The following is a 112,285-nucleotide window of genomic DNA, read 5'->3' as shown; positions in this document are numbered from 1 at the left end:
TGGCCGAGGCCTGGCGCCGTCGCCGGTCAAGCTGGAGGCGATCGCACGCGGCATCCCGGTGTTCCAGCCGGACAGCCTGAAGACCCCCGAAGCCCAGCAGCAGCTGCGCGATCTGGCACCGGACCTGATGGTGGTGGTGGCCTATGGCCTGATCCTGCCCAAGGCCGTACTGACCATCCCGACCCACGGCTGCTGGAACGTACATGCCTCGTTGCTGCCGCGCTGGCGCGGTGCCGCGCCGATCCAGCGGGCGATCCAGGCCGGCGACGCCGAGACCGGCGTGTGCCTGATGCAGATGGAAGCGGGGCTGGATACCGGCCCGGTACTGCTGAAGCAGCACATCGCGATCGGTCCCAACGATACCGGCGGCCAGCTGCACGACCGCCTGGCCGCGCTGGGCGAGCAGGTGTTGTCCGATGGCCTGGGCCTTCTGCGTGCCGGCATCAAGCCGATCGCGCAGCCGCAGCCCGAGGCCGGCGTCACCTATGCACACAAGCTGGACAAGGCCGAAGCCCGCCTGGACTGGGCGCAGGACGCCCACGCGCTGGCGCGGACCGTGCGTGCCTTCAATCCCTGGCCGATCGCCGAGGCGATGCTGGCCGGCGAACGCGTGCGCATCCACGGCGCGATCGCGCTGGATGACAACCAGGGCAAGGCCCCGGGCACGCTGCTGGGCGCGTCGCGCGACGGCATCGACATCGCCTGCGGCCAGGGCGCGCTGCGCCTGCGCGTGCTGCAGCGCGAGGGCGGCAAGGCGATCACCGCCGCCGACTACCTCAATGCCCGTCGCGACCTCGGCGTGGGTGCCTGAGATGACCAACGTGCGCTCCGGCAGGCCTGCAGGCCCCTACACCGCCCATACCGCCCCCGGCGTGCCCACCCGCGTGCTGGCTGCGCGCGTGCTGGCCCAGGTGATCGGCCGCGGCCGTTCGCTCAAGGCCGAACTGGCCACCGCCCTGCCGACCCTGGACGACAGCCGCGACCGCGCGCTGCTCGAGGCGCTGTGCTTTGCGGTACTGCGTCGTCGCGCCGCCTATGACGCCGCGCTGGCGCAGTGGATGCCGCGGCCGCTGGGCGTGCGTGAGGACGAACTGCGCGCGCTGCTGCTGGTCGGCTTCGCGCAGCTGGATGCGCTGGAGCTGCCGGCGCACGCCGCGCTTTCGGCCACGGTCGACGCCGCGCGTGCGATGGGCCGTGATCGCCAGGCCGGCATGGTTAATGCCCTGCTGCGCCGCGCCCAGCGCGAAGGCATTCCGCCGCTGCCCGCGCGCGATGCGTTCCCGCTGTGGATGGCCGAGAAGATCGAACAGGATTGGCCGGAGGAGGCCGAGGCGGTGTTCAGCGCCAGCCTGCAGGCCGCGCCGCTGTGGCTGCGGGTCAACCGCCAGCACAGCAGCCGTGAGGCGATGCTGCAGCAGCTGGAGGCGGCAGGTATCGCGGCCGAGCCCTCGAGCGTGGGAGCCGACGCGATCCGTCTGCCGGTGCCCGTCGCCGTGTCCGCGCTGCCCGGCTTCGCCGATGGCGCGCTGTCGGTGCAGGATCTGTCCGCCCAGCAGGTCGCCGATGCGCTGGCGCCGCGCCCGGGCTCGCGGGTGCTGGATGCCTGCGCCGCACCGGGCGGCAAGGCCGCGCATCTGCTGGAGCGCGATCCAACCCTGCAGCTGCTGGCGTTGGACATCGATGCGCGCCGGCTCAAGCGCATCAGCGAAACGTTCGTGCGTACCGGCGTCGGCCAGAACGTGAAGGTGCTCGCGGGCGACGCGACCGATCCGGCCAGCTGGTGGGACGGGCAGTTGTTCGACACCATCCTGCTCGATGCGCCCTGTTCGGCCACCGGCATCATCCGCCGGCAGCCGGATGTGCTAGCGCATCGCCGTGCGACCGACATCGAGGCGCTGATGGCCTTGCAGGCCCGCCTGCTGGATGCCTGCTGGACGATGCTTACCCCGGGCGGAACCCTGCTGTATGCGACATGCTCGATCCTGCGCGATGAAAACCAGTTCCAGGTCGAAGCCTTCCTGCAGCGCACCCGGGACGCGGGCTTCCTGCCGCTGGGAGAGGCGTATGGCCACGATTCGTGGGCCGGGCGCCAGCGCCTGCCCGGTGAGGACGGTGCTGACGGCTTCTTCTATGCGCGTCTGCTAAAGAAGGGTTGAACCGAACCCGGCTAGAATCCCGCCCCATGCTTAAAACCCGCGCATCCCGAGAGTTCTGGCTGCTTGCCCTGATGGCCCTGCTCGTTCTGGGGGCCGGCCTGGGCATGCGTGACCCGTGGCCGTCCGACGAGCCCCGCTTCGCGCTGGTCGCCAAGCAGATGGTGGAGAGCGGCGACTGGCTGTTCCCGCATCGCGGTACCGAGCTGTACTCGGACAAGCCGCCGATGCTGATGTGGTCGCAGGCCGCGCTGTATTCGCTGATCGGCGACTGGCGCGTGGCCTTCCTGCTGCCTTCGCTGCTCGCCGCGCTGGGCACGCTGGCCTGCGTCCATGACCTGGGCCGGCGCCTGTGGACGCGGCGGGTCGGGCTGTATGCCGCCTGGGCGCTGCTGTTCGCGCTGCACTTTACGTTCCAGTCCAAGAAAGCGCAGATCGATCCACTGGTGGTGTTCTTCATCACCCTGGCCAACTACGGGCTGCTGCGTCACCTGCTGCTTGGGCCGGCCTGGCGCTGGTGGTGGCTGGGCTGGTTCGCCGCCGGGCTGGGCGTGATCACCAAGGGCGTCGGCGTGATCGCGCTGCTGATGATCCTGCCCGCGGCGGTGGCCTCCGTACTGGGCTGGCCGCGGGTGAAACTGCATATCCGCGACTGGCGCTTCTGGGTCGGGCCGCTGGCCTTCGTGCTGGCGATCGCGCTGTGGCTGGTGCCGATGGTAGTGACCGCGCTGGGCAGCGGTTCGGCCGAGTACCGCGCCTATCTGGACGACATCCTGTTCCGGCAGACCGCCAAGCGCTACGCGCAGTCCTGGGATCACCACCAGCCGTGGTGGTATTTCCTGGGCACGATGCCGTCGATGTGGATCCCGGCCTTCCTGGCGATTCCCTGGGCCATCCCCGCCTGGCGCCGACGCCTGCAGCGCCGCGATGCGCGCTACCTGCTGCCGCTGGTGTGGTGGCTGCTGATCGTGCTGTTCTTCTCGATCCCCAACGGCAAGCGCGACGTCTACATCCTGCCGGCGCTGCCCATGTTCTGCCTGGCGCTGGCACCGCTGCTGCCCGGGCTGCTGCGCAAGCGCGCCTTCCAGTGGTTGCTCGGCGGCTTCGTGGCCCTGCTGGCCGCGGGCCTGCTCGGCATCGGCATCTCGATGCTGCTCGGTCAGCCGGGCTTCGAGCGCAAGCTGATCCTCGACCGCGGCATCGACACCGCGGTGACCTCCGGCCTGGGCTGGGTGGCGGTGGCGCTGGGCTGCTGGGCCGTGCTCACCCTGTGCATCGCCGGCGTCCGCCGCTTCCATCTGGCGGTGGTGGCGACCCTCACCATGGCCTGGGTGGCATTCGGCCTGATCGGCTATCCGCTGTTCAACGACTCCAGCTCGGCACGTGGCCTGATGCAGCAGGTCGGCCAGCGCATCGGCCCGGAGGCGGAACTGGGCCTGGTCGCGTGGAAGGAGCAGAACCTGCTGATGGCCGACCGCGATGCCGCGACCTTCGGGTTCAATCGGCGCTGGGACCGGCAGCTGGTCGATGGTGTCGCCTGGCAGGCGGCCCAGCCGCAGCAGCGCTGGCTGCTGGTGCAGGAAGACGCGCTGCTGGCCTGCGTGGACCGCACCAGTGCCGAACTGGCCGGGGTCGCCAACCGTCGCCGTTGGTGGTTGGTGAGGCCGGGCGACATCCATGGGCCCTGCGTGGCCAGCGCCGAAGAGCAGGCACGCGAACGCGCACTGCACCGGATCGACGGCGATGAATGAATTCTGCAATGCTGGCCGCCTCCCCGGGCACCTGCCGCAGGTCCGTGGGCGCCGGTCGCGTCCAATGCAATCACGGGCGTGCGTGCCTGGGTGTGGCAATCGAGGTTGGCAATGACGTTCTCCCCTGCATCCGAGCCGGCCACGCCTGTCTCCCTGCCGCCGCTGCAGGGGCGCGCCGGCGTGGCCCATTGGATCGCCACCGTGGGCCTGTTCTGCATGCCCGCCCTGGCGCTGACCCTGCCGCAGAACCTGCTGCCCTACGGCATCCTGTTGCTGCTGAGCACGCTGCTGGCGCCGGACTATCTGTGGCGCGCGCGTGGCCTGGCCGGGCGGCCGGTGAAGGTGCTGGCCTGGCTGGTGGTGGCCGCGATCGCCTTCGCGCTGCTCTCGATCTATCTGTTCGAGCAGGGGCTGCGCGATATCGACAACCGTTCGCGGTTCGTGGTGATTCCGTGGATCGCGCTGTGGGTCTGCGCGCTGCGGCCGGACATCCGCTGGTTGTGGGCGGGCGCCCTGGCCGGCTTGCTTGGCACGATGGTGCTGTCGATCCTGCAGGTGGCCGGCGGCGCCCCGCGTGCCGACCTGAGCACCAATGCCATCGTGTTGGCCGACATCGTGCTGGTGCTGATGGTGCTGCTGGTGTTCTGCCGGCCGCACCAGCGCTGGACCTGGGTGATCGTGGGCATGGTCGCCGGCTGTGTGACCATCGTGCTCAGCGGCAGCCGCGGGGTCTGGCTGGCGCTGCTGGCGCTGCTGGTGGTGATGGCGATGAGCCTGCGCTGGCGCACCGGTCGTGCGCGGCTGGGCGTACTGCTGGCGCTGGTGGCGATCGCGGGCACCCTGACCCTGACCATTCCAAGCCTGCGCGAACAGGTCCGGCTGACCGAGCTCAAGCACGACGTGGTGCGGATGGAGCGCGGTGACAGCGATTCCTCCGCGGGCGCGCGGGTGGAACGCCTGCAGGTGGCCTATGAAACCTTCCTCGACCATCCGCTGACCGGGGTGGGCATCGGCCATTTCGACAGCGCCATGCAGCGCCTGCCGGTGTGCCGGGACGACCCGGGCGAGCAGCGCTGCCACCTGGGCCACGCGCACAACGATCTGGCCGAGTGGGCCGCGACCCAGGGCGCCCCCGGCCTGCTGCTGCTGCTGGCCATCTATGGCGTGCCGCTGTGGGTGTTCACCGGCCTGCACCGGCGCAGCGGCGAGCAGACCTTCCGTGGTCCGGCCGCGGCCGGGATCATGGTGGTGGTGACCTACGTGCTGTGCGGGATCACCCAGTCGATGTTCGCGCACCAGATCACGGCCAGCTTCTACGTCACCATCGTCGGCCTGCTGGCCGGTCTGTCGATCGTCCAGGGCCACACGCGCCGCCTGGCGCTGGCCCGGGCTCAGGCCCCGGGCTGATCCCGCGGCGGGTCGATGACCGGTTGCCCGTTCTGCAGCATCCACAGCATGATGGTCTTCTGGCGTACGTAGTTGGCGCGCACGTAGGCGTAGACCAGTCCGTGCCAGCCATCGCGGAAGCCGCCACGCAGCAGCAGCCCGCGCCAGAACCGCCACGCCGGGGCCAGGATCAGCTTGGGCAGGGTGGCGCGCTTGCCGCGCGCGAACTCGTGCTCGGCCATCATCCGCGCATAGCGCTGGGTCTTGAGCAGCTGCTGCTCCAGCGAGCGGTAGGGGAAGTGGATCAGGTCGCCGCGCAGGGTGCCCACCGCGCCATCGACACTGGCCGCCTCATGGATCTCACGCTTGCCACGCCAGCCGCCGTGGCGGCGGTCGAACAGGCGCAGGACCCGGTCCGGGTAGGCATTGCCATGCTTCAGGAATTTGCCGAAGTACTCGGAAAGCCGTGCGAACCGGTAGCCGTGGTGGCCGGCGAACCCGCTTGCCTGGGCGGCCAGGATCGCCTCGCGCAGGGCGTCGCTGATGCGCTCGTCGGCGTCCAGGCACAGCACCCAGTCATGCGAGGCCTGCTCGACGCAGAACGCCTTCTGGCTGCGGAAGCCATCGAACGGCCGCTGCAGCACCCGCGCCCCGGCGGCCGTCGCGATGGAGACCGTAGCATCGGTGGACTGCGAGTCCACGACGACGATCTCGTCGCAGAAGGCCAGCGAGGCCAGGCAGTCGCCGATGCGGTCGGCTTCATTGAACGCGATAATGCAGGCTGAAATGCGAGGCCGTTCAGTGGGAGCGGTCGAGGAGGACATGATGGCCGAGTACCTGCTGTTTGCGACGGAGCGTTATGCGCTGCCCATTCTCGCCCCTCTGGCGCAGGCGTTGCACGCATCCGGTCAATCGGTGTCGGCCTGGTTCGCCGATGGCGCCGCCGGCGCGTCGCTGCCCGGCGTGCCCAATGTCGGGCTGAAAGAGGCCCTGGCCCTGCGCCCGCGCGCGGTGTTCAGCGCGGCCAACTGGGTGCCGCCGTTCATCGCCGGGGCCAAGGTGCAGGTGTTCCATGGCTTCAACGTGCAGAAGCGCGACAGCGCCCGTGGGCACTTCCGGGTGCGCGGCCTGTTCGATCTGTACTGCACCCAGGGCCCGGCCACGACCACCCCGTTCCGCGAGCTGGCCGCGCGCGAGGGTCACTTCGCCGTGGCCGAAACCGGCTGGCCCAAGCTGGATCCGCTGTTCCGCGACGACGGCGGCCTGAGCGCAGGAATGCGCGTGCCCGCACAGGGCCGCCCGGTGATCCTGTTCGGCTCGACCTTCACAGAGCGACTGAGCGCGGCGCCGCATCTGTATGACGCGATCGCCGCCGACATCGCCCGCGGCGACCACTACTGGCTGCTGACCCTGCACCCCAAGTGCGCCCCCGAGCTGTTCGAGCGCTACCGCGCGCTGGCCGGCGCGCATGCGCGCTTCATCGAGCCGGAGCAGGTGATGGCCGCGCAGCGTGCGGCCGATGTGCTGGTCTCGGACACCTCCTCGATCGTGTCCGAGTTCATCGTGCAGCACAAACCGGTGGTGACCTTCCGCAACCGGGTTCCGCAGCCGCACATGCTCGATTTCGACGATGCCACGCAGCTGCCGGTGATGCTGGCCCAGGCGTTGAATCCCGCCCCGGCATTGATGGCCGAGATCCGTCGCTATGCCGACACCATCCATCCGTTCCGCGATGGGTATTCCTCCGAGCGGGTGATCGCGGCGACCGAGGATTTCCTGTCCGGCGAACTCGGCACGCTCAAGCGCAAGCCCTTCGGCGCGTGGACGCGCGGCCTGCAGATCCGCAGGGATCTCGGCTATTGGGGACCGGCAAGGCGGTAAGGCAGCGGTTGCGATGCCTGTCGGGATGGCGAGGAGCCGGCCAGCGGCCGGCACTACCGGGCAGATCGACGTGGATGCACGTCACCCGGTAGATCCACGCCATGCGTGGATGCTCTCCTACCAGCGCAGGCGGCGCCTGGCCAACGCGCGGCCCAACTGCTCATACACCGCACGCGCCTCCGCTTCCGGCAGGTACTGCAGCACCAGCGGCGTGCCCAGCCCCGCGCCGGCGGTATCCAGCCACACGCTGGCGGTGCCCAGCCGGCGGTCCAGGGGCGAGCGGGTCAATCGCAGCGCCTGCAGCTTGTCCAGCTCGGCAAAACGCCACCAGCGCTGCCACCAGCCGCCACGGATGGCCACATAGCGCTCATCCAGGTAATAGCCGATACGCGCCATCTGCCGGTGCGCGCGGAACGCCGACCACGGCAGCCACGCGAGCACGACAGCGCCCCACGGGCCGAGTTCCCCTACCGCAGCGGCGGCCAGCAGCGGCACGATCAGCAGCGCCGGCAGGCACAGCCGCCACCACTGGCGCTGCTGCACCGGCTGCCACTGTGTGGGCGGCCAGGCCAGGGCGGGCAGCAGATGCTGGATCAGCGCGTCGCAGGCGGGCACGGTGGCCAGCGGCGCCAGTTCGCGCAGGTCGCGGCGTTCGTTCTCGCCGGGGTTGCCGGCGGCGATGTCAATGCGCAGCTGGCGGCGGCCAACCCAGCGCTGCAATGTGCTTTCGCGCAGGGTCCAGGCCTGGATGCGACGCCGTGCCACGCTGGTACGCATGCGCGTGAGCAGGCCGGTGGCCACGGTCAGCCGGCGCTCGCGCTCGCTCAGGGTGAAGCCGTGGTAGCGCAGCAGCGCCAGCACCACCGACAACACCCGCAGCAGCAGCCAGAACACCACCACCATCAGCAGCGCGGCCAGCGCCCAGCCCAGCGTGCTCACATGCAGGTCGCTGGCGTAGCCGAACAGCTGGCGGCCACCGGCTTCGATCGCGTCGGACATGCGTGCGCGCGGAAAGATCTGCAGCACCGCGCCGAGCGCGGCCAGCACCACCACCCAGCCGCGGTTGGAGAGCAGGCCGATGCGCACTACGTCGCCGGTACCCAGCGCCAGCAGCACGTCCTCGGCCGGTTCGGCCGGGACGGCGGTTTCCGCGCTGCCATCGGTGTCGGCGGCCTGCACGGTGCCGCGCTGGCGCACCAGCTGTTCCAATGCCAGGGCCTGCTCCAGCTTGAGCACGCGCATTTCGGCCTCGGGGCGGTGGCCGCCGGCCGATTCGAGCTTGAGCTCGGCCACGCCGAACAAACGGTGCAGCGGGTTCTGGTGGACCACCACGTTGTGGATGCGCGCGAACGGAATCTCGCGCCGATTGCGCGAGAGCACGCCACTGCGCACGGTGATCGCGGCCGTGCCGATCTGGTAGTGGTAGGTGAGGTACTGCAGGATCGACACCGCCACCAGCACCGCGATCACGATCACCGCGCCGACGTAGGACCACATCTCATCGCGGTCACCGCGCTGTCCGAACACCACCAGCGCGATCAGCGGCACCAGGAACTGGCGCAGCTGCATCAGCAGCACGAACAGCCATGACCAGGCATGCAGCCGCTGTTGCGGGGCATCGTCGGCCGGCGCCACGGTACTCACAGCGCGTCGTCGTCCTGGTCCAGCTGGTAGGCCAGGGTATCGCGCAGGCGCTCGGCGTCGTCGCTGTCCAGGCCGCCGATGGTCACCGCGCTGAAGCGGCTGCCGGCGGTATGCACCACCAGCGTGCTGAGCCGCGCGTTGCGCTCGATCGGGCCGCGGCGCAGGTCCAGGTGCTGCACACGCGAGAGCGGCACGCGCGTTTCGTGCTGCCACAGCAGGTCACGGCGCAGGCCCAGACCGTGCGCGTCCAGCCGCCAACGGGTGCGGCGCTGGCGGCGGAAGGCGATCATCGCGCCGGCCAGCGTGCCCACCACCACCAGCGCAGCCACGCTCCACCAGCGCGCCGGCAGCTCGAACAGCACCCACAGCGCGCCAGGCACGATGCCGAACAGCAGCGCACCGCTGATCGCACCGCTGACCGCAGCCAGCCAGGCCGAGCGCAGTGGCAATGGCTGCCAGTCCGGCACCGCGGGAGCAGCGGGCAGGGGTGGTGGCAGGGGCGTGTCGAGGAAATCGGACAAGGCAGGCGCTCGGCAGGGAAACAGGCCGGGCGCTTGCGTACAGGTGCAACCGCCCGTGGCGCAGACGGTAGCAGGTTGCCGTGGGCTATTGCGCGGCCTGGATCAGTGCGTCGACATCGAGCAGATGGCCGGCGCGTTCGGCCTTGGTGCGCAGGTACTGCTCGTTCTCGGCGGTGATGTCGCCGGTGACCGGCACGCAGTCCACCACGTCGATGCCGGCATTGCGCAGGCGCTGGGCCTTGGTCGGATTGTTGCTGAGCAGCTGCACGCGGGTCACGCCCAGGCCCTGCAGCATCGCCACGGCGCTGCCGTAGCGGCGCTCATCCGCACCGAAGCCGAGCTGGGCATCGGCGTCGATCGTGTCCAGGCCATCGTGCTGGTACCCGTAGGCGCGCATCTTCGCGGCGATGCCGGTGCCGCGGCCTTCCTGGTCCAGGTACAGCAGCACGCCGCCACCGAGCTCCTTGAGCTTGCGCAGGCCACGCCGCAACTGGTCGCCGCAGTCGCACTTGAGCGAACCGAACAGATCGCCGGTCAGGCAGGAGGAATGCACGCGTACCGGCACCACCGCGGACAGGTCCGGGCTGCCGACGATGATCGCCACCTGGTCGCGCTGGGCCACGCCGCCACGGAACACCGCGAATTCGGTCATGCCGACCTCGCGCAGCGGCACCGGCGAGCGGGCCACCAGCTCATAGGCGTGCGCGGCCTGTTCGGCGCCCTGGCTCAGGTCGCACAGCGAGACCTGCGCGCAGGCGTCGAAGCGGCGGTCATCGGAGTTCAACAGCACGCCGACCATCGCCGGCAGCAGCAGGCCGAGGCGGGCGATCTCCACCGCGCCATCGTCCAGCGCTTCACCGCCCGTCCAGCCCGGCGGCATCGCACCGGGATCGCGCAGGTAGCTGAGCGAGGGCAGGGCATCGAAGTCGATCCCGGCCAGCGGCACGCGGGCGCCACGGTCGGCGCTGACCCCGAGCACGCGGGCACGGATCGCGGTGAGGAACAGGTAATGGCGGTCTTCCGCGGCCGTGGCGAAGGCGGCGAAGCTGGTGCGGGTGCTGCTGTCCAGCGCGATGAAGGCCAGGCGCTGGCCGTGGCCATCGTCGATCACCACCGGGCGACCGGCACGCAGCTCGGCCACCGCGCGCTCGCAGCGGATCGCGGCCGGATCGCCGAACGGGGAAGAAACAGCAGAGGACATGGCAGGGGCCGTGGGGGACATCGTGGTTTCCACAGTGGGGACGGATCGCGCCGATTCAATCGCGGCAGGGGCGCGACGCTGCGTCGCAGTCAGTGCGGATGGTCCTCGGTGGCATAGGGATCGTCCTCGCCGCTCTCCGGTGGGCGCAGCGTATAGCGCTTGTAGGTCCACTGATACTGCGCCGGATCGCGCCGGGCGATGCGCTCGATCCCGGCATTGAGGGCGCTGGCGGCGGTGCGCGGGTCCGGATCGGCCACGGCAGGCAGGGTGGGCTCGATGTGCAGGGCGAACTCCATGCCCGGCCCGACCCGCTCGCACCAGCCGTACAGCACGGTCGCGCCGGTGCGCTCGGCCAGCCGGTTGACCAGGGTCATGGTCAGCGCCTCCACGCCGAAGAACGGCGCGAAGACCCCGTCGCCGGCCTTGGGCTGCTGGTCGGGCAGGATGCCGGTGGCGCCGCCGTCCTTGAGCACCTTGAACAACTGGCGCACCGCCGGGCCCTCGGCGCGCACCTGCTGCACGTTGTCGCCGCCGCGGACCAGCTGCAGGAAGGCATCGCCCACGGCCTCATCGGGGGCCTTGTAGACGATCGCGATCGGCCCGCGCGAGGCCAGCCACTGGTTGAGCAGCTCCCAGTTGCCGTAATGCGGGGCGGCCACGATCACGCCTTTGCCGGCGGCCAGGGCCGCGTCGTACAGCGCCTCGCCGTGGCGCTCGGTCAGCCGGGCGAGGTTGCGGTCGCGGGGCTGGGTCCACAGGCGCAGGGTCTCGATCGCCTGCAGCGCGGTCGAGCGCAGCACGTCGCGGTGCAGGACCGCGCGCTCGGCCTCGCCCATCCCGGGGTAGGCCAGCTCGAGGTTGCGGCGGGTGACGCGGCTCTCGCGGGCATTGAGACGGATCCACAGCCAGGCCAGCACGGAGGCGAAGGCACGCAGCCAGGACCAGGGCAGGCGGGTGAACAGGGCAGCGGCGCGGTAGGCCAGGCGGGCAGTGGTGTGCGGTTTCATCACCGCAAAGTCTAGCCGCTGGCGGCCAGCCTGTCGGCGCGCAGGGGCGTTAAGGTAGTCCGCCTTCAGTTGCGGAGCCCCGTCCATGCTTGTCCTGATCCAGCGCGTCAGCGAAGCCAGCGTCCGTGTCGAGGGGGCCGTCATCGGCCAGATCGGGCCCGGCCTGCTGGCCCTGGTCGGCATGGAGCCGGGCGATACCGAAGCCCAGATCGCCCGGATGGCCGATCGGCTGCTTGGTTATCGTGTCTTTGGCGATGAGACCGGAAAAATGAACCGGTCCCTGCGCGATACCGGCGGCGGACTGCTGCTGGTCAGCCAATTCACCTTGGCGGCCGATACATCCAGCGGGATGCGGCCGGGCTTCAGTACGGCCGCGCCGCCGGCGGAGGCTGAACGCGGATTCAACCGGCTGGTCGACATCTGCAGACAAAAACATGCCCCGGGGGTGGAAACCGGCCAGTTTGGTGCCCATATGGTTGTCAGCCTGGTCAACGATGGTCCCGTGACCTTCCTGCTCAGACCCTAGCCCCCGGGACCACCGCCCGGGAACGCGGGGCGCCGGGCTGGTATAATGCTAGGTTCTATTCCCTCTCCCAGCCGGTGGCGCGAGCACTACATGGCCAACGAACGTCCTGCCCAGCAAAACGACATCAAGCTTCTGATCAGCAAGGGCCTGGAACAGGGCTACCTGACCTACGCCGAAGTCAATGACCATCTGCCCGACGACATCGTCGACCCGGAGCAGATCGAAGATATCATCGGCATGATCAACGGCATGGGCATTGATGTCCATGAAGTTGCGCCCGATGCAGAAACCCTGTTGCTCAACGATGGCAACACCGGCAACCGCGAAGTCGATGACACCGCGGCCGAAGAAGCCGCCGCCGCGCTGAGCGCGCTCGACACCGAAGGTGGCCGCACCACCGACCCGGTGCGCATGTACATGCGCGAGATGGGTACGGTCGAGCTGCTGACCCGCGAAGGCGAAATCGCCATCGCCAAGCGCATCGAAGAAGGTCTGGGCCAGGTCCAGGCCGCACTCGGTACCTTCCCGGTATCGGTGGAATCGCTGCTGGCCGACTACGACGCGCACAAGGAAGGCAAGAAGCGCCTGGCCGAAGTGATCGTCGGCTTCAACGACCTGGTCGAAGAAGTGCCGGCCCCGGTCGTGGCTGAAGACACCAGCGACGATGCCGAGGACGACGCCGACGAGGAAGAAGACGGCGACGACGTCGAGGAAGAAGCCGGCCCGACCGGTCCGGATCCGGAAGAAGTCGCACGCCGCATGCAGGCTCTGAGCGACGCGTACACCGCGTTCAAGAAGGCCGCTGCCAAGGGCGACCGCAAGCCGCTGGCCAAGCTGCGCGACGACATGGCCGCCGTGTTCGTGACCCTGAAGCTGCCGTTGCCGCTGACCGATGTGCTGGTCAAGCAGCTGCGCGACGTCATGGCCTCGATCAAGTCCCACGAACGCCGCGTGCTGAACCTGGCGACCGTGACCGCGCGCATGCCGCGCAAGGACTTCATCCGCTCGTGGGAAGGCAACCAGACCAACCTGGAGTGGGTGGAAGACGCACTGAAGCGCAAGCAGAAGTGGTCCTCGGCCCTGCGTGACGTGAAGGACCAGATCATCTCCGAACAGCAGGCGACGATCGACATCGAGAAGACCACCTGGCTGGAACTGGACGAGCTGAAGGAAATCAGCCGCGCCATGGCCTACGGTGAAGCGCGTGCGCGCAAGGCCAAGAAGGAAATGGTCGAAGCCAACCTGCGCCTGGTCATCTCGATCGCGAAGAAGTACACCAACCGCGGCCTGCAGTTCCTCGACCTGATCCAGGAAGGCAACATCGGCCTGATGAAGGCCGTGGACAAGTTCGAATACCGCCGTGGTTACAAGTTCTCCACGTATGCGACCTGGTGGATCCGCCAGGCCATCACGCGTTCGATCGCCGATCAGGCGCGCACCATCCGTATCCCGGTGCACATGATCGAAACGATCAACAAGTTGAACCGCATTTCCCGCCAGATGCTCCAGCAGTACGGCCGCGAGGCTACGCCGGAGGAGCTGGCCAAGGAAATGGACATGCCGGAAGACAAGATCCGCAAGGTGATGAAGATCGCCAAGGAGCCGATCTCGATGGAAACCCCGATCGGCGACGACGAGGATTCCCATCTGGGCGACTTCATCGAGGACACCAATGTGGAGTCCCCGATCGAGAACACCACCAACATCAACTTGTCTGAAACCGTGCGTGACGTGCTGGCCGGCCTCACCCCGAGGGAAGCCAAGGTGCTGCGCATGCGCTTCGGCATCGACATGAACACCGACCACACCCTCGAGGAAGTCGGCAAGCAGTTCGATGTCACCCGCGAGCGCATCCGCCAGATCGAAGCGAAGGCGCTGCGCAAGCTGCGTCACCCGAGCCGGTCCGAGCAGCTGCGCAGCTTCCTGGATATCGATTGATCGATACCGGCGCATCGCATTGAAACCCGACAGACCCCGCGCAAGCGGGGTTTGTTTTTTTGGGGCGGCAGGTGCCCGCCGCGTGTGCAGCGGGCAGCAATGCGGATGCGGTAGGATGCGCGTCGCTTTACACCTGTGGATCGATGGAATGACGATGAAAAAAGGCTTGCTTGTCCTTGCCCTGTGCCCCTTCGCCGCGCTGGCCGCCGAGCCCCAGCAGCCTGCCTGCAACGCAGCTGATTTCTTCCAGACCCAGCCCGACCTCGCAATCGGCCGGGTCGTGGATGCCGGCAATGTGGCACTGGTGGGTGAGCGGCCCGGCTGCCTGGACAATCCGCAGGACAGCTGCCACAGCGGCGATGAGGTCGAACCGGGCAGCAGCCTGGTGATCGGCAGCCGCTGGAACGACTACTACTGCGTGCAGGTCCTGCCACCCGGCAAAGAGGTGGTGGGCTGGGCGCCGGAACAGCGCGTCATGAAGACCGGTCACATGGCCGACACCGACTTCAGCAGCTGGCTGGGGCAGTGGGACGGCAGTGCCGGGCGCGTGCTGGAAATCCAGGCCGAGGGCGACACGCTGCATCTGCGCATGCTGCCATCGGGTGGGAAAGGCGAGGGCACGCTGATCGGCAGCGCCGAGCCGGTGGGCGATGAGCTGTTCCTGGGCGAGGAGCCGTGCTCAGTGCGGGCCTCGCTGCAGGGGACGAAGCTGGTGCTCACCGACAACGGGGAGTGCGCGATCGGCGGCGCCAGCCCGGGTGGTGTGTATTCGAGCCGGGCGGCGGCGCAGCGGATGGAGCGGTTGTTCGAGGGGTTGGGGGAACGCTAGGCTAAGCGAGCAGTTTCGTTGCGCGTTTCGTAACTTAATTACTCGATCTTCCCACGCCGATGATTTTCAAGCTCGATATGAATCAACGCGTTATCGATGCTGGCCGACGTCGGGAGGCTTGAGGGTGCCGGATCGATTCGTCACTTAATTCGCCCCGAAAACGCTACCCGACGCAGCCTTTGGGTCGATTGCGACGCGCAAACTTCAGTGGTGCCTAGTGCACCCGCACTGGGCAGCGCCGCTGGCAGTGGACTACTGGCAGCGTATGGCGGGTTCGGCGCTGCTGCGCTCGGGCGTGCTGCGTGAGCTGGCTGCGGAGAATGCGCGTCGGGTGCAGGAGATGGGGCGGCGGTTCGGCTGATGTGAGGGTTGCAGTGGAAAGCGCCTGCGGGCCTCCACTACACTGTGCGGCCGCAAGGGCCTATAGCTCAACGGTTAGAGCAGAGGACTCATAATCCTTTGGTTCCAGGTTCGAATCCTGGTGGGCCCACCAACACAATCAAGTATTTACCTCGATTGTATTGGTGGTGATGCAGCAGCGGTCAGCACTTGGTGCCCGTTTGGTGGCCGCTCGAATCCCCTCCTGGATGAGAACGTCAACCTCATCGCTTACGGGACCCGCGAAACCCCCACAGTCGATTGCAGCCTCACAGAAGGGTGACCGACATGAAAAGCAGAGTGGCCGCATTGGCCCTTGCGTGCATTGCTGCACCGGTAGTTGCACAAACGGTCGTGCAGCAGCAGCCCGCTGAAGCGCTACAACGTGACTTGGCAGCTTGGACTCACTCACTGGCCGGACAGCAGGCTACCGAGAGCAGAACAGCCGCTGCCAATCGAGCACCAGCGGTGCAAGGTCAAGTAGAGATCATTTCGCTGGCTGAGTTGGACGCCCCGGCGTCCATCAAAGAAAATATGGTTGAAGGGATCAAGAAAAGAAGTCGTGGAACGTTGGATGTTGCGGCTGGCACGATCCCTTCAACGTCTGAGGTGATAGCAGGCCTGAGTCCTGTGCGAAGAAGCGATTCGGAGCTCAAGCGCCGCCTGTCCTATGCGCCCGCAGATATCTCGCGGACCCCCATTGGCGCGGCAGAGTTGCTCAGCACCGAGCCGAATGGAACCATGAGTGGTGATCGCTCCACGGGCGTGTCGCGTGTTTATCGGGTCCCCAACGTTGGCCTGGTCATCCTGTCCGAGGACGATTACCTGGCCTCAGGGACGAAGCACACCCTGATTCGGGAAACCCTGAATACCCAGGTCAACGGTGTCCCGGCCAGGTCTTACGCGGCCCGATCCAAGGACGGCAAAGGCAAGGCGGAGCTGCGCTGGATCACGTCGAATAGAGCTTATTTATTGACGTTGCTCAGTGACGATGGCGCACACATTGAGGAAGGCGAGCAGATGCTCATGCAGATCGCCAAGGGAATAGCGGGATAGTGTGAATCGCGTGGGTACCTCCCTCCCATGACTTCCGCCACTCCAGCCTGACTACAACTGTAGTTACGCTGTCTCCGTTTCCGGAGGAATGCCCATGCGCTTGAAATCGTGGTGGATGGCACTGAGCTGCCTGGTGTGCTGCAACGCGTTCGCTGCCAGCGGTGGGTTGGCGGATGCCCTGGCCAATCTGAAGGCCAACGCGGCGATGTCGCGCTCCGATGCGCTGCTGATACAGCGCGATGGAAAGACGCTGCTCGAGACCCGCAGCTCTGCTGCAGTGCAGCCGATCGAACTGATGTCGGCGACCAAGTCGGTCGTGGCACTGTCCATCGGGCTGTTGCTGCACAGCGGCGCGCTGGAATCGCTGGATCAGCCGGTGAGCGCGATCTATCCAGAGTGGGCACAGGGGCGCAAGCGCGACATCACGGTGCGGATGCTGCTCAATCACACCTCCGGCCTGCAGAATGTTCCCAACGCAGGCATCGAACTGGAAGGTGCACCGGATCTGGTCAAGCTTGCATTGGCGGCTGAACTCTCAACGGATCCCGGGTCGACGTTCTCCTACAACAACAAGGCGACCAACCTCCTCGCCGGGATCGTCGAGCGCGTCTCGGGGAAGACGATGGATCGCGTCGTCGAGAGTGGCCTGTTCCAGCCACTGGGCATCACGGACTACACGTGGCGCAAGGATGACGCAGGCACACCGATCGGCATGGCGGGGTTGGCACTCTCCGCCGCCGACCTGGCCAAGCTGGGCCGGTTGATCCTGGACAAGGGTGTCGCGCCGGACGGGCGGCGGCTGCTGGGAGAAGCGTTCGTCGCTGAACTCGTTGCCGAAAGCGCCCGCTCGAAGGAGGTGGGGCTGCTGTGGTGGAGAATTCCTGCCTGGGAGCGGTTTACGCTGAAGCCGGACGCGGCATCGGTTCTATCGCGCAATGGCGTCGATGCGGGCGTGGCGGCCGGGCTGTTGAAGGCGGGTACTCGCAGGTTTGCCAGCAAGGGCGAGCTGTTCGCGTTTTTCGGGGAAAGCCTCGGGCCCAAGTGGGCTGACGCGTACGGCCGCGAGATCACCAGCCGAGGCATCAAGCTCACGGACCTGTTCGATCAGGTGCGCGGGCCGGTCGCCGCTTACGCTGCGATGGGCTACATGGGCCAGTATCTGGTCGTGGTGCCAGAGACCTCCCTGGTCGGCGTCCGCCAGATCGCGCGCAAGGAGGGCCACGATTTCGCCGTGGACGACTACGCAACGTTTGCCGCCGACCTGCTGGCCTTGTCCAAGGCACTGTAAAACGTTTGAGCGCTTCTCCCTGCAGGCGCGGCGTGCGCTTACAGCAACAGCAGTGCAGCGATCAGGGCGGGCGGCATCACCAGGATGCCGAGGCGCAGGAAGCTCAGCGGACTGACGTGCTCGCCTTCGCGTCGAAGGGCGACCAGCCAGAGCATGGTCGCGAGCGACCCGGTCACCGACAGGTTCGGGCCCAGGTCGACACCAATCAACAGCGCGGCTCTGACCTGCGCCGGCACGTCCGCCATCTGGCCCACCGAGCCGGCCACCAGGCCGATCGGCAGGTTGTTGGCCAGGTTGCTCAGTACGGCCGCCGCGACGCCCGCCGCCCAGCCCGCCTCGGTGGGCGATTTTCGCGCCAGATCCTCGAGTGCCTGGGCGGCCATCTGGATCACGCCCGTCTGTGCCACGGCTTCCACCAGGACGAACAGTCCGGCGACCAGCGGCAGCACGCCCCAGGACACATGCCGCAGCATCGGCAGCGGGCTGCGGCGCTGACGCAGGCAGATGAGCGCCAGCGTGGCCGCGCCGGCGCAGAACGTGGTGAGCCCAAGCGGTCCCTTCATTGCCGAGGTGACCAGCAGGACGCTGCCGGTAACGCCGACCCCGATCGCGCACAGGCGTCCCCCCTCGGACAAGGTGGGCTGCTGCGCCAGTGCGACCAGCGGTCGGGCGATCTGGCGCCGATGGGCCAGGCGCAGCACCAGGTACGTCATGCCGATCGCGGCCAGCGAGGGCAGCGTGAACTGCCGCAGCCACTCTGGCAGGGAGGGCATGTGGCTGCCGAAGACGACCAGGTTGGCCGGATTGGAAATGGGCAGCACGAAGCTGGCGGCATTGGCGACGAACGCGCAGACGAACAGGTAGGGCAGCGGATCGGCGCGGGCCGCCTTGCAGGCGGCATACACCGCCGGCGTCAGCACGACCGCCGTGGCGTCATTGGAGAGGAAGATCGTCACCACCGTGCCGACCAGGAACACCAGGTCGAACAGGCGGCGCCCCGAGCCCTTGGCGTGACCCACCGCATACGCGGCCAGCCAGTCGAACAGTCCTTCCTGCCGCGCCAGTTCGGCCAGGACCATCATGCCGATCAGGAACAGGTAGACATCGGTTCCCTCCGCCACCGCGGCGATGGCGGTGCCGAACGGCACCAGGCCGGCGACCGTCAGCAGCGCGGCCGTGCCCAGTGCCCACGCATACTCCGGCACCCGCCAGGGGCGAAAGAGGATGCCGCAGGTGGCAACGGCGGTTGCCATCCAGATGATCATGGACGTGGTGGAAATCTGCATCGATTGCTCAGCGGGTGCTCAGGGGCCGGCGTCGGAGGGCATTGTGGTTGAACGAGCGGCCACGGCGCGAGGCGGACGGGGAAAGCCGCATCATAACCAGCGGACTGTGCATGAGGCGGCGGGCCCGCGGATTCAGGCGCGGCACGCGGCAAACAGGTCCAGATCACGCTGGTAGACCTGGCTGCGGATATCGAACAGCCCCAGCAGGGAGTGGTAAACGTTGTCGTGACTGTACGCCGTGCCCTCGGCACGGTTTCGCAGGCAGGCGAGGTTGAGGTTTGCATGGTGCGCAAACGCGGGCGAGAACCACATCAACATCGGGACGCGGGTCTGCTCCTGAGGCGCAATGAGGTACGGCGTGCCGTGCAGGTACATGCCGCGCTCGCCGAGCGACTCGCCATGATCGGAGACGTAGATCATGGCCACGTCCCACTGCTCGGCATAGCCCTGCAGCAGGTCAATGGTCCTGCCCAGCATGCGGTCGGTGTAGACCAGCGTGTTGTCGTACGTATTGGTCAGCGCCGCGTTGGTGCACTTCTGGATCTGGTTGCTGTCGCAGGTTGGCGTGAAAACGTTGCCGTCGGCAGGGTAACGCTCGAAGTAGGTTGGGCCGTGGCTGCCCAGCTGGTGGAGCACGATCAGGCCGTCCCCCTGCATGGCGTCGATGCGCGCGTCCAGCTGATGCAGCAGCACTTCGTCGTAGCAGGTGCCGTCCTTGTTGACACACTGCCCGGCCACCTTGAAGGCCGGCATGTCGTCGGTGGGCGCGCGCGCGCACACGCCTTTGCAGCCGCCATTGTTGTTGTTGCGCCAGAGGATGTTCACACCGGTGCGCCTCAGGATATCCAGGAGATTCTCTTCCGTCGCCGCACGTACGTCATCGTACTGGGTGCGTGTCATTCTGGAGAACATGCACGGCAGGGAGATGGCCGTGGCCGTGCCGCACGACGAGACGTTCTTGAAGGCGATGATGTCGCTGCGCTTTGACAGCACGGGATTGGTGGCGCGCGGGTAGCCGTTGAGCTGGAAGTTCTGCGCACGCGCGGTTTCGCCCACCACGGCAATCACCAGCCTGGGACGCCTGTCCGTGCTCGTCGGCGGACGGGTGGCGTCCTCGGCGACGGGCTGCAGCGGTCGTGATACTGCGATGTACTTCCGCTTGAGATAGCCGTTGGCATGGCGCACGAAGTTGACCGGCAGAACCTGGTCCCTGAGCTCGCGGTTGTTGCGCAGCAGGGAGGCATAGTCCTTGTAGAACAGCATGGAGATCACGGCCAGGATCGCCAGGGTCGCGAGCAGGTTGATCAGCATCCAGGAGGCGGTCTGCAGCACGCACCCGCTGCGGATGCGCAGCGACATCATCGCGGCGGCTGGCAGCACGCCCAGAAGCACGATGGTGAGCAGCAGGGGAACGGAGAAATAAGACCCGAGCTCGGCCTGGTTGGTCTCGAAGACGTTCTGCACCATGCTGCGGTCGATCAGGACGTTGTAGTGCAGCATGAAGTAGGTGCTTGCGGCGCTGATGATCACCAGCAGCGCCAGCAACGGCTTGCGCAGGTAGGGCAGCGCAAGCACCGGCATGAGCAGCAGGTTGAACAGGCAGAAGAAGAAGACCGGCAGGCTCAGGAAGAACAGCGCGCCGCGCACGCTGTCGAACTCGGTATGCCTCCACAGCGCCTGCCACAGGGCAACGTTGCCGACCGTGGTGAAGAACAGTGCGACTATCCATGTCAGCTGCACCGGGTTGAGTCGCACGAACATAAGACGCTGAAACACGCGCATTCTTCCAATGAATGAAAAGTGCGCGCAGTATCAGAATGTGTTTATCAGGAAGTTGTCAGGTGCACTGCCTGGTGCTTTTCCGCGCTCTATCTGAGCAGGATGACCGCCCATACGGCGCCCACCATCAACAGCGCCGTGGCTTGCGCGGTGCTGCCCATGTCCTTCGCATTCTTTGACAGGGGGTGAAGTTCAAGCGAGATGCGATCAACAACGGCTTCAATGGCGGAGTTGAGCAGTTCCACGATCAGGCTGATGAAGCTGACGGCCAACATCAGCGCCCGCTCCACCGGGCTGACGTCGAGCACAAACGTGCCTCCCATCAGAACGCCATGCAGAACCAGCAGCTGTCGAAAAGCGGCTTCGCCTCGCACGGTCGCGATGAAGCCGTCCCGCGAGTGGATCACGGTGTGGACAATCCGGTTGAATCCGGTCCTGCCGTGGCGATACTTGCCGGCTCCCTCCGGGTCTGACCAGTGCATCTGCATCTCCTGCGTGGATTGATGGGTGCACAGGATGGGAGGGGCGGCGTCAGGAAGCTGTCAGGAGCGGGCGCGAAGGCGCCTGGTTGCCGAAGCCGGGGCGCGCCTAGGGTTGCTGGTCATGCGTGCCGGACATGTCCAGCGTAAAGCTGCAACCGTTCTCCGAACTCTCCACGGCCATGCGCCAGCCCAGGTGGTCCACGATCCGTTGCACGATCGACAGGCCAAGCCCTTCCCCGCTCTGGCGCAGGCTGGGCGTGAAGCGCTGGAACTGCTGGGGATCCATGCTGGGTGGCAGGCCTGGACCGGTGTCGACGATGGACAGCGTGGCGTCCCGCACGGCGATGCGGATTTCGCCCTTGTCGGTGTATTGGCAGGCGTTGCGCAGCAGGTTCCAGAGCACGCTGCGCGCCAGCTCGGCGTTGGTGTGGATGCAGGGGTCCTGCGCTGCATCCAGCAGCAGGACGACCGGCTTGCCCGCCAGCCAGGGCTGGCAGCGCGACATGCATTCCTCGATCAACGGGCGCAGCGGGACGTCTTCCTTGGCAAGGCGCTGTGGGTCACGCGAGAGCAGTAACAGGCAGGACAGCTGGCGCTGCATTTCCTGCGTGGTCCGGACGATCCGCTCGCCGCTCGCTCGCAGGGGGCTGTCCTCGGGCAGCTGGTGAACGATGGTCTCGGCCGCGCCGGAAATGATGGCCAGGGGCGTGCGCAGTTCATGGCTCGCATCCCCCACGAAGCATCGTTCACGCTGCAGGTACTGCTCCGCCTCGTCGCTGTGCTGGGCGAAGGCGCGCGCCAGGACCCCGATCTCGTCGCGCGCCTCCTGGAAGGGAAACGGCGTCTGCCCGCGCTGCACCGCATCGGCCAGCCGGGTGATGGGGGCGATGACGCGCGCTGCCGTCAATCGCCCGATCCAGAACGCGCAGAAAATGCACAACAGCATGACCACGAGCGCATAGCCATCGATCACGTGCTCCAGATACTGGTACCGCTCGGCATCCTGGCGGAGGTAATAGCGTTGCCCGCCGAGGTCGAACACCAGCAGATGCCAGACGCCGGGCGGGTCGGCGCTGTAATAGCCCGGTGTATACGGGCGCAGGGCATCGGGCACGTTTCGCGCATCAAAAAGTTCACTGCCCGCAGACAGCGCCGGCGGCGTGCCATCGGCAAGGTCGGCCTGCAGGCGATCCATCTCGTCGTGCAGGCTTCTCGAAATGACGTAGGCCCTGAGCTCGTCATAATCCAACTGCTCGGCGGCGACCACGAAGCCCATGACGGCCACCATCAGCAGGACGAACGACACGGTGATACGTGTTCTGAGCGTCATCTGGCGGTAGATCGCGTTCATGACGGCAACTGCACTCCTCGGGTCGTCATTCCGGGACAGACGTCGTTGGCGCACTCAGGCGCCATCCGATGCCGTGCACCGTCTCGATGAGCGGATACGTGAAGCTCTTGTCCGCATGCTGCCGAAGCTCGTGGATATGCGTCCGCAACGCACCGCTTTCCGGTGGATGGTCGCCCCACAGCAGGTATTCCATTTCCTGCTTCCTGACCACGCCGGGCGCGGCCCGCATCAGGCACAGCAACAGCTTGTGGGTGCTGGGGGTCAGCGTAATGGTCTGGCCCTGCCGCCACGCCTGCGGTGCACGGGTGTCCACCCGCAGGTCCTGCCAGGTCAGCGTGCCTTGGACGCTGCGGCCCTGGGCACGGCGCACCAGCGCCTGGATGCGTGCATCGAGTTCTATCAATGAGAACGGTTTGACGAGGTAATCGTCCGCGCCCAGTGCAAAGCCCTGCACGCGGTCATCCACCGGATCGCGCGCGGTCAGCATGATCACCGGTACGGGATTCTGGAATTCCTGACGAAGTTTGTGGCAGAGCGTCATGCCGTCCAGCCGCGGCAGCATCAGATCCAGCAGGATCGCGTCGTAGTCATTCCCGGTCGCCAAGCGCAGGCCCGCAGCGCCATCGCGTGCATCGTCGAGCACATAGCCCAGCGGCTCCAGGAATGCGTACAGGTTGGCCACCAACTCGGGGTTGTCCTCGATGATGAGCAGGCGTGTCATGGTGCAGTCGGATCTGGGGGCATGGGGGAACTGTGCGGGATCGCCGTAGTGTTGCCAAGCACCCCGGTCAGGCAGGTGTGCCCGGACTACAACGGGCGCATGGCTTAGCTCAGCAGTGACGGCGCCTGGTCGATCCGCCACGCGCCATTCAACGCCAGCACCACCGCGAACTTCCCGCACAGCAGTACCTCGGCTTCATTGGTGTCGCGTATGTGGCGGTCAGCGCCCGGCAGCATCAGCACCTCCACCTCGCCGATGAAGTCGTGCCGCTCGTGATGCCGGGCGCGCACCATCACGCGATACGGTCCACGCACCGTGCGCACTACCGGGCGGGTGCCTGCGGCCTGTGCCGCCTTGACCAGATCAATCACGTTCCCGCGTGGCATGCGCCAGCTGATCCGCTCGGGTTGGCCGAACCACACCAGCGCCTTCACCTCGCGGGTGTGCAGGGCGCGCGTGGGGGGCGTGCGGCGCAATGCCCCCGCCGCCCTTTCGCTGCGCAGGGCGATCCACACCATGTTGCCCACCACGAACAGCAGGCCGGCCAGCAGGTACACGAATACCAACCCGAACCACGGTGAACTGTTGGGGATGCCAAACAGCATGGCGAAGAAGACGAGCAGCATCACCCACCTGATCCACTCGCTTTTGCTGCTTTCGTCCGACATGCCTGGCTTCCTTGAGGTATCCCCGCCGCACACACCGGGCGCGCAATTCTGCCACCGTCTGGACAGCATCGTGTGTCGCGATCAGTCCGATCGGCCCCCTGCCATCCGGCACGCGGCCGCTGATCCGCTGGCTGATAGAAAGGCGCCAACGGAATTCACAGGTGGTGATGCATGAAGCAGCTCCTGATGTCGACCAGCATGATGCTGATGGTGCCTATCTGCGCCCACGCGCAGACCGCGCTGGCGGATATGGACAAGGACATGGTCGGCCCTCGTACCGAAATTCTCGTGCTGGGCAGTGTGCACCTGGGCGAGTACAAGGATTTCGACCGCGCATCGCTCGACCCCGTATTGGACAGGCTGGCGGCATTCAAACCGGATTACATTACGATCGAGGCGCTCAGCGGAGAGCAGTGCGATCTGGCAGCGCGTCACCCGGCGGTGTACGGCGAGGATTTCTGCGCGAGCACGGACGCGGCGAAGATGGCCACCGGGCTCGATGTGCCTTCCGCAATCGTTGAGGTCAACAACCAATTGAAGGTCTGGCCAGCCACGCCCACGCCCGCGCACCGCCGCAGGTTGGCTGCCGTGTTCCTGGCCGCGGGTGAGCGGGCGTCGGCCTATGTGCAATGGTTGCAGTTGCCCCATGCCGAGCAGCACCCCGGTGACGGATTGGACGAGTCTCTGGTCGAGATGCTGCATCAGCTCGGCGCGCGCAACAACGAGGATTATCAGGTTGCCGCCCGCCTGGCGGCCCGACTCGGGCATCAGCGCGTGTATCCGGTCGATGACCACGCCGGCGGCACGCATCAGATTCCGGATCGCGCGGCCTTTGGAAAGGCGGTGCAGGATGCATGGAGCGCGGATCGATCGCGCCTGCAGCCGGTCATTGACGAGCAGAAGCGCCTCGTCACCGAAAAGGACATGCTATCGCTGTACCGCCTCACCAATGCGCCACGGACACAGGCGCTGATGGCCGAGTCCAACGTGCGTCCGGCGCTGGCCGCCGTGTCCGTGCAGCACTATCCGCAGATGTGGGTGCAAGGGTGGGAGATCCGAAATCTACGGATGGTCGCCAACGTGCTGGATGTGGTTCGCCTCCACCCGGGCTCCCGCGTCCTCTCCATTGTCGGCGCGTCGCACAAGCCCTGGCTCGATGGTTGGCTGGGGCAGGTCTCGGGCGTGGATATCGTGGATACGCAGGCGGTGCTCGGTGGGGAGAGGGCGCCGATGGCGGCACCCGACGCGCAGCGTCAGACCCGTTAGTCGGCGTCCGCGTGTGAGGCGGTCATTGCCTTCGCGAGTACCTCGAACACCCGCGCATCCTGCGCCTGCGCGGCGTTGAAGCGCAGGAAGCTTGCTGCGCGCAACGACGGGCTGAAGGCATTGCCGGGTGCCAGCATCACGCCGTCGGCAAGACAGCGGCGGGCGATGCTGGCGGCATCCATGCCGTCGGGCAGGTGGCACCACAGCAGCATGCCGGCCTGCGGTACCGTCCATGGCGTGATGCCCAGGGGCGCCAGCCGCGCCAGCGTGAGTTCACGTGCCGCGGTCAGCCGCACGCGCACGGTCTCCAGATGGCGCCGATAGCCGCTGTCGGTCAGTGCGGCGTGCAGGATGTCGGCGGCCAGGCGCCCGCCGCCGAAGCTGGTGGCGATCTTCAGGTCGGCCAGGCCTTCGATCCAGTCGCGGCGCGCGGCGATGTACCCGCAGCGCACCGACGCGGACAGCGTCTTGGAAAAGCTGCCCACCTGGATCACCCGCGACAGCCCATCGAACGCGGCCAGCCGCGGTGCGGGCGTGTGCTCGAAATCAGCGAACAGGTCGTCCTCGACGATGACCAGGTCGCTGCTGTCGGCCAGAGAGAGCAGCCGGTGTGCGGTGGCCGGCGAGAGCGTGGCGCCGGTCGGGTTGTGGATGCCGGAATTGGTGATGTACAGGCGGGGCGCATGCGCCTGCAGCGCCGCGGCAAAGGCGTCCACATCCGGGCCGTTCGGCGTGTACGGCACGCCGATCACCTGTACGCGGTGCGCCTTGAGCAGGGCCAGGAAATTGAAGTAGCACGGGTCGTCGATGAGCACGGTATCGCCGGGCTCGAGCAGGAAACGGCAGATCAGGTCAACCGCATGCGAGCCCGATTCGGTGAGCATGATCTGCTCGGGCGCCACCTCGACCGCGTGCCCGGCCAAGCGGCGGGACAGAAGTTGCCGCAGCGGCGGCAGGCCCAGTGGCGATGCGTAATCGGCCAGTGCGGTGCTGCTCGCGCGGGCGGCACTGCGCAGGCCACGGCGGATCCCCTCGACATACATCCAGTCGCTGGGCAGCCAGCCGCTGCCGGGCTTGAGCACGCCGGCCTCGTGATCCAGTGATTGCCGCGCCAGCCACAACGGGTCGACCTGGCGATCGCGTGGCGGTCCCATCTCGGCCAGTGCCAGTGGCGCGACCGGGCCGGCCGCATAGAAGCCGGAGCCGGGCCGCGCCTGGATCAGCCCTTCGGCCGCCAACCGCTCATAGGCTTCGACCACGGTGGACACAGACACCTGCAGTGTCTTGGCCTGTGCGCGCACCGAGGGCAGTCGCGCGCCGGGCAGCCAGCTGCGGTCGTTGAGGCGTGCACGCACGCTGGTCATGACCGCCTCGATGCGGGTGGTGGGGAGAGTCATCGGGGTATCCGTACGGGTCGTTCGGCCATAACAGTTACGGCAAAGTGTACTGGACTGTACATGGAGTGGCGGCCCGCCGCCGTGGTCCACTGGCCGCCCTTCAAGGATGTCGACATGGACAACGCAACCCGCGGCTGGATCAACGGTTTCATCGGTGTGGTGATCTTCGCCGGCTCGCTGCCGGCCACGCGGATCGCGGTACTGCAGCTGGACCCCCTCTTTCTGACCGCCGCCCGGGCGAGCATCGCGGCGTTGCTTGGCGGAATGGTGCTGCTCGCCCTGCGCCAGCCGCGGCCCACGCGCGCATCACTGGGGCCGTTGCTGATGGTCGCCCTCGGGGTGGTCGTGGGATTCCCCCTGCTCACCGCATTGGCCCTGCAGCACGTGTCTTCGGCCCACTCGATCGTGTTCCTCGGGCTGCTGCCGCTGAGCACCGCGCTGTTTGGTGTACTGCGCGGCGGTGAGCGGATGCGTCCGGCGTTCTGGTTGTTCTCGCTGCTCGGCAGTGCCGCGGTGGTGGGCTACGCGCTGTCGACCGGGCTCGCCGCCTCGCTGCAGGGCGACCTGTTGATGCTGGCGGCGGTGCTGGTCTGTGGGCTGGGCTATGCCGAAGGTGCGCGCCTGTCGCGCACGCTGGGAGGCTGGCAGGTGATCAGCTGGGCCTTGCTGCTGTCCTTGCCGCTGATGCTGCCGCTGCTGGCCTTGCGCTGGCCGCCTTCGCTGGCGGCGGTGGATGCGCCGGCGTGGTGTGCCCTGGCCTATGTGGCGGTCTTCAGCATGTTGATCGGCTTCATGTTCTGGTACCGCGGGCTCGCCCAGGGCGGTATCGCCGCGGTCGGCCAGCTGCAGCTGTTGCAGCCGCTCTTCGGCCTGGCGCTGGCGGCCGTGCTGCTGCATGAAACCGTGAGCTGGGCGATGCTGGTCGTCACGGTGTGCGCGGTGACCTGCGTGGCCGGCGCGCGGCACTTCGCGCGCTGACCCGAACCGCTGATGCCGCTGATCGTCGGGCGTTCGGTGATGATCATGGACCCGACGCGTTTGAGGGCATCGGGGGACTGCGCTATCCTGCGCGCCGCTTCCGCTGCCCCGGCAGGACCCTTGTGATGACGCCACCCTGATACCGCGTTGATGACGCGCCGGCCAGTGCGCTGGCTCAGGGAGTGCCTTGTCCTCATCACACAACGCGCCGTGCGCATCGCCGGTGCGTGGAGTCTGTCCATGTCTGTGTCCTATCCGCTGCGCCAGCAATGGCTTGGCAATATCCGCGGTGATCTGCTGTCCGGCGCCGTCGTGGCCCTCGCGCTGATTCCCGAGGCGATCGCCTTCTCCATCATCGCCGGGGTCGACCCCAAGGTCGGCCTGTACGCGTCGTTCTGCATCGCGGTGGTCACCGCCATCGCCGGTGGACGGCCGGGCATGATTTCCGCGGCCACCGGCGCGATGGCGCTGGTGATGGTCGACCTGGTCCGCGATCACGGCCTGCAGTACCTGCTGGCCGCCACGATCCTGGCCGGGCTGCTGCAGATCGTCGCGGGCGCGCTGAAACTCGGCGCCCTGATGCGCTTCGTCTCGCGCTCGGTGATCACCGGCTTCGTCAACGCGCTGGCGATCCTGATCTTCCTGGCGCAGCTGCCCGAACTGATCGGGATGCCCTGGACGGTGTATGCCGTGTGCGCGGCGGGCCTGGCGATCATCTACCTGCTGCCACTGGTGACCCGGGCGGTGCCCTCGCCGCTGGTGGCGATCGTGGTGCTCACCGCGCTGTCGATCTGGCTCGGGCTGGACATCCGCACCGTCGGCGACATGGGCGCGCTGCCCGACAGCCTGCCCACCTTCCTGCTGCCGGACGTGCCGCTCACCTGGGAGACCCTGCGCATCCTGCTGCCGGTCTCGGCCACGCTGGCGGTGGTGGGTCTGCTGGAGTCGATGATGACCGCGCAGATCGTGGAGGACATGACCGACACGCCCAGCCAGCGCAACCGTGAGTGCGCCGGGCAGGGCCTGGCCAACATCACCGCGGGGCTGTTCGGCGGCATGGGCGGCTGCGCGATGATCGGGCAGTCGGTGATCAACGTGTCCTCCGGCGGTCGCGGGCGGCTGTCGTGCCTGGTGGCCGGCGTGCTGTTGCTGCTGCTGGTGGTGTACGGCGCGGACTGGGTCCGGCAGATCCCGATGGCCGCGCTGGTCGCGGTGATGATCATGGTCAGCATCGGCACCTTCCACTGGCGCTCGTTCGCCGAGTTCCGGCTGCACCCGAAAAGCTCCTCGGTGGTGATGCTGGGTACGGTGATCGTCACCGTCGCCACGCATGACCTGGCCAAGGGCGTGCTCACCGGGGTGCTGCTGTCGGCCCTGTTCTTCGCCCGCAAGGTGGGCCGGATGCTGGACATCCAGGATGCCGTGACCGCCGACGGCACGCGTGTCTACACGGTGAGTGGCCAGGTGTTCTTCGCCTCGGCCGGGCAGTTCGCCGCGGCGTTCGATCTGCTGCACGTGCCCGAGCGCGTGGAGATCGATCTGACCCATGCGCACTTTTGGGATCTCAGTGCGGTCGGTGCGCTGGAGCGGTTGACCGGCAAGCTGCGCGCGCGCGGGGCCCACGTGGAGGTGATCGGACTCAATGCGGCCAGCCAGACGCTGGTGGAGCGGCTGGGGCGTGGCGAGCGCGGCGCGGGCGTTCACTGAACACGGTCAGGAAGCCGCGCTAAACATCGCGCCCATGACGCCGTTATCCAGCTGAGTCCCTTCTCTGGGCCGGCGCCGTCACGGTGCGGGCAGGCGGCATCTCCACAGGGCAGGGCGGTGGCACCGTGGCGTACGACGCGGTGACCCCCAGCACAGGACCAGCGCAGCCGGGAGTGGCGGCGGGCTGCCTGTGCCGATCCGACGTTGCATCGATTCCTGCTGGCCGCGCCGTGATGACACCGCGCGCGTGCCGGCCCGCAATGGACTGCGTGTTTCCGTGGCGGCGCGTGACTGCGTCCGCCGGTATGCCCTTTTTCCGGAACCGCCCCCATGCCCGTGTCCCGCCCCACCGCGTCCAAGCGCCCCGGCAGCATCGCCAACCGACTGATGCTGGGTACCGCGTTGATCGCCATGCTCTGCTTCGGTGTCACCGCCGCCATCAGCTACCGCGAAGCCAGTGCCTCGCTGGTCGACGCTTCACGCCACACCATGCAGAGCGAGGCCCAGGCCGAAGCGCTGCGGGTGAGCGGTGATCTGTCCAGCGCCTTCGCCACCAGCCAGGCGCTCGCGCAGAACCTGCTGGTCCAGCGCGCCGCGGGCACGCTCTCCCGGGCGACGGTGGCCGCGGTCATCCGCCAGCAGGTGCAGGTGCACCCGGAATGGGTGGGCTTCGGCACGTTGTGGGAGCCGGAGGCTTTCGATGGCAAGGATGCCGAGTTCGTCGGTGCCGAGGCGCACGACGACACCGGCCGGTTCATGAGCTACTGGGCCTGGCACGAGGGGGCCCCGATGCAGGATGCGCTCAAGGGGTACGACGTGCCCGGCGATGGCGACTGGTACCTCAAGCCGAAGGCGCTCAAGCGGCAGACGGTGGCCGAACCCTACACCTACGAGATCGCCGGGCAGAAGGTACTGATGACCACGCTGTCCACCCCGGTGGTCGACGATGGCACGTTCCTCGGCGTAGTGACGGTGGACTTTGCGCTGGCTGCCCTGCAGAAGCACCTGGCCGCATTGCGCCCGATGGGCGAAGGCCACGTTGAACTGATCTCGCCCGGCGGCATCGTGCTGGCCGCGAAGGATCCGAACGAGATCGGCAAGCGTCGCGAGGATGCGCTGACCACGCAGGTGCTGGCGGCAGTGAAGGCCGACAAGACCTTCGACGCCTTCGAACCGGATGCCGCGGGCGATGTGAAAACCTATGTGCCGCTGCGCATCGGCGGCAGCGAAGAGCACTTCGCACTCGGCGTGATCGTGCCGCATGCGCTGATCACCGAAAAGGCACGCGCGCTGCTGTGGATCATCCTCGCCGTGGGCCTGGGTGCGGCACTGGTGCTCAGTGGCAGCGTGTACGTGTTGCTGCGCCGGCAGGCGATCCGCCCGCTGGCCGACGCTGTCCGTCTCTCGGCCGACGTGGCCGAGGGCCGTCTGGATACGCCGCTGCCGCCGGCGCGCAACGATGAGGTGGGCCGCCTGCTGGAATCGATGCAGCGCATGCGCGGCCAGCTGCGCGCGGTGATGGCCGCACAGGGCGAGATGGCCCAGCGCCACGAGGCGGGCGAGCTGAGCTACCGCATGGACGCGCAGGCCTTCCCGGGCGAGTACGGCAAGATGGTGGAGGAGACCAACCAGCTGGTCGGGGCCAACATCGCGGTGACCCGCCGCCTGGTCGAGGTGATGCAGCGCTATGCGGTCGGTGACCTGAGCCCGGACATGGATCGCCTGCCCGGCGAACAGGCGGCCTTCACCGCCGCGATGGACACCACCAAGGCCAACCTGCGTGCGATCAACACCCAGATCGGGGAGTTGGCCGGTGCGGCGGCGGTGGGCGATTTCAGCCAGCGTGGCGACGTGGTGCGTTTCGACCACGACTTCCGTGCGATGGTCGAGAACCTCAACACGATGATGCAGGTCAGCGATGACAATCTGCAGCAGATCTCCGCGCTGCTGCGCGCGATCGCGGCGGGCGACCTCACCGCGCGCATGCAGGGCGATTTCCATGGCGTGTTCGCGCGGATGCGGGACGATGCCAATACCACCGTGGCCCAGCTGACCGACATCGTCGGCCGCATCCAGCAGGCGACCGGCAGCATCAATCTGGCCGCCGGCGAGATCGCCGCGGGCAACAGCGATCTGTCGCGCCGTACCGAACAGCAGGCGGCCAGCCTGGAAGAGACCGCGGCGTCGATGGAGGAGCTCACCTCCACCGTGCGCCAGAACGCGGACCATGCGGTGCAGGCGAACCAGCTCGCGGCCGGCGCGGCCGACGTGGCCTCGCAGGGCGGCGTGGTGGTCGGCCAGGTCGTGACCACGATGGCCGGCATCGAGGCCTCGTCCAAGCGCATCGCCGAGATCATCTCGGTGATCGACGGAATTGCGTTCCAGACCAACATCCTGGCTTTGAATGCCGCCGTCGAAGCGGCGCGCGCCGGCGAACAGGGCCGCGGCTTCGCGGTGGTGGCCACGGAAGTGCGCGCGCTGGCGCAGCGCTCGGCGGGAGCGGCCAAGGAGATCAAGACCCTGATCGACGACTCGGTCACCCAGGTCAGCGCGGGCTCGGCGCTGGTGCACACCGCCGGCCGCACCATGGAAGAGATCGTCACCGGCGTGCGCCGGGTCAACGACATCATGGCCGAGATCTCGGCGGCCTCGAAGGAACAGTCCGCCGGCATCGAGCAGGTCAACCAGACCATCACCCAGATGGACGAGACCACGCAGCAGAATGCGGCACTGGTCGAGGAAGCCACGGCTGCGGCGCGCGCGATGGAAGAGCAGGCGCAGCAGCTGGGTACTGCCGTGGCGATCTTCCGTCTGCAGTCCAGTGCGGGCACGACCAGTGCATCGGCACGCCGCGCCGCGCCGGCGCGCAACACAGCGCGGATGCCGGCAGCGGCCGTAGCCGGGGACGACTGGCAGACCTTCTGATCCATCCCGGCGTGCCGCATGCAGCGGCACGCCGGGACGCCTGGTTCACCGGATGCTCACCGCCTGCGTTGGTAATCGGCGCTATCCTGTCCGGGCATGGTGAGCACATGACCTCTCGTTCCGACCGGCTCGGCCTGACCGCGTTGACCGCGCTGGTGGTCGGCTCGATGATCGGGGCCGGCATCTTTTCGTTGCCGCAGAACATCGCGCGCAGTGCAGGGCCGGGCGTGGCGCTGATCGGCTGGACGATCAGCGGCCTGGGGATGCTGATGCTGGCGTTCGTGTTCCAGAACCTGGCCAACCGCAAGCCCGAGCTGGACACCGGCATCTATGCGTACGCACGTGCCGGGTTCGGGGACTACATCGGCTTCTCGGCTGCCTGGGGCTACTGGGTCTGTTCGCTGCTCGGCAATGTCAGCTACTTCGTGCTGATCTTCAGCGGACTGGGCTACTTCGTGCCGGCCTTCGGCGAAGGCAATACGTGGCAGGCGGTGGCGTGCGCGTCCGTGCTGCTGTGGGCGATGCACGCGATGATCCTGCGTGGCATCCGCCAGGCCGCGCTGGTCAATGCGGTCGTCACCGTCGCCAAGATCGTGCCGATCGTGGTGTTCCTGATCATCGCCGCGGTGGGCTTCAAGGCGGATATCTTCACCGCGCAGTTCTGGGGCACGGTGGAACTGGGCAGCGTCGGCGAGCAACTGCGCGGCATGATGCTGATCACGGTCTGGGTGTTCATCGGCATCGAGGGCGCCAGCATCTATTCGCGACGCGCGGCCAAGCGTTCGGATGTCGGGCGCGCGACCATCATCGGGTTCCTGTGCGTGCTTGCGCTGTTGATGCTGGTCAATCTGCTGTCGATGGGCGTGCTGCGCCAGGAAGCACTGGCACAGGCGCGCAACCCGTCCATGGCGTTCGTGCTGGAGGCCATTGTCGGCCCCTGGGGTGCCACGCTGATCATCATCGGCATGATCGTCTCGGTGCTGGGGGCCTTGCTGGCCTGGGTGCTGCTGTGCGCCGAAGTGCTGTACGCCGCGGCGGGGGATGGCACGATGCCGGCCTTCCTCGGGCACGAGAACGCGCGCCAGGTCCCGGCCAATGCGCTGTGGCTCACCAACGGGCTGATCCAGCTGTTCCTGGTCATTACCCTGTTCAGTGCCGGCACCTATACCAGCCTGGTGCTGCTGGGCGCATCGATGAGCCTGGTGCCGTATCTGTTCTCGGCCGGTTACGGCGCCCTGCTGGCGCTGCGCGGGGAGACCTATGCAGGGCAGCCCGGGCTGCGCGCCCGCGATCTGCTGGTGGCCGGGCTGGCAACGGTCTACGCGCTGTGGCTGGTCTATGCCGGCGGACTGTCCCAGGTGCTGTTGTCGGTATTGCTGTACGCGCCGGGCATCGCCATGTTCGTGGTTGCCAAGCACGGCCATGGGCAGCGGATATTCACCCGGGCGGAGCAGGTGATCGTGGCGGTTGTGATCGTCGTTGCCGGCTGGGCGGCGTGGGGTCTGTACCAGGGCCATCTGCACCTGGCATGAGCGCCACGCGATGGGGAATCACGTTGACCGCACGTCCGGGCTCGCCGGAAACCCGCGACGTCCCAGCCGCAGCGCCAGATGCACGAGCACGATCAGCACCGGCACTTCCACCAGCGGCCCGATCACAGCGGCGAAGGCGACCGGCGAACCCAGCCCGAAGGCGGCGATGGCCACCGCAATGGCCAGCTCGAAATTGTTGCCGGTGGCGGTGAATGCAATCGCGGTGGTGCGTGGGTAGTCGCGTGCGATCCAGCGGCCCATGAAGAAGCTCGGCAGGAACTGCACGAAGAAGTAGATCGTCAGCGGGATGGCGATCCGCACCGCGTCGAGCGGAATGCGCACGATGTCACCGCCCTTTAGGCTGAACATCGCCACGATGGTGAACAGCAGCGCGATCAGCGTGATCGGGCTGATGGCCGGCAGGAAGCGCATTTCGTACCACGCGGCACCCCGCAGTTTCAGCAGCCAGCGGCGCCCGAGATAGCCCGCCGCGAACGGAATGCCCAGATACACCAGCACCGCGCCGGCGATGGTCCACGTGCTGACATCGATCACGCTGCGCTGCAGCCCGAACAGCGGCGGCAGCACGGTCAGGAACACCCACGCATAGACGCTGAAGAACGCGATCTGGAACAGCGAATTGAACGCGACCAGCCCGGCCACGTACTGGTTGTCGCCGCGCGCCAACTGGTTCCAGACCAGCACCATGGCGATGCACCGGGCCAGGCCGATCAGGATCAGTCCGGTCATGTACTCCGGCCGGTCGTGCAGGAACAGCGCGGCCAGCGCGAACATCAACACCGGTCCCACCACCCAGTTCTGCAGCAGCGACAACGCCAGCACGCGCTTGTCGGCGAAGACACCGGGCAATGCCTCGTACTTCACCTTGGCCAGGGGCGGGTACATCATCAGGATCAGGCCCGCGGCGATCGGCAGGTTGGTGCCGCCGATCGTCATGGCATCCAGCGCGGCGGGCAGGCCGTCGAACAGGGTGCCCAGGGCCACGCCGAGCGCCATCGCCGCGAAGATCCACAGGGTCAGCCAACGGTCCAAGAAGGACAGGCGGGAAGGGGAGGACGTCGTCATTGCCACGGGCCCGGTCACGGTGTCAGCGCGGCGGTGTGCACTGGCCGGCCGGACCGCAGTCCGCCTCGCCAGCGCAGCAGTTTTCGGTCAGGTAACCGATCAGGCCATTCATCGCCTCGAAGTCGGCGCGGTAGCAGATGCTGCGGCCGCGCGGCTCGGCGCTGACCAGCCCTGCCGCGCTCAGCTCCTTGAGGTGGAAGGACAGGGTGGCGCCGGGCAGGCCCAGTTCGGTGGCGATCTCGCCGGCCAACCGGCCGCCATGCCCGGCCTGCACCAGCAGGCGGAAGACGCTCAGGCGGGTGGCGTGGCCCAAGGCGGCGAGAGCGTGGGTTGCGTTGTTATGTTCCATGTTTCTAGAATAATGGAACAATACGTCCGGAGCAACCCCATGTCCCTGCTGCCCCACCTGACCGATGCGGTCGTCGACCGTCCGGATGCCGTCCGGTTGTCTGCCCGTGTCAGTGCCCACCCGCCCCGCATCCTGGTGATGTATGGATCGCTGCGCCCACAGTCGTACAGCCGGTTGCTCGCCAAGGAAGTGGAGCGCCTGCTGCAGCACCTGGGCGCCGAGGTGCGGGTGTTCGATCCGCACGGGCTCCCGTTGGTCGACGCGGTGGACGCCAGCGATCCCAGGGTCCAGCAGCTGCGCGCCTGGTCGCAGTGGTCCGAGGGCCAGGTCTGGATCAGTCCGGAGCGTCACGGCACCCTCAGCGCAGTGTTCAAGAACCAGATCGACTGGCTGCCGTTGACCGAGGGCAGTGTGCGCCCGACCCAGGGCCGCACCTTGGCCGTGATGCAGGTGTCGGGCGGCTCGCAGTCCTTCAATGTGGTCAACGCATTGCGGGTTCTCGGGCGCTGGATGCGGATGGTAACGATCCCCAACCAGTCCTCGGTTGCCAAGGTCTGGCAGGAGTTCGACGGGGAGGGGCGGATGAAGCCGTCGGCGTACTACGATCGTGTCGTCGACGTGGTGGAGGAGCTGGTGAAGTTCACGCTGCTGGTGCGCGACCACAGTGACTACCTGACCGACCGCTACAGCGAGCGCAAGGGTGATGCGGAAGTAGCGCGGTTGGCCCGCAATGCGGGTGTGGTCGAGCCGGTCACGCGCCCGTCGGCCGCCGCCGGAGACCGCGCATGAAGGCCGTCATCTATCACAACCCGGCCTGCGCGACCTCGCGCAACGTGCTCGCGTTGATCCGCCATGCCGGCATCGAACCGGAGGTAGTGGAGTACCTGCAAACGCCGCCGGATCGTGAGCGGCTTGTCGAACTGATTGCCGCCGCCGGCCTGCAGGTGCGCGATGCGCTGCGCCAGAAAGGCACGCCGTATGCCGAGCTCGGCCTGGGCGATCCAGCGCTGGCGGATGCGCAGCTGCTCGATGCGATGCTGGCCCATCCGATCCTGATCAACCGGCCGTTCGTGCAGACCGCACTGGGGGTGCGTCTGGCGCGGCCGTCGGAGACGGTTCTGGAGATTCTGCCGCCGATCCACGCCCCGTTCTGCAAAGAGGATGGCGAGGTGGTGATCGACACCGGAGGCCGACGCCCCCCGCCGCGCTGAAGCAGCACACGCGGCCGCCGCACCGCCGCCCCACGAAAAAGCCCGGTCAGTGACCGGGATTTTGTCTTTCACGCAAGCGCGTTGCTTACCAGCGCATGCCGGCGAAGGGGTTCCAGCTGGTGTCGCCCTTCACTTTTTCCAGGTAGTACGAATAGTTGGTGGTCATCCCGATCAGGACCGACCAGGCCATGCCGATCGCCCGGCCGACCACGTCCGGCAGGAACGCCAGGATCACCATCAGCACGAGGGTGATGCCCAGAATGGTGAGCGCCTTGCGCCACATGCCCAGGATCAGCAGGTAGATCCAGCTGAAGAACAGCGCGAAGAAGTTGAAGTTGATCTTGATCCTCTGGCCGAACGTCAACGTCTTGAACGCGGCCTTGAACGCCGGCGAATTGGGAGCGCCGTGCTGTTCGAAGAAGTTGAAGCGGAACTGCCACTTGGGGCTGTAGGGGGAAGCAGTATTGGAATCCATATCCGAATCATGTGTTGAAAACGATTACATGATACCGACAAGCTATTGATAAGCGCCAATATTTCGACGCTTCCCAGGACCTCTGGCAAGGACTGCGGGCACCGTCACACATTCGTCCCGAATTTCCGCTAGGGTGCGCAATCCGCGCGGCCGGAAGCCCCGCGGGTCATGAGAAGTCAACGAGATGCCAGGCCAATGTCCATTGATGTGATGTCCCCCGAGCGCCCCGAAGCAGGGCCGCAGATCACCCCGTGTCCGGTCGCCACCCAGGCCCAGCACCTGCTCGCCCAGCTGCAGTTCTCGCAGGTGAGCGCGCGTGCGCTCGCCCGCCCGCCGGTCGCCACCGATCTGGCCGTTGCCGCCACCCTCGCCTGAGCTGACCCGGCGCCTGTCGCCTGTCCCATCGTCAACGAAGCCCCATCGCTGGAGCGCTTCGCCGGTTCGAAAACTGCGCAGCAGTGGCGCTCTCCTGTTCCAGCGGGGCCCCTTGGAAGTGCTGGCGTGGCGGTTTCGCGCCCCCTCCTGGGTGGCAAGCTGAATGGGGAGATGCCCATGGCACAGGGCCTGCGGGCCGATCGTCGTTCAGGGGCTCCCGGTTGTCTCGATCTAAAAGCTGAATGCGGAGAAATCGACGCGCGGCCCTTCGCGCGCACCTTACAATTCGCGCCATAGACTGAGCCGCATTTTTCGTCTCAAGTCGGTTTGGAGAGTTCGTGGGTTCCGGTAGTCACAGACAACAGCTGCGTGCCGGGCTCCGGCCCGCGCCGACAGGACGCATGCGTGCCATCGCGCACGCCGGGCGCAGGACGCCCCTTTCCACACTTGGCACCCCCGGCCTGGCACGCCCTGCACAGGGACACCGCGCATGAGTACCCAGACCCTGAACGCCCCGCTGGATGCCGGCCGGGCGACGTTGCCGGCCGAGTCGCCGTTGCCGATGCCCGAGCAGTCGCTGCGCGACGGGCAGCTGCAGGTCCCGCGCCAGCGCACCTCGCCGCGGATGATCGGGCTGCGCCGCTTCTATATCCTGGGCGGCACCGCGGCGATGACCCTCGCTGCCAGCCGGATGATGTGGAAGGTGCTGGCCGTCAATGGCATCAGCGTGCTCGAGGCCTGCCTGCTGGTGCTGTTCGTCGGCCTGTTCGCGTGGATCGCACTGTCCTTCGCCGGCGCCGTGGCCGGCTTCCTGACCGCGGTGTTCGACCGCGGTTACAAGCTGGGCATCGATCCGGACGCGCCGCTGCCGACCGTGCACACGCGCACCGCGCTGCTGATGCCCACCTACAACGAAGATCCGCGGCGCCTGCTGGCCGGTCTGCAGGCCATCTATGAGTCGGTCGCCGAGACTGGGCAGCTGGCGAACTTCGATTTCTACGTACTCAGCGATACCCGCCGCGATGACGTCGGGCAGGCCGAGGAAGAAGCCTTCCACGCGCTGTGCGATGCGGTCGGCGGCCATGACCGCATTTTCTACCGTCGCCGCGGCGACAACAGCGGCCGCAAGGCCGGCAACATCGCCGATTGGGTCCGCCGGTTCGGCGGCGCCTACCCGCAGATGCTGATCCTGGACGCCGACAGCCTGATGACCGGCGACACCATCGTGCGCCTGGTGGCCGGCATGGAGCACAACCCGGACGTCGGCCTGATCCAGACCCTGCCGGCCGTGGTCGGCGGCCGTACGCTCTTCGCCCGCATGCAGCAGTTCGGCGGGCGCGTGTACGGCCCGGTGATCGGCCGCGGCGTGGCCTGGTGGCATGGCGCGGAGAGCAACTACTGGGGCCACAACGCGATCATCCGCACCCAGGCCTTCGCCGAACAGGCCGGCCTGCCGTTGCTGCCGGGCAAGGAACCGTTTGGTGGGCATGTGCTCAGCCACGATTTCGTCGAGGCGGCGCTGATGCGCCGTGGCGGCTGGGCCACCCACATGGTGCCGTACCTCAAAGGCAGCTATGAGGAAGGTCCGCCGACCCTGACCGATCTGCTGGTGCGCGACCGCCGCTGGTGCCAGGGCAACCTGCAGCACGCCAAGGTGGTGGGCTCCAAGGGCCTGCACTGGGTCAGCCGCATGCACATGCTGGTCGGCATCGGCCATTACTTCACCGCGCCGATGTGGGCGATGCTGATGCTGATCGGCATCGCGATCCCGCTGTTCCAGGGCGGCATCGACCTCAACGAAGTACTGCATCTCTCGCCCGGTGTGTACTGGCGCCACCAGGATGAGACCCAGGTGATCCGCATGTTCGCGATCACCATGGTGGTGCTGCTCTCGCCCAAGGTGCTGGGCTATCTGGCGATGCTGCTGGAGCCGGTCGAACGTCGCGGCTGTGGCGGCACGATCCGCGCCTTCATCTCGATGCTGCTGGAGACCATCCTCGCTGCGTTGATGGCGCCGGTGGTGATGTATGTGCAGTCGCGCGGCGTGGCCGAAGTGCTGGCCGGCAAGGACTCGGGCTGGGACGCGCAGCAGCGTGACGATGGCGGGGTGTCCTGGCTGGCGCTGGCACGCGGCTATGGCGGGCTCAGCGTGTTCGGTCTGTTCATGGGTGCGCTGGCCTACGCGGTCTCGCCCTCGCTGGCCGCGTGGATGGCGCCGGTGGTGATCGGCATGGTGCTGGCGATTCCGGTGGTGGGCTTCACCTCCTCGCGCACCGCGGGTATCTGGATGCACCGGCTGGGCCTGATGGAAATTCCCGAAGAATCGGCACCGCCGAAGGTCCTGGTGCGCGCGGCCGAGCTGCGCCGTGCGGCCGCCGAGGCGCATCCGCACGGCTGAGCGGTATGTCGCCGCGACCGACGCCCCATTGGCTCGGGGCGCGGTCATAATGCGGCTTGAACGTACTGGAGCCGCCTGATGCTGGATACCGTGGAAAACGAAACCGGCGCCGACCCGCAGTGGTCGGTGCTGTGGCTGCATGGCCTGGGTGCCGATGGCCATGACTTCGCCCCGATCGTGCCCGAACTGGTGCGCCCGCACTGGCCGGCGATCCGCTTCGTGTTCCCGCATGCGCCGGTGCAGCCGATCACGATCAACAACGGCGTGCCGATGCGTGCCTGGTACGACATCGTCAGCATGGACTTCCGCTCGCGCGCGGACAGCGCCGGCGTGGAGGCCTCGATCGTCGCGCTGGAACTGCTGATCGAGCGCGAGATCGCGCGCGGCATCCCGGCCGAGCGCATCCTGCTGGCCGGTTTCTCGCAGGGCGGGGCGGTGATCCTCAGCGCGCTGCTGCGTCGCACGCGCCCGCTGGCCGGGCTGATCGCGCTGTCGACCTACCTGCCGGATCCGGCCAAGGCGGCCACCGCGCGCGTGGCCGATGCGATCAGCGTGCCGGTGTTCATGGCGCACGGCACCCAGGATCCGGTGATTCCGGTGGCGATCGCCGAGCACACCGCACAGACCCTGGGCGCGCTCGGCCTGCCGGTGGAGTGGCACACCTATACGATGGCCCACCAGGTCTGCGCCGAGGAGCTGCACGCGCTGGGCGAATGGCTCGAGGCGCGCTTCGCCGCCTGATCCCATGAGCGACCCGCGCCAGCAGTCCTGGTTGCCCGAGCTGTGCCGCCTGCCGAGGCTGGCGGCGATGCTCGGGCTGGCCGAGCTGGTCGTGGTGGTGGTCGCGCTCGCACCGGATGGCAGCCGCCATTGGACTCCGACGGATTTCCTCTCGGCCAGCGGGTTCGCGCTGTGGCTGGCGCTGGCGGTCACGGTCTGCCTGTGCAGCGTGCGTGCGATGCTCTCGCGCCTGCCCGAAGTGCCGGGCATGGTGCTGGTGGTGCTGATGACCGGCCTGATCGCCGCTGCCTGTGCGGCGATCGTGCACGCGCTGTACGGCGTGCTCGGTGGCAGCAGCTTCGCCCAGACCGTCGGTTTCTGGCGGTTCACGCTCGGCAGCGCGGCGATGACCGCGCTGATTTCCGCGCTGGCGCTGCGCTACTTCTACGTCAGCGATCGCGGCAGCGCGCAGATGCTGGCCAATGCGCAGGCGCAGGCCGATGCACTGCAGGCGCGCATCCGCCCGCACTTTCTGTTCAACAGCATGAACCTGATCGCCAGCCTGCTGCGCCGCGATCCGGACGTGGCAGAGCGCGCGGTGCTCGACCTGTCCGATCTGTTCCGCGCGGCGCTGGGCGCGGGCGAGGGCGATTCCACCCTGCAGGCCGAGTGCGAACTGGCCGAACGCTACCTCTCGATCGAATCGCTGCGCCTGGGCGAACGCCTGAAGGTGATCTGGCTGCGCGACGAACCGCTGCCGTGGTCGTTGCCGATGCCGCGGCTGGTGCTGCAGCCGCTGGTCGAGAACGCGGTGCTGCACGGCATCTCGCGGGTACCGGCCGGCGGCACCATCGTGCTGGCGTTGTCGAGCGACGGCACCAGCCTGCGCATCCGCGTGCGCAACCCGGCGCCGGACCCGGCCACGCGCGGGCTGCCGCTGCTGCAGGGCGCGGGCCACGCACAGCGCAACATCGCCCATCGCCTGGCCTGGCGCTTCGGCCCGGCCGCGCGGATGACGGGGGCGTGGGCCGACGGCTACTATGCTTGCGAAATCACGGTCCCGGTCCAGTGAGGAAACTGTCTTGAAGGTGGTGATCGCCGACGACGAACCGCTGGCCCGCGAGCGCCTGCGCTCCCTGCTCGCCGACCAGGCCGGGATCGAGGTCGTGGCCGAGGCCGAGAACGGCGAACAGGCGCTGCATGCCTGTGCCGAACTGCAACCGGACCTGGTGCTACTTGATATCGCGATGCCCGGCCTGGATGGGCTGGAGGCCGCGCGTCACCTGGCGACCTTCGAGCCGCGCCCGGCGGTGGTGTTCTGCACCGCCTACGACGCGCATGCGCTCTCCGCGTTCGAGGCCGCCGCCATCGACTACCTGATGAAGCCGGTGCGCCCCGAGCGCCTGGCCGCGGCACTGGAGCGCGCGCGGACCTTCCTGGCCGGCCGCAGCGGACCGGCGGCGGCCGCAAGCCAGCAGGCCCGCACGCTGCTGTGCGCGCGCCTGCGCGGCAGCCTGCGGCTGATTCCGGTCGAGGACATCCACTATCTCCAGGCCGAGGAGAAGTACGTGGTGGTGCACCATGCCCGCGGCGAAGACCTGCTGGAAGAATCGCTGAAGTCGCTGGAAGAGGAATTCGGCAACCGCTTCGTGCGCATCCACCGCAATTGCCTGGTCGCCCGCCACGAGCTGGTCGAGCTGCGACGAAATGGCGCAGGCCAGGTCCAGGCCGTGCTGCGGCACGGGCACGCGCCGCTGGAAGTCAGCCGCCGCTGCGTGGCCAGCCTGAAGCAGGAACTCAAGCACCTGTAACCCGGCGGCCGTACGCCATTGGTCGATACGCCCCTGTGCGTCGATAATGGCGCCATGAAGACCCTGCGCATCGCCACCCGAAAGAGCCCGCTTGCCCTCTGGCAGAGCGAATACGTCGCCGACCGCCTGCGCCAGGCCCATCCCGGGCTGGACGTGGTGCTGGTGCCGATGAGCACGCGCGGCGACGAGGTGCTCGACCGCTCGCTGGCCGCGATCGGTGGCAAGGGCCTGTTCCTCAAGGAACTGGAGCTGGCGATGCTGCGTGGCGAGGCGGACTGCGCCGTGCACTCGCTCAAGGATGTGCCGATGGAACTGGATGCTCCGTTCGCGCTGCCGGCGATGCTGACCCGCCACGACGCGGCCGACGGTTTCATTTCCAATCTGTACGCCTCGCTGGAGGCACTGCCGATCGGCGCGCGCGTGGGCACGTCATCGCTGCGCCGGCAGGCCCAGCTGCGCGCGCTGCGTCCTGATCTGGAGCTGTCGGACCTGCGCGGCAACGTCAACACGCGGCTGGCCAAGCTCGACAACGGCGGTTACGACGCGATCGTGCTGGCGGTGGCGGGGCTGGAGCGGTTGGGCCTGGGCAACCGCATCGTGGCGCGGCTGGCCGCGCCGGCGTGGCTGCCGGCGCCGGCGCAGGGCGCGGTGACGGTCGAATGCAATGGCGAGGATGCACAGGTGATGGCGCTGTTCGCTGCACTGGACGATGCCGATACGCGTGCCTGCGTGGAGGCCGAGCGCGCCATGAACCGCGCGCTGCACGGCAGCTGCCATGTGCCGGTGGCCGGGTTCGCGCAGTGGGAAGGCGAGGATCTGTTCCTGCAGGGGCTGGTCGGCGGTGTCGCCGATGGTCGCCTGGTGCGCGCGGAAGCGCGCGGGCCGGCAAGTGATCCGGAAGGCCTGGGCCAGCGCGTGGCGCGCGGCCTGCTCGATGCCGGTGCCGGCGAACTGCTGGCGGTGTAGTGCCGGCCGCTGGCCGGCTACCCGGGAACCTTGCGCGACCCGGAATGCCGGCCAGCGGCCGGCACTACATCACGACGGCGGGCGCACAGGCGCCCGCGGCGATTACTTGAACTTGTAGACCACGTTCATGGTGGTCAGCGTATCGGTCTTGCGCTTGTCTTCGGCGACGTCGCTGTTGTGGCGCGCCTGCCAGCCGGCCTTCAGTGCCAGGTGCTCGTTCATGCTCACCGACACGCCGAAATCGTTCTGCGCGAAGGTGTTGTACGAACCCGATTCGACCAGCAGCGTGTTGACCAGATCGGTGTTCGGGGTGAGCGTGTACTTGAGATCGAACAGGCCACGACCGATCAGGCCGGTGCGGGTCGCATCGTCTTCGGTGTTGTGGGTGCGGCGCACACCGGGGCCGATCTGCGCGTCCATGTAGAAGCGTTCGCCGTCGATGATCCGGGTGCCGTAACCCAGACCGAACGAACTCTGGCGGTCGTAGGTGGCGAAATCGTCGCGCTCGTAACGCAGCGTGGCGGTGATCTGGCGGTGTTCGCCCAGCTGCAGCGCGCTGCCGGCACTGCCGGTGTAGCGGTTGGCGGTGGTGTTGCGGCGGCGGATGGTGGTGCCGTCATCGTTGGTATCGGTGTACTCCGAGCGCGAGCGCAGGCCGAACAGGTCCATGCTGTGCACCCAGTCATCGTCGGTGTAGCGCAGGCGCAGACGACCGTTGAAGCTCTCGGTATTGCTGTTGCCACGGGCCGAGGCAAAGCCCAGTTCACCGCCACTGCCGCTCCAGGGGGAGGTCATCGCCGCCAGTTCGGCAACGTCCTGTGCATAGACCGCCGGGGCGCAGAGCAGCAGGGGAACAAGCAACGAAACGCGCAGGGACATCAACGGTTCTCCGTGATCGGACAAGGGGGAGGGACAACAAGGGGGGGATGATACTTGATGCGTTCTGCGTCACATTCGGCGGCGAGCCCCGGCTTTAGGGCCCGTTCGGCCTTGATCCCTGTTCAGGGAACGTCGATCCGCAGCGAGGCGTCGTCGAAGCGCGAGTAGGTCACGGTGATCCGGAACGGCTGCCCGTTGGTCTGGCCCTTGCGTTCGATCTGCACCGGCAGGCCCTGCGCATTGACCCAGTAGAGCAGGCCATCGGGCGCGGCGGTCGCGTGGCGCACCTCGTATTTGTGGGCGCGCTGGCCGCCGGCGCGTTCTTCGCCGAGGTCGCGCACCTGCAGCTGCGCCGGCTCCAGATCCGCCGGCAGCGGATTGCGCCACTGGGCCAGCATCCCTTCTGGCACCGGGACCTGGCGCACTTCGCCGGCGCGCTGGAGGAAGAAGGTGCCGCCGATGATCGTCTGTGGGCCATCGTCGGTGATCAGCCGGTAGCGGTCCGGGGCCACGTAGTCCATCTGCGCTTCCAGCGCGCGTGGGCCCTGCATCTTCATCACTGCGTGGAAGCTGCGCAGCTGGCCGAAGCGATGGCTGGCGGCCAGCACGGTGCCGACCGGGTCGGCGGCCGGTGCCGTCGCGGCAGGCACGGCGGCCGCGGGCGTTTCAGTGCGCCCACAGCCCCCCGACAGCAGGGCGGCGGCGGACAGGGCAAGGGCGGGCAACAGGCGCATGACGGGCAGCAGCAGGCGATGGGGCCCCCACGATAGCCGAAGATGTCGCCGAAGCCGCCACAACGACGGCGACTCGGACATAATCGGGTCATGGACCGATATGAACGCATCAACGCCCTGCATCGCCTGCTCAAGTCCGCCCGTTATCCGGTAACGGTGGCGGCACTGCAGGAAAAACTGGAGTGTTCCCGCGCGACTGTCTACCGCGACCTGGCCTTCCTGCGCGATGCGCTGATGGCCCCGGTGGAAGGCGATGGCGAGGCGGGATTCCGCTACCAGGCCGACGAAAGCGACCGCTTCGAGCTGCCGGGCCTGTGGCTCAGCTCGGAAGAGCTGCACGCGCTGCTGGCCTCCCAGCACCTGCTCTCGCGCACCGGTGGGGGCGTGCTGTCTTCGGTGCTGGCCCCGCTGCAGCAGCGCATCGAAGGCCTGCTGGCGGCACAGGCCGGCGTCTCGACCTGGCCGGTCGACCGGGTCCGGGTCATCCCGCACCGCGGCCGCAAGTTCGATGAAGCCAGTTTCCGCGCGGTGGCCTCGGCGGTGCTGGAACGCAAGCAGCTGGCGTTCGAGTACCGGGCCCGCTCCACCGACGAGGCGACCCAGCGCACCGTGTCGCCGCAGCGGATGACGCATTACCGCGACAACTGGTACCTGGATGCCTGGGACCATGGCCGCGAGGGCCTGCGCAGCTTCGCGGTGGACCGCATCTACAAGGCACGCGTGATCGATACCACCGCGCGCGACGTGGACGAGACCGAGCTGGACGAGCAGCTCGGCGCCAGCTACGGCATCTTCTCCGGTCCGCCCAAGGGCTGGGCCACGATCGTGTTCAGTGCCAAGGCCGCGCGCTGGGTGGCCGATGAGCATTGGCATTCCAAACAGCAGGGCCGATTCCTGCCCGATGGCCGGTACGAACTCAAACTGCCCTACAGCGTCTCGCGCGAGCTGTTGATGGATGTCCTGCACTACGGTTCGGACGCGGAAATCGTCGAGCCGGTGATGCTGCGCGAACAGGCCAAGGCGCTGCTGGCGCTGGCGCTGACCAGCTACGAGTAAGCCGGCCGGGCCGGCATCGGCTCATGCCGTGGGGTCATATGCCCCGGATTCCGCAAGGGCCGGGGCGTGCGGTATCGTGGGGCGTTGCTGCCCCTACGGATTCCGCTGCCCCCATGAAAAAGTACCTGCTGCTCCCGTTGCTCGCCGCCTCGCTGGCTCTGGCCGCCTGCGGCAAGCCGGCCGATGACTCCAAGAAGCTGGTGGTGGCCGCGACCGCCGTGCCGCACGCCGAGATCCTCGCCGTGGTCAAGCCGATCCTGGAGAAGGAAGGCCTGACCCTGGACGTGCGCGTGTTCAATGACTACGTGCAGCCCAACGACCAGCTGGTGCAGAAGCAGGTCGACGTGAACTATTTCCAGACCGAGCCCTACCTGGACGCGTACAACCGCGACCGCAAGACCGACCTGGTCAAGGTGATCGGCGTGCACATCGAGCCCTTCGGTGCGTACTCGCGTCGTTTCAAATCACTGGATGCGCTGCCCAACGGTGCCGATGTGGTGATCCCCAACGACCCGAGCAACAACAGCCGCGCGCTGATCCTGCTGCACAAGGCGGGTGTGATCACGCTGAAGGATCCGACCAACGCACTGGCCACCCAGCGCGACATCATCGCCAACCCGAAGCAGCTCAAGTTCCGCGAGCTGGATTCGGCGATGCTGCCGCGCGTGCTGGACCAGGTCGACCTGGCCCTGATCAATACCAATTACGCGCTCGATGCCGGGCTCAACCCGACCGAAGACGCGCTGGCGATCGAAAGCAAGGATTCGCCGTACGTGAACTTCCTGGTCGCGCGTCCTGACAACAAGGACGACGCCCGCGTGCAGCAGCTGGCCAAGGCCCTGACCGGTCCGGAAGTGAAGGCCTTCATCGCCGAGAAGTACAAGGGTGCCGTCCTCCCGGCATTCTGACCGGCGCCCGCGCGAGCCGACCAACGGTCGGCTCCTACCGATGGGCATGACCGCCGACCTACGCTCGGCCCCGGGGGTCACCCCACGCGGAACCCCATCGTCGCGTCTACCGCCTGCTGCCAGCCGGCGTACAGTGCCTCGCGCTGGTCCGCCGGCATCTGCGGGGTGAACCGTCGGTCCACCGCCCATTGTTCGGCGATCTCGGCCCGGCTGCTCCAGAACCCGGTGGCCAGCCCGGCCAGGTACGCTGCGCCCAGCGCGGTGGTCTCGGCCACCTGCGGGCGCAGCACCGGCACGCCGAGGATGTCGCTCTGGAACTGCGCCATGAAGTCATTGGCGATCGCGCCGCCGTCGGCGCGCAGTTCCTTCAGTTCGATCCCGGCGTCGGCCTGCATCGCCGCCAGCACGTCGCGGGTCTGGTAGGCCATCGATTCCACCGCGGCGCGGATGAAATGCTCCTTGGTGGTGCCGCGGGTCAGGCCGAACATCGCGCCACGGACATCGCTGCGCCAGTACGGTGCACCCAGCCCGACGAAGGCCGGCACCAGGTACACACCGCCGTTGTCGGCAGCGCGCTCGGCGTAGGCCTGGCAGTCGCTGGATTTGCCGAACATGCGCAGCCCGTCGCGCAGCCACTGCACGACCGAGCCGGCGACGAAGATCGACCCTTCCAGCGCGTACTCCACGTGCCCATCGATACCCCAGGCGATGGTGGTGAGCAGGCCATTCTCGGAAGTAACGGCCTTGTCGCCGGTGTTCATCAGCATGAAACAGCCGGTGCCATAGGTGTTCTTGGCCATGCCCGGTTCGAAGCAGGCCTGGCCGAACAGCGCGGCCTGCTGGTCGCCGGCGATGCCGGCGATCGGCAGGTGCTGATCGAAGAAGAACTGCGCCTGGGTGGTGGCGTACACCTCGCTGGAGCTGCGCACCTGCGGCAGCATCGCGCGCGGGATGTTGAACAGCGCCAGCAGCTCGTCGTCCCACTGCAGTGCATGGATGTCGAACAGCAGCGTGCGCGCGGCATTGGTGACGTCGGTGACGTGCGCCTGGCGACCACTGAGGTTCCAGATCAACCAGCTGTCGATGGTGCCGAACAGCAGTTCGCCGCGTTCGGCCCGCGACTGCGCGCCCTCGACATGATCGAGGATCCAGCGGATCTTGGTCGCCGAGAAATACGCATCGATCAACAGCCCGGTCCTGCGCCGGATCAGCGGCTCGTGGCCGGCGGCCTTGAGCTGTTCGCAGATCGCGTGGCTCTGCCGTGACTGCCATACCACCGCGTTGTGGATGGGCTGGCCGGTGGCCTTGTCCCAGACCACGGTGGTCTCGCGCTGGTTGGTGATGCCGATGCCGGCGATCGTGCGCGGGTCGACCTGGTACCGGTTCAGCAGCTCGGTGATCGTGGTGTAGACGCTGGTCAGGATGTCGCGCGGGTCATGTTCGACCCAGCCCGGCTGCGGAAAAATCTGGGTGAACTCGCGTTGCGCGCTGCCGGCGATGCGCCCGGCGCGGTCGAACAGGATGGCGCGCGAGCTGGTCGTGCCCTGGTCGATGGCGAGCACGTAGTGCTTGTCCATGGTCTGCTCCGTGGAAACCGATGCCTTGCGGCGTGCATGCATACAGCCTACGGCATCGAAACACGCGCCTGCAGGGTGGCCGCCAATGCCGCGTGCTGGCCGGCATCCAGGCGCAGGCCGAGATGGCTGCGGCGCCACAGCACGTCGTCGGCGGTGCAAGCCCATTCGTGCGCGATGAGGTAGTCCAGCTCGCGGTCGTGGAGGCCGCCGCCGTGGTCCGGGCCCAGCGCCTCGAGCGTCTGTGCACCCGCGAGCAGCCCACGCGCACGGGTGCCATAGCTGTTGGCCAGGCGCTGCAGCAGGGCAGGCGGCAGGCGAGGGTGGTCGTGCTGCAACGTGCCCGCCACCTGGGCGGCATCACCGCCATCGCTGCCCGGCAGCGGCGGTCCACCGGCCGTCCATGCCGGCCCCATCTCCGGCAGCGAAGGCGAGAGGCGCCCAAGCGCTTCCTCGGCCAATGCGCGGTAGGTGGTGAGCTTGCCGCCGAGTACGCTCAGCAGCGGCGCGCCGGCGGTGTCCAGTTCCAGCCGGTAGTCGCGGGTGACCCGCGACGCATCGCGGTGATGATCGGCCAGCAGCGGGCGCACCCCGCTGTAGCGCCAGACGATGTCCTCGGCGCGCACCGGGAGGCGGACGAAACGGTTCACCGCATCGAGCAGATACGTTTCCTCGTCCGCACGCGGCCGCGCCTGCGCGGGGTCGCCGTCGTAATCGGTGTCGGTGGTGCCGATCAGCGTGAAGTCCTGTTCGAAGGGAATCGCGAACACCACGCGCTGGTCGGGTTGCTGGAACAGGTAGGCGCTGTCGTGCGCGAACAGCCGCGGCACCACCAGGTGGCTGCCCTGCACGAGGCGCAGCCCAAGCGGCGCATCCAGCCCCGCACGTTCCAGCACCGTGCCGGCCCACGGGCCACTCGCGTTGACCACGCACCGGGCACGGATCCGCTGTACATCGCCGTTGGTACGGCGCAGCACGGCCCACCAATGGTCGCGGTGGCGGATCAGTTGTTCGCAGCGGGTGCGTGTGCGGATATCGGCGCCGCGCTCATGTGCATCGAGGGCGTTGAGCAGCACCAGCCGCGCGTCGTTGACGCGCGCATCGGCATAGGTAAAGCCGGTCCGGTAGCTCGCCTTCAGCGCCGCACCACGCGGGTCGCGCTGCAGGTCGATGCGCTGCGACGGCGGGAAGTGGGGATTGGCCTGCCCGAGATGGTCATACAGCCACAGCCCGGCACGCAGCATCCACGCCGGTCGCAGATGGCGCGCGTGCGGCAGGACGAACGCGGTGGGCGCGATGAGATGGGGTGCCAGCCGGCGCAGTGTCTCGCGCTCGTTGAGCGCCTTGCGCACCAGGGCGAACTCGCCCTGCTGCAGATAACGCAGGCCGCCATGGATCAGCTTGGTGCTGGCGCTGGAGGTGTGGGCAGCCAGATCATCCTGCTCGCACAGGCACACCGAGAGGCCCCGCCCGGCGGCATCCCGCGCGATACCGGCGCCGTTGATGCCGCCGCCCACCACCAGCATGTCGAAGGATTCGCGCATCGGCTCCCCGGGGCGGACCGGCGGGGTCCGTCGTGGGATCCAGTCTCGGCCAGCGGCCGGCAACGCCCGATGAAGGTCGCGGCCCCACAACGACAACGGGCCCGCGAGGGGCCCGTTGTGCGTACTGCATGGTGCGGAACGGCGTGCTTAGAAGCGCGCGCCGATGCCGAAGCCCACGGTCCACGGATCCAGCTTGGCCTTGTCGCCGGTGCCTTCGCCGTTGATGGTCAGCTCCGGGCGCGAATGCATGTAGCGGGCATCGGCGCGGGCGAACCAGGTGCTGTTGATGTTCATGTCCACGCCGACGGTGCCGATCGCGCCTTTGGCGGTCTTGACGCCGATGTGGCCGATGTCGCTGGCGAGGTCTTCATTGCTGAAGTTGGACTCGTAGTAACCGGCGCCCACGAACGGACGGAACACGTTGTCGGCCTGGCCGAAGTGGTACTGGCCGCTCAGCGCGATCGGCTGCTGCTCGACGGTGCCCAGGCGGGCGCCATCGGTGCCGCGCACGCGGTGGTCGAACTTGTCGGCTGCGCCCCACAGTTCCACAGCCCAGTTGTCGTTGATGTAGTAGCTGAAGCTCAGGGTCGGGGCCGGGCCGCCGTCCACCTTGCGCACGCCATCGAGCGGATCGTTCTTCGGCTGCAGCAGCGAGACGCCGCCGACCACAGCGAAGTGCTTGCCGGACGCGGTATCAACAGTGCTGTCCTGCGCGAAAGCAGCCGGCGCAAAAGCAAGAGCAGTCAGGGTAGCCAGGGTCAGGGTACGGATGGAGCGCATGGGGGAATCTCCTCAGGATGTTTTTGTTCTGGGCCCCGGTGTTGTGGGGCGAGGCAACCGTAGTCCCCGCAATATGAATCGCATCCGACGCACGTTAAAATTTAGTTGTTTCCATTCAGCGATCAGTGCGAAACCGCTGTATTTACGGGCGATCATGCAACGCTTGGCATTCATGCATCTGGTGACGGTGTGATGGAAACAACAACGTGCATCGGCTTCCCTGCGCAGCTGAACACCGACTGCCGCGTGCTGGTCCTCGGTTCGATGCCGGGCGTGGCATCGCTGCAGGCCGCGCAGTACTACGCACATCCGCGCAATCGGTTCTGGCCCCTGATGGGGGTGGTGTGCGGGATCGACGCGACACTTCCTTATCCGGAGCGCGTGCGCGCACTGAACGCGGCCGGGGTGGGCGTGTGGGATGTGATCGGGCAGTGTGAGCGGCGCGGCAGCCTGGATGCGTCGATCGTGCGGGGCAGTGAAGTGCCCAATGCGTTGAGTGCACTGATCGAGAAATTGCCCGCGCTGCGTGCGATCGCCTGCAATGGGGGAACCGCATACCGCGCGTTCCAGCGTTTCATTGCCCCGGCGCTGATCGGCCCGGCGCGGGCGCTGCCGGTCTGGTCGCTGCCCTCCACCAGCCCCGCCAACGCTGCCTGGCCATTGCCCCGGCTGGCGGAGGCATGGCAACCGCTGGCCGATGCCGTGCGGCGCTGAGGCGGGGACAGCCGCGGACAATACGGTACCGACTGGAAAATTCCGCTTTGCGCTGCGCGAAGCCGAATCCGGCCAAAGCAGATGCCTGCAACAGCCTGTCCCGGGACAGCGGTGCTGAAAATTCGCCAAGCCGGTTGGCGCTGGCGCGCGAAGCCCCCACAATAGGCGATTCCCTACACCAGATTGCCGGAGTTTTCCCCATGGCCGAAATCAAGGAAGCACTTGTCCCCGATATCGGTGACTACAGCGATATCCCGGTAATCGAGGTGCTGGTCGCCGTTGGAGATACCGTCAAGAAAGACCAGGGTCTGGTGACGCTGGAATCGGACAAGGCCACGATGGAAGTGCCGTCCTCGGTGGCCGGTATCGTCAAGGAAATCAAGGTCAAGATCGGCGACAACCTCTCCGAGGGCAAGCTCGTGGCCCTGATCGAAGTCAGCGAAGAGGCCGCCGCGCCGGCCGCCGCTGCTGCGCCGGCCCCGGCCGCCAAGGCGGAAGCCGCCGAGACCGCGACCAAGGTCGAGCCGGTCGCCACCCAGGCTGAGCCGGACAAGCTGGCCGCCCGTGATATCGAGCAGTCCGCCGCCAAGCCGACCCAGCCGGCCCCGGCCGCCGCTGCCCCGTCGGGTGGCTCGCCGACCAGCCCGCCGGTCGCCTTCAACGCCGACAGCGTGCTGCCGCAGAAGGTGCCCTACGCGTCGCCGGCCGTGCGCGTGTTCGCCCGCGAGCTGGGCGTGGACCTGAACCAGCTGAGCGGCACCGAAAAGGGTGGCCGCATCACCAAGTCCGACGTGCAGAAGTTCGTCAAGTCGGCCCTGGCCGGCGGCGGCGCTGCCACCGGCGGTACCGTGGCGGCCGGTGGCGGTCTCAACCTGCTGCCCTGGCCGAAGGTCGACTTCAGCAAGTTCGGTGAGGTCGAGGTCCAGCCGCTGTCCCGGATCAAGAAGATCTCCGGCGCGAACCTGGCCCGCAACTGGGCGATGATTCCGCATGTCACCCAGTTCGAACAGGCTGACATCACCGAGCTGGAAGCCCTGCGCGTTGCGCTGAACAAGGAAAACGAGAAGGCCGGCATCAAGCTGACCATGCTCGCCTTCCTGGTCAAGGCCAGCGCCGCGGCGCTGAAGAAGTTCCCGGAGTTCAACGCCTCGCTGGATGCCAGCGGCGAGAACCTGACCCTGAAGAAGTACTTCAACATCGGTTTCGCGGCCGATACGCCGAGCGGCCTGGTCGTGCCGGTGATCCGCGACGTCGACAAGAAGGGTGTGGTGCAGATCGCGCAGGAATCCGGCGAACTGGCCAAGAAGGCCCGTGACGGCAAGCTCGGCCCGGCCGACATGAGCGGCGGCTGCTTCTCGATCAGCTCGCTGGGCGGCATCGGTGGCACCGCGTTCACCCCGATCGTCAATGCACCGGAAGTGGCGATCCTGGGCGTGTCCAAGTCGTCGATCCAGCCGGTCTGGAACGGCAAGGAATTCGCCCCGAAGCTGATGCTGCCGCTGTCGCTGAGCTATGACCATCGCGTCATCGACGGCGCACTGGCCGCCCGCTTCACCACCTACCTCTCGCAGGTGCTGGCCGACATGCGGCGCGTCCTGCTGTGAAGCAGGGCCTGGTCCTGGCCGGGCTGCTGATGGCGCTGCCGATGGCGCAGGCGGGCGCGCGCGAATGCGCGTCCGACCTGGGCCATGGCTGGCCACCGGCGGTCGGCAACTACGGCCAGGCAGTGGAAACCCTGTTCGACGGCAACGCGCAGCCGGCGTTGTCGCTGGTCAGCCTGCCCAAGAGTGGCGTGGAGACCGGCGTGGCGCTGCTGCCCGGTCCCGGGGACCAGGCATGGACCCTGCGCTACAGCCGGGCCGACAAGCGCGTCTACAGCTGGAACAGCGGCACCCGCCAAGGCGGCGTGGAACTGCGTGTGGACCAGCAGCCGGACCAGGACCAGGTCAGCATCCCGGCGCCGTTGGCGCAGCGGCTGCTGCACAGCTGGCAGGCCGCGCTGGCCGCGCAGGTGCCGGGCGACCGCAAGGCGCCGGTGTTGGACGGTGACGTGCTGTCCTTCACCGTGGATGGCCAGCGTTACAGCGGCACCCGGCCGGAGTGCGGTGCGGGCCGGCTGATGATGAAACAGGTGGCGCTGCTGATCGAAGCCAGCGACACCAAGGAAAAGAAGCTCGACCGTCGCTGGAAAGATCTGGACGAGTCGCTCGACGAACTGCAGCAACTGCTCGGCGGCAAGGCCGGCTGAGCACCAGGAGAACACGAATGGCCGCAATTGAAATCAAGGTTCCCGACATCGGCGATTACAGCGGTGTCCCGGTGATCGAACTGCTGGTCGCCGTGGGTGACACGGTGAAGAAGGACCAGGGTCTGGTCACGCTGGAATCGGACAAGGCAACGCTGGAAGTGCCGTCGTCGGCGGCCGGTGTGGTCAAGGAAATCAAGGTCAAGCTCGGCGACAACCTCTCCGAAGGCGACGTCGTGCTTGTGCTGGACGCCGAAGGCGAGGCCGCCGCGCCTGCCGCGCCGGCCAAGGCGGAAGCGCCGAAGGCCGAGGCCGCTCCGGCCAGCAAGCCGCCGGTGACCCCGTCGCACCGCGCCCCGGCCGAACCGGCCGCGCCGCAGCCGGCGCTGTCCTCGGGCAAGCCGGCCGACATCGAATGCAAAATGGTGGTGCTGGGCGCAGGCCCGGGCGGTTACACCGCTGCCTTCCGTTCGGCCGACCTGGGCGTGGACACCGTGCTGGTCGAGCGTTACGCCAGCCTCGGCGGCGTCTGCCTCAACGTGGGCTGCATCCCGTCCAAGGCGCTGCTGCACGCTGCCGCGGTGATCGACGAAGTCGCCCACGCCGGTGATTTCGGCGTCGAATTCGGCAAGCCGACCATCACCCTGGACAAGCTGCGCGGCTACAAGGAAAAGGTGGTCACCCAGCTGACCAAGGGCCTGGCCGGCATGGCCAAGCAGCGCAAGGTGCGCACCGTGCAGGGTCTGGCGAAGTTCGTCTCGGCCAACGAACTGGAGATCGTCGGCGACGACGGCAAGACCCAGCTGCTGCGTTTCGAGCAGTGCATCATCGCCGCCGGTTCGCAGGCAGTGAAGCTCCCGAACTTCCCGTGGGACGACGAGCGCGTCATGGACTCCACCGATGCGCTGGAGCTGGCCGAAGTGCCGGGTTCGCTGCTGGTGGTCGGTGGCGGCATCATCGGCCTGGAAATGGCGACGGTGTATGCGGCGCTGGGCAGCAAGGTGACCGTGGTCGAGTTCATGGACCAGCTGATGCCGGGCGCCGACAAGGACCTGGTCAAGCCGCTGGCCGATCGCCTGAAGAAGCAGGGCGTGGAGGTCCACCTGAAGACCAAGGCGACCGACGTCAAGGCCGACAAGGCCGGCATCACCGTGTCCTTCGAAGCCGCGGTGGAAGGCGAAAAGCCGGGTCTGGACGCCAGCATCTTCGACCGCGTGCTGGTCGCGGTGGGCCGCTCGCCCAACGGCAAAAAGATCGATGCCGAGAAGGCCGGCGTGCAGGTCACCGACCGTGGCTTCATCCCGGCCGACCGCCAGATGCGCACCAACGTGCCGCACATCTTTGCGATCGGCGACATCGTCGGCAACCCGATGCTGGCCCACAAGGCCACGCACGAGGGCAAGCTGGCCGCGGAAGTGGCTTCCGGCGAGAAGAAGGAATGGGTGGCGCGCGTGATTCCGTCGGTGGCCTACACCAATCCGGAAATCGCGTGGGTCGGCGTGACCGAAACCGAAGCCAAGGCCAAGGGCCTGAAGGTCGGCGTGGCCAAGTTCCCGTGGGCCGCCAGCGGCCGTGCGATCGGCATCGGTCGTACCGAGGGCTTCACCAAGCTGATCTTCGACGAAGAGACCCACCGCATCATCGGTGGCGCGATCGTGGGCGTGCACGCCGGCGACCTGCTGGCCGAGATCGGCCTGGCGATCGAGATGGGTGCGGAGGCCGAAGACATCGGCCACACCATCCACGCGCATCCGACGCTGAGCGAATCGGTGGCGATGGCCGCGGAAATCTACGACGGCACGATCACCGATCTGTACATGCCGAAGAAGAAATAATCGGTCGATCACCGCCCTGGGTGGTGGCTCCGGTTCAACGAAAAACCCCGGTGAAAGCCGGGGTTTTTTGTCGCTGACGCTGAAGCTGAGGCTGGCGAAGCAGCATCTCTTGGCGCCGCTTCGCTGCACAGGCCGGGGCCCGCCGCGGCCGGCAGGCCGTTCGGCAAATGTCCCCCGGCATCCGCCTCACGGCGGCTGCCTCCTCCTTGATTTTGCCCAACGGCCTACCGGCCGCGGCGGGCACCGGCCTGCGCAGCGAGCGCCTGATGCTCTGCTGCGAGCGGCCAGCGTAATTTTCGCCGGGGGACATTCGCCCGACAGGGTATCCGTGCCCGCCACTCGACCAAGCCGCCCTTAAACCCTAAGCGCACAAAAAACGCGGCCCCCGATACATCGGGGGCCGCGCTTGGAGAGCAGTGTCGCGAAGAGCTTAGAAGACGAAGCTGACGCCTGCCACCGGACCCTTGAACTCCTGCTTCAGACCGATCGTGCCATCGCGGCCGCTCTGGTCGACGTCCAGCTTGAACCAGTCGTAGCCGGCGAACACGCCGAAGTTCTTGGTGAAGCGGTAATCGACGATCGCATTGGCGCGGCTCAGATCACCGTCGTAATCGTCGAAGTTGCCCCACTTGGTGTTCAGGTACTGGCCCTGGAACGTGATCATCCACTTCTCGGACGGGGTGAAGCTCAGGCGGGCACCGACCACCGGCGCAACACCGTCGGCCTTCTCGTCCAGGAACTCGCCCTGGTACAGATCGCCGACGTCGGCGTAGGCCTTGGTGCTGACCTTCGCGTACTCCGCACCCAGCTGCAGGCCGAGGTCGAACTTCTCGGTGTCCACCACCGAGTAGTCGTACACCAGGCTGGCGACCTGATACTTCAGCTCACCCTTGATGAAGCTGCCGGCCGGCACGTTGGTGTCGCCGAAGCTCACGCCCTGGTCGAGGGTCTCGCGGCGATCCTTGTCGTACTTGAAGTAGTTGAACAGCAGGCGCTGGCGGTTGCTGATGCGGAACATGCCGTCCACGCGCGGCTCCCATTCCTTGCCACCCAGGCCGAAATCTTCGGAGAAGCCCACATCCTGGCCAGCGATGTTGGTGTTGCCGCGGATCGTGTTGTCCGAATCGATCTGCATCGCACCAAGGCGAAGCGCGAAGCGGTCGTCGCCTTCGGCAGCGTGGGACGGAGCGGCGTAGGAGAGTGCGGCCAGAGCGACTGGCACGGCAAGCAGGGAAAGCATCGGGCGCATCGGGGGTCCTTGCGGTGGTTCTAGTGATGTGCCGTCACATTGCCCACTGCGACGTCCACCATTCGTGAAGGTATGGTGGAGGCTGTGTGTACCGTTCATGCGCGCGGCCGGACCGCGGGTCCGTGCGGTGGCCGTTTCCGGGCGGATTACCGTTACCCGCGGCCCACGGGCGACCCTGTTCAGCGGCGACACCGCGCCGGCCGGGAAAAAGAGGGTGGCCCCGGAGAGGGCTTCGGGGCCACCCTGTACCAGCCCGCTCGCGGGACGCCGACGAGGATTCAACGGCAGGCTCATGGATCCGACCGGGGCAAGGGGCCAAAGTTCAACATGTTGCACTGCCGCATCGCGCTCCTCCTGCGCAAACCGATTGGACCGCAGGTGGCACAGGTGCGCAGGAGGCCCCAACGGCGGGCTTACATCCGGGATGAACAGGCAGCGGTTGTCTCTCAAATTGTCCCATTGCTATAATTTGGCGGCTCGACGAGGCGTTTGCTTGCGGCCTCGGCCTTTCTACTCACAACCATGCAGGACATTCACGTGCTGAACTCCGTTGACGCGGGTCGGCGACTGATGCTGCGCGCAGCGGTTTACCCGCTCGCTGCAGTGGCTGTCCTGGCTCTTGCCCTGCTTCTGTGGGGAGGCCCGAAGGCCGCTCTGGGGGCGCTGCTCTCCGGTGTGGCGGTGTCTGCAGCCGGCTGGGTCGCCGCGCGGATGGCGCTCGGCGGCGGGGTGCAGGCGGCAGGCTCGGCGATGACCCGCCTGATCCTGGCGGTGGTGGCAAAGTGGGTGCTCGTATTCGGCGTCCTGATGGTGGGGTTCCTGGTCTTCAAGCTGCCTGCACTGGCGCTGCTGGCCGGTATCGCCGTCGGATTGATGTTCCAGGTCCTGGCTCTGGCCAGGCGCTGATCCAATTTATTTAACTCAAGGTTCCGGACACATGGCAGGCGAGGCGCTGACACCCACCTCCTACATCCAACATCACCTGCACAACCTGACGTTCCATATGCAGGAAGGTGGTTTCTGGGCAATTCACGTCGACACCATTGTGACTTCGGTCCTGATGGGTTTGTTGATGGTGTTTGGCTTCTGGATGGCAACCCGCAAGGCGACTGCCGGCGTCCCGGGCAAGTGGCAGGCGTTCGTCGAGATCTGCCTGGAGTTCGTTGACCGCCAGGCCAAGGACACCTACCACGGCACCAGCAAGCTGGTGACCCCGATCGCGATCACCCTGTTCTTCTGGATCCTCATGATGAATCTCATCAAGATGATCCCGGCCGACTTCATCGCCAAGCCGCTTGAAATGATGGGCGTGCCGTACTGGAAGCCGGTTCCCACCGCCGACGTCAATGCCACGCTGGGCATGTCGATCAGCGTGTTCTTCCTGATGCTGTTCTTCGCGCTGCGCTCCAAGGGCCTGGGTGGCTTCACCAAGGAATTCCTGACCGCGCCGTTCGGCAAGTGGATGCTCCCGTTCAACCTGATCCTCAACATCGTCGAGTGGCTGAGCAAGCCGATTTCGCTGGCGATGCGACTGTTCGGCAACATGTTCGGCGGTGAGATCGTCTTCCTGCTGATCTGGGTGCTGGGCGGTGCGGGTATCGCCGGTGCCATCGCGGGCGGTGCATTCGGCCTGGGCTGGATGCTGTTCCACCTGCTGGTGATTCCGCTGCAGGCGTTCATCTTCATGATGTTGTCCATCGTGTACCTGAGCCTGTCGGAAGACGCTCACTGAGTTTCGCTTCACCCTTCATCCGTTTGTTTCTAAACCCTTAGTTATCCAAAGTTCCAGGAGAAAACCATGTACTTCGCCGTCCTGACCAACCTCGCCCAAGTCCAGAGCTCCACCGTCCTCGCCGTCGGCATCATGATCGGCCTGGCCGCGCTGGGTGCCGGTCTCGGTCTGGCCATCATGTCCGGTAAGTTCCTGGAATCGGCCGCGCGCCAGCCGGAACTGATTCCGGTGCTGCAGGTCCGCATGTTCATCACCGCCGGCCTGATCGATGCCGCGTTCATCATCTCGGTCGCCGTCGGCCTGCTGCTGGCCTTCGCCAACCCGACCATCGGCGAGTTCGTTGCACGTCTGCCGGCCGTTGCGGGCTGATCCAGCGAAAGCGAAACGATCAGGCGCCTTGTGCGCCTGATCGCGGATGAAGGACGGCTGCGCCGCTTCGGGCGGCGCAACCACCCCATCACCCCAGATTGAGCGAACCCCATGGATATCGGTTTTACCCTCGTTGCCCAGGCACTGGCGTTTGCCGGTCTGATCTGGATCATCGCGACCAAAATCTGGCCGCCGTTGATGAACGCCATCGAAGAGCGTCAGCAGAAGATCGCTGAAGGCCTCGCCGCTGCCGACCGCAGCCAGAAAGATCTGGCCCAGGCGCAGGAAAAGGTCAACGATGCACTGAAGGATGCGCGCACCAAGGCCAACGAGATCATCGATCAGGCCCACGCACGCGCCAACCAGATCGTTGATGCCGCCAAGAATGAAGCCATCGTCGAAGCCAACCGCCAGAAAGATCTGGCCCACGCCGAGATCGAAGCTGCCGCCAACCGTGCCCGTGAAGATCTGCGCAAGCAGGTGTCCGCGCTGGCCGTGAGCGGTGCCGAAAAGCTGCTCAAGCGCGAAATCGACGCCAACGCCCACAAGGCGCTGCTCGACGAGCTGGCCTCGGAGATCTGATCGATGAGCCAGGCCCTCACGCTTGCACGCCCGTATGCCCGCGCCGCGTTCGCGACCGCGCGCGACGAAGGCACGTTCGCGCCGTGGTCGGACGCGCTTGCGTTCTCCGCCCACGTAGCTGCCGACCCGCGCGTGGCGGCCTTGCTGTCGAACCCGGAACTGGACCGCGACGATGCCGTCGCGCTGCTGGTGCCGGAATCGTCCAGCGAGACCTTCGGTCGCTTCCTGGCCATCCTGGCCAATGCGCACCGTCTGCCGCTGCTGCCGGAAATCGCCGGCATGTACGACCAGCTGCGCGCTGAAGCCGAACACGTGGTCAAGGCCACGGTGACCTCGGCCACCGAATTGTCCGGCGCCGAACTGGACGCCATCAAGGCCGCGCTGCGCAAGCGCTTCGGCGCCGAGGTGGATGTGACGACCGCAGTGGATGCGTCGCTGATCGGCGGTGCCGTGATCGACGCCGGCGATGTGGTCATCGATGGCTCGCTCAAGGGCAAGCTGTCGCGCCTGCAGACCGCGCTCGCTAACTGAATTCATTTAACGTCCGGCGTGATCGCCGGCACTAGGACTTGACGATGGCAACCACGCTCAACCCCTCCGAAATCAGCGAACTGATCAAGAACCGCATCGAGAAGGTCAAGCTGGCCGCGGAATCGCGCAACGAAGGCACCGTGACCAGCGTGTCCGACGGCATCGTGCGCATCTTCGGTCTGGCCGACGTGATGCAGGGCGAAATGATCGAACTGCCGAACAACACCTTCGCTCTGGCCCTGAACCTGGAGCGCGACTCGGTCGGCGCCGTGGTGCTGGGTGATTACCAGAACCTCCGCGAAGGCGACGTTGCCAAGACCACCGGTCGCATCCTGGAAGTGCCGGTCGGCCCGGAAATGCTGGGCCGCGTCGTGAACGCGCTCGGCGAGCCGATCGACGGCAAGGGCCCGATCGCGGCCAAGGCCACCGCGCCGGTGGAGCGCGTTGCCCCGGGCGTGATCTGGCGCAAGTCGGTCGACCAGCCGGTGCAGACCGGTTACAAGTCCGTCGACTCGATGATCCCGATCGGCCGCGGCCAGCGCGAGCTGGTCATCGGTGACCGCCAGACCGGCAAGACCGCCCTGGCCATCGATGCGGTGATCAACCAGAAAGAAACCGGCATCAAGTGCGTGTACGTCGCGATCGGCCAGAAGGCCTCGACCGTGGCCAACATCGTGCGCAAGCTGGAAGAGAACGGCGCCCTGGCGCACACCGTGGTGGTCGCTGCGACCGCGTCCGAATCGGCCGCGATGCAGTACATCAGCGCCTACTCGGGCTGCACCATGGGTGAGTACTTCATGGACCGCGGCGAAGACGCGCTGATCGTGTACGACGATCTGTCCAAGCAGGCCGTTGCCTACCGCCAGATCTCGCTGCTGCTGAAGCGTCCGCCGGGCCGTGAAGCCTACCCGGGTGACGTGTTCTACCTGCACTCCCGCCTGCTCGAGCGCGCTGCCCGCGTGTCGGAAGAGTATGTGGAAAAGTTCACCAACGGTGCCGTCAAGGGCAAGACCGGCTCGCTGACCGCGCTGCCGATCATCGAAACCCAGGCCGGTGACGTCTCGGCCTTCGTGCCGACCAACGTGATCTCGATCACCGATGGCCAGATCTTCCTGGAAACCGATCTGTTCAACTCCGGCATCCGCCCGGCCGTGAACGCCGGTATCTCGGTGTCGCGCGTCGGTGGTGCGGCCCAGACCAAGATCATCAAGAAGCTGTCCGGCGGCATCCGTATCTCGCTGGCCCAGTACCGTGAGCTGGCGGCGTTCGCGCAGTTCGCCTCGGACCTGGACGAAGCCACCCGCAAGCAGCTCGAGCGCGGTCAGCGCGTCACCGAGCTGATGAAGCAGAAGCAGTACGCCCCGATGTCCATCGCCAACCAGGCGCTGTCGATCTACGCCGTCAACGAGGGTTACCTCGACGACGTGCCGGTCAACAAGCTGCTGGCGCTGGAAGAAGGTCTGCATGCCCACTTCGCCAACACCCAGGGCGAGCTGATCAGCAAGATCAACGCGACCGGCGGCTGGGACAACGACATCGAAGCTGCCTTCAAGAAGGGCATCACCGAGTTCAAGACCACCGGCAGCTGGTAAGCCGCATGTGTGGCGGGGCCTGACGGCCTCGCTTCACCGTTGAATGGCAGCGGGGCAGAGCCCCGCTCTACGGGAAGAAGAGATGGCAAGCGGACGCGAAATCAAAACCAAGATCAAGAGCGTGCAGAACACCCGCAAGGTGACGCGTGCGCTCGAAATGGTCTCGGCCTCCAAAATCCGCAAGGCGCAGGAGCGGATGAAGACGTCGCGTCCGTATGCGCAGGCGATGAAGCAGGTGATTGGTCACCTGGCCCAGGCCAGCACCGACTACCAGCATCCGTTCCTGGTCCAGCGTGACGAGGTCAAGCGCGTCGGTTACATCGTGGTCTCTTCCGACCGCGGTCTGGCGGGCGGCCTGAACAACAACCTGTTCCGCAAGATGCTGGGCGAAATGCGCCAGTGGCAGGACAAGGGCGCCGACATCGACGTGGTCACCGTCGGCCAGAAGGCCTCGACCTTCTTCCGCCGCGTCAAGGTCAACATGGTCGGCACCGTCACCCACATGGGCGATGTGCCGCACCTGGAACAGCTGATCGGCGTGATCAAGGTCATGCTCGATGCCTTCACCGATGGCAAGGTCGACCGCGTCTACCTGGTCTACAACCGCTTCATCAACACGATGACGCAGAAGGCCAGCTTCGATCAGCTGCTGCCGTTGCCGGCCGCTGAGAAGCAGGTCGCGCATCACGACTGGGACTACCTGTACGAACCCGACGCCGCGACCGTGCTCGAGCACGTGATGACGCGTTACGTCGAGTCGCTGGTGTACCAGGCCGTGCTGGAAAACGTCGCGTCCGAGCATGCAGCCCGCATGGTCGCGATGAAGTCGGCCAGTGACAACGCGAACAAGCTGATCGGTACCCTGCAGCTCGTCTACAACAAGGCGCGCCAAGCAGCGATCACCCAGGAAATCTCCGAAATCGTCGGCGGCGCGGCAGCAGTCTGACGCGCACAGTCAAAGCACACATTAGAGGATTGCAGCAATGAGTCAGGGCAAGATCGTTCAGATCATCGGCGCCGTCGTCGACGTCGAATTCCCCCGCGAGTCGGTGCCGAAGGTGTACCACGCGCTGAAGGTGGACAACACCGAAATCACGCTGGAAGTGCAGCAGCAGCTCGGTGACGGCGTGGTCCGTTGCATCGCGCTGGGCTCCACCGACGGCCTGAAGCGCAACCTGGTCGCCACCAACACCGAACGCGCCATCTCGGTGCCGGTCGGCGCGGGCACGCTGGGCCGCATCATGGACGTGCTGGGTCGCCCGATCGACGAAGCCGGTCCGGTCACCGCCAGCGACACCTGGGAAATCCACCGTGCCGCTCCGTCGTACGAAGACCAGTCCCCGGCCACCGAGCTGCTGGAAACCGGCATCAAGGTCATCGACCTGATGTGCCCGTTCGCCAAGGGCGGCAAGGTCGGCCTGTTCGGCGGCGCCGGCGTCGGCAAGACCGTCAACATGATGGAACTGATCAACAACATCGCCAAGGCGCACAGCGGTCTGTCCGTGTTCGCCGGCGTGGGTGAGCGTACCCGTGAGGGCAACGACTTCTACCACGAGATGAAGGACTCCAACGTCCTGGACAAGGTCGCGATGGTGTACGGCCAGATGAACGAGCCGCCGGGCAACCGTCTGCGCGTCGCGCTGACCGGCCTGACCATGGCCGAGTACTTCCGCGATGAGAAGGACGAGAACGGCAAGGGCAAGGACGTGCTGCTGTTCGTCGACAACATCTACCGCTACACCCTGGCCGGTACCGAAGTGTCGGCGCTGCTGGGCCGCATGCCGTCGGCCGTGGGTTACCAGCCGACCCTGGCCGAGGAAATGGGCGTCCTGCAGGAGCGCATCACCTCGACCAAGAATGGCTCGATCACCTCGATCCAGGCCGTCTACGTGCCCGCCGATGACTTGACCGATCCGTCGCCGGCCACCACGTTCGCCCACCTGGATTCGACCGTGACCCTGTCGCGTTCGATCGCCTCGCTGGGTATCTACCCGGCCGTGGATCCGCTCGACTCGACCAGCCGCCAGATGGATCCGCTGGTCATCGGTCACGAGCATTACGACACCGCCCAGCGCGTCCAGCAGACCTTGCAGAAGTACAAGGAACTGAAGGACATCATCGCGATCCTGGGCATGGACGAACTGTCCGAAGAAGACAAGCAGGCCGTGACCCGCGCCCGCAAGATCGAGCGCTTCTTCAGCCAGCCGTTCCACGTGGCCGAAGTGTTCACCGGCTCGCCGGGCAAGTACGTGTCGTTGAAGGACACCATCCGTGGCTTCAAGGCCATCGTCGATGGCGAATACGACCACCTGCCGGAACAGGCGTTCTACATGGTCGGCAGCATCGAAGAAGCGGTCGAGAAGGCCAAGAAGATGGCTGAGAAGGCCTGATGCGGCGGGGACGGGCGACATGCCCGTCCCGACCCGTCACACGGGGTGGGCGCATGCCCACCGCTGAGGACATCCTGCGGTGGGCCCACGCCCGCCCTAAAGCGAGAAGAGTTTCATGAGCACCATCCGTTGCGACATCGTCAGCGCCGAGCAGGAAATCTTCCGTGGTGAGGCGACCCTGGTCGTGGCCACCGGTGAGCTGGGTGAGCTGGGCATCGCGCCCAAGCACGCCCCGCTGATCACCCGGCTGAAGCCGGGCAAGGTGGTGGTGACCACGCCGAGCGGCGAGCAGATCGACTTCGCCATCTCCGGCGGCATTCTCGAAGTGCAGCCGCAGGTCGTGACCGTGCTGGCCGACACCGCGATCCGTGCCCAGGACATCGACGAAGCCTCGGTCCGCAAGGCCAAGGAAGAAGCCGAGCGCATCCTGGCCAACCGTGGTGAAGCAATGGAAGTGGCCGAAGCGCAGCAGCGCCTGGCGGAAGTGTCCGCCCAGCTGCAGGCGCTGGAGCGCCTGCGCAAGAACCTCAAGCACTAAGCGGCGCGGCGCGACGGCGCCATCCGCGAAGGGGAAAACGCCGGCTTGCCGGCGTTTTTTTTTGCCTGCCTCCCGGTAGGCCGGATCAGCGGAAGATCAGGGTTCGCATCAGCAGGAACGACAGACCGGCCAGTGCGCCTTCGACCAGCGGCTTGGCCAGCCATGCATAGCGCAGCCCCAGGTGCTCGGCCGCCAGCGTCACCAGCAGCGTGCTGATCGCGGTCAGCACCGCCCAGAGCAGCAGGAAGCGCACGAACCGCGGCCAGCCCAGACGGTGCTCGCCATCGCGGGCGAAGGTGTAGCGGCCGTTGAGCCAGAAGCCGAGCAGCATCCCGCTCACGCGCCCGAGCAGGTTGCCCGGGGCGGCCGGCATGCCGAGCGCGGTGGCGGCCACGAACACCGCCCAGTCCACGACCAGTTGGACCAGGCCGACGACGAGGTAGCTGCTACCTTGGCGGAGGAGACTCACGGGAAATCCGGGTGCGGACAATCCCACATGTTAACGAGCGTCGCACTAGAATTCCCATCAACGATTCCCGGAACGTGATCTACCCATGACCCAACCCCTGCACGTGATCATCCTGGCGGCCGGTGCCGGCAAGCGCATGAAGTCGGCCCTGCCGAAGGTGCTGCAGCCCATCGCCGGGCGCCCGATGCTTGCCCATGTCATCGACACCGCGCGCCAGCTGCAGCCGGCAGCGATCCACGTGGTGTACGGCCATGGCGGCGAAGCGGTCCGGCAGGCGTTCGCCGACCAGCCCGACCTGCGCTGGGCCGAGCAGGGCCAGCAGTTGGGCACCGGCCATGCCGTACTGCAGGCGATGCCGGAGGTGCCCGATGCGGCGACCGTGCTGGTGCTCTACGGCGACGTGCCGCTGATCCGCGCCGAGACGCTGCGCCACCTGTTGTCGCAGTCGGGCCGGTTGGCCGTGCTGGTGGCGGAGGTTGCCGACCCGACCGGTTACGGCCGCATCGTGCGCAATGCGGAGGGCAAGGTGGGCGCGATCGTCGAGCAGAAGGATGCCAGCGACGAACAACGCAGCATCCGCACCATCAACACCGGCATCATCGCCGCCGAATCGACCGCACTGCGTCGTTGGCTGTCGCAGCTCTCCAATGCCAATGCGCAGGGCGAGTATTACCTGACCGACATCTTTGCTGCGGCGGCGAGCGATTACACGCCGGCCGAGATGGCCTTCGTGCAGGAGCCGCAGGACGCCGAAGGCGCCAACGATCCCTGGCAGCTGGCCCAGCTGGAGCGTGCCTGGCAGATGCGTGAAGTGCGTGCGCTGTGCGCGCAGGGCGCACGCGTGCTCGATCCGGCACGGTTGGATATCCGCGGCACGGTCACCGCCGGCAGCGACGTGCAGATCGACGTCAACGTGATCCTGGAAGGGCGCGTGGTGCTGGGCGACGGCGTCAGCATCGGCGCGTTCACCCGGCTCAAGGACGTCACCCTGGCCGCCGGGACCGTGGTCAAGCCGCACTGCGATCTGGAGGGCGTGGTCAGCGAAGGCGCGGCGGACATCGGTCCGTTCGCCCGTCTGCGCCCCGGCACCGTGCTGGCCGAAGGTTCGCACGTGGGCAATTTCGTGGAGACCAAGAAGGTGGTGCTCGGCGCGGGCAGCAAGGCCAACCATCTCACCTATCTGGGCGATGCGGTGATCGGCAGCAAGGTCAACATCGGCGCGGGCACCATCACCTGCAACTACGACGGCGTGAACAAATCGCAGACCACCATCGGCGACCGCGCCTTCATCGGGTCCAACAGCTCGCTGGTCGCGCCGGTGGTGATCGGGGAAGGCGCTACCGTTGCGGCAGGATCGGTGATCACCCGCGGCGCGCCGGCGGACAAGCTGACCGTCGCCCGTGCCCGTCAGGAAACGATCGACGGCTGGAAGCGCCCCACCAAGAAGTAGTGCCGGCCGCTGGCCGGCAACCCGGCAGTCCCGAGAGCATCACGGTGCCGGCCAGTGGCCGGCACTACCGGGCGTCGGCCGGCAGGAACACCGCCACGCACAGGCCACCCTCGCGGCGGTTCTGCAGCGAAATACGGCCACCATGCGCTTCGACGATCTCACGGGTCAGCGCCAGGCCGAGACCGGTGCCGTTGCGCTTGGTCGAGTAGAACGGCATCAGCGCGTTCTGCAGCACCGCCTCGTTCATGCCCTTGCCGCGATCCAGTACTTCCAGCCGCAGCCACTGGGGCAGGCGGGTCAGGCGGACCTCGACGTCGTCATTCGGCGGCTCGGCCTCGCCACACGCTTCATGGGCATTCTTGAGCAGGTTCAGCAGCGCCTGCCCGAGCTGGGCGATGTCCACGCGGCTCTGCAGATCGTCGGGTACCTCCGCCATCCGGAACGGAATCTGGTGCTGCAGCCCGCCCAGGAACAGGTTCCACTGCACGGTCTGCAACTGCGGCTGCGGCAGCTTGGCGAAGCGCGCATAGCCGCGGATGAACCCTTCCAGGTGGCGGGCGCGCTCTTCGATGGTGGTGAACACTTCTTCCAGCCGTTCGGTCTTGCCGCGCCGGACCAGCTCGCCACCGGAATGCGCCAGCGAGGCGATCGGCGCCAGCGAGTTGTTCAACTCGTGGCTGATCACCCGGATCACCTTCTTCCACGTCTGCACTTCCTGGCGGCGCAGTTCGGCGGTCAGCAGGCGGATCAGCAGCAGGTCGTGCGGGCGCCCGTTGAGATGGAAGTTGCGGCGTGACAGATGGTAGATCTGCTCATCGTCTTCATCGTGCTCATCGTCGCTGTCCTGGCCTTCGCCGCGCACGGCGAACAGGCTGTCGCCGCCGCGGGCGATGGCATCGCGCAGTTCGATCGGCATCGTCGCCATCACATCGTGCATGCGCTGGCCTTCCAGCTTCCAGCCGCTGTGCAGCAGCTTGCGCGCGGCCAGGTTGGAGAACACCACGCGCTGCACGCCGTCGCCCCCGTGGGCCAGCAACAGCATCGACACCGGCGTGTTCTGCACCATGGTGTCCAGCAGCAGCTCGCGCTGGACCAGGTCCTGGCGCTGCGCACGCAGCACGTCGCCCAGCTCGCGGTGGGCCTGGACCAGATCACCCAGCTCATCATTGGAAGGCCAGTAGATGCCGAAGTTGTACTCGCCGTCGCGGTAGCTGCTGGTGGTACCGGACAGGGCGCGCAGCAATGAGCGGATCGGCGCCGTCGCGCGACGCAGGCTCCACCACATCAAAGCCAGCAGCACGACAACCGAAATGCACGTGACCGCCCAGCCATGGTCCAGCCAGTACGCCAGGTACCACGGGAACGCGGCCGCCAGTGCCAGCACCGGCAGCAGGCGCAGGAACAACCGGAAGGTGAAGGAGCGCCGTTTCATTCGCGCGGAATGCCGTAGCGGTCCATGCGCCGGTACAGGGCCTGGCGGCTGAGCCCGAGTTCGGCAGCGGTCTGGGCGATGATGCCGTGGTTGTGGGCCAGTGCGGTCTCGATCCGGCTGCGGTCCGGGTCCACCGTCGGGGCCGCCGCGCGCGGTGCGGCGGTACGCGGCAGGTTGAGATCGGCGACCTCGATGCGCGGGCCGGTGGCCAGCAGGTCGGCGCGCTGCAGCACGTTGCGCAGTTCGCGCACGTTGCCGGGCCAGGGGTGGCGTTGCAGCGCGGTGGCGGCGGCGGTGGACAGCGGCTTGCCACTGCCCAGGAAGCGTTCGGCCAGCGGCAGGATGTCGCCGGGCCGTTCGGCCAGCGGCGGCAGCGCCAGCTCGACGGTGTTGAGGCGGTAGTACAGGTCCTCGCGGAACTGGCCGTCGCGGATCATCGTCGGCAGGTCGGCATTGGTCGCGCTGATCACACGTACTTTGACCTGGCGCTCGCGGTTGGAGCCCAGCCGTTCGAAGCGGCCGGTCTCGAGTACGCGCAGCAGCTTCATCTGTCCGCTGGAGGAGAGGTTGCCGATCTCGTCCAGGAACAGCGTGCCGCCGTCTGCCGCTTCGAACTTGCCTTCGCGTGCCTTGTTGGCACCGGTGTAGGCGCCGGCTTCGGTACCGAACAGCTCGGCTTCGATCAGCTCGGCGGGAATCGCCCCGCAGTTGAGCGCGACGAACGGCCCCTTGGCGACCAGCGAGTTGGCCTGGATGATCTCGGCGATCTTCTCCTTGCCCGCACCGTTGGGACCGGTGATCAGCACCGGCAGTGCCGAGCGTGCGACCTGGCAGGCCAGGCTGACCACGCGCTCGCTGGCCGGATCGGCCACCACTGCGCCGCGCAGGTCGTAGCGCGCCTCCAGCGCCGAACGGTCGCGCTGTTCGCGGTCGCGGCGGCGATCGAGTTCGCGGCGGGTTTCGGAGAGCTCCAGCAGGTTGTTGACCGTGATCAGCAGCTTGCGGTCGTCCCAGGGCTTGGCCAGGTAGTCCGCGGCGCCGGCCTTGACCAGATCGACCGCGCTGCTGAGATGCGTCCAGGCGGTCAGCAGGATCACCGGCAGGTCCGGGTGGCGGGCGCGGATCTGCTGGAACAGCGCTTCGCCTTCCTCGCCGGAGGTGGTGTCCTCGGTGAAGTTCATGTCCTGGATCACCAGGTCCACCGGCTGTTGTTCCAGCAGCGCCAGCCCCTGTTCGGGCGAAAGCGCGTGCAGGGTGTCGATGTCGTGCAGCGAGAACAGCACGTCGAGTGCGGTGCCGACGCTGGCGTTGTCGTCAATGATCAGGATCGAGGGCATGCGGCAACGAAGGACCAGGAAGTAGGCAGAGAGTACCGGAGCCGTGGGCCCTGGTGCAGGGCAGGGCCTTGCTGGCCGCTGCCCGGCTGCGGCCCCCGCCCTTGCGGGGACCGCCTTCGGAACGGGCCGTCAGGCACTCCGGGTGGCGACGGCGGGGGGCACGGCCGCGGCGCGGCGGGCCGGGCCGAAGACCGCGATCTGGCCGAGCAGCCACAGCAGGACCGCGCCGATCGGCAGGTAGCTGATGGGCATGCGCGGCAGCTCGTAGTTGTTCATCAGCCACAGGTTGATCGTGTAGGCCATCAACATGCCCAGCACGATGCCGACCGTGGCCAACAGGAAGTTCTCGGTCTGGAAGTAACGCAGGATCTGGCTGCGGGTGGCGCCCAGCGCGCGGCGGATGCCGATCTGCTTGGTGCGCTGCTGCACCCAGAAGCTGGCCAGGCCGACGATGCCCAGTGCGGTCACCACCAGCAGCGCCACGCACACGGTGATCAGCAGGCCGACCATGGCGCGGTCGTTGGCGAAGTACTTCTTGCGCTGTTCCTCGTAGGTGGATTTGCCGCGGATCAGCCGGCTCGAATCGACACGTTCCAGTGCCGTCACTGCTGCCTTGATCACCTCGTCCCGACGCGCGGGATCGGTGACACGGATCAGGTAGAAGCCTTCGTCGTAGGTCGCCCGCAACGGCAGCATGATCGAATACTGGATGTCGCCGCCAACCGGGTTCGGGCGGGCCAGCACCTTGACGATGCCGACGATGCGCAGCGGCATGGAACCGCTGTAGACCGTCTTGCCCAAGGCATCACCGCCGGGGAACATCTTGTCCGCAATCGCCTTGGTGACGATGATCGCCGAGCCCGTCTTTTCGGCGTTCTCGTCGGTCAGGGCATCCGCTGCGTCGCGGTATTCGTCGCTCTGGAAATCACGGCCGGCGATCAGCTCCACGCCCAGTGTCTCCAGCGCGCCTTCGCGGGCGAAGTACTGGGAGGTGCTCAGCGTCGAGCGTTCCTGGTTGGGGGTCAGCCCCAGGCCCGTGTTCCAGGAGCTGTTGCGGAACGGAATCTGGTTCAACGTCACGGCACTCTTGACGCCCGGAATGGCCTGCAACGCCGCCAGGTCTTCGCGGGTGCGCGCGGCCGCATTGACCTGGGTGCCGATGCCGCCCAGGCGGACTTCGATCAGTTCGGTCTCGGCGATGCCGCTGGGCTGGTTGATCTTCTCGATGCGCTGCCCGATCAGGAACAGCGCATTGCAGACGATGGCGCAGGTCAGCGCGATCTCGAGCACGATCAGCGACGCGGCGGTTTTATGCCGGCGCAGGGTGGAGAGGATGGGACGGATATCCATGGTGTGCTCCGGATCCTTACTGCGATTTGAGTTGGATGGCGGGCGCGACCTGCATGGCGCGCAGCGCCGGCAGGAAACCGGCCAGCAGGCTGGCGACCAGGGTCAGCGCGAAGGTCATCAGCAGCATCTGCCCATCCAGCGTGGCCAGCTTGGCGTAGTCCACCGGTTGCTGGCGCACCGCGTACAGCCCCAGCATCGCCAGCACCAGGCCGAGCAGGCCGCCGGCCAGGCCGACCGTACCGGCCTCGATGAGCGACTGCAGGAAGATCTGGCCGCGGCTGGCACCCAGCGCCCGGCGCACGCCGATCTCGCCGCTGCGGCGCAGGAACTTGGCCAGCAGCAGGCCCACGGTATTGATCAGGCAGACCAGCAGGAAGCCCATCGCCAACCACAGCTGCAGGCGCACGTCACCGGGGACCACCTTCTTGTAGTCCAGCCACTCCATGACATTGCGCAGACGGACGTTGTTGGGACGCTCGAAGCGGCCGGCCGCACGCTGCTGGTCGGAGTAATTCTCCAGGTAGCGGCGGTACTCCGCAGCCTGCCCGGCGTTCTCCAGCTCCACCCAGTATTGGATCCAGGTGCAGCTGGCGGTCGGGCCGGTCGGATCGGGTTCGTTGCGGCGGCCGAAGCAGTCCATGCTGCCGCTGCGGTCGAACTTCAGCTCGATGGCCGTGGTGAAGGGAACGAACACATCTTCGCTGTCGCCATAGCGACCGGTGTTGAGATCGTAGAAGTGCGGGTTGGGGTGCCACTCGTCCAGCACGCCCACCACGGTCATCGTGTTGCCATTGATGCGCACTGACTTGCCGACGCTGTTGGCGCCATCGAACAGCTTCTGGTTGAGTGTCTTCGTGATCACCGCGACCCTGCCGCGGCCCTCGTCATCGGATTCCTTCCAGCCCTGGCCGTACTGGAACGGGGTATCGAACATCGGGAAGAAGTCGCCCGAGGTGTAGCGAGAATCCGTGACGAACGGACGCAGCGTGCTGCTGTCCGGCTCGATGGTGACGCCGCCACCGGTCATCATCGCCTGGCGCTTGGCATGTTTCTCGCTCAGCAGTCTGGTGGCATCGAAGCGGGTCAACTGGTCGGCCGGTTCTTCGCCAGGCTGATAGCCAAGCGCCGACTGTGGATCAATCTGCACGCTGAAGAGCCGGTCGCTCTTCTGCGGAATCGGATCACCGGACAGCACGTGGAACACGGTCAGCGTGGTCATCGACGCGCCGATGCCCAGCGCGATGGCGATCACCATCAGCGCGGTCAGCACCTTGTTGCGCCGGAAGCTGCGCAGGGCCAGTCGGAAGTAGTAAGCGATCATGGCCGGCCTCAGTCGTTGGCGATGGCAGCGGCAACCGCGGGGCGCGGCGTGGAGAGCACCGGATCGCGCAGCAGGTCGGTGACCTGGCCGTCGACGATGTGCACGTTGCGCTTGGCACGGGCGGCCAGTTCGGGGTCGTGGGTCACCATCACGATCGTGGTGCCCTTGGCATTGATTTCTTCCAGCAGCTCCATGACGCCACGGGCCATCTGGCTGTCCAGGTTGCCGGTCGGTTCATCGGCCAGCAGCAGGCGCGGGCTGCCCGCCAGCGCCCGCGCGATCGCGGCGCGCTGTTGCTGACCACCGGAGAGTTCGGCCGGGTAGTGCTTCATGCGCGAGCCCAGGCCCACCTGGGCCAGCGCGTGCTCGATGCGCTCCTTGCGCTCGGCGGCGGGCATGCCGCGGTAGCGCAGCGGCACATCGACGTTGTCGAACAGGTTCAGATCGGAGATCAGGTTGAAGCCCTGGAAGATGAAGCCGATCTTCTGGTTGCGCAGGCGGCTGCGCGCGTCATCGCCCAGCTGGCTGACGTCCTGGCCATCGAGCAGGTAGGTGCCGCTGGTGAAGGTCTCCAGCAGGCCGGCGATGTTGAGGAAGGTGGTCTTGCCCGAACCGGACGGACCGGTCACGGCAACGAACTCGCCTTCGCGGACGTGCAGGTCCAGCGACCGCAGGGCATGGGTTTCCACCTGTTCGGTGCGGAAGACTTTGGCGACCGAGCGCATTTCAAGCATGGCTGTTTTCCTTTGAAAGTCGAGAGGATCGAAAGGGGATGATTCAGTTGACGGACACGCGCTCGGCATCGCCGAACAGATCGCTGCCGGAGACCACGACGCGGTCGCCGGGCTGCAGGCCAGAGAGGATTTCCACTTCGCCCAGGCTGCTCACACCGAGCTTGACCGGGCGGCGGACCGCACTGCTGCCGTCCATGACGTAGGCGTAGCCGTTGCCCTGTTCGACGAACGGGCCGCGCTCGATCTTGAGTGCGTTGCGACGGGTATCGAGCAGCACCCGGGCCTGCATCCGCTGGCTCTGGCGCAGGCCCTGCGGCTGCTTGTCGGCGAAACGGATGCGGGCATTGACCTCGCCGGCGACCACTTCCGGGGAGACGGCGGAAATCTCGCCGGCGAACTGGCCGCTGCCGCCGGTCAGCTGCGCAGGCATGCCGATCGTCAGCTCGCGGGCGAAGCTCTCCGGCACCTTGATCTCGATCTCGAAGCGCGACAGGTCGACCACGCCCAGGATCGGCGCATTGGCGACCACGTTGGTGTGCTGGGTCGCCTGCACCTGGCCGACCTGGCCATCGAACGGCGCACGCAGCGTGAGGGCGTCGACCTGGCGCTCGACCTCGGTCACCACCGCACGCTGGCGGTCGGCGAGCAGGCGCTTGTTGCGCGCATCGAGGTCGGCGCCCTGGGCCTTGAGCAGGGCGTCCTTGCGGGCATGTTCGAGCTGGATGTCGCTCTTCTTGACCGTGTCTTCGGCCTTGGCGACATCGACCTGCGGCACCGCGCCCCCATCGAAGCCACGCTTGTAGCGTTCCAGATCGCGCACGGCCGCCTGGCGTTCGATCACTGCCTGGTCGGTATCCTTCTGGGCCGTGGCGCGCGCCAGGGTCGCATCCAGGGTGGCGCGGCTCGCCTCGGCCTGCAGGCCGGCCAGGGTGGCCTGTTCCTGGGCCAGCTTGCTGCGCAGTTCGGGGCTGTCGATCACGGCCAGTTCCTGGCCCTGCTTGACCACGTCACCGGCCACCACCTTCAGGTTCACGTTGCCGGCGGAGATCGCATACAGCACCGGGTTGTTGGCCGCGATCACGCGACCGTCCGCGGCGATGTCGCGGACCATGTCGCCGCGGGTGACCTCGGCGATGCGGACGCGGGCGCTGTCGAAGGAGCGGCTGGCCCCGAGCCAGGCACGGGCGGCGAAGCCGATCGCCAGCAGCACGACCAGCGCGGCGACCGCCGGCCACAGCCAGCGCTTCCACGGGGCGGGCGCGGCATGCGAGGAAAGGGTCTGGTCCTGGGCGGAAGTGTCGCGGATCATCGGGCTCGTTCGCGGTTGGGTTGCGGAGTACCAAGCAGACGCCGTGCCAAGTTTTGGCCCTTTGAAAACAATGGCTTGCGAATCTCGTCGCGTGTCCGTGTGTCCGCGGACACCGGGCCGGACACTTTCGTTAAGCGGACAGCGCCCAAGCGTCCGGGGCCGCCGCGCTAGAATGCGGGGCTTACCAGCAGGGATCTGAATCTATGTGCGGCATTGTGGGAGCGATCGCGCATCGCGACGTGGTACCGGTCCTCATCGAAGGATTGAAGCGACTGGAATACCGGGGCTACGACTCCTCCGGCATCGCCGTGATCGACACTTCTGCTGCCGCACCCGATGTCCGCCGCGTCCGCCGCACCGGCCGCGTGGCCGAGATGGAGAAGGCCGCCGCGAGTGAAGGCTTCCAGTCGCTGCTGGGCATCGGCCACACCCGCTGGGCCACCCACGGTGGCGTGACCGAGGCCAATGCGCACCCGCACATCAGTCATGGCGTGGCGCTGGTCCACAACGGCATCATCGAGAACCATGAAGAACAGCGCGAGAAGCTGCGCGCGCTGGGCTATACCTTCGAGTCGCAGACCGACACTGAAGTGATCGCGCACCTGATGCACCATCACCTCAAGGAAGGCGACAGCCTGCTGTCGGCGCTGCAGCGCACGGTCAAGGAACTGACCGGAGCCTACGCACTGGCGGTGATGAGCCGTGCCGAGCCGGATCACTTCGTGTGCGCGCGCATGGGCTGCCCGCTGCTGGTCGGCGTCGGCGAGGGCGAGAACTTCGTCGCCTCCGACGTCTCGGCGATTCTCCAGGCCACCCGCACGGTGATCTTCCTGGAAGAGGGCGACACGGCCGATATCCGCCGCGATGGCGTGCAGGTGTACGACGAACACAACCAGCCGATCGTGCGCGACGTGCATCTGTCCGACGTATCGCTGGCCTCGCTGGAGCTGGGGCCGTACCGCCACTTCATGCAGAAGGAAATCCACGAGCAGCCGCGCGCGCTGGGCGACACCATCGAAGCGGCGATCGATGCCGGCGGTTTCCCGGCCACCCTGTTCGGCAAGAATGCCGAGGCCGTGCTGTCGGATATCGAAGGCGTGCAGATTCTTGCCTGCGGTACCAGCTACTACGCCGGGCTGACCGCGCGCTACTGGATCGAAGCGATCGCCGGGCTGCCGTGCAGCGTCGAGATCGCCAGCGAATACCGCTATCGCGCGGCCTACGCGAATCCCAAGCACCTGATCGTCACCATCTCCCAGTCCGGCGAAACGCTGGATACGATGGAGGCGCTCAAGTACGCCAAGTCGCTCGGCCACCTGCATACGCTCTCGATCTGCAACGTGCCCGAGAGCGCGATCCCGCGCGCCAGTGAACTGGTCTGCTACACCCGTGCCGGTGCCGAGATCGGCGTCGCGTCGACCAAGGCCTTCACCACCCAGCTGGCCGCGCTGTTCCAGCTCACCGTGGTGCTGGGCAAGCTGCATGGCCGCATCGATGCCGCCCAGGAAGCGGACTACCTGGAGCAGCTGCGCTTCCTGCCGGGCAGCGTGCAGCATGCGCTGAACATGGAGCCGCAGATCGCCGCGTGGGCCGAGCGCTTCGCGCGCAGGAACAGCGCGTTGTTCCTGGGCCGTGGGCTGCATTACCCGATCGCGCTGGAAGGCGCGCTCAAGCTCAAGGAAATCTCGTACATCCACGCCGAGGCCTATCCCGCCGGCGAGCTCAAGCATGGCCCGCTGGCGTTGGTGGATGAAGAGATGCCGGTGGTGGTGATCGCCCCGAACGACAGCCTGCTGGAAAAGGTCAAATCCAACATGCAGGAAGTGCGTGCCCGCGGCGGTGAGCTGTTCGTGTTCGCCGACCAGGACAGCAACTTCGTCGAGTCCGAAGGCGTGCATGTGATCCGCACGCCGCGCCATGCCGGTGTGCTGAGCCCGATCGTGCATACGATTCCGGTGCAGCTGTTGGCCTATCACACCGCGCTGGCCCGCGGGACAGACGTGGACAAGCCGCGCAACCTGGCCAAGAGCGTGACGGTGGAGTGATGCGTCCGCCGCCAAGGCGGCGCTGATGCGTATCGAGGGTGGTCCTGCGGGGCCACCCTTTTTTGTGCGCCACCCATGGGGTGCTCTGCGCGGCCGCCGGCACTGGAACTTTAGTCGTGCCCTGCGGCGGCATTCAGCGACGGTTTTACTGGCGGTGCCATTCTCAGGGTCGTCCCCCGCTTCCACGACGAACCGTCCCAGATTTGCAAACTCCTGGGCCGGGGTGCGGACGTAGAATCGAATGACCGAGGACCGCGTGGCGATGCCACCGACCTCGCTGCAACCAGGCGCATCTCTCGACTTCAGTAACCTGTAACAGGAAACAAGAATGAACGTCCGCGAACTCCTGCAATCCAAGAAAGAAGCCATCGTCACCATCGATGTGGAAGACACCATCGGTGCCGCGGCCCACAAGATGAGCGCGCACAAGATCGCCGCCCTCGTGGTGATGAAAGACGATGCGCCGGTGCGTATCGTGTCCGAGAAGGACATCGTGCGCAGCCTTGCGGAAGATGGTCCCCAGGCGGGCAGGCGGGTCATCTCCACGCTGCCGTCGGCAGGGCTGGAAGGCATCGGCCCCGACGCGAGCCTCAAGCAGGCGATGGCGCTGATGACGTACTCCCGCCATCGTCATCTGATGGTGACCGAAGGCGCCACGCTGGTCGGCATCCTGAGCCTGGGCGATATCGTGAAGAATCTGCTCAGCGAGCTGGAGCTGGAGAAGGCGGTCCTGCAGGACATCTACATGGCGGCGCACTGACGCTGCCCGATCTGCGTTGACGGGCATTGCCGGCCATCGGCCGGCAACCCCATGCGAGGTCAACGTGTGCGTTGAACCTCGACCAGGTGCTGGAGGTCGTCCTTCAGCAGCCGATAGGCGTCCTCGCGCGCCGCATCGCCGGTCTGCCGCAATACCCACGACGGATGCACCGTGGCAAACGCCCGCGTGCCGTCGTCCAGCGCGTGCCAGCGTCCGTGGTTCTCCATCAGGTTGAAGCCGGCCCCGAACACGGCCGTGGCCGCGCTCGCCCCCAGGCAGACGATCACCTGCGGTCGCACGTTCTCTATCTCGCCCATCAGCCACGGCCGGCACGCGTTGATATGGGTCATCTGCGGTTTACTGTGGATGCGCCGCTTGCCGCGCCGCTCGAAACGGAAGTGCTTGACCGCATTGGTCAGGTAGAGCGCGCTGCGCTCGATGCCGAGTTCGCGCAGCGCACGATCCAGCAGCTGCCCGGCGGGGCCGACGAACGGATGCCCGCTGAGGTCCTCGCTGTCCCCGGGTTGTTCGCCGACCAGCATGATCGATGCATTCGGTGGACCTTCACCGAACACCGTCTGCGTGGCCGGTTCCCACAGCGGACAGCGGCGGCACGCCGCGGCGGCATTGCGCAGCGCGTCGAGCGTGGCAGGCGTCGTCTCTGTGGCGGGCTCCGGTGCCGCGATGGCCTGGGGAATGCGCCGCCGCGGGGCCTGCGCTTCACGGTCGTGCATCTCCTGCACCCGGTCACCGGCATCACGCACCAGCTGTGGCAGCAACGAGGCTTCCGGCAGGTGCTTCCAGTATCTGGTGGGCATCTCCTGCTGCATCATGCGCGTGTTGAGCCGGGCCGGATTGAAGATGTTGGCGTAGTAGGTGCGCCATAATTCTTCGCGTGCGTCTTCCATCGGCGCATCGCTTTGGCGGCCGCCCGGGCCGAACGACAGGTGCTGCCCATCCCAGTGCACGCTGCGGTACGGCGTCAGGATCGCCCAGCGCATGCCGGCGAATCGTCGCGCGAAAAACGGTGCGACGCGGTCGACGATCTGGTGATCCGGTTCGAACCAGGCAATGAACGCGTCCTGTTCGCCGGGCACCTCCCGGAAGCGCACGAAGGCCTTCATCTTGTGCGTGTCGCGGCGTACCGCCTGGCTCAAGGCCATGGCGCGAAGCACGTCGGCATCGGCGGGATTGGACAGCAGGCTGCGTTCGCCATGGGTGATGCGCCACAGCATGCGATAGAGCAGTGACATCCGCTGCGGATCGCGATGGCACAGGCAGATGGCAGCCAGCTCGACAAAGCTCTTGGGGACATGGACCTGCGGCTCGGCCGGTGGCGCGCTGTCCTCCGCCGAGGTCAGCGATGGCGCTTCCAGCAGCGACGTCTCGCTGCCAGACAACCAGTCCAGCTGATCCGGCGCGACCGCGTGGCGCAGGGCCAGGCGCGCGGCGGTGCGCCAGGCTTCCAGAGACCACGCCGGGTCGACCCGCACACTCCAGCGCGCCATGTCAGCTCGCGGCCGCGTCGGGGAACAACGCACCCTGTCGCGGCGGTGGTGCCAGTCGGGCCCGCAGCGCCGCCGGATCATCCAGTGCACGCCGCGGATGATGGTCGGCCAGCTGCACGAACGGCAGCAGCTTGCTCATCGGCGCACGCAGGCGGGCCACATCGGCCACGCGCAGGCGTCCATGCCGCCGCGCCATCAGTACGCGCTTGACGTTGCGTACGCCGAGCCCGGGCACGCGCAGCAGCAGCTCCTTGGGCGCGATGTTGAGATCGACCGGGAAGCGCTCGGGGTGACGGATCGCCCAGGCCATCTTCGGGTCGATGTCCAGGTCCAGCATGCCGCCCTGGGTGGTATCGGTGATTTCCTCCACACCGTACCCGTAGAAGCGCAGCAGCCAGTCCGCCTGGTAGAGGCGGTGCTCGCGTGCCAGTGGCGGTGCCTGCAGGGGCAGCGCCTTGCTGGCATCGGGAATGGGGCTGAAGGCGGAGTAATAGACGCGGCGCATCCGATAGTTGCCGTACAGATTGTCGGCCGCGCTGAGGATCTGCTTGTCGCTGGCACCGTCGGCGCCGACGATCATCTGGGTGCTCTGCCCGGCCGGCGCGAAGCGGGGCGCGCCGGCCCGGCGGCCGCGCAGGGCCGGCGCGGGGGGCGCTGCAGCGGCTGCCGGGGATGATGGCGCGTCAGGGTCCGGATGTGACGTGCGCGCTTCCTTGGCTTCCTCGATGCGCCAGCGGAGCTCGCCCATCGCGCTGCGGATCGACGGAAGGGATTTCTCCGGCGCGAAACTGGCCAGCCCGGCCTCGGTGGGCAGCTCGATGTTGATCGACAGCCGATCGGCATGACGACCGGCAAGCGCAAGCAGTTCCGGGGAGGCTTCCGGAATGGTCTTGAGGTGGATGTAGCCGCTGAACCGGCGTTCTTCGCGCAGCACGCGCGCGATCTCCACCATCTGCTCCATGGTGTAGTCGGCATTGCGGATGATCCCGCTGGAGAGAAACAGCCCCTCGATGTAGTTGCGCTTGTAGAAGTCCATCGTCAGCGCGACCACTTCCTCCACGCTGAAACGCGCCCGCTGCACGTTGCTCGATACGCGGTTGACGCAGTACGCGCAGTCGTAGATGCAGAAGTTGGTGAGCAGGATCTTGAGCAGCGACACGCACCGGCCATCGGGCGTGTAGCTGTGGCAGATTCCCATCCCCTCGGTACTGCCGATGCCACCGGATGCACGCGAATCGCGCTTGCCCGCACCACTGGAGGCGCAGGACGCGTCGTACTTCGCGGCATCGGCAAGGATGGCCAGTTTGCGGATCGTCTCCATGGAAAGACCGTACCGAGGCACGATCTCATCCAGTGAGACGCATCAGATACTCCCTGAAGAATTCAGGTTCCGCCTCAGCCTTCGAAGGTCACCGTCACCGAGTCCGCGCTGTAGGTGGCCGGCCCATGGAACACCACTTCGATGTTGTTGCCATCCGGATCCAGCGCGAACGCCGCGTAGTAGCCCGGATGGTAAGGACGCTCGCCCGGGGCGCCGTTGTCCTTGCCACCGTTGACCAGTGCCGCCTGGTGGAAGGCCTCGACGGTGGCGCGGTCGCGCGCCTGGAAGGCGAGGTGGTGGCGACCGGTGAGCTGGCCCAGCGCCGCGTCGCTGTCCGGCGTGGAGATGAACAGTTCGTCGGCCCAGAAGTAGGTGTCGCCTTCGCCGGCGATCGGAATGCCGATCGTGTCGAACACGGCCTGGTAAAAGCGGCGGCTGGCGGCCAGATCCCTGACCACCAGTTGCAGGTGATCGATCAGGCGGCCGCGGTGCAGTTCCATCGTTTCCATACCGACTCCGTTGGGTGGTGGGACGGGGCGCAGATATACCACCGGACGCAGCGCGACGCATCGCGGCGGTGTCGACCTTGCTGACTGCGCGCAGCGGTCTGTCGGCCACGGCCCTTCCGCCGGCCCGCACGCTGACCTACGCTGCGCGCTGGCGTCATGAACGCGCAGGCGGAGGAGGCACGATGCTGTGGATGGTGATGATGGCCCAGGCGGTCGCAGGCGACGCGGGCTATGAACAGGTGCGGGCGCTGGCGCAGCGCGATGAGGCCAGCCTGGCACCGGCGGCGTATGCGGAGATGCTGGACAGCATGAGCCGGGTCGGCGGGGCCAGCTTTACGCGCTGCATGCCCACGCCCGCGCCGCAGGCGCTGGCGCCCTTCACCGTGGTGCTGCAGCTGGATGCGCAGGGCAGGGTGGTGCGGACATGGCGCCAAGGCGAGGAGGCGGTCGCGCGCTGCGTCGATGCGGGGTTCGTCGGGAAAACGTTGTTCGTGCCGCCGAAAGCGCCGTTCCATGCGGCCTTCGAGTTCCAGATCCAGCCCTAGCCTCGACAACGCGCCGACGGGGCCGGCGCGTCGTGGCGAGGCGGGATCAGGCGATCGGGGTATTGGAGATGATCTCCACCCAGTAGCCGTCCGGATCCTTGATGAAGGCCAGGTGCTTCATGCGGCCGTCTTCCAGGCGCTTCTGGTAGGGCACCTGCAGGGCGTCGAAGCGCTTGCAGGCGGCCTGGATGTCCGGCACGGAGACACAGATGTGGCCGAAGCCGCGCGGGTCGGTATTGCCGTCGTGGTAGACCGGGCCGTCCTGGTTCTCGGTGCCATGGTTGTGGGTCAGCTCGAGCACGCCGGGGATGCCGGCCATCCAGACGCGGCGCGCGTCGTCGCCCTCGGGGATCTGGGTGCCGGCCGGCAGCAGGGCCAGGAAGTACAGGCTGAACTGCGCCTCGGCGAAGTCGCGCTGGTCGATCAGGCGGAAGCCGAGCACGCGGGTGTAGAAGTCCAGCGATGCGGCGGCGTCTTTGACGCGCAGCATGGTGTGGTTGAACACGAAGCCGGTGGTTTCGGCGGGCACATCCGCGGCGACGCCGGGGTGCTCACGCAGGCAAGCGGGAAGGGTCATGGGGAGGTCCTGTCACGATGAAAAGAAGCGCGATCACGCGCGTGCGGACAAGTTTACGGAACACAGGTGAGGCCTGGATAAGCGCATGAATGCGCGCCACAAAAAGTTGCATGTGTAACCAGCAATCGATATCCAGCCTTGCTTGTAAAAATAGATGCGAAATCGCGCCCGAACGGGCATGTTGGCGCTTGGCGGCGACGTGCGTGCTGGCTATGCTGCAACGCAGGATGGACGCGGGCGATTGCGCTGGGTCGATGCGGATGCCATCGGCGGGAAGGGAGCCGGCAGAGGCCGGCGGGACGGATATCTGCGTGGGGAAACGCGCAGCCGGCAAGGGAGACGCCGACGTCGTGAACGGGAGAGGGGAGTTGACGCGCCTCGACCGACGCGCTATTCAATGTTTTGTATATACAAATAAACCGAGGCTGTTGAAGCGCCCCATGTCATACCGCTTGATGCTGCCATTGCTGCTGATCGCTTTGCTGGGTGCCGACGGTGTACTCGGCGCGTGGGCGAGCACGCGCATGGCCCTGCACGCGATGACCGCGAGTGGCCCGCTCGCCGCCGCCGGCGAGGCCAGTGCCACGGGCGAGGCGTGCGATCTGCCGGTGCAGGAGGCCGCCCCGGCCTTGGCGGCGCACGGCGATCACGACCGCACCGGGCCGGGCGGGGATGCCGACTGTGCGGACCGTGCCGCCTGCGATTGCGTCTGCGTGCTGACCTTCTACCCGCCCTCGACCACGACGCTGTTCGCCACGCGGCATTCGCCGATTTCGATGGACACGCTGTTCCCCCCGCTGGAGGTTCCGCACAGGAAGCTCTCGCGCGTTTTCCGACCTCCCATCGCCTGATCTTGTCGTCCCGGCGCCCATGCGGCGCCTGATGCGGTCCGTCCGGCCATCGTGGCCGACGGATCCTGCCACGAGACAAGACCCCAAGCGGGAGAGAGAGAACATGTACGTCAAGACCCATGCCCTGGCCCTGGCCATCGGCACGCTGCTGTGTGCGGCCGCCACTCCGTCGCTGCATGCGCAGGAAAGCAGAACCGACCAGACGGGTGCGCGCACCCTGGATACGGTCCAGGTGACCGGCAGCCACATCAAGCGCGCCCAGTTGTCCGGCGTCGGCCCGGTCAGCGTGATCGATGCCGAAACGATCCAGCGCTCCGGCGCCACCTCGGTGGATACCCTGCTGCAGCGCCTGCCGGCCTCGGCCGGTTTCGCGGGCAGCCAGAGCAATGCCTACTGGGCCGAGAACGGCTACGGCACCACCCAGGTCAATCTGCGCGGCCTCGGTATCAACCGCACGCTGGTGCTGCTCAATGGCCGCCGTATCGTCAACGGCGGCACCGGGGCCAACAGTTCGGTCGATCTGAACATCATCCCGGTGGCGCTGATCGAGCGCGTCGAAGTGCTGAAGGACGGGGCGTCGGCCATCTACGGTGCAGATGCGGTGGCCGGCGTGGTCAACATCATCACCAAGAAAGGCTTCGATGGCGTACAGGCCTCGGTCCGTTACGGCGAAACCACCCGGGGCGATGGCGATGAGACGGCCGTTGACCTGGCCTGGGGCGTGACCGGCGAGCGCGGTTCGTTGATCGCCGGAATCAACTACGCCGAAGGCGGCACCGTGAACATGGCCTCGCGCGCGCCGTGCGGCCTGATCGAGTCCGGCGGCAAACTGGTCTGTTCGGGCAGCTCGGCCACCACCGGTGGGCGTGCGCTGCTGGCCGACGGGTCGCGCATCAACTTCCGCCAGAACCCCGGTGATCCGCTGTTCGAGACCTACAACGCCGCCAAGCACAACTACAACGGCAACCCCACCCTCAACGCGGTCAACCCGATCAAGCGCCTGAGCCTGAGTGTGTTCGGCGACAACCAGTTGAGCGACAGCGTGCGGGTGTTCACGGAGTTGATGTACACCAACCGCCAGTCCGATCAGCTGGCCACTGCCGGCTCCCTGGGGGTCTACCGCCCGATCAACATCGCGGCCGATCATCCGACCAACCCGACCGGGCAGGACCTGCTGCTGCAGCGCCGGCGCCTGGAAGAAGCCGGCCCGCGCCACTTCTCGCAGGAGACCAATACCTACCGCGCCGTCGTGGGCCTGCAGGGCCAGTTCGGCGTGGGCTGGGACTGGTCGGCTGCGTTCAACATGGGGCGCAATACCGGCGTGGACGGCTCGGACAAGGTGGCCAACCTGGATCGCGTCGACCAGACCTTGAACCGGGCGATCTGCAGCTCGCTGCCGGGGGCGTCGATCCTGTGCGGCAACTACCTGGGCTACGGGAATCTGTCGAAGGAGGTGCTGGACTACATCCTCTACACCTCGCGTGACACCGGCGGCAATGAGCAGAAGAGCTTCACCGCCAGCCTGAGCGGCCAGATCGTCGAACTGCCCGCCGGCTGGGTGGGCTTCGCCACCGGCGTGGAAGTGCGCAAGGAACGCGGCTGGCGCAACCCGGACGTGTTGACCGCGCTGGGCATCGGCAACACCAACCAGCAGGACCCGATCGCCGGCGAGTACACCGCAAAGGAGGCGTACGTGGAGCTGGCGGTGCCGCTGCTGCAGGACAGCGTGATCGCCGACTCGCTGTACCTCAACGTAGCCGCGCGCCTGTCCGATTACGACCTGTTCGGCCGCGACACGAACTACAAAGTCGGCCTGGACTGGCAGGTGAATCCGCAGCTGAAGCTGCGCGGCACCTATGCGACCGCGTTCCGCATTCCGAACATTCCCGAACTGTTCGGCGGCATCTCCGAAGGCAACCTGACCACCACCGATCCGTGCAGCCGCTGGAGCAGCCTGCCGGCCGATTCGGTGGTACGGAACAACTGCCAGGCCGCAGGGGTGCCGGCCAACTACGTGCAGCCGGGCAACACGATCCTGACCACCTCCGGCGGCAACGCGCAGCTCCGTCCGGAGGATGCCACCTCGGTGACGGCTGGCGTGGTGTGGACGCCGACGTTCCTGTCCGGGCTGACCTTGACCGCCGATTACTACAACATCCGCATCACCAACGCGATCCAGCGTGTCGCCGGCTCGACCAAGCTGGCGATCTGCTACAACACGCCGGGGCTGGCGCATCCGTTCTGCGATGCCAGCAACTTCACCCGCAACCCGCGCACCGGTGAGGTCGACTTCCTGTCCTCGCAGCCGGTCAATGCCGCCGACGAACGTGCCACCGGCGTCGACCTCGGCGCACTGTACGAGTTCGGGGTGGCCGGCATGGAGGCCAGCGTCAGTGTCGATGCCTCGTACCTGCATCGCTACGACGTGCGTCCCTATGCAGGTGCCGCGGTCATCGAGTATGCCGGCAAGATCACCGGTGGCCGTGGCAGCTATGCCAAATGGCGCGCGCTGGGTGCGTTGAATCTCTCGCGTGACGCGTGGTCGGGCAGCTGGACGGCGCAGTACATCGGCCGGACCGACGACATCAACGCCGCACGCGGCGCGATCGGCGACCACGCACCGAGCGTGGTCTATCACAACCTGCAGGCCAGGTATGCCGCCACGCCCGCCCTGGACCTGACCCTGGGGCTGGACAATGCGTTCGACAAGAAGGCGCCCTTCATCCAGAGCTACACCGATGCCAACACCGACACGATGACCTATGACCTGCTGGGTCGTCGCTGGTATGCCCGCATCGGCTATCGCTGGTGATTGCGTGCGTCCCGCCGGGTGACCGGCGGGGCGCCGTTCCTGAGAGAGGATGAAGACGATGAAACCCGCATTCTGGGCACGACGTGCCCACAAATGGATCGGTCTGATAGTGGGCGTGCAGGCACTGCTGTGGATGCTCAGCGGCGTCTACATGACGGTGGTGCCGCTGGACGTGATCCATGGCGATCACCTGGCGCATGCACACGGCGAGGTGCTGGCGCGGGACGCCGAACGGGTCGGCTCCGCCGAGCTGGCCGCGCGCTACCCCGGGCTGCGCTCGTTCCGGCTGACGCATCTGCTGGAGCGCGAGGTGCTTGATGTACGCGACGCCTCGGGCAGGTTCCTGGTGGATGCGCGGACCGGCGAGCGACTGCCCCCGTTGGACCGTGACCAGGCGATTGAACTGGCGCGCTCGTTGTATCAGGGCGACGGCCAGGTCAGCCGGGTGGAATGGATCACCCGGGCGCCACCGGAGGTGAAGACCCGGCCGGTACCGATGTGGGCGGTGCATTTCGCCGACCGTGGCGATACCACCCTGTATCTGTCGCCGGCCAGCGGCGATCTGCTGGCACGCCGGCACAGCCTGTGGCGCTGGTTCGACTTCCTGTGGATGTTCCACATCATGGATTACGAGAACCGCACGGACGTCAACAACCTGCTGCTGCGGATCGCTGCCATCGCCGGGCTGGGCTTCGCGCTCAGTGGCGCGTGGCTGCTGTTCTACAGCTTCAGCACGCGGAGGTCGGCATGACACCGTGGATGCGTACGCTGCACAAATGGGTGGGCCTGATCGTCGGCCTGCAGTTCCTGCTCTGGCTCGGCAGCGGCCTGATGATGAGCCTGCTCGACCCGCAGAAGATCAAGGGCAGCGCCCAGCGTGCGGCCGAGCGCGAGATTCCCGCATGGCCAGCCACGGCGCTGGCGCCGGCCGAGGCGCTGCGCGCCGCGCGCAACGATGCGGCCACGCTGGATACGGGCTGGTTGCTGGAGCAACCGGTGTACCGGCTGCTCTCGCCCCAGGGCACCGAGCTGATCGATGCCTACAACGGCAAGCGCATCGAGATCGATCCGCGCTGGGCGCTGCGGTTGGCGCAGGCGTCGTATCGCGGCAGCGGCGTGCCGGCCGACCCGGTCCATCTCGACAGCACACTGGAGACACGGGCCCACCCCGATCCCGTCTGGCGGGTGGATTTCGGTGATGAAGCCGGGACCACGGTGTACGTCTCGGCACAGAGCGGCCAGGTCCTGGAGCATCGCAACGACACCTGGCGCCTGTTCGACATCTTCTGGATGTTGCACATCATGGATTACACCGGCCGCGCCAACTTCAACAATCCCATCGTGGTCGGCATGGGCATCGGGGGCCTGTGGTTGTCGTTGACCGGCATCTGGCTGCTGGTGGCCAGCGTCCATCTGCGCGAATTCATCCCGCGGCGCTGGCGACCCCGCCGGCAGGTGGCGGTGTTCGCGCCGGGCGGCACGCATCTGCGGACGGTTGCGGCGGCCGGCGGCGACAGTGTGTTCGTGGCGTTGGCGCGCGAAGGGGTGCACCTGCCTTCGAACTGCGGCGGCGGCCAGAGCTGCGGGCTGTGCGAGGTGCGGGTGCGCGGGGCGGCATCGCGGGCGACCGCCTCGGATCGTGCCCATCTGCCGGCACCCAAGGTCAAGCTGGGATGCCGCCTGGCCTGCAATCTGTCGGTGGATGAGGACATGGAGATCGAAGTCGCCGGCGGTGCCAGCCTGTGGACCGCGCACTGGGCGACTGTGGAGAAAGTGGAAGCGGTGACGCCCTTCCTGCGCGAGATCCACCTGCGCCCCGACCAGCCGGCCGACGCCCAGTTCCAGCCGGGCTGCTATCTGCAGCTGCATGTGCCCGAGTACGCGCTCCCGCGCAGCGGTCTGTGGCATCCCGCCGAACACCGGCAGGACTGGGACAGGCTGCCGCTGCCGCCGACGCTGCAGAACCGCAGCGAGGTTCGCCGCTCATACTCATTGTCCTCACCGGTGGCCGATGCGCAGGGGCGATTGCTGCTGTTGGCGCGCTTCAGTCCGGGCTGGCAGGACAACAAGCGGCATCCGCCGGGCAAGGGCTCGACGTATCTCTACACGCTGCGCGAGGGCGACCGCGTGCGCTACAGCGGACCCTTCGGCGATTTCGCCCTGAGCGGTGCCGTACGCGAGAAGGTCTTCATTGGTGCCGGTGCCGGCATGGCGCCGCTGCGCGCGATGATCCAGCAGCGTCTGGGTGAAGGCGGGCAGGAACGGATCCACTATTGGTACGGCGCCAGGAATGCGCGCGATTGCCCGTATGACCTGCAGATGCAGGCGCTGGCCCAGCGGCATGCCAACTTCAGCTGGCACCCGGTGTGGTCCGAGCAGGCCGGTGGCGCCTGGGCGGCCGCGGACGGCGCGGCGGGCCATGTGCACGAGGCGATGCACCTGCATCTGCTGCAGGCGCATCCGGACCTGTCCGCCTGCGAGTTCTACCTGTGCGGGCCGCCGGCGATGCTGGCGGCCACGCGCCAGCTGCTGCAGCGACTCGGGGTCGACGAGGCGCGCATCGCCTACGACGACTTCAAGATCTGAGGAGCAGGCCCTGCCGGCGGTGCGCCGGCAGGGCGATGGACATCAGGGATGCTGCGAGAAGCCGCGGACGTTCCCGTTTTCCTCCAGCAACCCGACCGTGAACGACTGCCGGTAGCCATCCGGCGATTCCATGCCCGGGGAGCCGACCGGCATGCCGGGCAGCACCAGGCCGCGCGCCGCGGGGCGCTCGCTCAGCAGGCGCTGGATGTCGGCGACCGGCACGTGACCTTCCACGACGTAGCCGTCCACTTCGGCGGTATGGCAGGAGAGCATCTCGTCGGGGATGCCAAGTCGCTGCTTGATGGCGAGCATGTCCTCGGTGTCGTTGACCCGCACCGGGAACCCGGCGGCGCGGACATGCTCGACCCACACGCCGCAGCAGCCGCAGTCCGGACTCTTGTGCACGGTGATCAGGGGCAGGGCATGCGTTGCCGTGGTCGTGGGCGGCGACGACGCTGGTGCTGCGTCGTCGCTGGGAGTGCCGGGTGCTGCCTGGCAGGCGCTGACCAGCAGGGTCGTGCCGAGCAGCACGATGGCGCGCAACGCGGTTCCGTTGAAAAACTTCATGACGTTTCCTTTCCTTGAAAATGCCACGCCCGGCAGCGTTGCCAGGCGCGGCGGCCGGGTCAAAGCATGTTCATGCCGGTCTCGAATTCCTTCGCATCCAGTTTGCCATCGCGGTTGCGATCGCTCATCTCGAGATGCGGCAGCAGGGGATGGTCGGTCGGCAGGTCACTGCGGCGGATGAAGCCGTCGTTGTCACGGTCGAGCTGCTTGAACGCGGCCGCGTGCCTGCTGGTCGGTGCCGCCGTGGTGGGCTTGCCGTGGCCGGCGTGGTGATCGTGCCCGGCGTGCGAAGACTGTGCCAGTGCAGCCGGCGAGGCGGCGAGCACGGCGAGGAGCGTCAATGGGGTGAACAGGCGCATGGAAATCCTTGGAAGGGATGGAAAGGTGAGTGGAATGAGGCGCACGGGCGCACGGGCGCGCGGACGCCTGCACGGGATGCGCAGCGCACATCGCGCGGAGTGAACGTGTCCTGGCGCGACGGCGTCGGGCGCCTGTCAGGCGGCCGTCCGTCAGCGGTGGATCAGGCGATGGGAGGGCGGATCAGCCGGCCGGGTGCGAGGCTCGCCCTGCCGGCGTCGGCGGGCAGGGGCGCATCGGATTGCGGAAGGTCCATCAGCAACGGCAACGGGGCCGGCAGGAGCACCGTGCCCTGTTGGGGACAGTCGCAGTGAGTGTCGTCGGCACATCCGGTCACCGGGCCGGGATGACCGGCTTCCTCGTCGGCGTGCAGGCCCGGGACCCTGTCATGGCAGCTGCGCTCCCCGGCGCTGCTGCTGGGCACTGCGGCTGGCATGGCCATCGCCGTGGCCGCCCACGCTGAACCGACCGCACTGGCGATCAGGGTCAGGCACAGCAGCAGGGGCAGCAGGATACGAGGCAAGCGCGGTGCGGAGCAGGAGTCGGGACCGGGGCTCACCATAGCATTGCCGCCCCGGAAATCTGGCCGTCCCGGTACCGCTCAAGCGGACGCAGTAGAATCTGCCCAGCCTTCCTTCAAGTGTTCATCCATGTCCCAGCGTGAATGGGTGGCCGCCGCCATCCGCAAGATCGAAGCCGACTTCAACCGTTCGGCCGATACCCACCTGATTCCGATGGACCTGCCGGGGTTCGAGGGCATCGACCTGTACTTCAAGGACGAGTCCAGCCACCCCACCGGCAGCCTGAAGCATCGCCTTGCGCGCTCGCTGTTCCTGTACGCACTGACCAACGGCTGGCTGCGCGAAGGACGTCCGGTGATCGAAGCCTCCAGCGGCTCCACCGCCGTGTCCGAGGCGTATTTCGCCCGCCTGCTGGGCCTGCCGTTCATCGCGGTGATGCCGGCGACGACCTCGCCGGAGAAGATCGCGGCGATCGAGTTCCATGGCGGCCGTTGCCATCTGGTCGAGCGTGCCTGCGACCTGAACTGCGATTCGGAAACGCTGGCCCGTGAAACCGGCGGCCACTTCATGGACCAGTTCACCTATGCCGAGCGTGCCACCGACTGGCGCGCGAACAACAACATCGCGGAATCGATCTTCAAGCAGATGGCCGAGGAGCCGCATCCGGTGCCCGAGTGGATCGTGTGCAGCCCGGGCACCGGCGGCACCGCGGCGACGCTCGGCCGCTACGTGAGCTACCGCCGGCATGACACCCGCATCCTGTGCGCGGACCCGGAGGTCTCGGTGTTCTATGACGGCTACTGCGCTGCGCTGGCCGGGCAGCCCTGGCGCGAGCTGACCTGCAGTGGCGGCTCACGGGTGGAAGGGATCGGCCGGCCGCGGGTGGAGTCCAGTTTCATCCCGACCAGCGTCGATGCGATGGTCAAGGTGCCCGATGCACTGAGCCTGGCGGCGATGCGCCACGTCAGCCGCCAGCTGGGCCGCCGCGTGGGCGGCTCCACCGGGACCAATTTCATCGGCGTGCTGCAGGCCGCGCAGCTGATGCGCGATGCCGGCCGCAGCGGTTCGATCGTGACCATCCTGTGCGACAGCGGCGAGCGCTACGCGCACAGCTATTACAACCCCGAGTGGTACCCAAAGCAGGGCATCGACGTGGAGGGAGCCGATGCGCTGCTCGCCGCTGCCGTGGCCGGGCAGGGGCTGCCGGTGCTGCCCTGCGTCTCGCTGGAAGCGTTGTACTGAGCAGGGCGCCGGATCTGGCGTGAACCTGGCCCATCGGCGCGCGCCGGGGCCTTGTGCGGGGTGGGGGGCAATGCCATATCGTGGGGTGATGCCGCTGCGGCGGCCCCGTTGTCTGGAGATGCCTGTGACCCCCACCAACCCCCTGCTCGATTTTTCCGGCCTGCCGCGCTTCGATGCGATCCGGCCCGAGCACATCGCCCCGGCGATCGACGCGCTGCTCGCCGAGGCCGAGGCGGCGGTGAAGACCGCCGAGACCGTCACCCCGGTGACCTGGGCGAGCTTCGCCGACCCGCTCGACGATGCCACCGAGCGCCTGTGGCGCGCGTGGGGCCAGGTCGGCCACCTGCAGGCCGTGGTGAACACCCCGGCGCTGCGCGAGGCGTACAACGCCAACCTGCCCAAGGTGACCCGCTTCGGCAGCGCACTGGGCCAGAACCTGGCGCTCTACCAGCAGTACCGTGCCCTGGCCGCCACGCCGGAAGCGGCGCAGTACGATCCGGCCCGCCGCAAGGTGCTGGAGAACGCGCTGCGCGATTTCCGCCTGGGCGGTGCTGAACTCGATGACGCCGGGAAGGCGCGCTACAGCGCGATCCGCGAAGATCTGTCCGCGCTGTCGGCGACGTTCTCGCAGAATGTGCTGGACGCCACCGATGCCTGGTCGCTGCACGTGGAAGACCCGGCCGAGCTGGCCGGCCTGCCGGACGACGTGATCGCTGCCGCGCGTGCGGCGGCGGAGAAGGACGACCTGCCTGGCTGGAAACTGACCCTGCAGATGCCGTGCTACCTGCCGGTGCAGACGTATGCCGAGCATCGCCCGCTGCGTGAAGCGCTGTACCGCGCCAACGCGATCCGTGCCTCCGAGTTCGGTGATGCCGCACTGGACAACAGCGGCAACATCGATCGCGTGCTGGCGCTGCGTGCGGAGCTGGCCACGCTGCTGGGCTTCGCCAACTACGCCGAGTATTCGATCGCGACCAAGATGGCCGAGGATGCGCCGCAGGTGTTGGGTTTCCTGCGCGATCTGGCCGCGCGTGCCAAGCCGTACGCACAGCGCGACCGCGCCGAGCTGGACGCGTTTGCCCGCGACGAACTGGGCATGCCCGCGCTGGAGGCCTGGGACCTGGCATTCGCCGCGGAGAAACTGAAGCAGGCGCGTTACAGCTATTCCGAGCAGGAGGTGAAGCAGTACTTCACCGAGCCGAAGGTGCTGGACGGCCTGTTCAGCGTGATCCGCAGTCTGTATGGCCTGGAGGTCCAGCCGGACAACGCGCCGGTCTGGCACCCGGATGTGCGCTTCTTCCGCCTGGTCGACGCACAGGGTGCGCTGGTCGGCCAGTTCTATCTGGATCTGTACGCACGCGAAGGCAAGCGCGGCGGCGCGTGGATGGACGATTGCCGCAACCGCCGCGATACCGCCTCCGGTGTGCAGACGCCGCTGGTGTACCTGGTCTGCAATTTCGGCAAGGGCGCCGCGGGACAGCCGGCGACCTTCAGCCACAGCGATGTGACCACGCTGTTCCATGAGATGGGCCATGGCCTGCACCAGTTGCTGACCCGCATCGGCGAACTCGGCGTGGCCGGCATCAATGGCGTGGAGTGGGATGCGGTGGAGCTGCCGAGCCAGTTCATGGAGAACTTCTGCTGGGAATGGGAGCGTGTGCAGGCGATGACCGCCCACGTGGGCACCGGCGAGCCGCTGCCTCGCGCGCTGTTCGACCGCATGCTGGCGGCGCGCAATTTCCAGAGCGGCATGTTCACCGTGCGCCAGCTGGAATTCGCCCTGTTCGACATGCAGCTGCACAGCGATTTCGATCCGGCCCAGGACAGCGTGCAGGCGTTGCTGGAACGCGTGCGCGATGAAGTGGCGGTCAACCGCCCCCCCGCCTGGAATCGCTTCCCCAATCAGTTCAGCCACATTTTTGCCGGCGGTTATGCGGCCGGCTATTACAGCTACAAATGGGCCGAAGTGCTCAGCGCCGATGCCTATGCTGCGTTCGAGGAAGCCCCGGACAAGGTGGCCGAAACCGGCCAGCGCTTCCGCGATGAAGTGCTGGCGCGGGGCGGCAGCCGTAGTGCGGCGGAGAACTTCGCTGCGTTCCGCGGTCGCGCGCCGACCGTGGATGCGCTGCTGCGCCATAAGGGGAGGGGGTGATCCCCTGTTGCTGTCGTGCCGGCCGCTGGCCGGCTCGGCACCATGCCGCCAGGAACGGGGTGTCATGCAACCTGAGGCGCCGGCCAGCGGCCGGCACTACCCCGTAGCGTGATCGGACGGTACCTCGATCACTCCGCGTAGATCATCTTCCGGGTCATGCCGCCGTCGACGATGTGGTCCTGGCCGGTAATGAAGCCGGCCAGGTCCGAGAGCAGGAAGACGGCCAGCGCGCCGATGTCCGGCGGCTGGCCGACACGGCCGACCGGATGCTGCGCATGATCGCGGCGCGAGAGCTTGGGCGTGCGCCGGCGTGACGGTGCCTGCCAGGCATCGGTGGTGATCCAGCCGGGGCTGATGCTGTTGACCCGCACCGCCGGCCCTTCGCTCAACGCGAGCGCATGGGTGAAGGCGACCAGCCCGCCCTTGGCGGCGGCATAGGCTTCACTGTCCGGTTCGGACTGCCACGCGCGCGTCGAGGCGATGTTGATGATCGCGCCCGTATGTTCGCGCAGGGCCGGCAGCGCATGCTTGCTGCACAGGAAGGCACCCTGCAGGCTGGAGAGGCGGCGTTGCCACTCAGCCACCGGCATGTCCGCCAACGGCGTGCCATGTGCGCTGGCGATGCCGGCATTGTTGACCAGACCGTCGATGCGGCCAAAGCGCTTGAGCGTGGCCTTCATCAACGCCTGCACGCTGCGCTCGCGGGCCACGTCCGCGCGCTGGAACGCCGCGCGTTCGGGCAGCGCCCATTCCTTCAGGCAGGCCTTGCCGGCATCGGCATCCAGATCGGCGATCATCACGCTGCCGCCGGCGCCGAGCACGGACTGCGCGATGCCGCGGCCGACGCCCTGTGCACCCCCGGTGATCACCACCACGCGGTCGCGCAGCGGCTGTGCCGGCCAGTCGAGGACCGGCGGCGTCAGTGACACGGCGGCATGTCGTTGCGGCCCAGCAGGCGCGTCCAGCCTTCGATGCCGAGCTTGTCCAGCGTTTCGATGTTGCGTTCCACGATCACGTCCGGATCCGGGAACGCGGCGACCGCACGCTCGACGCTGTCTTCGCGCAGCAGGTGCAGGGTCGGGTAGGGCGCGCGGTTGGTGTAGTTGCTCACGTCATCCGGCGCCGCGCCGGCGAACTGGTACTGCGGATGGAAGCTGGCCACCTGCAGGATGCCCTGCAGATCCAGTGCTTCGATCGCCGCATCGGCGTTGTCGAGGAAATCGTTGTAGTCCAGGAAATCGGTCAGCACGTCCGGGTGCACGATCAGCGTGGTGTCGATCTGCTCGGCCGGAGTATCGCGCAGCAGGATCAGCTCTTCGGCCAGTTCTTCGACCAGTGCTTCGGGGGTGGTGGCATCGCTGAGCACGAACCGCACCTGCTCCTTCACGTACACCGCTTTGGCGAACGGGCACAGGTTCAGGCCGATGACGATCTGCTCCAGCCACTTCCGGGTCTCGGCGATCGGGTCGTGGGTGGCGGTGAGGGACGCATCGTTCATGGCGGGCGGTGTCGCTGGCTGGGCTGTTGATTGTACGGCGCGGCGTGTGGGCACCGGTGTACGCATGCTTCCACTGTCCATTAACTGGACACCCGTCATGCTGATAAATCCTTATCCGGCAAGTACTTGCAGCACGCGAGCCACTGGCCAATAGGCAGTGGCCCGCCGCAGGTATCCAATGGCCGGGTACACGACGCAAGGAGTTATCCGCGATGGCAACACAAGCATTCCTGCCGACGGCCACCTGGTCCGGCAAGCTCTTCGATGGCCAGTGGACCTCGGGTGCAGGCACCCAGGACGTGGTCGAACCGGCCACCGGCGAACGCCTGGGCGAGATCGCGATGGCCGACCCGGCGCAGATCGCGCGCGCCGCCGCCACCGCCGCCAAGGCGCAGCGCGACTGGGCCAGCGCCCCGTACGACACCCGCGCGCAGATCCTGCGCCGCGCCGCGCAGCTGGCCGAAGAACACAACGATGAGATCGTGCAGTGGCTGGTCCGCGAAAGTGGCTCGACCCAGCTCAAGGCGGGCTTCGAGGCCAAGGTGAATACCAAGGCGCTGCATGAAGCGGCGGCACTGCCCTCGCGCAGCATCGGCGAAGTGCTGCCGTCCGAACCGGGCCGGTTGAACCTGGCGCGTCGCCGCCCGCTCGGCGTGGTCGGGGTGATCGCGCCCTTCAACTTCCCGCTGTACCTGGCCATGCGGGCGGTCGCCCCGGCGCTGGCGCTGGGCAACGCGGTGGTGCTCAAGCCGGATCCGCGTACCGCCGTGTGCGGTGGCTTCGTGATCGCGCGCCTGTTCGAACTGGCCGGGTTGCCGGCCGGCCTGCTGCACGTGCTGCCAGGTGATGGCGCGGCCGGTGCGGCGCTGACCAGCGACCCGAACATCGCGATGATCCAGTTCACCGGCTCCACCGGCGCCGGGCGCAAGGTCGGCGAAGCGGCCGGCAAGCACCTCAAGAAAGTGTCGCTGGAACTGGGCGGCAAGAACTCGCTGATCGTGCTCGACGACGCGGACATGGAGCTGGCCATCGCCAACACGGCGTGGGGCGTCTACCTGCACCAGGGCCAGATCTGCATGGCGACCGGCCGCGTATTGGTCCAGCGCAGCATCCATGCCCGCTTCCTGGAGAAGCTGGTGGCCAAGGCGAAGTCGCTCAAGGTCGGCAATCCGGCCGATGGCGAGGTGGCGATCGGGCCGCTGATCAACGCCCAGCAGCGCGACCACGCCGCGCGCATCGTCGCCGAGGCGCAGGCCGCCGGTGCCACGCTCGCGACCGGGGGTGGCTACAAGGACCTGTTCTTCGAGCCGACCGTGCTCAGCGATGTGAGCCGCGACAACCCGGCCTTCCACGAAGAAATCTTCGCGCCGGTCGCGGTGGTGGTGCCGTTCGATACCGATGATGAGGCGGTCGAGCTGGCCAATGACAGCGAATACGGCCTGTCGATGGCGATCGTGTCCAGCAATGTCGGCCGCGCACTGAAGCTCGGCGAACGACTGCGCACCGGCCTGCTGCACATCAACGACCAGACCGTGAACGATGAGGTGATCAATCCGTTCGGTGGCGTCGGCGCCTCGGGCAACGGCACCAGCATCGGTGGCCCGTCCAACATCGACGAGTTCACCCAGTGGCAGTGGATGACCGTCAAGGGCGAAGCGCCCGCGTATCCGATCTGAACCAGGAGACCCTCATGACCGCAACAGCAGAACTGCGCGACATCACCGTGGCCGTGGTGCGCGAAAAAGAACAGCCCTTCACGATCGAGAAGGCGCGCATCCGTGGCCCGCAGGACGATGAGGTCCTGGTCCGCGTGGTCGCCACCGGCCTGTGCCATACCGACCTGATCGTGCGCGACCAGTACTACCCCGTGCCGCTGCCGGCGGTGCTCGGCCACGAGGGCGCGGGTATCGTGGAAGCGCTCGGCCCGGGCGTGAAAGACCTCAAGGTGGGCGACCACGTCGTGCTGACCTACGGCGCCTGCGGCCACTGCAATCCGTGCAGCGGCGGCCACGGCGCGTACTGCAAGGACTTCTTCGGGCTCAACTTCGGTGGCGGTGCGCTGGACGGCTCCACCGCGATCCAGGATCCGGACGGCAACCCTCTGCACGATCACTTCTTCGCGCAGTCCTCGTTCGCCACCTACGCACTGAGCCGCGAGAACAATGCGATCAAGGTGCCCGACGATGCGCCGATCGAACTGCTTGGCCCGCTTGGCTGCGGCATCCAGACCGGCGCCGGGGCGGTGATCAACTCGCTCAAGGTGACCGCCGGCAGCAGCTTCGCCAGCTTCGGTGCGGGCGCGGTCGGGCTCAGTGCCGTGATGGCCGCGCGCGTGGCCGGTGCAACCACCATCATCGCCATCGACGTGGTGCCTTCGCGCCTGGAACTGGCCACGGAACTGGGGGCCACGCATGTGATCAACAGCCGCGAGGTCGATGTGGTCGACGCGGTGCGCGGGATCACCGGCGGCGGCGCCAACTTCGCACTGGAATCCACCGGGCGCCCGGAGGTGCTGGCACAGGGCATCGAAGCGCTGGGCGGGCTGGGTGTGATCGGCGTGGTCGGCGCCCCGAAGCTGGGCACCAAGGCCGAGTTCGACGTCAACAACCTGCTGCTCGGCGGACGCAGCATCCGCGGCATCGTCGAAGGCGACAGCGTGCCCAAGGTGTTCATCCCGCAGCTGGTGCAGCTGTACCAGCAGGGCCGCTTCCCGTTCGACAAGCTGGTGAAGTTCTACCCGCTGGACCAGATCAACCAGGCCGCCGAGGACAGCACCCGCGGTGTCACCCTCAAGCCGATCCTGACCATCGGCGGGTGAAACGGTCCGTCGCGGGCATGCATGCCTGCGACGACGTATCAGTCAGCTTTGCGGGAGTAGGCTGTCGGTCCGAGGTGGAGATCGACCGATGGCCGCGATGGTTCTGGAACAGCAGCAGGTACTGGCCGCCGCCCGTCAGCGCTTCGCCGAGGGCGGCGCGCTGATGGACAGCGTGGTCAGCCCGCCGGTACTGCGCTCCTGGGAGCGCTCGCGCCAGGCCGGCGTGCAGCCGCGGCAGGAGCCGTATTACGCGCCCCTTGCCCCGGCGGCCACGCGCCTGGATGACCCTGGCGACCGCCGCCTCGCACGCTGCGTGCGCGAGGACATGGACCATCTGTGGGCCGCCTTCGGGGGGCGCCAGTGGACCCTGTTCTGCGTCAACGCCGAGGGCCTGGTCATCGCCCAGCGCGAACATGGCCTGGCCGACGTGCCGGTGCTGCGCCCGATCCAGATCGGTCGCCGCCTGCGCGAGATCGACATCGGCACCACCGCACCGGCCTGCAGCCTGGCCGAAGACGCGCCCGCCCTGGTGCGCGGCAATGAACACTATCTCGACCGCTTCGCCACCGTGTTCTGCCTGAGCGTGCCACTGCACGGCCTGGACGGCGAAGTACTGGGCGCACTGGACATCACCGGCACCGGCGAACGCGACGCAGAGCTGCTGCACGGCTACTTCCGGCAAGCGGCCCTGTCGGCCGAGAACCGCCTCATGCAGGATCACCGCCCCTGCCATCTGTTGGCCGTCCAGCACGACGCGCGCTGGCTGCACTCACCGCTGCAGGGCCTGTTGGCCATCGAAGAAGACGGCCACGTGCGCGCCGCCAACCGTGTGGCCCGGCGCCTGTTCGGACTGCCGCGTCGCGGCCCCTTGCCCGTCCTCACCCTGGACGGCCTGTTCGCCGGCGCCAGCACCCACCAGCGCCGCCGCCTGCTGCAGGCCGGCCCCGCCCATCGCGTCCGCCTGGACGACGACACCGCCGTGCACGTGCAGTACCTGCGTGGACCGCGCGCACCGCATGCGAGCCTGAAGATCGACGCGGCCGGCGCCAACGGAGCAAGTGCATCGCTGCGCACGCACACCACACAGCACGTGCGTGATGCCGTGGCCGCCCATCAAGGCAATATCAGCGCCGCCGCACGTCAGCTCGGCATCTCACGCACGACGCTGTACAAACTGATTCGCGCGTAACGACAAACGCCCGGTGGTAAACACGCCGGCAGCCGCATCTTTTCGACCTGGGCAACGAGGTTGCCGGCCAGCGGCCGGCACTACCGCTTTGCTCGCCCATCCGCCGAGGAATCGTCGGGGCGTCGGGTAGGGCCAGGCCTTGCCCGGACCATGAGCGGCATGGATGCCGCGACATGAGCCCCCATGGATGGGTTCACGGCGGGTCCGGGCAAGGCCTGGCCCTACCCGACGCACCCCTCGGCAGTGAATCGCCAGCCTTTTGCGATGAACTGCCAGCGCTAAAGCCAACAACAGCCCATCAGCAACAAACAGCAGCGCTCTTCGCTGACGCTCTTCGCTACAGCGGTTCCGCCAAAATCAATCGCGGAAATTGTCGAACTGCAGCGGAACCTCGAACGTCTCCTTCCTCAGCAGCGCCATCGCATCCTGCAGATCATCGCGCTTCTTGCCCGTCACCCGCAGCTTGTCGCCATTGATCTGGCTGTCCACCTTCAACTTGGCCTCCTTGATCTTCGCCGCGATCTTCTTGGCCACCTTCTGCTCGATGCCCTGCTTGACCGTGATCTTCTGCCGCGCACCGGCCAGATTGGTCTCGATATCGCCGAACTCCAGGCAGGCCGCATCGATCTTCCGCGCGATCAGGCGCTGGCGCAGGATGTCCGTCATCTGCTGCAGCTGGAAATCGCTCGGCGCGGACTGGCTGATCACGCTGTCTTCCAGCACGAACTTCGCGTCCACCCCCTTGAAATCGAAGCGCGTGGACAGCTCGCGGTTGGCCTGGTCGACCGCGTTGGTCAACTCGTGGATGTCGACTTCGGAAACAACGTCAAAAGAGGGCATGGGCAAACTCCAACGGGTGAATGCCCCCATTCTACCAAGCCACCATGGACGGGCCGGCCAAGCCGGCGATAATGGGCCATGAACACGCAGAAATCCCCCACCCGCGCTGTCGCCTGGATGCTGATCGCCGTCGCCTGCTTTTCGCTGATGGATGCCGGCATGAAGCAGCTGTCGGCCAGCTATCCGACCCTGCAGGTCACCTTCCTGCGCGGCGCGGCCTCGCTGCCGTTCGTGCTGGTCTGGGTCCTGGCCACCGCGGGCCCGCGCTCGCTGGTGCCCAAACGCTGGGTCCTGCACCTGCTGCGCGGCGTGCTGGGCATGGTGATGATCGGCTGCTTCGTCTACGCCCTGCGCAGCCTGCCGCTCTCCACCGCCTACACCATCTACTTCGTCGCCCCGCTGCTGATCGCCGCGCTCTCGGTGCCCCTGCTCGGTGAGCACGTCGGCCCACGCCGCTGGATCGCCATCGGGATCGGCCTGATCGGCGTGCTGGTCGTGCTGCGCCCGGGCGTCGGCGGCATCATCTCCTTCCCCGGCCTGATGGTGCTGCTCGCCGCCACCGCCTACGCCCTGGCCGCGATCACGGTCAGCATGCTGACCCGGACCGACACCCCGCAGTCGATGGTGGTGTGGTTCCTGGTGATCATGGCGGTCGGCGCCGGCCTGCTCGCGATCCCGGACTGGCAGCCGCTGCAGCTCGGCCACGCGGCGCTGATCGCCGGCATGGGCCTGGCCGGGGCAGGGGGCCAGGTCGCCCTGACCCGCGCCTTCCAGCTGGGCGAAGCGTCGATGATCGCGCCGCTGGAGTACACCGGCCTGGTCTGGGTGATCGGCTGGGACCTGCTGTTCTGGGGCGTCCTGCCCGACCAGGTGACCTGGCTGGGCGCGGCGATCATCGTCGCCTCGGGCCTGTACCTGCTGCACCGCGAGCGGATCCGCCGGGTCCAGCCGCCGAGGCCGCTGGACCATCCCTGAGGCCGGCCGATGACCCGGGCCGGCCGGATCACGTTCCCTTAGAACCAAACGGAATATCATTCCGCGCAACCGCACGGGCCAGGGCCGCCCCGCGCTGGTAGGCTGCACGCCCCCTCCCGTCGATGCCCCGGTTGACCGCGAAGTGATCGAGTTCCAGCGCCTGCACAAATCCTATGCCGTCGGCGGCCGCGCGATTGCCGCGCTGCAGCCGCTCGACCTGACCATCGAGGCCGGCGAAGTCTTCGGCATCATCGGCCATTCCGGCGCGGGCAAATCGACCCTGATCCGGCTGATCAACCGGCTGGAGGAACCGACCGGCGGCCGCCTGCTGATCAACGGCGAGGACGTCACCGCGCTCGATGCCGAGGGCCTGCGCGTGCTGCGCCGGAAGATCGGCATGATCTTCCAACACTTCAACCTGCTGTCCTCGCGCACCGTCGCGGCCAACGTCGCGTTCCCGCTGGAGCTGGCCGGTACGCCGCGCGCGGAGATCGATGCGCGCGTGGACGAACTGCTGCATACCGTCGGCCTGGAAGCGCACGCCAGCAAATACCCGGCGCAGCTGTCCGGTGGCCAGAAGCAGCGCGTCGGCATCGCCCGCGCCCTGGCCACCCGCCCGCAGATCCTGCTGTGCGACGAGGCCACCAGCGCGCTGGACCCGCAGACCACCGCCTCGGTGCTCAAGCTGCTGGGCAGGATCAACCGCGAGCTGGGCCTGACCATCGTCCTGATCACCCACGAGATGGATGTGATCCGGCGTGTCTGCGACCGCGTCGCCGTGCTCGATGCCGGCCACCTGGTCGAAACCGGCCCGGTCACCGAGGTGTTCCTGCACCCGCAGCACCCGACCACCCGCCGCTTCGTCAACGAGTCCGAACAGGTCGACGAGGGCGAGCTGCACAAGGATTTCGAGGCCGTGGCCGGGCGCATCGTGCGCCTGACCTTCCTCGGCGCGGACACCTACGAACCGCTGCTGGGGCGCATCGCGCGCGAGACCGGCGTGGACTACAACATCCTGTCCGGCCGTATCGACCGGATCAAGGACACGCCGTATGGCCAGCTGACCGTGTCACTGGTCGGGGGCGACGTACAGGCCGCGCAGGCGGGCTTCGTCGCCGCCGGTGTCCACCTTGAGGAGCTGCGCCGATGATCCTGGCCACCGCAGGCGGGTTCTTCCGCCATCTCGACGCCGGCAAATGGGCCGATATCGGCCAGGCCACGCTGGACACCCTGCTGATGCTCGGCGGTTCGCTGCCGCTGACGCTGCTCATCGGCCTGCCGCTGGGCGTGCTGCTGTTCCTGACCGGCTCGCCGCAGATGCACCGCAAGCCGGTCCTGTACGGCTCGCTCGCATTGCTGGTGAACCTGCTGCGCTCGGTGCCGTTCATCATCCTGATGATCGTGCTGATCCCGCTGACGCTGTGGATGATGGGCACTTCGCTGGGCGTACGCGGCGCGATCGTGCCGCTGGTGATCGGCGCCGCGCCGTTCTACGCCCGCCTGGTCGAGACCGCGCTGCGTGAAGTGGACCGTGGCGTGATCGAAGCAACCCAGGCGATGGGCGCCACCACCTGGCAGCTGGTCACCCGGGTGCTGCTGCCCGAAGCGCGGCCGGGCCTGATCGCCGGCGCCACCGTCACCGTGATCGCCCTGATCGGCTTCACCGCCATGGGCGGTGCGATCGGCTCGGGGGGGCTGGGCGATCTGGCCTTCCGCGATGGCTACCAGCGTTCGCACACCGACGTGGCCCTGGTCACCGTGGTGCTGCTGCTGGTGCTGGTGCAGATCCTGCAGATGATCGGCGACCGCCTGGTGGAACACTACAGCCGGAAGTAACCGGTCGATACCGACCGTTGGTCGGTACGCCGCCCTCTGCGGCGGTGGGTCAGTCCCGGGTCACGCCGCCTTCTGGAATGCCAAGGCAGCAGCACGCGTAGATTCGATTGATCCAGTGTTTGCCCAGCGCATCATTGCGTGACAGGCATCTGTGTTACATTCCGTTTCGCGTAATACGCTGTGCGGAATGATTCAGTCCTTCCGATGCCGCCACACGTACGCGCTGTTTGCGGGACGATGCCCTCGACAATTCCGTGCGTTCCAGTTGCTGGCCGAGCGCAAGCTGCAGATGCTGGATGCTGCACAGACCCTGCAGTTCCTGCGCAGCCCGCCCGGAAATCGGCTCGAAGCGCTTTGCGGCAACCGACGCGGGCAGCACAGCATCCGCATCAACGCGCCGTGGCGACTGTGTTTTGTCTGGACCGACAACGGTCCGCGTGATGTCGAGATCGTCGATTACCACTGAGGTGCCACCCATGAGCCGCCCCACCAACAACCTCAGGGCCGTCCATCCGGGCGAAATCCTGCGCGAGGAGTTTCTGCTGCCGTTGCAGCTGAGCATCACTGCGCTGGCACGGGCGTTGGATGTGCCACCTACGCGATTGCATGCCATCGTGCATGAAACCCGCGGCGTCACGGCGGATACCGCAGTGCGCCTGGCGCGTCATTTCGGCGGGGACGCCGCGTCGTGGCTGGCCCTCCAGGCCGAGTACGATCTGAAGACGCTCCCGACCCGCCAGGAAATCGAGCGCAGGGTGCAGCCGCGCGAGGCCGCCTGACCGCCGCCCTTAGCGGACGTTCGGCACTTCAAAGCCCAGCCGGTCCACCTGTTCGGGGTGTTGCGGCACGCGCTTGAGCTTGTCGGTGTTGACCCCGTAATCGTCACGCAGGCGGGTCGCGAGCTCCTTGTAGAGCTCTTTGTCCATGTCCGGCTGGCGCGCGAAGATCCAGGCCATCTCGCGGCCCGGGTAGCCCAGCATCGCCCACGAGTAATCCGGCGCGACTTCTAGAACGCGGGTGTGGGTCGGCACGATCTTGTAGAACCAGGTGCGCCAGTTGTGGTTGCCACTCTTCTCGTCCACCGAGGCGCGGACGGTCAGCTCCTGCTGCGGCTCGGAGAATCCATCGCGGTAGCGGTATCTGATCGACACCTTCTGGTCGCCGCGCAGCTGGAACTCGTTGACGCTGGCGACGTGGCCACGCTCGATCGGGTTCGGCACGCGGCCGATCACATACCAGGTGCCCATGAAGCGCTGCAGGTCGATCGGCGCACCGGCGCTGTCGACCGCGACCGGCGTCGGCGCGGGTTCCGGTTTGGTCTCATGGCGGAACGCACAGGCTGACAGCAACGCCAGCGAGGAGACCAACAGGACAGCGCGAAGCGGGCGGTTCGAAGACATGCGGCGGAAGGCTCCAGTGGCTGGCAGGGGCATGGTGGGTGGGACGGCGGAGAACGTCAATGGCGGCGCAGCGGTTGGGTGACCGATTCATGCAATCACGATGGCGGGCGTCCTTCCTGCCACGTCCCCGACGAGGTCGCAGCCCTTGAGATGGCAGCGCGGCAAGGTGACGCATCACTTTCGCACGGAGCTGTGTCATGACCCTGTCGTCTTCCCCACGTTCGTCCGACCGTCCCGATCCCCGCGTGCTGCGTTGCGTCAGGCAGGGGGCACTGGCCGGGCTGGCCCTGGTCCTGGTGTGGCCGGCCGCACGGGGCCACAGCGAGTGGATCGGCTGGCTGCCGCTGTGGCTGGCCGGCATGCCCCTGATGGCCTGGTGGAGCCTGCATCGCTTCCGCCTGCCGCTGGCCGGCCTGCTCGCCCGGAGCGCCCGCCGTCGCCGGGGGCCGCAGGCACGACGTCGCAGCCGCCCGCTGGCGCGTCCGGCCCGGCCTGACCTTCGACACGTGAGCCGCGGCCAGCCGGTGTGATAGCGTCCCAAGGCTATGACTGCCTGGAGCTGCAATGTCACGATTCGCTTCCGCCTGCCTGATGGCAGGTCTGATCTCCGCCGGTGCGGCGGGAACCGCCATGGCTGCTGACGCCCCGGCGGACAAGTACGCCTGGCTTGAAGACGTCACCGGCGACAAGCCGCTGGCGTGGGTCAAGGAACAGAACGCCAAGTCCGAGGGCCGCCTGGCTACGACCCCGGCGTTCAAGCAGATGGAGACCAGCATCCGCGAGGTGCTTGACTCCGACGCCAAGATTCCCGGCGTGCAGAAGATCGGCGACTACTACTACAACTTCTGGAAGGACAAGCAGCACGAGCGCGGCCTGTGGCGCCGCACCACGCTGGCCGAGTACCGCAAGGCCTCGCCGCAGTGGGAAACCGTGCTGGACCTGGATGCGCTGAACAAGGCCGAAGGCGAGAACTGGGTCTGGCACGGCGCCGACTGCCTGCGTCCGGACTATTCGCGCTGCCTGATCGCGCTGTCGCGCGGCGGCGCCGATGCCGACGTCACCCGCGAGTTCGACCTGGCCAACAAGACCTGGATCAAGGACGGTTTCTTCCGCCCGGAATCCAAGGGTGGCCTGAACTGGATCGACCGCGACACTGTATTCGTCTACACCGATTTCGGCACCGGCACGATGACCACCTCCGGTTATCCGCGCGTTGCCAAGCTGTGGAAGCGCGGCACCCCGATGGCCTCGGCCTCGGTGGTCTACGAAGGCAAGCCCGATGACATGTACATCGCGGCCATGCACGACGATACCCCCGGCTACGAGCGCAACCTGGTCAGCCGCACGCTGGCCTTCTACAACAACGAGCTCTACCTGCGCGCCGACGACGGCACGCTGACCAGGATCGATGCGCCGAACTCGGCGGAGAAGGGCCTGCGCAAGCAGTGGCTGACCCTGGAACTGCGCGAACCGTGGACCGTGGGCGGCAAGACCTACGCCGCCGGCTCGCTGCTGGCCACCAAGCTGGACGACTATCTCGCCGGCAAGCGTGACTTCGACGTGCTGTTCGCCCCGACCGACACCACCTCGCTGGCGGGCACCAGCTGGACCCGGAACCACCTCATCCTGAACGTGCTGGACGACGTCAAGAGCCGCCTGAGCGTGCTGACCCCGGGCGACAGCGGCTGGAAGACGAGTGCCTTCACCGGCGCGCCGTCGTTCGGCACCGTGGCCGTCAGTGCGGTCGATGCCGATGACAGCGATGCGGTGTGGATGACCGTCACCGACTACCTGACCCCGACCACCCTGGCCATTGCCGAGATCGGCAAGCAGCCTGAAGTGCTCAAGACCATGCCGACGTTCTTCAACGCCGACGGCAAGGTGATCGAGCAGCACTTCGCCACCAGCAAGGATGGCACCCGCGTGCCGTACTTCGTGGTGCACGGCAAGGACATGAAGCTGGATGGCTCCAACCCGACCCTGCTGTACGGTTACGGCGGCTTCGAAATCTCGCTGACCCCGTCCTACTCCGGTGGCATGGGCCGCGCATGGCTGGAAAAGGGCGGCGTGTACGTGGTCGCCAACATCCGTGGGGGTGGCGAGTACGGTCCGCGCTGGCACCAGGCGGCGCTGAAGCAGAACCGTCACAAGGCCTATGAAGACATGGCCGCGGTCGCCCGTGACCTGGTCAGCCGCAAGATCACCTCGGCCAAGCACCTGGGCGTGCAGGGCGGCAGCAATGGTGGCCTGCTCACCGGCAACATGCTGACCCAGTACCCGGAGCTGTTCGGTGCGGTCGTGGTGCAGGTCCCGCTGCTGGACATGAAGCGCTACAGCCACCTGCTGGCCGGCGCCTCGTGGATGGCCGAATACGGCAATCCGGACACGGCCGACTGGGACTTCATCAAGACCTTCTCGCCGTACCACCTCTTCGACGCCAGCAAGACCTACCCGCCGGTGCTGTTCACCACCTCCACGCGCGATGACCGCGTGCATCCGGCGCATGCGCGCAAGATGGCCGCGAAGATGATCGACGCCGGCAAGGACGTGACCTACTACGAGAACATCGAAGGCGGTCATGGCGGCGCGGCGAACAACGCGCAGGCCGCGCACATGCAGGCGCTGGCCTACAGCTTCCTGTGGGAGCAGCTGAGCAAGTAACGACGCCTCCGGGTGGTGGGGCGTCGAGTTGGCCTCACCCCATTTATGCGCCGCGCAGCAATGCGCGGCGTTTTTTTTGGCCGATCAACGCACCCACGTTTCCAGCCCATGGGCGATCCGCCGCACGGCTTCTTCCAGCCGCGGAACTTCCTGTGTGTACGCAAGGCGCACATGCTCGTTCGCACGGTGGTGCCCGAAGTCCAGGCCCGGCGTGAACGCCACATGCTCGGTCTCCAGGAAATGCGCGCAGAACGCCTGCGCATCATCGGTGAATGCACTCACGTCGGCGTACAGATAGAACGCGCCTTCCGGTTCCACTTCGATGCGGAAGCCGAGCGCGCGCAGCGCCGGCAGCAGGTAATCACGACGCTCGCGGAACGCCGCACGACGCTGCTCGAAGATCGCGATCGAGTCCGGCTCGAAACAGGCCAGCGCCGCATGCTGGGCGATGCTCGAGGCGCTGATGTACAGATTCTGCGCCAGCTTCTCCAGCTCCCGCACCGCCTGCGGTGGCGCGACCAGCCAGCCCAGGCGCCAACCGGTCATCCCGTAGTACTTCGAGAAGCTGTTGAGCACGAAGGCTTCGTCATCCACCTGCAGCACGCTGGCCGCGTCCATGCCGTAGGTAAGGCCGTGGTAGATCTCATCCACCACCAGGTGCCCGCCGCGCGCCTTCAACGACTGCGACAGCGCTGCCAGCTGCGCCGCGGAGAGCACGGTGCCGGTCGGGTTGGCCGGGGAGGCGACCAGCGCACCGACACTGTCGGCGTTCCACTGCCGTGCCACCAGGTCCGGCGTCAGCTGGTAGGCCGTCTCCGGGCCGACCGGCACCAGCTGCGCGGCGCCTTCCACCAGCCGCAGGAAGTGCCGGTTGCACGGATAGCCCGGATCGGCCAGCAACCAATGCTTGCCCGGGTCCACCAGCAGGCTGCTGGCCAGCAACAGGGCACCTGAGCCGCCCGGGGTCACCAGGATGCGCTCCGGATCGATCTGCACCTGATACCGATCCCGGTAGAACCCGGCGATCGCCTCGCGCAGCGCGGGCAGGCCGCGGGCCGCCGTGTAGCGCGTATGGCCGGCCGCCAGCGCTGCCTGGCCGGCGCGTACGATCGGGGCGGCGGTGGTGAAGTCCGGCTCGCCGATCTCCAGGTGGATCACGTCGTGGCCAGCCTGCTCCAGCGCCTGGGCGCGGGCCAGCAGCGACATCACGTGGAAGGGTTCGATTTCCTGGCTGCGGCGGCTGTAGCCGGTGCCGGTGGGGGGCGTGCGGGAAGTGTCCATGGCCTGATGATAGGCGCAGTGACCAACGACAGGCTTGCTGCTGGCCCACCCGCCGGCACAGACTGCAGGAACACGGACGCCATTGCATTCCCCCGCCAGGAGCCCTATCTCGTGAAACCCGCCCTTTGTTTACTGGTTGCCAGCCTCATGACCTCCAACGTGCACGCCGCCCCCGCGCTGACCCCGCCTGACGCCGAGAAGCACCCGCACACGGTGAAGGCACCCTTTGGCGCGACCCGCAGCGATGAGTACTACTGGCTGCGCGACGACAAGCGCGAAAACACGAAGATGCTGGCCTACCTGAACGCGGAAAACGCCTACACCGATCAGGTCGTGGCCCCGCTGAAGCCGCTGGAAGACACCCTGTACAAGGAGATCGTCGCCCGCATCAAGCAGGACGACGCCAGCGTGCCCTCGCGTGACCGCGGCTACTGGTATTACACCCGCTTCGAAACCGGCAAGGACTACCCGATCCAGGCGCGCCGCAAAGGCAGCATGGAGGCGCCGGAGGAAATCCTGCTCGACATCAACACGATGGCCGAAGGCAAGGGCTACTTCAACGTGGGCGATGCCGATGTCAGCCAGGACAACCACGTGCTGGCCTGGGCCGAGGACGATGTCGGCCGCCGCCAGTACGTGATCCGCTTCAAGGACCTGCGCACCGGCGAAGTGCTGCCGGACCGCATCGAGAACGTCTCGCCCAACGTGGTCTGGGCCGACGACAACCGCACCCTGTTCTATGTCGAGAATGATCCGGAAACGCTGCTCACCGTGCGCGTCAAGAAGCACGTACTGGGCACCCCGGCCAGCAGCGACGCGCTCGTTTACGAAGAAAAGGACGACAGCTTCTACATGGGCGTCAGCCGCACCCGCGATGACCGCTTCCTGACCATCGAGCTGCACAGCACGGTCAGCTCGGAAACGCGCTACGCCCCGGCCGCCGATCCGCAGGCGTTCACGGTGCTGGCCCCGCGTGCGCGCGACGTCGAATACGATGCCGACCACTTCAATGGCCGCTGGGTGATCCGCACCAACGATGCGGACGCGAAGAACTTCAAGCTCGTCACCGCGCCCAGCGATTCCACCGCGCGCAGCCAGTGGAAGGACTGGGTCGCGCACGATGACGCCGTGCTGATCGAGGGCTTCGAACTGTTCGACGGCTTCACCGCGATCGCCGAGCGCTCCAACGGCCTGGAGCGCGTGCGCCTGCTGTTCCCGGACGGTCGCCAGGACTACGTCAAGGCAGACGAGCCGGCCTACTCGATGGGGCTGGCCGCCAACAGCGAGCACGACACCCCGTGGTTGCGTTACGCCTACACCTCGCTGACCACGCCAACCACCACCTACGAGCTCAACACCGTTACCGGCGAACGCCGCCAGCTCAAGCAGCAGCCGGTGATCGGTTACGACCCGTCGAAGTACACGACCGAACGCGTGTGGGTCACCGCCCGCGATGGCGTCAAGGTGCCGGTGTCGCTGGTCTACCGCAACGGTTTCAAGAAGGACGGCACCGGCGCGCTGTACCAGTACGCCTACGGCAGTTACGGCATGTCGATGGACCCGGGCTTCAACCAGACCGTGGTCAGCCTGCTGGATCGCGGCGTGGTGTATGCCATCGCCCACATCCGCGGCGGCCAGGAAATGGGCCGTGCGTGGTACGAGGACGGCAAGCTGCTCAAGAAGCAGAACACGTTCAACGACTTCGTCGATGTCACCCGTGAGCTGGTCCGCCAGGGCTATGCCGCCAAGGATCGTGTCGCCGCCTCCGGTGGCAGCGCCGGCGGCCTGCTGATGGGCGCGGTAGCCAACCAGGCCCCGCAGGACTATCGCGTGATGGTTGCCCAGGTGCCGTTCGTCGATGTGGTCACCACCATGCTCGACGCCAGCATCCCGTTGACCACCAACGAGTACGACGAGTGGGGCAATCCGGAGCAGCGCGAGTACTACGACTACATGCTCAAGTACTCGCCGTACGACAACGTCAGCAAGCAGGCGTATCCGGCCCTGTTCGTCGGCACCGGCCTGTGGGATTCGCAGGTCCAGTACTGGGAGCCGGCCAAGTGGGTGGCCAAGCTGCGCGATGACAACACCGGGCACTTCCCGATCGTGTTCCGCACCAACATGGAAGCCGGCCACGGCGGCAAGTCCGGTCGCTTCCAGCGTTACCACGAGCTGGCCGAGTCGTACGCGTTCGTGCTCGACCAGCTCGGCGTCACCCAGACCCCGTAACGCCGGCTGCTGCTGCACGCTGTACGCCGACGACCCCGTGTCGTCGGCTGCCGCAGGCGGGTGACCATCGCGGCGGCCCGGCCGGGTCGTTATGCTGGGGGCATGTCCCGGCCCGAACACCCCGTGGTTTCCGAAGCGCCGGCTGAGCGGGGACGGGTGCGTTTCCGCTGGGCGTGGTGGCTGCTGGCCTATGTCAGCCTGGGCACCGGCATCGTCGGCATCTTCGTGCCGGGCCTGCCCACCACGGTGTTCATCCTGATCTCGGCCTGGGCTGCCTCGCGCGGTTCCGAGCGCCTGCACAACCGCCTGCTGGCGCACCCCCAGTTCGGTCCGGCGATCCGCAACTGGCAGGCGCATGGCGCGGTCAGCCGCCGCGGCAAATGGATGGCGAGCCTGACCATGGCCGTGTGCGCGGGCATCATGCTGTGGTGCGTGCCGGTCGCGTGGGTGAAATGGCTCTCCATCGGCAGCATGGCCTGCGTGGCGCTGTGGCTGTGGACCCGGCCGCTGCCGCCTGGGGATGCACACCGGCCCCGGTAGTGCCGGCCGCTGGCCGGCACCCATGAGCCCGTCAGGATGTGCGGGGAGCCGGCCGGCGGCCGGCACTACCGGGGGGCCTCCCAGGGTGTAGTTTTCGCGCTGCCCGTTCATCCACCCAGCACCCAAGCGCTCAAACACCGCGGCTATACTCGGAGGATGAAAACATCCCCCCGTACCCTCATCTCCCTGACGCTGGCCGCCTCGGCGCTGCTGGTGCTGTCGGCCTGTGGCAACAAGGGCCCGCTGGTCCTGCCGCAGAAGCCGGTCCCGGTCGAAGAACAGCTGGTTGAACCGGCTGCCGACGCCACGCCGCCGGCCGCCGATGCCGATACCGATTCCCCGGTGGTTCCCGATCCCGTCGACGCCCCGGCGCTGAAGGCCAATGACGGGAATGAGTAAGTCGAACACCTCCGCGGCGCTGCGCTTCACCAAGATGCATGGGGCCGGCAATGATTTCGTGGTGTTGGACCTGCGCGATGGCAGCGCGCCGCCGGACGCTGCGCTGGCCGCGCGTCTGGCCGATCGCCACACCGGCGTGGGCTGCGACCAGATCCTGACCATCGAGCTGCCCAAGGCGGAAGGCTCGGTCGCCTCGTATCGGATCTGGAATGCCGATGGCAGCAGTTCCGAGCAGTGTGGCAACGGCGCGCGCTGCGTGGCGGCCTGGCTGGTGCGTGATGGCGCAGCGACCGGGAGCACCTTCGCGATCGACAGCCCGGTCACCACGCATGCGGTCGAACGCCTGAGCGACGACCAGTACGCGGTGGCCATGGGCGTGCCGCGTTTCGAGCCGGAGAACGTGCCGCTGATCGGCTTCGCCCGCGCCCGCGAGGAGTACCTGTTGCCGTTGCAGGGCGACACGGTGCGCTTCGGCGCGGTGTCGATGGGCAACCCGCACGCCGTGATCGAAGTGGGCCTGGTCGATGCCGCCCCGGTCGAGCGCCTGGGCCCGTTGCTGCAGCAGCACGCCTCGTTCCCGAAATCGGTCAACGTCGGTTTCGTGCAGGTGCTCGGCCCGCAGCACGCGCGCCTTCGCGTGTACGAGCGCGGTGCCGGCGAAACCCTGGCCTGCGGCAGTGGCGCCTGCGCCGCGGCCGTGGTGATGATGCAGCGCGGTCGCCTGCAGCGCGATGCGACGATGTCGCTGCCCGGCGGTGACCTGCGCATCCGCTGGCCGGCCGATGATGCACAGATCGTGATGTCCGGACCCGCAGCCTTCGTCTTTGATGGGGAGTGGAACGCATGAGCGAGACCGCCGAGAAAATCGGATCGCATGAAGTAGCCGCCTGGCTGCGTCGGCATCCGACCTTCCTGAAGCAGTTCCCGGACCTGGCCCTGACCCTGGTGGTGCCGCGCGATGACGGCCCCACCGCGTCGCTGGCCAGCTACCAGCTGGAAGTGCTGCGCGACAAGAACCGTGAGCTGTCGCGGCGGCTGGCCGATCTGGCCACCAACGCGCAGATCAACGAGCGCTTGGCCGTGCGCACGCACCAGCTGACCCTGGCATTGATGAAACAGGACTCGGCGGCGGACACCCTGCGGGCGATGGCCGCCTCGCTGGAAGAGGATTTCGCCGGTGATCTGGTCCGGCTGATCGTGCTGCATCCGATCGCCGGGCTGGAACAGGCTCCGTGGCTGCAGGTGATCGAGGAGAGCAGCCCGTTGCTGGGCGTGTTCCGCGATTGCCTGAAAGACGGCGAACCGATCTGCGGCCGCCTGCAGCCGGAAAAGAACACCGTGCTGTATGCCGGGCGCGCTGAAGAAGTGCAGTCCAGTGCGTTGCTGCCGCTGCCGGGTGTCGGCCTGATCGCGGTCGGCAGTCATGACGGCAATCGGTTCTACCCGGGCATGGGCACGCTGTTCCTGCGCATGATGGGCGAGTCGCTGGTCGTTGCCCTGCAGCGTTTCCCGTCGCCCTGATCGCCCATCGAGCGGCGTCGTCGTGAGTACCGCGCAGGACTTCCTGTCGCATCTGCAGGTGGAGCGCCGCATGTCGGCGCACACGCTGGATGCCTATCGCCGTGACCTGGACGCCCTCGCGGCGTGGTCGGACGGGCAGGGGACCGTCATCGACACGCTGGACAGCGCGCACTTGCGCCAGTTCATCGCCGCCGAACACCGCCGTGGGTTGTCGCCCACCTCGCTGCAGCGTCGGCTTTCGGCGTGCCGCAGTTTCTATGCGTGGCTGCTCAAGCACCACCGCATCGCCGCCAATCCGGCCACGGGCCTGAAAGCGCCCAAGGCACCACGCAAACTGCCGCAGGTGCTCGATGCCGATGAAGCCGTGCAGCTCGTCGAACTGCCGACCGACGCCCCGCTCGGCCTGCGTGACCGCGCGCTGCTGGAACTGTTCTATTCCTCGGGGCTGCGCCTGAGCGAACTGTGCGCGCTGATCTGGCGCGACCTGGATTTCGATACCGGCCTGGTCAACGTGCTGGGCAAAGGCAACCGCGAACGCCGCGTGCCGTTCGGCTCGCACGCACGCACCGCGCTGCAGGGCTGGCGGGCTGACAGCGGCGGCGCGGCGACCGCACCGGTATTCCCCGGGCGCAAGGGAGGCCCCATCACCCAGCGCGCCGTGCAGATCCGCATCCGCCAACTGGCCCAGCGCCAGGGCCTGTTCAAGCACGTGCACCCGCACATGCTGCGGCACAGTTTCGCCAGCCACATCCTGGAATCCTCCGGTGACCTGCGCGGCGTGCAGGAGCTGCTCGGCCATGCCGACATCGCCACCACGCAGATCTACACCCATCTGGACTTCCAGCACCTGGCCAAGGTCTACGACGCCGCGCACCCGCGCGCCAAGCGCCGCAAGAGCGGCAACGAAAGCTGAATCGATCCGCTGCGGCATCCGGGCGCAGGGCGGGGCGGGTTGAAGCGTCGGGCAGAGACCCCACCTCAGTCTTTGTCACCCCGGAGGCTCCATGGACCCCAGTCAGAACCCCAACGTATTTCATGCCACCACCATC

At 67.1% G+C, this 112,285-nt stretch carries 106 protein-coding genes and 1 tRNA gene (2 of these 107 only partly in view); 67 read left to right on the top strand and 40 right to left on the bottom strand.

Features of this window, described 5'->3' with window-relative positions; all coding sequences use genetic code 11:
- From fmt to ABE434_RS03145, 4 genes are all read left to right on the top strand, one after another.
- On the top strand, positions 1-811 hold the 3' portion of the coding sequence (gene fmt, locus ABE434_RS03160; protein ID WP_179459935.1) for a methionyl-tRNA formyltransferase. 113 nt of this gene lie to the left of the window's left edge; the window shows 811 of its 924 coding nt (coding positions 114-924); the start codon falls outside the window, past its left edge; it ends in the stop codon at positions 809-811.
- A gap of 1 nt (position 812) precedes the next feature.
- A complete protein-coding gene (gene rsmB, locus ABE434_RS03155) occupies positions 813-2,156 on the top strand; it encodes a 16S rRNA (cytosine(967)-C(5))-methyltransferase RsmB (RefSeq protein WP_346477794.1) in 1,344 nt (447 codons plus the stop codon).
- Positions 2,157-2,182: 26 nt separating this feature from the next.
- Positions 2,183-3,904: a glycosyltransferase family 39 protein gene (locus tag ABE434_RS03150; RefSeq protein WP_179459937.1), complete on the top strand. Its 1,722-nt coding sequence runs from the start codon at positions 2,183-2,185 to the stop codon at positions 3,902-3,904.
- Positions 3,905-4,015: 111 nt separating this feature from the next.
- Positions 4,016-5,311, top strand: coding sequence for an O-antigen ligase (locus ABE434_RS03145; RefSeq protein WP_346477793.1), 1,296 nt, complete (start codon positions 4,016-4,018; stop codon positions 5,309-5,311).
- Here ABE434_RS03145 and ABE434_RS03140 read toward each other — a convergent pair.
- On the bottom strand, positions 5,296-6,114 hold the full coding sequence (locus tag ABE434_RS03140) for a glycosyltransferase family 2 protein (protein ID WP_346477792.1): 819 nt from the start codon (positions 6,112-6,114) through the stop codon (positions 5,296-5,298). The genes ABE434_RS03145 and ABE434_RS03140 overlap by 16 nt on opposite strands.
- Here ABE434_RS03140 and ABE434_RS03135 point away from each other — a divergent pair.
- Positions 6,113-7,171 (top strand): CDP-glycerol glycerophosphotransferase family protein, encoded by a 1,059-nt coding sequence (locus ABE434_RS03135; protein ID WP_176988472.1) that lies wholly within the window; start codon positions 6,113-6,115, stop codon positions 7,169-7,171. The two genes, ABE434_RS03140 and ABE434_RS03135, sit on opposite strands and share 2 nt — an antisense overlap.
- A 117-nt stretch (positions 7,172-7,288) precedes the next feature.
- Here the strand turns inward: ABE434_RS03135 and ABE434_RS03130 are convergent, their stop codons facing one another.
- The 4 genes from ABE434_RS03130 to ABE434_RS03115 all read right to left on the bottom strand — a co-directional run bounded on the left by ABE434_RS03130 (position 7,289) and on the right by ABE434_RS03115 (position 11,544).
- Complete coding sequence (locus ABE434_RS03130; RefSeq protein ID WP_346477791.1) at positions 7,289-8,815, bottom strand: PH domain-containing protein; 1,527 nt, start codon at positions 8,813-8,815, stop codon at positions 7,289-7,291.
- Positions 8,812-9,312 carry a PH domain-containing protein gene (locus tag ABE434_RS03125; protein ID WP_346477898.1) on the bottom strand — a complete coding sequence of 167 codons (501 nt, stop codon included), beginning with the start codon at positions 9,310-9,312 and terminating at the stop codon, positions 8,812-8,814. The genes ABE434_RS03130 and ABE434_RS03125 overlap by 4 nt, the downstream gene beginning before the upstream one ends.
- A 109-nt stretch (positions 9,313-9,421) precedes the next feature.
- Positions 9,422-10,537 (bottom strand): GTP cyclohydrolase II RibA, encoded by a 1,116-nt coding sequence (ribA, locus tag ABE434_RS03120; protein WP_346477790.1) that lies wholly within the window; start codon positions 10,535-10,537, stop codon positions 9,422-9,424.
- Positions 10,538-10,626: 89 nt separating this feature from the next.
- Positions 10,627-11,544 carry a lauroyl acyltransferase gene (locus ABE434_RS03115; RefSeq protein ID WP_346477789.1) on the bottom strand — a complete coding sequence of 306 codons (918 nt, stop codon included), beginning with the start codon at positions 11,542-11,544 and terminating at the stop codon, positions 10,627-10,629.
- Positions 11,545-11,629: 85 nt separating this feature from the next.
- Between ABE434_RS03115 and dtd the strand changes: the two genes are divergently transcribed.
- From dtd to ABE434_RS03080, 7 genes are all read left to right on the top strand, one after another.
- Entirely contained in the window at positions 11,630-12,070 is a 441-nt protein-coding gene (gene dtd, locus ABE434_RS03110) for a D-aminoacyl-tRNA deacylase (RefSeq protein ID WP_346477788.1), read from the top strand.
- A gap of 90 nt (positions 12,071-12,160) precedes the next feature.
- Entirely contained in the window at positions 12,161-14,008 is a 1,848-nt protein-coding gene (rpoD, locus tag ABE434_RS03105; protein ID WP_176988080.1) for an RNA polymerase sigma factor RpoD, read from the top strand.
- 154 nt (positions 14,009-14,162) lie between these two features.
- Complete coding sequence (locus ABE434_RS03100) at positions 14,163-14,837, top strand: hypothetical protein (RefSeq protein ID WP_346477787.1); 675 nt, start codon at positions 14,163-14,165, stop codon at positions 14,835-14,837.
- A 217-nt stretch (positions 14,838-15,054) separates the two neighbouring features.
- The gene (locus ABE434_RS03095) at positions 15,055-15,198 is read left to right on the top strand and encodes a hypothetical protein (RefSeq protein ID WP_346477786.1); all 144 of its coding nucleotides are present in this window, start codon (positions 15,055-15,057) and stop codon (positions 15,196-15,198) included.
- 56 nt (positions 15,199-15,254) lie between these two features.
- Positions 15,255-15,330: transfer RNA gene (locus ABE434_RS03090), tRNA-Ile, on the top strand.
- A 173-nt stretch (positions 15,331-15,503) separates the two neighbouring features.
- Positions 15,504-16,271 (top strand): hypothetical protein, encoded by a 768-nt coding sequence (locus ABE434_RS03085; protein ID WP_346477785.1) that lies wholly within the window; start codon positions 15,504-15,506, stop codon positions 16,269-16,271.
- A 133-nt stretch (positions 16,272-16,404) separates the two neighbouring features.
- Positions 16,405-17,559, top strand: a complete 1,155-nt coding sequence (locus tag ABE434_RS03080) for a serine hydrolase domain-containing protein (protein WP_346477784.1) — start codon at positions 16,405-16,407, stop codon at positions 17,557-17,559.
- Positions 17,560-17,597: 38 nt separating this feature from the next.
- Here the strand turns inward: ABE434_RS03080 and ABE434_RS03075 are convergent, their stop codons facing one another.
- From ABE434_RS03075 to ABE434_RS03050, 6 genes are all read right to left on the bottom strand, one after another.
- On the bottom strand, positions 17,598-18,845 hold the full coding sequence (locus tag ABE434_RS03075) for an arsenic transporter (protein ID WP_346477783.1): 1,248 nt from the start codon (positions 18,843-18,845) through the stop codon (positions 17,598-17,600).
- A 132-nt stretch (positions 18,846-18,977) separates the two neighbouring features.
- On the bottom strand, positions 18,978-20,627 hold the full coding sequence (locus ABE434_RS03070) for a phosphoethanolamine--lipid A transferase (protein ID WP_346477782.1): 1,650 nt from the start codon (positions 20,625-20,627) through the stop codon (positions 18,978-18,980).
- An 86-nt stretch (positions 20,628-20,713) separates the two neighbouring features.
- A complete protein-coding gene (locus ABE434_RS03065; RefSeq protein ID WP_346477781.1) occupies positions 20,714-21,106 on the bottom strand; it encodes a diacylglycerol kinase in 393 nt (130 codons plus the stop codon).
- 106 nt (positions 21,107-21,212) lie between these two features.
- A complete protein-coding gene (locus tag ABE434_RS03060; RefSeq protein WP_346477780.1) occupies positions 21,213-22,457 on the bottom strand; it encodes a HAMP domain-containing sensor histidine kinase in 1,245 nt (414 codons plus the stop codon).
- 25 nt (positions 22,458-22,482) lie between these two features.
- Entirely contained in the window at positions 22,483-23,178 is a 696-nt protein-coding gene (locus ABE434_RS03055) for a response regulator transcription factor (protein WP_346477779.1), read from the bottom strand.
- Positions 23,179-23,282: 104 nt separating this feature from the next.
- On the bottom strand, positions 23,283-23,846 hold the full coding sequence (locus ABE434_RS03050) for a hypothetical protein (protein ID WP_346477778.1): 564 nt from the start codon (positions 23,844-23,846) through the stop codon (positions 23,283-23,285).
- Positions 23,847-24,017: 171 nt separating this feature from the next.
- Between ABE434_RS03050 and ABE434_RS03045 the strand changes: the two genes are divergently transcribed.
- A complete protein-coding gene (locus tag ABE434_RS03045) occupies positions 24,018-25,112 on the top strand; it encodes a DUF5694 domain-containing protein (protein WP_346477777.1) in 1,095 nt (364 codons plus the stop codon).
- On the opposite strand, the gene ABE434_RS03040 is transcribed toward ABE434_RS03045, so the two are convergent.
- Positions 25,109-26,509 (bottom strand): PLP-dependent aminotransferase family protein, encoded by a 1,401-nt coding sequence (locus ABE434_RS03040; RefSeq protein WP_346477776.1) that lies wholly within the window; start codon positions 26,507-26,509, stop codon positions 25,109-25,111. The genes ABE434_RS03045 and ABE434_RS03040 overlap by 4 nt on opposite strands.
- Before the next feature lie 114 nt (positions 26,510-26,623).
- Between ABE434_RS03040 and ABE434_RS03035 the strand changes: the two genes are divergently transcribed.
- The 4 genes from ABE434_RS03035 to arcD all read left to right on the top strand — a co-directional run bounded on the left by ABE434_RS03035 (position 26,624) and on the right by arcD (position 33,651).
- The gene (locus ABE434_RS03035; RefSeq protein WP_346477775.1) at positions 26,624-27,487 is read left to right on the top strand and encodes a DMT family transporter; all 864 of its coding nucleotides are present in this window, start codon (positions 26,624-26,626) and stop codon (positions 27,485-27,487) included.
- Positions 27,488-27,727: 240 nt separating this feature from the next.
- A complete protein-coding gene (locus tag ABE434_RS03030; protein WP_346477774.1) occupies positions 27,728-29,194 on the top strand; it encodes a SulP family inorganic anion transporter in 1,467 nt (488 codons plus the stop codon).
- Positions 29,195-29,524: 330 nt separating this feature from the next.
- Positions 29,525-32,119: a methyl-accepting chemotaxis protein gene (locus ABE434_RS03025; protein WP_346477773.1), complete on the top strand. Its 2,595-nt coding sequence runs from the start codon at positions 29,525-29,527 to the stop codon at positions 32,117-32,119.
- Between the two features lie 107 nt (positions 32,120-32,226).
- Positions 32,227-33,651, top strand: coding sequence for an arginine-ornithine antiporter (arcD, locus tag ABE434_RS03020; protein WP_346477772.1), 1,425 nt, complete (start codon positions 32,227-32,229; stop codon positions 33,649-33,651).
- 18 nt (positions 33,652-33,669) lie between these two features.
- On the opposite strand, the gene arsB is transcribed toward arcD, so the two are convergent.
- The gene (arsB, locus tag ABE434_RS03015; RefSeq protein WP_346477771.1) at positions 33,670-34,737 is read right to left on the bottom strand and encodes an ACR3 family arsenite efflux transporter; all 1,068 of its coding nucleotides are present in this window, start codon (positions 34,735-34,737) and stop codon (positions 33,670-33,672) included.
- 22 nt (positions 34,738-34,759) lie between these two features.
- Complete coding sequence (locus ABE434_RS03010) at positions 34,760-35,086, bottom strand: metalloregulator ArsR/SmtB family transcription factor (RefSeq protein ID WP_319211816.1); 327 nt, start codon at positions 35,084-35,086, stop codon at positions 34,760-34,762.
- A gap of 39 nt (positions 35,087-35,125) precedes the next feature.
- Here ABE434_RS03010 and arsH point away from each other — a divergent pair, with 39 nt between their 5' ends.
- Positions 35,126-35,875 carry an arsenical resistance protein ArsH gene (gene arsH, locus ABE434_RS03005; protein WP_346477770.1) on the top strand — a complete coding sequence of 250 codons (750 nt, stop codon included), beginning with the start codon at positions 35,126-35,128 and terminating at the stop codon, positions 35,873-35,875.
- Positions 35,872-36,297, top strand: coding sequence for an arsenate reductase (glutaredoxin) (gene arsC, locus ABE434_RS03000; protein WP_346477769.1), 426 nt, complete (start codon positions 35,872-35,874; stop codon positions 36,295-36,297). Before arsH ends, arsC begins: the two co-directional genes overlap by 4 nt.
- A gap of 85 nt (positions 36,298-36,382) precedes the next feature.
- Here arsC and ABE434_RS02995 read toward each other — a convergent pair whose 3' ends face one another.
- On the bottom strand, positions 36,383-36,772 hold the full coding sequence (locus ABE434_RS02995; RefSeq protein ID WP_176988098.1) for a DUF2628 domain-containing protein: 390 nt from the start codon (positions 36,770-36,772) through the stop codon (positions 36,383-36,385).
- Positions 36,773-36,967: 195 nt separating this feature from the next.
- Between ABE434_RS02995 and ABE434_RS02990 the strand changes: the two genes are divergently transcribed.
- The 6 genes from ABE434_RS02990 (at position 36,968) to hemC (ending at position 43,042) form a co-directional block, all read left to right on the top strand.
- Positions 36,968-37,147, top strand: coding sequence for a hypothetical protein (locus tag ABE434_RS02990; RefSeq protein ID WP_176988099.1), 180 nt, complete (start codon positions 36,968-36,970; stop codon positions 37,145-37,147).
- 490 nt (positions 37,148-37,637) lie between these two features.
- Positions 37,638-39,545: a glucans biosynthesis glucosyltransferase MdoH gene (gene mdoH, locus ABE434_RS02985; protein WP_346477768.1), complete on the top strand. Its 1,908-nt coding sequence runs from the start codon at positions 37,638-37,640 to the stop codon at positions 39,543-39,545.
- 75 nt (positions 39,546-39,620) lie between these two features.
- Positions 39,621-40,286, top strand: a complete 666-nt coding sequence (locus ABE434_RS02980; protein WP_179460394.1) for a carboxylesterase — start codon at positions 39,621-39,623, stop codon at positions 40,284-40,286.
- A 4-nt stretch (positions 40,287-40,290) separates the two neighbouring features.
- Positions 40,291-41,337, top strand: coding sequence for a histidine kinase (locus tag ABE434_RS02975; RefSeq protein ID WP_346477766.1), 1,047 nt, complete (start codon positions 40,291-40,293; stop codon positions 41,335-41,337).
- A 10-nt stretch (positions 41,338-41,347) separates the two neighbouring features.
- Positions 41,348-42,076, top strand: coding sequence for a LytTR family DNA-binding domain-containing protein (locus ABE434_RS02970; protein WP_176988102.1), 729 nt, complete (start codon positions 41,348-41,350; stop codon positions 42,074-42,076).
- 54 nt (positions 42,077-42,130) lie between these two features.
- Entirely contained in the window at positions 42,131-43,042 is a 912-nt protein-coding gene (gene hemC, locus ABE434_RS02965) for a hydroxymethylbilane synthase (RefSeq protein ID WP_176988103.1), read from the top strand.
- 102 nt (positions 43,043-43,144) lie between these two features.
- On the opposite strand, the gene ABE434_RS02960 is transcribed toward hemC, so the two are convergent.
- Positions 43,145-43,921 (bottom strand): DUF481 domain-containing protein, encoded by a 777-nt coding sequence (locus ABE434_RS02960; protein ID WP_346477765.1) that lies wholly within the window; start codon positions 43,919-43,921, stop codon positions 43,145-43,147.
- A 122-nt stretch (positions 43,922-44,043) separates the two neighbouring features.
- Positions 44,044-44,655 (bottom strand): hypothetical protein, encoded by a 612-nt coding sequence (locus ABE434_RS02955; protein WP_346477764.1) that lies wholly within the window; start codon positions 44,653-44,655, stop codon positions 44,044-44,046.
- A gap of 90 nt (positions 44,656-44,745) precedes the next feature.
- Between ABE434_RS02955 and ABE434_RS02950 the strand changes: the two genes are divergently transcribed.
- Together ABE434_RS02950 and ABE434_RS02945 are read left to right on the top strand one after the other, a co-directional pair.
- A complete protein-coding gene (locus tag ABE434_RS02950; protein WP_121040104.1) occupies positions 44,746-45,711 on the top strand; it encodes a YafY family protein in 966 nt (321 codons plus the stop codon).
- Positions 45,712-45,824: 113 nt separating this feature from the next.
- Positions 45,825-46,619: a MetQ/NlpA family ABC transporter substrate-binding protein gene (locus tag ABE434_RS02945; protein ID WP_346477763.1), complete on the top strand. Its 795-nt coding sequence runs from the start codon at positions 45,825-45,827 to the stop codon at positions 46,617-46,619.
- 77 nt (positions 46,620-46,696) lie between these two features.
- On the opposite strand, the gene glpK is transcribed toward ABE434_RS02945, so the two are convergent.
- The 3 genes from glpK to ABE434_RS02930 all read right to left on the bottom strand — a co-directional run bounded on the left by glpK (position 46,697) and on the right by ABE434_RS02930 (position 50,517).
- Positions 46,697-48,196, bottom strand: coding sequence for a glycerol kinase GlpK (gene glpK, locus ABE434_RS02940; RefSeq protein ID WP_346477762.1), 1,500 nt, complete (start codon positions 48,194-48,196; stop codon positions 46,697-46,699).
- Positions 48,197-48,243: 47 nt separating this feature from the next.
- Positions 48,244-49,737, bottom strand: a complete 1,494-nt coding sequence (glpD, locus tag ABE434_RS02935) for a glycerol-3-phosphate dehydrogenase (protein ID WP_346477761.1) — start codon at positions 49,735-49,737, stop codon at positions 48,244-48,246.
- Positions 49,738-49,884: 147 nt separating this feature from the next.
- Positions 49,885-50,517, bottom strand: a complete 633-nt coding sequence (locus ABE434_RS02930) for an OmpW family outer membrane protein (protein ID WP_346477760.1) — start codon at positions 50,515-50,517, stop codon at positions 49,885-49,887.
- A gap of 192 nt (positions 50,518-50,709) precedes the next feature.
- Between ABE434_RS02930 and ABE434_RS02925 the strand changes: the two genes are divergently transcribed.
- The 4 genes from ABE434_RS02925 (at position 50,710) to lpdA (ending at position 55,311) form a co-directional block, all read left to right on the top strand.
- Complete coding sequence (locus ABE434_RS02925; RefSeq protein ID WP_346477896.1) at positions 50,710-51,231, top strand: DNA-deoxyinosine glycosylase; 522 nt, start codon at positions 50,710-50,712, stop codon at positions 51,229-51,231.
- A gap of 200 nt (positions 51,232-51,431) precedes the next feature.
- Positions 51,432-52,835, top strand: coding sequence for a dihydrolipoyllysine-residue acetyltransferase (gene aceF, locus ABE434_RS02920; protein ID WP_176988109.1), 1,404 nt, complete (start codon positions 51,432-51,434; stop codon positions 52,833-52,835).
- Between the two features lie 29 nt (positions 52,836-52,864).
- Positions 52,865-53,479: a hypothetical protein gene (locus tag ABE434_RS02915; protein WP_346477895.1), complete on the top strand. Its 615-nt coding sequence runs from the start codon at positions 52,865-52,867 to the stop codon at positions 53,477-53,479.
- Positions 53,480-53,496: 17 nt separating this feature from the next.
- The gene (gene lpdA, locus ABE434_RS02910; protein ID WP_346477759.1) at positions 53,497-55,311 is read left to right on the top strand and encodes a dihydrolipoyl dehydrogenase; all 1,815 of its coding nucleotides are present in this window, start codon (positions 53,497-53,499) and stop codon (positions 55,309-55,311) included.
- A gap of 430 nt (positions 55,312-55,741) precedes the next feature.
- On the opposite strand, the gene ABE434_RS02905 is transcribed toward lpdA, so the two are convergent.
- Complete coding sequence (locus ABE434_RS02905; RefSeq protein WP_346477758.1) at positions 55,742-56,560, bottom strand: hypothetical protein; 819 nt, start codon at positions 56,558-56,560, stop codon at positions 55,742-55,744.
- A gap of 537 nt (positions 56,561-57,097) precedes the next feature.
- Here ABE434_RS02905 and ABE434_RS02900 point away from each other — a divergent pair.
- The 9 genes from ABE434_RS02900 (at position 57,098) to ABE434_RS02860 (ending at position 64,294) form a co-directional block, all read left to right on the top strand.
- Positions 57,098-57,466: a hypothetical protein gene (locus ABE434_RS02900; RefSeq protein ID WP_172407534.1), complete on the top strand. Its 369-nt coding sequence runs from the start codon at positions 57,098-57,100 to the stop codon at positions 57,464-57,466.
- 31 nt (positions 57,467-57,497) lie between these two features.
- The gene (atpB, locus tag ABE434_RS02895; RefSeq protein WP_176988112.1) at positions 57,498-58,292 is read left to right on the top strand and encodes a F0F1 ATP synthase subunit A; all 795 of its coding nucleotides are present in this window, start codon (positions 57,498-57,500) and stop codon (positions 58,290-58,292) included.
- 66 nt (positions 58,293-58,358) lie between these two features.
- Positions 58,359-58,661 carry a F0F1 ATP synthase subunit C gene (gene atpE / locus ABE434_RS02890; protein ID WP_088433762.1) on the top strand — a complete coding sequence of 101 codons (303 nt, stop codon included), beginning with the start codon at positions 58,359-58,361 and terminating at the stop codon, positions 58,659-58,661.
- Between the two features lie 111 nt (positions 58,662-58,772).
- Positions 58,773-59,243 (top strand): F0F1 ATP synthase subunit B, encoded by a 471-nt coding sequence (locus ABE434_RS02885; RefSeq protein ID WP_176988113.1) that lies wholly within the window; start codon positions 58,773-58,775, stop codon positions 59,241-59,243.
- 3 nt (positions 59,244-59,246) lie between these two features.
- A complete protein-coding gene (locus ABE434_RS02880; RefSeq protein ID WP_346477757.1) occupies positions 59,247-59,774 on the top strand; it encodes a F0F1 ATP synthase subunit delta in 528 nt (175 codons plus the stop codon).
- 44 nt (positions 59,775-59,818) lie between these two features.
- Positions 59,819-61,366, top strand: a complete 1,548-nt coding sequence (gene atpA / locus ABE434_RS02875) for a F0F1 ATP synthase subunit alpha (protein ID WP_176988115.1) — start codon at positions 59,819-59,821, stop codon at positions 61,364-61,366.
- 82 nt (positions 61,367-61,448) lie between these two features.
- A complete protein-coding gene (gene atpG / locus ABE434_RS02870; protein ID WP_176988116.1) occupies positions 61,449-62,312 on the top strand; it encodes a F0F1 ATP synthase subunit gamma in 864 nt (287 codons plus the stop codon).
- 37 nt (positions 62,313-62,349) lie between these two features.
- On the top strand, positions 62,350-63,756 hold the full coding sequence (gene atpD / locus ABE434_RS02865) for a F0F1 ATP synthase subunit beta (protein ID WP_121040078.1): 1,407 nt from the start codon (positions 62,350-62,352) through the stop codon (positions 63,754-63,756).
- Between the two features lie 115 nt (positions 63,757-63,871).
- Complete coding sequence (locus tag ABE434_RS02860; protein ID WP_019183637.1) at positions 63,872-64,294, top strand: F0F1 ATP synthase subunit epsilon; 423 nt, start codon at positions 63,872-63,874, stop codon at positions 64,292-64,294.
- Between the two features lie 85 nt (positions 64,295-64,379).
- Here ABE434_RS02860 and ABE434_RS02855 read toward each other — a convergent pair whose 3' ends face one another.
- Positions 64,380-64,763 carry a GtrA family protein gene (locus tag ABE434_RS02855; protein WP_176988117.1) on the bottom strand — a complete coding sequence of 128 codons (384 nt, stop codon included), beginning with the start codon at positions 64,761-64,763 and terminating at the stop codon, positions 64,380-64,382.
- 85 nt (positions 64,764-64,848) lie between these two features.
- On the opposite strand from ABE434_RS02855, the gene glmU reads away from it, so the two are divergent.
- Entirely contained in the window at positions 64,849-66,213 is a 1,365-nt protein-coding gene (gene glmU / locus ABE434_RS02850) for a bifunctional UDP-N-acetylglucosamine diphosphorylase/glucosamine-1-phosphate N-acetyltransferase GlmU (protein WP_346477756.1), read from the top strand.
- A gap of 64 nt (positions 66,214-66,277) precedes the next feature.
- Here glmU and ABE434_RS02845 read toward each other — a convergent pair whose 3' ends face one another.
- The 6 genes from ABE434_RS02845 to ABE434_RS02820 form a co-directional block, all read right to left on the bottom strand.
- On the bottom strand, positions 66,278-67,645 hold the full coding sequence (locus ABE434_RS02845; RefSeq protein WP_176988119.1) for an ATP-binding protein: 1,368 nt from the start codon (positions 67,643-67,645) through the stop codon (positions 66,278-66,280).
- Positions 67,642-68,982: a sigma-54 dependent transcriptional regulator gene (locus ABE434_RS02840; RefSeq protein ID WP_346477755.1), complete on the bottom strand. Its 1,341-nt coding sequence runs from the start codon at positions 68,980-68,982 to the stop codon at positions 67,642-67,644. The genes ABE434_RS02845 and ABE434_RS02840 overlap by 4 nt, the downstream gene beginning before the upstream one ends.
- Positions 68,983-69,111: 129 nt before the next feature.
- Positions 69,112-70,332, bottom strand: coding sequence for an FtsX-like permease family protein (locus ABE434_RS02835; RefSeq protein ID WP_346477754.1), 1,221 nt, complete (start codon positions 70,330-70,332; stop codon positions 69,112-69,114).
- A 16-nt stretch (positions 70,333-70,348) separates the two neighbouring features.
- The gene (locus ABE434_RS02830; protein ID WP_346477753.1) at positions 70,349-71,653 is read right to left on the bottom strand and encodes an ABC transporter permease; all 1,305 of its coding nucleotides are present in this window, start codon (positions 71,651-71,653) and stop codon (positions 70,349-70,351) included.
- An 8-nt stretch (positions 71,654-71,661) separates the two neighbouring features.
- The gene (locus tag ABE434_RS02825) at positions 71,662-72,387 is read right to left on the bottom strand and encodes an ABC transporter ATP-binding protein (protein ID WP_176988123.1); all 726 of its coding nucleotides are present in this window, start codon (positions 72,385-72,387) and stop codon (positions 71,662-71,664) included.
- A gap of 43 nt (positions 72,388-72,430) precedes the next feature.
- Entirely contained in the window at positions 72,431-73,696 is a 1,266-nt protein-coding gene (locus ABE434_RS02820; RefSeq protein ID WP_346477752.1) for an efflux RND transporter periplasmic adaptor subunit, read from the bottom strand.
- Between the two features lie 203 nt (positions 73,697-73,899).
- On the opposite strand from ABE434_RS02820, the gene glmS reads away from it, so the two are divergent.
- Both glmS and ABE434_RS02810 read left to right on the top strand, forming a co-directional pair.
- Entirely contained in the window at positions 73,900-75,741 is a 1,842-nt protein-coding gene (glmS, locus tag ABE434_RS02815; protein WP_346477751.1) for a glutamine--fructose-6-phosphate transaminase (isomerizing), read from the top strand.
- A 328-nt stretch (positions 75,742-76,069) separates the two neighbouring features.
- Complete coding sequence (locus tag ABE434_RS02810; RefSeq protein WP_176988126.1) at positions 76,070-76,501, top strand: CBS domain-containing protein; 432 nt, start codon at positions 76,070-76,072, stop codon at positions 76,499-76,501.
- A gap of 59 nt (positions 76,502-76,560) precedes the next feature.
- Here the strand turns inward: ABE434_RS02810 and ABE434_RS02805 are convergent, their stop codons facing one another.
- From ABE434_RS02805 to ABE434_RS02795, 3 genes are all read right to left on the bottom strand, one after another.
- Positions 76,561-78,009 (bottom strand): UdgX family uracil-DNA binding protein, encoded by a 1,449-nt coding sequence (locus ABE434_RS02805; RefSeq protein WP_346477750.1) that lies wholly within the window; start codon positions 78,007-78,009, stop codon positions 76,561-76,563.
- A gap of 1 nt (position 78,010) precedes the next feature.
- A complete protein-coding gene (locus ABE434_RS02800; RefSeq protein ID WP_346477749.1) occupies positions 78,011-79,330 on the bottom strand; it encodes a putative DNA modification/repair radical SAM protein in 1,320 nt (439 codons plus the stop codon).
- A 74-nt stretch (positions 79,331-79,404) separates the two neighbouring features.
- A complete protein-coding gene (locus tag ABE434_RS02795) occupies positions 79,405-79,839 on the bottom strand; it encodes a VOC family protein (RefSeq protein ID WP_346477748.1) in 435 nt (144 codons plus the stop codon).
- 68 nt (positions 79,840-79,907) lie between these two features.
- Here ABE434_RS02795 and ABE434_RS02790 point away from each other — a divergent pair, with 68 nt between their 5' ends.
- The gene (locus tag ABE434_RS02790; RefSeq protein WP_346477747.1) at positions 79,908-80,384 is read left to right on the top strand and encodes a hypothetical protein; all 477 of its coding nucleotides are present in this window, start codon (positions 79,908-79,910) and stop codon (positions 80,382-80,384) included.
- A 46-nt stretch (positions 80,385-80,430) separates the two neighbouring features.
- Here ABE434_RS02790 and gloA read toward each other — a convergent pair whose 3' ends face one another.
- Complete coding sequence (gloA, locus tag ABE434_RS02785) at positions 80,431-80,961, bottom strand: lactoylglutathione lyase (RefSeq protein WP_346477746.1); 531 nt, start codon at positions 80,959-80,961, stop codon at positions 80,431-80,433.
- A gap of 440 nt (positions 80,962-81,401) precedes the next feature.
- Between gloA and ABE434_RS02780 the strand changes: the two genes are divergently transcribed.
- The 4 genes from ABE434_RS02780 (at position 81,402) to ABE434_RS02765 (ending at position 87,210) form a co-directional block, all read left to right on the top strand.
- Positions 81,402-81,812: a CopL family metal-binding regulatory protein gene (locus ABE434_RS02780; RefSeq protein WP_346477745.1), complete on the top strand. Its 411-nt coding sequence runs from the start codon at positions 81,402-81,404 to the stop codon at positions 81,810-81,812.
- Between the two features lie 103 nt (positions 81,813-81,915).
- Complete coding sequence (locus tag ABE434_RS02775; RefSeq protein WP_346477744.1) at positions 81,916-84,624, top strand: TonB-dependent receptor; 2,709 nt, start codon at positions 81,916-81,918, stop codon at positions 84,622-84,624.
- Positions 84,625-84,682: 58 nt separating this feature from the next.
- Positions 84,683-85,375 carry a PepSY domain-containing protein gene (locus ABE434_RS02770; RefSeq protein WP_346477743.1) on the top strand — a complete coding sequence of 231 codons (693 nt, stop codon included), beginning with the start codon at positions 84,683-84,685 and terminating at the stop codon, positions 85,373-85,375.
- Positions 85,372-87,210, top strand: a complete 1,839-nt coding sequence (locus tag ABE434_RS02765; RefSeq protein WP_346477742.1) for a 2Fe-2S iron-sulfur cluster-binding protein — start codon at positions 85,372-85,374, stop codon at positions 87,208-87,210. Before ABE434_RS02770 ends, ABE434_RS02765 begins: the two co-directional genes overlap by 4 nt.
- Before the next feature lie 42 nt (positions 87,211-87,252).
- Here ABE434_RS02765 and ABE434_RS02760 read toward each other — a convergent pair whose 3' ends face one another.
- From ABE434_RS02760 to ABE434_RS02750, 3 genes are all read right to left on the bottom strand, one after another.
- Positions 87,253-87,777, bottom strand: a complete 525-nt coding sequence (locus ABE434_RS02760; RefSeq protein ID WP_346477741.1) for a DUF411 domain-containing protein — start codon at positions 87,775-87,777, stop codon at positions 87,253-87,255.
- Positions 87,778-87,836: 59 nt separating this feature from the next.
- On the bottom strand, positions 87,837-88,136 hold the full coding sequence (locus ABE434_RS02755) for an EF-hand domain-containing protein (protein ID WP_346477740.1): 300 nt from the start codon (positions 88,134-88,136) through the stop codon (positions 87,837-87,839).
- A gap of 161 nt (positions 88,137-88,297) precedes the next feature.
- Positions 88,298-88,657: a CopL family metal-binding regulatory protein gene (locus ABE434_RS02750; protein WP_346477739.1), complete on the bottom strand. Its 360-nt coding sequence runs from the start codon at positions 88,655-88,657 to the stop codon at positions 88,298-88,300.
- Positions 88,658-88,784: 127 nt separating this feature from the next.
- Between ABE434_RS02750 and ABE434_RS02745 the strand changes: the two genes are divergently transcribed.
- Positions 88,785-89,897, top strand: coding sequence for a PLP-dependent cysteine synthase family protein (locus ABE434_RS02745; RefSeq protein WP_176988132.1), 1,113 nt, complete (start codon positions 88,785-88,787; stop codon positions 89,895-89,897).
- Positions 89,898-90,015: 118 nt separating this feature from the next.
- Positions 90,016-92,049, top strand: a complete 2,034-nt coding sequence (locus ABE434_RS02740) for a M3 family metallopeptidase (RefSeq protein WP_346477738.1) — start codon at positions 90,016-90,018, stop codon at positions 92,047-92,049.
- A 128-nt stretch (positions 92,050-92,177) separates the two neighbouring features.
- On the opposite strand, the gene ABE434_RS02735 is transcribed toward ABE434_RS02740, so the two are convergent.
- Positions 92,178-92,978: an SDR family oxidoreductase gene (locus ABE434_RS02735; protein ID WP_346477737.1), complete on the bottom strand. Its 801-nt coding sequence runs from the start codon at positions 92,976-92,978 to the stop codon at positions 92,178-92,180.
- Entirely contained in the window at positions 92,969-93,547 is a 579-nt protein-coding gene (locus ABE434_RS02730) for a DUF1415 domain-containing protein (protein ID WP_176988135.1), read from the bottom strand. The genes ABE434_RS02735 and ABE434_RS02730 overlap by 10 nt, the downstream gene beginning before the upstream one ends.
- A gap of 212 nt (positions 93,548-93,759) precedes the next feature.
- Between ABE434_RS02730 and ABE434_RS02725 the strand changes: the two genes are divergently transcribed.
- From ABE434_RS02725 to ABE434_RS02715, 3 genes are all read left to right on the top strand, one after another.
- A complete protein-coding gene (locus ABE434_RS02725) occupies positions 93,760-95,223 on the top strand; it encodes a benzaldehyde dehydrogenase (protein WP_346477736.1) in 1,464 nt (487 codons plus the stop codon).
- A 14-nt stretch (positions 95,224-95,237) separates the two neighbouring features.
- Complete coding sequence (locus tag ABE434_RS02720; RefSeq protein WP_176988137.1) at positions 95,238-96,365, top strand: NAD(P)-dependent alcohol dehydrogenase; 1,128 nt, start codon at positions 95,238-95,240, stop codon at positions 96,363-96,365.
- Positions 96,366-96,453: 88 nt separating this feature from the next.
- The gene (locus tag ABE434_RS02715) at positions 96,454-97,554 is read left to right on the top strand and encodes a helix-turn-helix domain-containing protein (RefSeq protein ID WP_346477735.1); all 1,101 of its coding nucleotides are present in this window, start codon (positions 96,454-96,456) and stop codon (positions 97,552-97,554) included.
- 357 nt (positions 97,555-97,911) lie between these two features.
- On the opposite strand, the gene ABE434_RS02710 is transcribed toward ABE434_RS02715, so the two are convergent.
- Positions 97,912-98,394 carry a YajQ family cyclic di-GMP-binding protein gene (locus tag ABE434_RS02710; protein ID WP_176988139.1) on the bottom strand — a complete coding sequence of 161 codons (483 nt, stop codon included), beginning with the start codon at positions 98,392-98,394 and terminating at the stop codon, positions 97,912-97,914.
- A gap of 78 nt (positions 98,395-98,472) precedes the next feature.
- Between ABE434_RS02710 and ABE434_RS02705 the strand changes: the two genes are divergently transcribed.
- From ABE434_RS02705 to ABE434_RS02685, 5 genes are all read left to right on the top strand, one after another.
- Positions 98,473-99,369, top strand: a complete 897-nt coding sequence (locus tag ABE434_RS02705) for a DMT family transporter (protein WP_176988140.1) — start codon at positions 98,473-98,475, stop codon at positions 99,367-99,369.
- Between the two features lie 142 nt (positions 99,370-99,511).
- Positions 99,512-100,519 carry a methionine ABC transporter ATP-binding protein gene (locus ABE434_RS02700; protein ID WP_179460010.1) on the top strand — a complete coding sequence of 336 codons (1,008 nt, stop codon included), beginning with the start codon at positions 99,512-99,514 and terminating at the stop codon, positions 100,517-100,519.
- On the top strand, positions 100,516-101,205 hold the full coding sequence (locus ABE434_RS02695) for a methionine ABC transporter permease (RefSeq protein WP_346477734.1): 690 nt from the start codon (positions 100,516-100,518) through the stop codon (positions 101,203-101,205). The genes ABE434_RS02700 and ABE434_RS02695 overlap by 4 nt, the downstream gene beginning before the upstream one ends.
- 187 nt (positions 101,206-101,392) lie before the next feature.
- Positions 101,393-101,671, top strand: coding sequence for a type II toxin-antitoxin system RelE/ParE family toxin (locus tag ABE434_RS02690; RefSeq protein WP_346477733.1), 279 nt, complete (start codon positions 101,393-101,395; stop codon positions 101,669-101,671).
- Positions 101,672-101,681: 10 nt separating this feature from the next.
- Positions 101,682-101,984, top strand: a complete 303-nt coding sequence (locus tag ABE434_RS02685; protein ID WP_137190416.1) for a HigA family addiction module antitoxin — start codon at positions 101,682-101,684, stop codon at positions 101,982-101,984.
- 9 nt (positions 101,985-101,993) lie between these two features.
- On the opposite strand, the gene ABE434_RS02680 is transcribed toward ABE434_RS02685, so the two are convergent.
- On the bottom strand, positions 101,994-102,605 hold the full coding sequence (locus tag ABE434_RS02680) for a lipocalin family protein (RefSeq protein WP_176988144.1): 612 nt from the start codon (positions 102,603-102,605) through the stop codon (positions 101,994-101,996).
- A 203-nt stretch (positions 102,606-102,808) separates the two neighbouring features.
- Between ABE434_RS02680 and ABE434_RS02675 the strand changes: the two genes are divergently transcribed.
- The gene (locus ABE434_RS02675) at positions 102,809-103,135 is read left to right on the top strand and encodes a hypothetical protein (RefSeq protein ID WP_241696400.1); all 327 of its coding nucleotides are present in this window, start codon (positions 102,809-102,811) and stop codon (positions 103,133-103,135) included.
- Between the two features lie 34 nt (positions 103,136-103,169).
- Positions 103,170-105,266 (top strand): prolyl oligopeptidase family serine peptidase, encoded by a 2,097-nt coding sequence (locus ABE434_RS02670; protein ID WP_346477732.1) that lies wholly within the window; start codon positions 103,170-103,172, stop codon positions 105,264-105,266.
- A gap of 84 nt (positions 105,267-105,350) precedes the next feature.
- Here ABE434_RS02670 and ABE434_RS02665 read toward each other — a convergent pair whose 3' ends face one another.
- A complete protein-coding gene (locus ABE434_RS02665) occupies positions 105,351-106,547 on the bottom strand; it encodes a pyridoxal phosphate-dependent aminotransferase (protein ID WP_179460013.1) in 1,197 nt (398 codons plus the stop codon).
- Between the two features lie 111 nt (positions 106,548-106,658).
- On the opposite strand from ABE434_RS02665, the gene ABE434_RS02660 reads away from it, so the two are divergent.
- The 7 genes from ABE434_RS02660 to hslV form a co-directional block, all read left to right on the top strand.
- Positions 106,659-108,776: a S9 family peptidase gene (locus ABE434_RS02660; protein WP_346477731.1), complete on the top strand. Its 2,118-nt coding sequence runs from the start codon at positions 106,659-106,661 to the stop codon at positions 108,774-108,776.
- Between the two features lie 102 nt (positions 108,777-108,878).
- Positions 108,879-109,316 (top strand): YbaN family protein, encoded by a 438-nt coding sequence (locus ABE434_RS02655; protein WP_176988149.1) that lies wholly within the window; start codon positions 108,879-108,881, stop codon positions 109,314-109,316.
- Positions 109,317-109,472: 156 nt separating this feature from the next.
- A complete protein-coding gene (locus ABE434_RS02650; RefSeq protein ID WP_346471322.1) occupies positions 109,473-109,715 on the top strand; it encodes a lipoprotein in 243 nt (80 codons plus the stop codon).
- Positions 109,708-110,562 (top strand): diaminopimelate epimerase, encoded by an 855-nt coding sequence (gene dapF, locus ABE434_RS02645; protein WP_346477730.1) that lies wholly within the window; start codon positions 109,708-109,710, stop codon positions 110,560-110,562. The genes ABE434_RS02650 and dapF overlap by 8 nt, the downstream gene beginning before the upstream one ends.
- Entirely contained in the window at positions 110,559-111,236 is a 678-nt protein-coding gene (locus ABE434_RS02640) for a DUF484 family protein (RefSeq protein ID WP_176988152.1), read from the top strand. The genes dapF and ABE434_RS02640 overlap by 4 nt, the downstream gene beginning before the upstream one ends.
- A gap of 22 nt (positions 111,237-111,258) precedes the next feature.
- Positions 111,259-112,149: a tyrosine recombinase XerC gene (xerC, locus tag ABE434_RS02635; RefSeq protein WP_346477729.1), complete on the top strand. Its 891-nt coding sequence runs from the start codon at positions 111,259-111,261 to the stop codon at positions 112,147-112,149.
- 91 nt (positions 112,150-112,240) lie between these two features.
- Positions 112,241-112,285 carry the start of an ATP-dependent protease subunit HslV gene (hslV, locus tag ABE434_RS02630; protein WP_019183676.1) on the top strand. It continues 507 nt past the right edge of the window, so the window shows 45 of its 552 coding nt (coding positions 1-45); it begins with the start codon at positions 112,241-112,243; its stop codon lies beyond the right edge, outside the window.

Source organism: Stenotrophomonas sp. TWI1183, from assembly GCF_039673115.1.
In the GTDB taxonomy this organism is placed as follows: Bacteria; Pseudomonadota; Gammaproteobacteria; order Xanthomonadales; family Xanthomonadaceae; genus Stenotrophomonas; species Stenotrophomonas maltophilia_AA.
The sequence above is the reverse complement of the archived record's forward strand: the minus strand, read 5'-3'. Positions and strand labels throughout refer to the sequence as shown.

What these genes read in the sequence shown, in the direction of transcription:
- rsmB (WP_346477794.1), top strand. Translation starts at nt 813, where the DNA reads ATGACCAACGTGCGCTCCGGCAGGCCTGCAGGCCCCTACACCGCCCAT.
- ABE434_RS03150 (WP_179459937.1), top strand. Translation starts at nt 2,183, where the DNA reads ATGCTTAAAACCCGCGCATCCCGAGAGTTCTGGCTGCTTGCCCTGATG.
- ABE434_RS03145 (WP_346477793.1), top strand. Translation starts at nt 4,016, where the DNA reads ATGACGTTCTCCCCTGCATCCGAGCCGGCCACGCCTGTCTCCCTGCCG.
- ABE434_RS03135 (WP_176988472.1), top strand. Translation starts at nt 6,113, where the DNA reads ATGATGGCCGAGTACCTGCTGTTTGCGACGGAGCGTTATGCGCTGCCC.
- ABE434_RS03140 (WP_346477792.1), bottom strand. Translation starts at nt 6,114, where the DNA reads ATGTCCTCCTCGACCGCTCCCACTGAACGGCCTCGCATTTCAGCCTGC.
- ribA (WP_346477790.1), bottom strand. Translation starts at nt 10,537, where the DNA reads ATGTCCTCTGCTGTTTCTTCCCCGTTCGGCGATCCGGCCGCGATCCGC.
- ABE434_RS03115 (WP_346477789.1), bottom strand. Translation starts at nt 11,544, where the DNA reads ATGAAACCGCACACCACTGCCCGCCTGGCCTACCGCGCCGCTGCCCTG.
- dtd (WP_346477788.1), top strand. Translation starts at nt 11,630, where the DNA reads ATGCTTGTCCTGATCCAGCGCGTCAGCGAAGCCAGCGTCCGTGTCGAG.
- rpoD (WP_176988080.1), top strand. Translation starts at nt 12,161, where the DNA reads ATGGCCAACGAACGTCCTGCCCAGCAAAACGACATCAAGCTTCTGATC.
- ABE434_RS03100 (WP_346477787.1), top strand. Translation starts at nt 14,163, where the DNA reads ATGAAAAAAGGCTTGCTTGTCCTTGCCCTGTGCCCCTTCGCCGCGCTG.
- ABE434_RS03085 (WP_346477785.1), top strand. Translation starts at nt 15,504, where the DNA reads ATGAAAAGCAGAGTGGCCGCATTGGCCCTTGCGTGCATTGCTGCACCG.
- ABE434_RS03075 (WP_346477783.1), bottom strand. Translation starts at nt 18,845, where the DNA reads ATGCAGATTTCCACCACGTCCATGATCATCTGGATGGCAACCGCCGTT.
- ABE434_RS03070 (WP_346477782.1), bottom strand. Translation starts at nt 20,627, where the DNA reads ATGCGCGTGTTTCAGCGTCTTATGTTCGTGCGACTCAACCCGGTGCAG.
- ABE434_RS03065 (WP_346477781.1), bottom strand. Translation starts at nt 21,106, where the DNA reads ATGCACTGGTCAGACCCGGAGGGAGCCGGCAAGTATCGCCACGGCAGG.
- ABE434_RS03060 (WP_346477780.1), bottom strand. Translation starts at nt 22,457, where the DNA reads ATGAACGCGATCTACCGCCAGATGACGCTCAGAACACGTATCACCGTG.
- ABE434_RS03055 (WP_346477779.1), bottom strand. Translation starts at nt 23,178, where the DNA reads ATGACACGCCTGCTCATCATCGAGGACAACCCCGAGTTGGTGGCCAAC.
- ABE434_RS03050 (WP_346477778.1), bottom strand. Translation starts at nt 23,846, where the DNA reads ATGTCGGACGAAAGCAGCAAAAGCGAGTGGATCAGGTGGGTGATGCTG.
- ABE434_RS03045 (WP_346477777.1), top strand. Translation starts at nt 24,018, where the DNA reads ATGAAGCAGCTCCTGATGTCGACCAGCATGATGCTGATGGTGCCTATC.
- ABE434_RS03040 (WP_346477776.1), bottom strand. Translation starts at nt 26,509, where the DNA reads ATGACTCTCCCCACCACCCGCATCGAGGCGGTCATGACCAGCGTGCGT.
- ABE434_RS03035 (WP_346477775.1), top strand. Translation starts at nt 26,624, where the DNA reads ATGGACAACGCAACCCGCGGCTGGATCAACGGTTTCATCGGTGTGGTG.
- ABE434_RS03030 (WP_346477774.1), top strand. Translation starts at nt 27,728, where the DNA reads ATGTCTGTGTCCTATCCGCTGCGCCAGCAATGGCTTGGCAATATCCGC.
- ABE434_RS03025 (WP_346477773.1), top strand. Translation starts at nt 29,525, where the DNA reads ATGCCCGTGTCCCGCCCCACCGCGTCCAAGCGCCCCGGCAGCATCGCC.
- arcD (WP_346477772.1), top strand. Translation starts at nt 32,227, where the DNA reads ATGACCTCTCGTTCCGACCGGCTCGGCCTGACCGCGTTGACCGCGCTG.
- arsB (WP_346477771.1), bottom strand. Translation starts at nt 34,737, where the DNA reads ATGACGACGTCCTCCCCTTCCCGCCTGTCCTTCTTGGACCGTTGGCTG.
- ABE434_RS03010 (WP_319211816.1), bottom strand. Translation starts at nt 35,086, where the DNA reads ATGGAACATAACAACGCAACCCACGCTCTCGCCGCCTTGGGCCACGCC.
- arsH (WP_346477770.1), top strand. Translation starts at nt 35,126, where the DNA reads ATGTCCCTGCTGCCCCACCTGACCGATGCGGTCGTCGACCGTCCGGAT.
- arsC (WP_346477769.1), top strand. Translation starts at nt 35,872, where the DNA reads ATGAAGGCCGTCATCTATCACAACCCGGCCTGCGCGACCTCGCGCAAC.
- ABE434_RS02995 (WP_176988098.1), bottom strand. Translation starts at nt 36,772, where the DNA reads ATGGATTCCAATACTGCTTCCCCCTACAGCCCCAAGTGGCAGTTCCGC.
- ABE434_RS02990 (WP_176988099.1), top strand. Translation starts at nt 36,968, where the DNA reads ATGTCCATTGATGTGATGTCCCCCGAGCGCCCCGAAGCAGGGCCGCAG.
- mdoH (WP_346477768.1), top strand. Translation starts at nt 37,638, where the DNA reads ATGAGTACCCAGACCCTGAACGCCCCGCTGGATGCCGGCCGGGCGACG.
- ABE434_RS02975 (WP_346477766.1), top strand. Translation starts at nt 40,291, where the DNA reads ATGAGCGACCCGCGCCAGCAGTCCTGGTTGCCCGAGCTGTGCCGCCTG.
- hemC (WP_176988103.1), top strand. Translation starts at nt 42,131, where the DNA reads ATGAAGACCCTGCGCATCGCCACCCGAAAGAGCCCGCTTGCCCTCTGG.
- ABE434_RS02960 (WP_346477765.1), bottom strand. Translation starts at nt 43,921, where the DNA reads ATGTCCCTGCGCGTTTCGTTGCTTGTTCCCCTGCTGCTCTGCGCCCCG.
- ABE434_RS02955 (WP_346477764.1), bottom strand. Translation starts at nt 44,655, where the DNA reads ATGCGCCTGTTGCCCGCCCTTGCCCTGTCCGCCGCCGCCCTGCTGTCG.
- ABE434_RS02950 (WP_121040104.1), top strand. Translation starts at nt 44,746, where the DNA reads ATGGACCGATATGAACGCATCAACGCCCTGCATCGCCTGCTCAAGTCC.
- ABE434_RS02945 (WP_346477763.1), top strand. Translation starts at nt 45,825, where the DNA reads ATGAAAAAGTACCTGCTGCTCCCGTTGCTCGCCGCCTCGCTGGCTCTG.
- glpK (WP_346477762.1), bottom strand. Translation starts at nt 48,196, where the DNA reads ATGGACAAGCACTACGTGCTCGCCATCGACCAGGGCACGACCAGCTCG.
- glpD (WP_346477761.1), bottom strand. Translation starts at nt 49,737, where the DNA reads ATGCGCGAATCCTTCGACATGCTGGTGGTGGGCGGCGGCATCAACGGC.
- ABE434_RS02930 (WP_346477760.1), bottom strand. Translation starts at nt 50,517, where the DNA reads ATGCGCTCCATCCGTACCCTGACCCTGGCTACCCTGACTGCTCTTGCT.
- ABE434_RS02925 (WP_346477896.1), top strand. Translation starts at nt 50,710, where the DNA reads ATGGAAACAACAACGTGCATCGGCTTCCCTGCGCAGCTGAACACCGAC.
- aceF (WP_176988109.1), top strand. Translation starts at nt 51,432, where the DNA reads ATGGCCGAAATCAAGGAAGCACTTGTCCCCGATATCGGTGACTACAGC.
- ABE434_RS02915 (WP_346477895.1), top strand. Translation starts at nt 52,865, where the DNA reads ATGGCGCTGCCGATGGCGCAGGCGGGCGCGCGCGAATGCGCGTCCGAC.
- lpdA (WP_346477759.1), top strand. Translation starts at nt 53,497, where the DNA reads ATGGCCGCAATTGAAATCAAGGTTCCCGACATCGGCGATTACAGCGGT.
- ABE434_RS02905 (WP_346477758.1), bottom strand. Translation starts at nt 56,560, where the DNA reads ATGCGCCCGATGCTTTCCCTGCTTGCCGTGCCAGTCGCTCTGGCCGCA.
- atpB (WP_176988112.1), top strand. Translation starts at nt 57,498, where the DNA reads ATGGCAGGCGAGGCGCTGACACCCACCTCCTACATCCAACATCACCTG.
- atpE (WP_088433762.1), top strand. Translation starts at nt 58,359, where the DNA reads ATGTACTTCGCCGTCCTGACCAACCTCGCCCAAGTCCAGAGCTCCACC.
- ABE434_RS02885 (WP_176988113.1), top strand. Translation starts at nt 58,773, where the DNA reads ATGGATATCGGTTTTACCCTCGTTGCCCAGGCACTGGCGTTTGCCGGT.
- ABE434_RS02880 (WP_346477757.1), top strand. Translation starts at nt 59,247, where the DNA reads ATGAGCCAGGCCCTCACGCTTGCACGCCCGTATGCCCGCGCCGCGTTC.
- atpA (WP_176988115.1), top strand. Translation starts at nt 59,819, where the DNA reads ATGGCAACCACGCTCAACCCCTCCGAAATCAGCGAACTGATCAAGAAC.
- atpG (WP_176988116.1), top strand. Translation starts at nt 61,449, where the DNA reads ATGGCAAGCGGACGCGAAATCAAAACCAAGATCAAGAGCGTGCAGAAC.
- atpD (WP_121040078.1), top strand. Translation starts at nt 62,350, where the DNA reads ATGAGTCAGGGCAAGATCGTTCAGATCATCGGCGCCGTCGTCGACGTC.
- ABE434_RS02860 (WP_019183637.1), top strand. Translation starts at nt 63,872, where the DNA reads ATGAGCACCATCCGTTGCGACATCGTCAGCGCCGAGCAGGAAATCTTC.
- glmU (WP_346477756.1), top strand. Translation starts at nt 64,849, where the DNA reads ATGACCCAACCCCTGCACGTGATCATCCTGGCGGCCGGTGCCGGCAAG.
- ABE434_RS02845 (WP_176988119.1), bottom strand. Translation starts at nt 67,645, where the DNA reads ATGAAACGGCGCTCCTTCACCTTCCGGTTGTTCCTGCGCCTGCTGCCG.
- ABE434_RS02840 (WP_346477755.1), bottom strand. Translation starts at nt 68,982, where the DNA reads ATGCCCTCGATCCTGATCATTGACGACAACGCCAGCGTCGGCACCGCA.
- ABE434_RS02835 (WP_346477754.1), bottom strand. Translation starts at nt 70,332, where the DNA reads ATGGATATCCGTCCCATCCTCTCCACCCTGCGCCGGCATAAAACCGCC.
- ABE434_RS02830 (WP_346477753.1), bottom strand. Translation starts at nt 71,653, where the DNA reads ATGATCGCTTACTACTTCCGACTGGCCCTGCGCAGCTTCCGGCGCAAC.
- ABE434_RS02825 (WP_176988123.1), bottom strand. Translation starts at nt 72,387, where the DNA reads ATGCTTGAAATGCGCTCGGTCGCCAAAGTCTTCCGCACCGAACAGGTG.
- ABE434_RS02820 (WP_346477752.1), bottom strand. Translation starts at nt 73,696, where the DNA reads ATGATCCGCGACACTTCCGCCCAGGACCAGACCCTTTCCTCGCATGCC.
- glmS (WP_346477751.1), top strand. Translation starts at nt 73,900, where the DNA reads ATGTGCGGCATTGTGGGAGCGATCGCGCATCGCGACGTGGTACCGGTC.
- ABE434_RS02810 (WP_176988126.1), top strand. Translation starts at nt 76,070, where the DNA reads ATGAACGTCCGCGAACTCCTGCAATCCAAGAAAGAAGCCATCGTCACC.
- ABE434_RS02805 (WP_346477750.1), bottom strand. Translation starts at nt 78,009, where the DNA reads ATGGCGCGCTGGAGTGTGCGGGTCGACCCGGCGTGGTCTCTGGAAGCC.
- ABE434_RS02800 (WP_346477749.1), bottom strand. Translation starts at nt 79,330, where the DNA reads ATGGAGACGATCCGCAAACTGGCCATCCTTGCCGATGCCGCGAAGTAC.
- ABE434_RS02795 (WP_346477748.1), bottom strand. Translation starts at nt 79,839, where the DNA reads ATGGAAACGATGGAACTGCACCGCGGCCGCCTGATCGATCACCTGCAA.
- gloA (WP_346477746.1), bottom strand. Translation starts at nt 80,961, where the DNA reads ATGACCCTTCCCGCTTGCCTGCGTGAGCACCCCGGCGTCGCCGCGGAT.
- ABE434_RS02780 (WP_346477745.1), top strand. Translation starts at nt 81,402, where the DNA reads ATGTCATACCGCTTGATGCTGCCATTGCTGCTGATCGCTTTGCTGGGT.
- ABE434_RS02775 (WP_346477744.1), top strand. Translation starts at nt 81,916, where the DNA reads ATGTACGTCAAGACCCATGCCCTGGCCCTGGCCATCGGCACGCTGCTG.
- ABE434_RS02770 (WP_346477743.1), top strand. Translation starts at nt 84,683, where the DNA reads ATGAAACCCGCATTCTGGGCACGACGTGCCCACAAATGGATCGGTCTG.
- ABE434_RS02765 (WP_346477742.1), top strand. Translation starts at nt 85,372, where the DNA reads ATGACACCGTGGATGCGTACGCTGCACAAATGGGTGGGCCTGATCGTC.
- ABE434_RS02760 (WP_346477741.1), bottom strand. Translation starts at nt 87,777, where the DNA reads ATGAAGTTTTTCAACGGAACCGCGTTGCGCGCCATCGTGCTGCTCGGC.
- ABE434_RS02755 (WP_346477740.1), bottom strand. Translation starts at nt 88,136, where the DNA reads ATGCGCCTGTTCACCCCATTGACGCTCCTCGCCGTGCTCGCCGCCTCG.
- ABE434_RS02745 (WP_176988132.1), top strand. Translation starts at nt 88,785, where the DNA reads ATGTCCCAGCGTGAATGGGTGGCCGCCGCCATCCGCAAGATCGAAGCC.
- ABE434_RS02740 (WP_346477738.1), top strand. Translation starts at nt 90,016, where the DNA reads ATGCCTGTGACCCCCACCAACCCCCTGCTCGATTTTTCCGGCCTGCCG.
- ABE434_RS02730 (WP_176988135.1), bottom strand. Translation starts at nt 93,547, where the DNA reads ATGAACGATGCGTCCCTCACCGCCACCCACGACCCGATCGCCGAGACC.
- ABE434_RS02725 (WP_346477736.1), top strand. Translation starts at nt 93,760, where the DNA reads ATGGCAACACAAGCATTCCTGCCGACGGCCACCTGGTCCGGCAAGCTC.
- ABE434_RS02720 (WP_176988137.1), top strand. Translation starts at nt 95,238, where the DNA reads ATGACCGCAACAGCAGAACTGCGCGACATCACCGTGGCCGTGGTGCGC.
- ABE434_RS02715 (WP_346477735.1), top strand. Translation starts at nt 96,454, where the DNA reads ATGGCCGCGATGGTTCTGGAACAGCAGCAGGTACTGGCCGCCGCCCGT.
- ABE434_RS02710 (WP_176988139.1), bottom strand. Translation starts at nt 98,394, where the DNA reads ATGCCCTCTTTTGACGTTGTTTCCGAAGTCGACATCCACGAGTTGACC.
- ABE434_RS02705 (WP_176988140.1), top strand. Translation starts at nt 98,473, where the DNA reads ATGAACACGCAGAAATCCCCCACCCGCGCTGTCGCCTGGATGCTGATC.
- ABE434_RS02695 (WP_346477734.1), top strand. Translation starts at nt 100,516, where the DNA reads ATGATCCTGGCCACCGCAGGCGGGTTCTTCCGCCATCTCGACGCCGGC.
- ABE434_RS02690 (WP_346477733.1), top strand. Translation starts at nt 101,393, where the DNA reads ATGATTCAGTCCTTCCGATGCCGCCACACGTACGCGCTGTTTGCGGGA.
- ABE434_RS02685 (WP_137190416.1), top strand. Translation starts at nt 101,682, where the DNA reads ATGAGCCGCCCCACCAACAACCTCAGGGCCGTCCATCCGGGCGAAATC.
- ABE434_RS02680 (WP_176988144.1), bottom strand. Translation starts at nt 102,605, where the DNA reads ATGTCTTCGAACCGCCCGCTTCGCGCTGTCCTGTTGGTCTCCTCGCTG.
- ABE434_RS02670 (WP_346477732.1), top strand. Translation starts at nt 103,170, where the DNA reads ATGTCACGATTCGCTTCCGCCTGCCTGATGGCAGGTCTGATCTCCGCC.
- ABE434_RS02665 (WP_179460013.1), bottom strand. Translation starts at nt 106,547, where the DNA reads ATGGACACTTCCCGCACGCCCCCCACCGGCACCGGCTACAGCCGCCGC.
- ABE434_RS02655 (WP_176988149.1), top strand. Translation starts at nt 108,879, where the DNA reads ATGTCCCGGCCCGAACACCCCGTGGTTTCCGAAGCGCCGGCTGAGCGG.
- ABE434_RS02650 (WP_346471322.1), top strand. Translation starts at nt 109,473, where the DNA reads ATGAAAACATCCCCCCGTACCCTCATCTCCCTGACGCTGGCCGCCTCG.
- dapF (WP_346477730.1), top strand. Translation starts at nt 109,708, where the DNA reads ATGAGTAAGTCGAACACCTCCGCGGCGCTGCGCTTCACCAAGATGCAT.
- ABE434_RS02640 (WP_176988152.1), top strand. Translation starts at nt 110,559, where the DNA reads ATGAGCGAGACCGCCGAGAAAATCGGATCGCATGAAGTAGCCGCCTGG.